A 111,870-nucleotide genomic window follows, 5' to 3' on the forward strand; every position below is an offset into this window, starting at 1 on the left:
ACCAGTGAGCTGTTACGCTTTCTTTAAAGGATGGCTGCTTCTAAGCCAACCTCCTGGTTGTTTTGGGATTTCCACATCCTTTCCCACTTAGCCACGAATTAGGGGCCTTAGCTGTAGGTCCGGGTTGTTTCCCTCTCCACAACGGACGTTAGCACCCGCTGTGTGACTCCCGGATAGTACTCTCAGGTATTCGGAGTTTGGTTGGGTTTGGTAAGACGGTAAGTCCCCCTAGCCCATCCAGTGCTCTACCCCCTGAGGTATTCATCCGAGGCGATACCTAAATATCTTTCGCGGAGAACCAGCTATTTCCCAGTTTGATTGGCCTTTCACCCCTAACCACAAGTCATCGGAGTCTTTTTCAACAGACACCCGTTCGGTCCTCCAGTGAGTGTTACCTCACCTTCAACCTGCTCATGGCTAGATCACTAGGTTTCGGGTCTAATACAACGAACTTGACGCCCTATTCAGACTCGCTTTCGCTACGCCTTCGCCTATCGGCTTAAGCTTGCTCGTTAAATTAAGTCGCTGGCCCATAATACAAAAGGTACGATGTCACCCAGAACGTATCTTGGGCTCCATCTGTTTGTAGGTGTCCGGTTTCAGGTCTATTTCACTCCCCTCGTCGGGGTGCTTTTCACCTTTCCCTCACGGTACTGGTTCACTATCGGTCGCTGAGGAGTACTTAGGCTTGGAGGGTGGTCCCCCCGCGTTCAGACAGGATTTCACGTGTCCCGCCTTACTCGTGGATACATCATCGCATTACTCGTACGGGGCTATCACCCTCTAAGGCCCAGCTTTCCTGACTGGTTCCGATTGTCTTTGATGTATCACTGGCCTGGTCCGCGTTCGCTCGCCACTACTAACGGAGTCTCTGTTGATGTCCTTTCCTCCAGGTACTTAGATGTTTCAGTTCCCTGGGTTTGCTTGAAACCTCCTATGTATTCAGAAGTCTCATTCCTTCTTTTGATAACCGGAAATCCAAAACCTCTTCGATCGAAATCTAAAGGTCTGGCTTCTCACATTATCCGATCGAACCCCACACCGATGTCTTTCGACAAAGGTCTTGGAGTTCCGGCTATCGAAGGTGGGTTTCCCCATTCGGAAATCCGCGGATCAAAGCTTCTTCGCAGCTCCCCACGGCTTATCGCAGCGTAGCACGTCCTTCATCGCCTCTCAGCGCCAAGGCATCCACCGAACACCCTTAAGGCACTTGATTGCTCTCATTATCAATGTCCACACACTCGGCAGAATGTTGTCTGCAGAACTACCTTGCGGCACGCGCCCTCGATGAACGCTATCTGCAGCCGGACAATGATTAGAAAGACCAGCTTGCTTCGTAAGATCGTTCCGATAGCGAGGCGGTCAAGCTTCGCTAAAAGGATCATTTACAACTCGCTCGTCTTTCAGACGCAGCCTTGTGAGCTACACTGAAAGGCGCGCAAGCGCCGAAATGATCCGGAGATAATGAAGTATCGCGTAGCAATTGCTTGCTGCACGATCCAACTCGGATCGATCTCCTCTTTACGATGTCAGAAATCACGCAGCTTACTGTCCATCCGGACTAGTAAGTGCGAAGTGATGTTTCGCGGACGATTTAGGTACACAACGTTTCGGCAATCAAACCATCTGGTGGAGCCAGACGGGATCGAACCGACGACCTCATGCTTGCAAAGCACGCGCTCTCCCAGCTGAGCTATGGCCCCGTAACCAGAAGACGAATGCTTGCTCGATGAGTGTGGTGGGCCTGGGAAGACTTGAACTTCCGACCTCACGCTTATCAAGCGCGCGCTCTAACCAACTGAGCTACAAGCCCCTAACGCATATCCCGTCAAGGACTAGGGATCCTGCGATACGCAGGCCCAGCGCGTGTTCGTCCGCGAAGAAAGAGAAACGTAGACGGCGAAATCCCGCCAATGCAGCTCAACGATCCTGACGACCGTTGGCCACTGATGTTTCTAAAACGGTTCGATAGAAGCAAGCTTCTGAAGAACCATCCTTAGAAAGGAGGTGATCCAGCCGCAGGTTCCCCTACGGCTACCTTGTTACGACTTCACCCCAGTCGCTGACCCTACCGTGGTTAGCTGCCTCCCTTGCGGGTTAGCGCACTACCTTCAGGTAAAACCAACTCCCATGGTGTGACGGGCGGTGTGTACAAGGCCCGGGAACGTATTCACCGTGGCGTGCTGATCCACGATTACTAGCGATTCCAACTTCATGGGCTCGAGTTGCAGAGCCCAATCCGAACTGAGACGGCTTTTTGAGATTTGCGAAGGGTTGCCCCTTAGCGTCCCATTGTCACCGCCATTGTAGCACGTGTGTAGCCCAGCCCGTAAGGGCCATGAGGACTTGACGTCATCCCCACCTTCCTCGCGGCTTATCACCGGCAGTCTCCTTAGAGTGCTCAACTAAATGGTAGCAACTAAGGACGGGGGTTGCGCTCGTTGCGGGACTTAACCCAACATCTCACGACACGAGCTGACGACAGCCATGCAGCACCTGTGCTCCAGGCTCCGAAGAGAAGGTCACATCTCTGCGACCGGTCCTGGACATGTCAAGGGCTGGTAAGGTTCTGCGCGTTGCGTCGAATTAAACCACATGCTCCACCGCTTGTGCGGGCCCCCGTCAATTCCTTTGAGTTTTAATCTTGCGACCGTACTCCCCAGGCGGAATGCTTAAAGCGTTAGCTGCGCCACTAGTGAGTAAACCCACTAACGGCTGGCATTCATCGTTTACGGCGTGGACTACCAGGGTATCTAATCCTGTTTGCTCCCCACGCTTTCGTGCCTCAGCGTCAGTACCGGGCCAGTGAGCCGCCTTCGCCACTGGTGTTCTTGCGAATATCTACGAATTTCACCTCTACACTCGCAGTTCCACTCACCTCTCCCGGACTCAAGATCTTCAGTATCAAAGGCAGTTCTGGAGTTGAGCTCCAGGATTTCACCCCTGACTTAAAAACCCGCCTACGCACCCTTTACGCCCAGTGATTCCGAGCAACGCTAGCCCCCTTCGTATTACCGCGGCTGCTGGCACGAAGTTAGCCGGGGCTTATTCTTGCGGTACCGTCATTATCTTCCCGCACAAAAGAGCTTTACAACCCTAGGGCCTTCATCACTCACGCGGCATGGCTGGATCAGGGTTGCCCCCATTGTCCAATATTCCCCACTGCTGCCTCCCGTAGGAGTTTGGGCCGTGTCTCAGTCCCAATGTGGCTGATCATCCTCTCAGACCAGCTACTGATCGTCGCCTTGGTAGGCCGTTACCCTACCAACTAGCTAATCAGACGCGGGCCAATCTTTCGGCGATAAATCTTTCCCCGTAAGGGCTTATCCGGTATTAGCACAAGTTTCCCTGTGTTGTTCCGAACCAAAAGGTATGTTCCCACGCGTTACTCACCCGTCTGCCGCTGACGCATTGCTGCGCCCGCTCGACTTGCATGTGTTAAGCCTGCCGCCAGCGTTCGCTCTGAGCCAGGATCAAACTCTCAAGTTGGACTTGAACTTTGAACCGGCTGATCACAACGTTTTGACGAGGTCCCACCATTTTCCGCCGACCGAAGTCGACGAGCTGCCCGCGATTCACATCGCTGGCAACGATGGTGTAACCTTAAAACGTGTACCGCCGAAGTCTTTCGTCCGGCCCCGATCCGAAAAGCCGAGGCTCTTCAAATGCGAGACCCGCAAGGACTCCGCCGTCCACGTTTCTCTTTCTTCATCTTCACTTGTCAAACAGCCCGGGACCAGATGGTCCCAACCTTCCTCAGAGGAAGGGTTCCGACACCCTTACCGGCGATGAATGGACCCCAATCGACTTACGTCGACTGTTGTGTCACTCAACAAGGTGAGGAGCATCAGTGGCGCGTTCGCTCGCCTTGGTCAGTGACCCGGCGGCGCCGCGCTCAGTGGTCGGGTTATAGGCCCCCCCGCTCGGGATTGTCAACGGCCATTGTCAACAAATCGTCGCACGGTGGATTGTTCGAAAAAATAACGCGTTTACAGACGGTTAGAGAGGTCGTGAGCGCGCGGACCGAACGCGACCGATGAAAAAATCCAAAAAAGTTTGGGTCCCTGGGGGCTCCGGAAGCGGCTTCTGGCGCCCCCCTCCGGGGAAGCCCCAGGCGCCAGCCCGTTCAGGAAACTTTTTCCATATGAGGCGCCGTACTAGAGCCACAATCCCGCGGCGTTCTGATAAGAGACAAGCTTGAATCGCGGGATGCCAGTGGGGGCTGCCTGCGATTTTTACGGGGTCAGAGGAAGGCGATCTTACGATGACGCGGCCTTCCTTGGACATTCGAGAGACATCGAGAGACCTTTACCCGCTTAGCTGTTCGTAATTTCGGCCGGGCCCTCAATCAGGGCCTTCTGAGCGCGAACGCCTATGCGGCACGGCTTTTCCCGCGATCCCCCTTGAAGAGGGCGACCAGGGAGGAGCGCGAGACGAGGCATTTCGGGTCGTTATTGGGGGACTTGGGTTGAACCACAGGACGTCACGCGGCGCTTACGGGCGTGAGACCGGGATCATCGATCTCGGCCACGAGCCGCCGCTGTCCGTCGATGGTTCGGAAGCCGCCGTCATCGATCGCCGTCGCGTTTCGGTACAATGGTTCAGCGGGACAATTTTGACCGGACTCTGCGGCGCAGCCCTGATCGGCGGCGCCGTTTTCGCATCGCTCGATGGTGAGATGACCTTCGCCAAGGTGCCGGAGCGGGTCGAGGGCGCGCTGCGCGGTGCGTTTGGTGCGGCTGATCGCGCCGCCACGCTGCACAAGAGCGACCGCCTGCCGCCGCCGAATGAATCCACGGCCTCGCGCAACATCGTGCGCGTCTCCACCGTCGCCCGCGTCGGCAACCGCGATGTGATGCGCGTGCGGCCCTTCGTCCGGATCGCCGGCAATCTGTCGATGACGACGAGCGACCTGTCGGCGAAGATTCCGCCGTTCAACGCCCAGCGTCTGCTCACCGATGTCGGCTCCGACCCGAAGGCCGCCGCTGACGATCCGAACAATCCCGAGGCTGTCGAGCCCGACGCAGAAGTCTCCTTCGTCACCAAGGACCTGTCGCCGGTGCTGCCGAAGGCCAAGATTTCCGCGGTGGTGGCGCTCGACGACATCCTGATGCGGGTGCGCGACGCCGCCAATTGGCGCGGCAATGGCGGGGTGCGCTACGCCTCGCTCGCGAACGCCGCAGCCGACGTCTCCGGCGCGACCGGCTCGTCCGACATGAAGATGGCCTACGCCACCGAAGTGTCGCCGTCCGATCCCTATGCCGGCTTCGAGACGCGCGTGGTGCCGGAAAACGTCACGCTGCTGCCGAAGACCAAGGAACAGATCACCGGCGGCAATCCCAACGGCGAGCGCGTTCATGTCGTCAAGAAGGGCGACTCGGTCTCCTCCGTGCTGCGCGATCTCGGCGCCACGCCGGACGAAATCAAATCGATTTCAGCGACGCTCGGGCCCCGCGGTCGCGACGGCGGCCTGAAGGAAGGCGAAAAACTCCGCATCCTGATGGCGCCCTCAAGCCCCGGCGCCCGGCTCCAGCCCTATCGCGTCGTCGTCGCCAACGACACCATGGTCGAGGCGATCGCTGCGCTGTCCGACCTCGGCAAATACGTCGCGGTCGACGTTTCCAGCATGAACACCGTCGCCGACGCTGCGACCAACGCCAACAGCGACGATGATGAGGATGACGACGGCACCGGCGTGCGGCTCTACCAGAGCATTTACGAGACCGCGATGCGCAACAAGGTGCCGATGCCGGTCATCGACGACATGATCAAAATCTACTCTTACGACGTCGATTTCCAGCGCAAGGTGGCGCCCGGCGACTCGTTCGACGTCTTCTACGCCGGCGAAGACGAGGGCGTGACGGCGACCGACAAGAGCGAGGTGCTGTTCGCTTCGCTCACGGTCGGCGGCGAGACCAAGAAATACTACCGTTTCCAGAGCCCCGATGACGGCGTCGTCGACTACTATGACGAGACCGGCAAGAGCGCGAAGAAGTTCCTGGTCAGGAAGCCCGTCAACAGCGCCATCATGCGCTCCGGCTTCGGCGGCCGCCGCCATCCGATCCTCGGCTATGTGAAGATGCACACCGGCGTCGACTGGGCCACCGCCTACGGCACGCCGATCTTCGCCGCCGGCAACGGCGTGATCGAGAAGGCCCAGCTCGAAGGCGGCTACGGCAAGTATGTCCGCATCAAGCACAACAACGGCTACGAGACTGCCTACGGCCATATGTCGGCCTTCGCCAAGGGCATGGAGCCAGGCAAGAAGGTGCGCCAGGGCCAGGTGATCGGCTTCGTCGGCTCGACCGGCCAGTCGACCGGCCCGCACGTCCACTACGAAATCCTGGTCAACGGCCGCTTCGTCGACCCGATGCGCGTGAAACTGCCGCGCGGCCGCTCGCTGGAAGGCCCGATGCTCACCGGTTTCGAGAAAGAGCGTGACCGGCTCGACGGCATGATGAGCGGCCGGGGCGGCGCGATCGCCCGCATGTCGGACGCCACCGGCGGGCCGCTCCAAGTGACTAATCGGTAATTTTTTTCAGATCATACGACGTCGAAAAACGCCCCGGAGAGGCATGGCCTTCCGGGGCGTTTCTCGTTTTGCGGTGTGTGCCTACGCTCAGTTCAACTTCCGCTTCGACACCGGTGCGTCGAACTGGGTGATCTCCGCGGTCTGCGGCGCCTTGCCGTTGAAGGTCAGCACGTTGCCTTCGGACGAGATCGCAACGCTGTCACCGTCCCTGACATCGCCGGCCAGGATCATCTCGGCGAGCGGATCCTGGACGTAACGCTGGATCACCCGCTTCAGCGGCCTTGCGCCGTAGGCGGGATCCCAGCCCTTTTCCGCGAGCCAGTCGCGCGCCTTGCCATCCAGCGTCAGCACGATCTTGCGATCGGTCAGGAGCCTTTCGAGGCGGCCGAACTGAATCTGAACGATCCGGCCCATCTCGCTCTTCTGGAGACGATGGAACAGGATGATCTCGTCGACACGGTTCAAAAACTCCGGCCTGAAATGTCCGCGCACCGTTGCCATCACGTGCTCGCGCACGACTGACGTGTCTTCGCCTTCCGGTTGATTCACCAAATACTCCGAACCGAGGTTCGAGGTCATGATGATCAGCGTGTTGCGGAAATCGACGGTACGTCCCTGGCCATCGGTCAGGCGGCCATCGTCGAGCACCTGCAACAGGACGTTGAACACGTCCGGATGCGCCTTCTCGATCTCGTCGAACAGCACCACCTGGTAAGGCCGACGCCGCACCGCCTCGGTGAGCGCACCACCCTCATCATAACCGACATAGCCCGGAGGCGCGCCGATCAGCCGCGAGACCGAGTGCTTCTCCATGTATTCGGACATGTCGAGGCGAACCATCGCGGTCTCGTCGTTGAAGAGATACTCCGCGAGCGCCTTGGTCAGCTCGGTCTTGCCGACGCCGGTGGGGCCCAAGAACATGAACGAGCCCATCGGCCGGTTGGGGTCCTGGAGGCCCGCGCGCGAACGGCGCACCGCGGTCGCAACCGCATGTACGGCCTCGCTCTGGCCGACGACGCGCTGTCCGAGCTGCTCCTCCATCCTGAGGAGCTTCTCTTTCTCGCCTTCCAGCATCTTGTCGACGGGCACGCCGGTCCAGCGCGAGACCACCTGCGCGATGTGATTGGCGGTGACCGCCTCCTCCATCATCTCGCCGGAGTTCTCTTTGGCCTCGATATCGGCAAGCTGCTTCTCGAGCTCGGGGATCCGGCCATAGGCCAGCTCGCCGGCCTTCTGGAATTCGCCGCGCCGCTGGGCATTCGCAAGATCGACGCGCAAACCATCAAGCTCCGCCTTCAGCTTCTGGGCGTCAGAGAGCTTGTTCTTCTCCGCGCTCCAGCGCGACGTCAGCGCCGCCGACTTCTCCTCGAGCTCGGCAAGCTCCTTCTCCAGCGTCTGGAGACGGGACTTGGAGCCGGCATCGCTTTCCTTCTTCAGCGCTTCCTGTTCGATCTTCAGCCGGATGATTTCCCGATCCATCGAATCGAGTTCCTCCGGCTTGGAATCGACCTGCATTTTCAGCCGCGCGGCGGCCTCATCCATGAGGTCGATCGCCTTGTCCGGCAGGAAGCGATCGGTGATGTAGCGGTTGGACAGCGTGGTGGCGGCCACGAGCGCGGAATCAGTGATCCGCACGCCGTGGTGCTGTTCGTACTTGTCCTTCAGCCCGCGCAGAATGGAGATCGTGTCCTCGACCGTGGGCTCACTGACGAAGATCGGCTGGAAGCGCCGCGCCAGCGCCGCGTCCTTCTCGACATGCTTCCGGTACTCGTCGAGCGTGGTCGCGCCGATGCAATGCAGCTCGCCGCGCGCAAGCGCCGGCTTGAGCAGGTTGGACGCGTCCATCGCGCCGTCGCCCTTGCCGGCGCCGATCAGCGTGTGCATTTCGTCGATGAACAGGATGATACCGCCTTCAGCAGAAGTTACCTCCTGCAATACGGCCTTCAGCCGCTCCTCGAATTCGCCGCGGTACTTCGCGCCGGCAATCAGCGCCCCGAGATCGAGCGAGAGCAGCTTCTTGTCCTTGAGGCTTTCCGGCACGTCGCCATTGACGATGCGCAGCGCCAGGCCCTCGGCGATGGCGGTCTTGCCGACGCCGGGCTCGCCGATCAGGACGGGATTGTTCTTGGTCCGGCGCGACAACACCTGGATGGTGCGGCGGATCTCCTCGTCGCGACCGATGACCGGATCGAGCTTGCCGTCGCGCGCCGCCTGGGTCAGGTCGCGAGCGTATTTCTTCAGCGCGTCATAGGCGTTCTCGGCGGTCGCCGAGTCAGCCGTGCGGCCCTTGCGCAGCGCCTCGATTGCCGCATTGAGGTTTTGCGGGGTCACCCCGCCCTTGCTGAGGATCGCGCCGGCCTCGCTGTTCTTTTCCAGTGCGAGCCCGAGCAGCAGCCGCTCGACGGTGACAAAGCTGTCGCCAGCCTTCTCGCCGGCCTTTTCAGCGGCATCGAAGGTGCGGGCGAGTTCCGGCGCCAGATAGATCTGCCCGGCGCCACCGCCAGAGACCTTCGGCACCTTGCTCAGGGCGTCCTCGGTCGTTTTCAGAATTGCGCGCGAATTACCTCCGGCGCGGTCGATCAGACCGCCGGCCAGCCCCTCGCTGTCGTCCAGCAGGACTTTCAGGAGGTGCAGGGTCGAAAACTGCTGGTGCCCCTCGCGCACTGCAAGCGACTGCGCGGACTGGATGAAGCCCCTGGAGCGTTCGGTATACTTCTCGATGTTCATATGTCTTTTCTTTCCCTCGGCCTGCCCCTGGAGCCCCTAAGGCACTCCAAACGGCATCTTCATTGGGTTTCCGTTTGCCGCGTTGACATTCCTCAACCGGCAGCGGTCGTTATCAGTCGGCGCTGGCGCCGGCCTGACCCAGATGTGGGAAGCGTGCCTTCGGACTGGAAGAGGCGAGTTCACAATTTCGTGCGCGGGTTAGCCTGCTTGGCGCGGACCGGTCGAATCCCTTAATTTGCGCTATGACATCCAGCCATACCGCCGAGATTACCGGCCTCTACCGCTACCCGATCAAGGGCCTGACGCCGGAACCCCTGCCCCGTGTTCCCTTGAGACGAGGGGAGACCCTGCCCGCCGATCGCCGCTACGCCATCGAGAACGGCCCAAGCGGGTTCGACCCGGAGGCGCCGGCATGGAAGCCGAAAATCCAGTTTCTGATGCTGGCGCGCAATGAGCGGCTGGCTTCGCTCGATAGCCGGTTCGAGGAGGCGACCAACCGCCTGACCATTCGCAAGGACGGCCAAATCGTCGCCAGCGGCGATCTCGAGACCGTCGCCGGCCGCTCGGCCATCGAGAACTATTTCACGGAGAATTTTCAGCCGGAGCTGAAGGGTCCACCCAAGGTCCTGTCCGGCCGCGACCACAGCTTTTCCGACGTCGCCCGCAAGGTCGTGTCGATCATCAATCTCGCCAGCGTCCGCGCCATCGAGACCATGCTTGGCGGGGCCGCCGTGCATCCCCTGCGCTTCCGCGCCAACCTTTACGTCAAGGGCTGGCCGGCCTGGTCCGAGCTCGACCTGGTCGGAGAGACGCTCGCGATCGGGCAGGCCCGGCTGAAGGTGGTCAAGCGCATCGTCCGCTGCCCGGCCGTCAACGTCGACCCAGAGACCGCCAAGCGCGATCTCGAAATCCCGCCCACGCTGTCGCGCAACCTCGGCCATATGGATTGCGGCATCTATGCCGAGGTGATCGCTGATGGTGAGATTGGTGTGGGGGATGCGATTGCGGTGGAAGAGCCGACGCTGGTGTGAGCTTCGTAGGGTGGGCAAAGCGAAGCGTGCCCACCATTCTGGTCCTCGGACGTTGATAGGCCGTTGGTGGGCACGGCGCTTGCGCGCCTTTGCCCACCCTACGGCAGCGTCACTCCGTCAATTCGGCATCACATACGCATAGATCCGGCCGCGCGAGATCGGCGCTTCGCGGACGCGATTGCCGTTGTTGCCGGAGATCATGATCGGATTGCCCTGCGCATCGACGCCGGTGATGATGCCGACATGGCCGCCCCGCGACATGACCGCGATGGCTCCGACCTGCGGACCCGAGACACGCGTGCCGTAATGCGCAAACGAATTCGCCATGTCCGATCCGGTGCCATGGTGGCCGGTCTTCTCAAGCACCATGTTCATGAAGCGTGCGCACCACAGGCTGCCGCGCCCGGTCGGATTGCCGCCGACATAGCGGCGCGCCTCGGACACGAGGCCCGATCCACCGCCGAAGCCGCTGCTCATGGCCATGTTGCCCGCGCTCCCAACGTCGCCAGCGCTGCTCTTGTTAACAGCGTAGCTCATGTTACGAGCGCGGCTCATATTGCCAGCGCGACTGGTGTTTCCGCCGATGACCATGTCACCACCGCCCGCGTAGTGCATGCTACCCATGCTGCCGCTATTGGCATTCGGATCGTAGCTGGCCTGCGTATTCATGAACCCGCTCGCCTGCAATTGCGCGGCGCTGCGCTCGAAGCGCGAGCCGCGCGCATGGTGCCGGTAGTGATGATATCGCTGGGCTGAGTACGCGGCGTGATGCACGTAGGCGTGCCGCTGAGCGCTATGACGATGAGATCGTGCTGACGCTGGAGAGGTGACCACGGCCACCGCCGCAAAGAAGAGCGCCAGCGCGATAACACAACGCGACAGGCGAGACGCAAACAACTCGAACATTCTTCATCCTTCGTTGACACCCCCAGTTCCCGTCGGCCCGTGCGGTGACCGACATCCGTGAGGCCGTAAAGCGTCCGGATGTGGCGAGAACAAGACGCCGCGCGGCGGCGCTAATTAACGCTTCGGGGAATTGTTGCGATGATTTTGTGTCGATGCTGGTCTGACGCTGCCGCATTGCGGACAACAGCATTAACTGCGATCCTCTATGTACGGCTTCAAGAGAGGGAAACAGTTAATGCCCCACGCCACGACCAGGGACGATGTCCGCATCTATTTCGAAGAGGCGGGTCAGGGAACGCCGATAATTTTTCTGCACGAATTCGCGGCCGACTACACCAATTGGGAGCCGCAGATGCGTTATTTTTCCCGCGGCCACCGCTGCATCACCTATTCGGCGCGCGGCTACACGCCGTCAGATGTGCCTGATGGCGAGGTCTACAGCTACACGCATTTCTACACCGATGCGCTTGCCGTGCTCGATCATCTCAAGATCGATCGCGCGCATCTCGTCGGTCTCTCAATGGGCGCCTATTCATCGCTTCAGATCGGATTGAACGCGCCGCAGCGCGCGCTGTCGATGACGCTCGCTGGTGTCGGCTCCGGCTCGGAGCTCGAAACTCTCGACGCCTGGCGCAAGCAGTGCCGCGCCAATGCCGAACAGTTCGAGACGCTCGGCTCCGCTGAAGTGGCAAAAGTCACGCGCGAGGCGCCGAGCCGGATTCCCTTCCTGGTGAAAGACCCGCGCGGCCACGCCGATTTCTACGCCGCGCTGGCGCGGCACGATGCCAAGGGATCGGCCAACACGATGTGCGGCTTCCAGGGCGGCCGCCCCTCGATCTACAATTTGACCGATGCGATCAGACGCGCCTCCACGCCCGCGCTGATCATCTGCGGCGACGAAGATGATCCGTGTGTCGGGGCGAGCCTGTTCCTGAAGAAGCATCTGCCGGCGGCGGGGCTCGCGATGTTCCCGAAGTCGGGCCATGTGCTCAATCTGGAAGAGCCCGCGCTGTTCAACGAGACGGTGGCGCGGTTCGTCACGCTGGTGGAAGCTGGGCGATGGCCAGTGCGCGATCCGAGGTCGCTGGCGGCGCATTAGCGCGACGGCGTTGCCTCACACTCCATCGCGTAGCCCGGATGGAGCGAAAGCGTAATCTGGGTTTCTTGAACGCGGCCTGACCTGCCCCGGATTGCGCTGCGCTCCATCCGGGCTACGGCCGCTTACACTCGCAATAACGAGAAGCTACTTTCCCTGCCCGCGTGTGAGCAAAAACACGCCCTGCTCGCCGAACAGATTCCACACCCACCACGGCATCCGCAGCCGCAGCGGGCGGCCGTAGAGGTCGAGCGCTTCGGCGCGCTCCATCTTGACGCCGATGGCGTCGCAGAGCTCGACGAAATCCTTGATGGTGCAGAAGTGGATGTTGGCGGTGTCGTACCAGCTGGCCGGCAGATTCTCCGTGCGCGGCATGTGACCGCCGATCAGGAGTTGAAGGCGCATCTTCCAGAAACCGAAATTCGGGAACGACACGATGGCGCGGCGGCCGATGCGCAGCAGATTCTCCAGCACGACCTTGGGCTGGCGCGTCGCCTGAAGCGTCTGCGACAGGATTACATAGTCGAAGGCATCGTCGGGATAGTTGATCAGGTCGGTGTCGGCATCGCCCTGCACCACCGCAAGGCCCTTGGCGACGCAGCGGTTGACGCCCTCGCGCGACAGCTCGATGCCGCGCCCGTCGATGCCGCGGGTCTCCAGGATCTGAAGCAGATCGCCGTCGCCGCAGCCGACGTCGAGCACTTTCGAGCCGGCCTTGACCATCCCGGCGACCAGCAAATGGTCGGCGCGAAACTGCCCCGACTGTTCAGTCGAGAGGCCGCCCAGCGGCAGCACTTCCTGTACAGACATCGCTAGCCGTCCTTGTTAGCCATTCTTGCCAGTGAGCCCGCGCGCCTTGCCTGCCGATTGCAGGAAGGCGCGGGAGATATCGAGGAATTCGGGCACGTCGAGCAGGAAGGCATCGTGGCCGCGATCGGTCTCGATCTCGGCAAACGACACCCGCGCGCTCGACGCATTCAGCGCATGCACCAGCGCGCGCGATTCCGAGGTCGGGAACAGCCAGTCGCTGGTGAAGGAGACCACGCAGAAGCGGGTCTGGATGCCCGCGAACGCCTTTGCCAGCACGCCGCCATGATCGCCGGCGATGTCAAAATAATCCATCGCGCGGGTCAGATAGAGATAGGAATTGGCATCGAAGCGCTCGACGAAAGACGAGCCCTGGTAGCGCAGATAGCTCTCGACCTGGAAGTCGGCGTCGAACGAGAAGGTCGGCAGCTCGCGATCCTGCATGCGCCGTCCGAACTTGCGATGCAGCGCCGCGTCCGAAAGATAGGTGATGTGCGCGGCCATGCGCGCCACGGCGAGGCCGCGATGCGGATGGAGGCCATGGTCGGCGTAACCGCCATTGTGCCAGTCGGGATCGGCCATCACGGCCTGGCGACCCAACTCGTGGAATGCGATGTTCTGCGCCGAGTGCCGCGTCGAGCAGGCAATCGCGAGCGCGGAGAACACGCGCTGCGGATAGGCCGCGGTCCATTGCAGCACCTGCATGCCGCCCATCGAGCCGCCGACGACTGCAAACAGCGTGTCGATGCCGAGCCGGTCGATCAGCATCGCCTGCGCGCGGACCATGTCGGGGATGGTGATGACTGGGAAATCGAGGCCCCACACCTTGCCGGTCGCCGGATTGATCGAGGCAGGTCCGGTCGAGCCCATGCAGCCGCCAATGACGTTGGCGCAGATCACGAAGTACTGGCTCGGATCGAGCGGTCGGCCCGCGCCGACCAAAGTTTCCCACCAGCCGGGCTTGCCGGTGACGGGGTGCACATTGGCGACGTGCTGGTCGCCGGTCAGCGCATGACAGATCAGGATCGCGTTCGAGCGATCGGCATTGAGTTCGCCGTAGGTCTGGTAGGCGATCTGGAACGGCGAGAGATCGATGCCGCAATCGAGCCGCAGCGGCTGATCGGCGCCGAAATGCGCGACGAGCGAGCTCGGATGATCTACCTCATGCGACCGTTCATCGGCACTGATCGCGGGACTGGGAATCGACTTGACGCCAACCATCTCTGACCATCGTCCTCGTTTGCGATCGGACTTCAGATCGCCACTGACATCAGGCCATAAAAAACCCGGCCTGAACGATAGGTTCGGCCGGGATCGAAAGCGTCCCCGGCCTGTTTAGCGATTTTTTTAACGTGGCTGCAAGCCGGCCGGCTCAAATGACCACGGAACGGGCAAAATCTACTGGCTCGGACGGTTTTCGTCAAGTCACGGTCCGGATGAGCCAAATTCACCCCTCCGCCGTCGGCGAAAAAGGCCCTCATTTCTCTTTGCTTTCGCGGCCCATCCTGCCTAATCAGAGCCTCAACCGCAGCGGATCCGGCGCTTGCTGATCCGCATTGGACCACCTCTCAACAGCGCCTCACAGATATGTCCCAACGTCCGCCCGCGCCACCATCGTTGCAGGAACTGCGCAAGGAGATCGACGCGATCGACGAGGGCATGCATCGCCTGCTGATGCAACGCGGCGACATCATCGACCGCCTGATCCAGGTGAAGCAGACCCAGGAGATCGGCTCCGCGTTCCGTCCGGCGCGCGAGGCCGACATGATGCGCCATATCGTCCAGCGCCATCGCGGCATCCTGCCGCTCGACACGGTCGAGAGCATCTGGCGCGTCATCATCGCGACCTTCACCTACGTCCAGGCGCCATTCTCGGTGCATGCCGACATCGCGGTGAGCGAGCCTGCAATGCGCGATTCCGTCCGCTTCCATTTCGGCTTCACCGTGCCCTACGTCGCGCATTTCAGCGCGCAGGCCGCGGTCGAGGCGGTGGCGAAATCCAAGGGCGATCTGGCGCTGGTCTCGGCGACCTCCAGCCACACGCCGTGGTGGCTGGAGCTGGAGGAGGAAGGCGCGCCAAAAATCATCGCGCGGCTGCCTTTCGTCGAGCGCGCCGACCATCCGGCCGCACTGCCTGTGTTCGCGATCTCGCGCGTCGCCGACAGCGCCCTGGTGACGGAGGTCGAGACCTTCAGCGTGCGCGTCTCGGGGTGGAACGCCGAGGTCGCGCGGGCGCTGTCGCCGCTCGCCGAGATCGTGGCGGTGCCCGATACCGCCTTCGATGGCGCGGCGCTGCTGGTCTCGGTCACAGCCGCGAGCAGCATCGACAAGATCAAGGCTGCCCTGATCGAAGCGGGGGCCTCGGTGCGCTCCACGGCCCTCGTCGGCAGCCACGCAACGCGCTATACGGTGCCCCCGACCGGGTCGAAATCGTAAATCGCGAACCGCTTAAGCCCATCCGGAGTTGAAGATGTCCCGCCCCGTGCCGAATCCCGGCATTCTCGATATTGCGCCCTACACGCCCGGCAAGAGCCCGGTCGCTGAGCCGGGCCGCAAGGTGTTCAAGCTCTCGGCCAACGAGACCCCGTTCGGCCCCTCGCCGAAGGCGATCGAGGCGTTCAAGAACGTGGCGACGCATCTGGAAGACTATCCGGAAGGCACCTCGCGCGTGCTGCGCGAAGCGATCGGCCGCAGCTTCGGGCTCGATCCCAACCGCATCATCTGCGGCGCCGGCTCGGACGAGATCCTCAATCTGCTCGCCCACACCTATCTCAGCTACGGCGACGAGGCGATCTCCACCACCCACGGCTTCCTGGTCTATCCGATCGCAACCATGGCGGTCGGTGCCAAGAACGTGGTCGCGCAGGAGACGAACCTCACCTGCGACGTCGACGCCATCCTGAAAGCGGTGACGCCGAAGACAAAACTGGTCTGGCTCGCCAACCCCAACAATCCGACCGGCACCTATATCCCGTTCGACGAGGTCAAGCGCCTGCGCGCCGGCCTGCCGTCGCACGTGCTGCTGGTGCTCGATGCCGCCTATTGCGACTACGTTTCTCGCAACGACTATGAGATGGGGATCGAGCTGGTCGCCACCACCGAGAACACGGTGGTGACGCACACCTTCTCCAAGATCCACGGCCTCGCGGCACTGCGCATCGGCTGGATGTTCGGTCCCGAACACGTCATCGACGCGGTCAACCGCATCCGTGGCCCCTTCAACGTGTCGACGCCGGCGATGTATGCCGCGGTTGCCGCGATCGAGGACACCGCGCACCAGGCGATGTCGAAGCAGTTCACCGAGACCTGGCGCAATTGGCTCTCCGAGGAAATCACCAAGCTCGGGCTCAAGGTGACGCCGGGCGTCGCCAATTTTGTCCTGATCCACTTCCCGACCGACAAGGGCAAGACCTCGGATGACGCCGACGCTTACCTCACCAAGCGCGGCCTGGTGCTGCGCGGGCTGAAGAATTACGGCCTGCATCATGCGCTGCGCATGACCATCGGCACCGAGGAGGCCAACCGCCTCGTGGTCGAGGCCTTGCGTGACTTCGTGGCCGGCAAATGAGCGTCACACCGCATTTCCAGCGCGTCGCGTTGATCGGCTTCGGCCTGATCGGCGGCTCGATTGCGCGCGCAGCGAAGCTCCAGGGCCTGGCCGGCGAGATCGTCACCACCGCGCGTTCAGAAAAGACGCGTGCGCGGGTGCTCGAGCTCGGCATCGTCGACCATGTCGTCGCGACCAACGCGGAAGCGGTGAAGGATGCCGATCTCGTCATCCTCTGCATTCCCGTCGGCGCCTGCGGGCCGGTGGCGCAGGAGATTGCGGCACATCTCAAGCCCGGCGCGATCATCTCCGACGTCGGCTCGGTCAAGGGCGCTGTTGTCAGGGACATGGCGCCGCATCTGCCGCAGGGCATTCATTTTGTTCCCGCACACCCCGTTGCGGGCACCGAGCATTCGGGCCCGGATTCCGGTTTCGCTGAGCTCTTCATCAACCGCTGGTGCATCCTCACCCCGCCCGAAGGCGTTGAGGCGGCTGCCACCGATCGCCTGCGCGCGTTCTGGGCCGCGATGGGCGCCAAGGTCGAGGTGATGACGCCGGATCATCATGATCTCGTGCTCGCGATCACCAGCCATTTGCCGCATCTGATCGCCTACACCATCGTCGGCACCGCCGACGAGTTGCAGCAGGTGACGGAGTCCGAAGTCATCAAGTTCTCCGCCGGCGGCTTCCGCGACTTCACCCGCATCGCAGCCTCCGATCCGACGATGTGGCGCGACGTCTTCCTCGCCAACAAGGAGGCCGTGCTGGAGATGCTCGGCACCTTCACTGAGGATCTCGCAAAACTCACCCGCGCCATCCGCCGCGGCGACGGCGAGGCGCTGTTCGACCATTTCACCCGCACCCGCGCGATCCGTCGCGGCATCGTCGAGATCGGCCAGGATTCGGCTGCGCCCGATTTCGGCCGGCCGCATGCGCAGCTCGGCAAGAAGCCGGACTAGCGGCGATCTTCCATCTTGGCGATGCGGAGGCGGCCAACGAGGCCGGCGCCGATCTGTAGGCACACGCCGAGTGCCCAGGTGATGCCGAACAAGAGATTTCCGCTGGGATCAGAGGTTTCGTCGAACACGAACGCATAGAGTGCGAGCAGGCCGGCTCCGGCCGCGAGGAACGTGCCGGTCGCGCTGGCAAGACCGATCGCGGCGGATTGGTGCGCGGGCTTCGCCCGAAGCTGGGGCCAACGCGGGATATCGATCCCGAGATAGGCGCCGGTCATTCCGAGCACGATCAGCAGGGCGGTGAATTCGACCGTGTCGAACCAGGGGAGTTCGACCCGCATCAACAATGCGGCGACGAAGGTGGCGCCGACCGCGCCCGTCATCGCCAGGCCAAGCCGGGCGACGACGTGCGCGAGCCGAAGGATCAGAAGGCCGTCAGACAACTGTCCCTCTCGGAAGACTAGAACGGGTAGTAGCGGATCTGCGTCATGACGATGTTGTCGTCGGTCCTGGGCGCGCCGCCGACACCGTCGAAGGCGATACGCTGCGTGTAGGAGTACTGCACGCCGGCTTTGAGCGTGCCGTAATTGCCCTGGTAGATGGTGTCGTAGACGCCGGCGGTGATCTGCCGGACTTCTTTCGTGTTGCCGTTGCAGCTCGCGGCCGGCGTGTTCTCGGTGAAGCAGCCGGTGTTGTTGTAGAGCGGGTTGCCGTAGCCGAACGGAACGGTCCCGGCATTGGCGAAGTTGGCTTTGGCTTTTTCCAGCCCCGCATAGCTGTAAACATCGAGGCTCGGCGTGGCGTGCCAGATCAGGCCGACCGCGGCCGCCGTGATGGTCAGCGGAAGCATCGTGCCGTCCTGCGCCACCGCCGCATCGGGGAACGGCGTCGCCGTGAAGCGTCCGAGCACACCGTGCGCGCCGTAGAGCTGAAGATCGAGCGTCTTCGGGATCAGCTCGGCAAAGACGTGGCCGCCGAAACTGCCGGTGTCGTAGCTGTGGTTGGCGCCGTTGAAGCGATCGAACAGCTGGCGATAGAGCGCCCAGGCTTCGACATGCAGCTTGTAGGGTCCGAGCCGCGGATCCCATGCCGCCTTGACGGTGACGTCAGGCACCTGGTTCAAGCTGACATTGTTGAGGTTGTTGAAGAAGCTGCCGCCCGGCCCGGTCAGATTGACCTGAAGGTTCGGGTTGAGCACGCCCTGCGGACCCACCGCAGGCGTGCCGACCGTCGGCACGTTGCCGCCGAAGAAGGCGGTCTGCGGATTTTCGACCGACGCGGCCAGCTTGAACTCGGGTCCGATGTCCTGCCAGACGCGAATGCCGGGTTGCCGTGCTGCGAGGAATCCCGGAACGGATTCGAAGTCGATCACGCCGGGCGCATCGACGCCGCGGGGATCGATGCCCGATTTGGTCGGCGCGTTCAGCGACCAGGATTGTCCGGCGAGAAAGTGCAGACCAAGATCGGTGCGGTCGAGCTCGAGACTGAGCTGCCGCATCCGCGGGTTGAAGGAGTTGGTCGCAACCGAGCTCGCCGTCTGCGCCGCGCCTTCGAAGTCGATTTCGCCGTAGCCGGCCAGATGCGTATCAGGATCGACATTGCCTTCGGCAAGCACCGAGAACCTGCTCTGGCGCGCGGAGAAGCGCGTCTCCGGGACATAGAAATTGTGGGCCTGCTGATAGGGGATGGCATTGAACACCGAGCCGGTGTCGGAGGCGATGTTGCGCGAACGGTAGATGCCAGTGAGATCGACCCAGCCGCCGAATGTCAGCGTGATACCCTTGTAGCAGACCTTGCCGCCCGCACATGCCTCGACGGGCAGCGCCTTGTAGGTCCCCGGCATCGGCATGACTTTGGCCTGCACCGCTTCGACCTGGCGCGTCTTACGCGCCTCCGAATCCACCTTTTGCTGAAGCTCCTTCAGCTTGGCCTTCAGCGCCTGGATTTCGGTTGAGACATTGTCGTCGGCACGCGCCTGTCCCGAACAGGCAGCGAGTAGTCCCAGCATCAGTCCGTAATTGATGATCCGCACGTAAGCCTCCCTCCACTGGGAAAGCAGGTGCTGATAGTTGCGCCCCCGGCGCGTGCACGCTTCCCTGGTGTGGAATGACTTGAATGAGGCTGCTGTTATTCTCGGCCGCGCGCATCTTCTGCATCACGTTTTCCTGACGATCCTGTTCGGAATATTTTCGCTGGCTGGCCGATCCGCACGCGCGCGATTGTCCCGCATGCCTTCGGCAGCGCGCATTGGGCCCGGCCGGGACATGACCGGGCCCAACTCCGCGATGCGCAACGTCTCAAGGGGGCGGCTTCTATTTGCCCTTGGTCGTGCGGATCACCGTGGGACGCGGTGATTTCGCGGAGGGCACGAACGCCATCGTATCGCGCGTTGCGGGGCTCGCGAGGTTGCGGTCGCCGTTCGGATACTGGGCTTCGAACGCAGCCGGCTCCTGCGACTGCCACTGCGCGAGCGCGGGGGTCGCGAGTGCGGTCGAGATGGCGATGGCGGCAACGAACAGCTTGGACTTCGTCATGGGGCTCTCTCCTGCCTGGGCGGGCCGCCTCATCGTGCGGCCGTACATGGAGAGAGAGCGGACTTTGCGGCTCCGCATTCCCGATGCGCAATCACGATCCGGCGAAGAGTCCGCGAGTCAGCTCGTAGCCCGGATGGAGCGCAGCGCAATCCGGGCTACGGGAGCTGCTAATACAGCGGCGGAATCTGACCGACATTGACGGGGCCGAGCATCACGGCGCCGTCGACGAACTTGAGCGGAAAGCTGCGCGCCTTCTTGCCCTCGAGCGTGCTCTCGGTGCCGATCGAATTGATGCCGGCGGCGACGCCGGCATTGGCGTTCTGCTTGATCACCTTGCCGAGACCGGGAACGGCGCGGTCGAGCGCGCCGAAGAGATTGTTGAGGTCCTTTGACTTCACGCCCGGCGCGACTCGATCGAGCGTTGCCTGCGGCACGCCTTCTTCCAGCATCTTCTCGATGCCGAGCGCCGGGATCACGCGCTCGAGGCCGGTCACCGTCATCTGCAATTCGCCATCGAGTCGGCCATTGGCCGAAAGGCCGAGCGTGCCGGCCGCGACCGCGATCATCTCGCCCTGCTGGATCCGCGACTGCACGATCTCGATATGGCCACCGGCCGCCTGGATCTCGCGGAAGCGCTGCGGCCACGGCTTCGGCGTGAGATCGGAGAGCCCGGTGATCTTGGCGCGCGTGTCGGCCTCGAACGGCTCGGCGAGCAGCGGATGCACGCCCTGGATACTGCCCTGCGCGATCTGGAGCACGGTCTCGATGATGGGATGATCGGACGGCGATCCATCCGCGAGGCGCCCATGCAGCTCGACCTGTTTTGCGCGCGCGAGCGGCACCTGCACGCCACCATCGAGTCGGTTGATGGTGGGATCTTCGAACACGATGGAGGCGCGGTCCGGGATCGCCGGCAGGCCGACCACACTGCTGCGGCCCTTGCTCCAGTTCACCACGAAGGTGTTTTGCGTGACACCGTCGGTGAGCGTTGCCGGTGCCGAGAATTCGGCGATGACATGCTTGGGATCATAGACCTGGGCGACGACCAGGATGTTGTCGAGCTTGGCCGTGAACGGCGTCTTGCTCGCATTCTGCGAGACCAGGGCGACGCTGGCGCCGGAACACTGGACCTCGAAGCGGAACGGGAAGCCCGCGATCGAGCGCTTGGCGCAGTCATAGATGCGACCGGATTTGGCCTCCTGCGCGCGCCAGGCGTCAGCCGCCACTTCGGCCTGCGAGGCGGCATAGAACCAGAAGCCGCTCCAGGCGACGGCGAGGATCAGGAGGAGGACGGGAGCGATGAACAGCCCCCAACGGGAGCGCCGGCCTGCGGCAACGGTCATATCGGACATGCGGCGACCCTTTGACCCCAGATGATGGCAAATGTAAGCGAGGCTGGCCTCGGACGATAGGCGGAGAATTCGCTTCGCTTGGGGGCGCTGTTCTGGTAGCCGTGCCCGAAATGTCGGAAATCACCCTCCCCTCCGTCACGTCAGCCAAGGGCGACCTCTGGGTGTTCGGCTACGGCTCGCTTATCTGGCGGCCGGGCTTCGCATTCGAGGAACGCGTGCAGGCGCGGCTGGTCGGCGAGCACCGCGCGCTCTGCGTCTATTCCTTCGTGCACCGCGGCACACCGGAGCAGCCGGGCCTGGTGCTCGGGCTCGACCGCGGCGGCGCCTGCCGCGGCATTGCCTTCCGCGTCGCCGAGAAGAACCGCGCCGACGTCGTCGCCTATTTGCGGGCGCGCGAGCAGGTCACCTCGGTCTATCGCGAGGTGATGCGCTCGGTGTGGCTGGAGAACGATGCGCGTGAGCGCGTCTCCGCGCTCGCCTATGTCGTCGACCGCGGCCATGTGCAATATGCCGGGCGGCTGTCGCTCACCGAGCAGCACCGCCACGTGCTCCAGGGCCACGGCCAATCCGGTGCCAACCGCGACTATGTGACGGCGACCGTGAAGGCGATCGAGGCCGAAGGTTTTCGCGACGCGCAATTGCATCAGCTCGCGACGATGCTGCATGGCGATGCGCATTCCCTGCGCGCGCCGGCGCCGACTGACGAGAATCGCTAGCCGCCAGAGCGTGCGTAGCTCGGCGCGGAGCCGATCAAACGCTCCTGCTCCTTCCGCCCTGCTTCGACGATGCGGCCGGTCGCGCCCTCGATCTCAGCGCGCACGCGCGTGATGTAGGCGTCCTTCGGAAGGCCCGGCGGCAGCGGATCGAGGAATTCCACCACCAGCGTTCCCGGATAGCGCATGAAGGTGCGGCGCGGCCAGAACAGACCGGAGTTGAGCGCGACCGGCAGGCATTGTACGCCGCAAGCCGAATAGATCTGGGCAAAGCCTGTCTTGTAGTCCGGCGCCGCACCGGCCGGGCGGCGCGTGCCTTCCGGGAAGATCACGAGCTGGCGGCCGCTGCGCACTGCCGCGCGCGCCCGCCGTGTCATGTCCAGCAACGCCTTCACGCCGGCGCCGCGGTCGATCGAGATCATGCCGATCTTGACCAGGAACTGGCCGAAGACGGGAATGTGCATGAGCTGGCGCTTGAGGATGAAGATCGGGTGATCGAAAAACGGCATCAGCGCGAAGGTTTCCCAGAACGACTGGTGCTTCGCGACCACCACCAGAGGACCCGACGGAATCTTCTCGACGCCGCGGAATTCCACCTTGATGTTGCAGATCACGCGCATCAGGAACACGCTGGCCTTCGCCCACCATCCCGCGACCGCCAGCAAGGCGCGCGGCGGCATGGCGAAAGTCGGCAGCGCCACGATCGCGAGGCACACCAGCACGGCGTAGAACAGCACGTTGAAGACCAGCGAGCGCAGGAAAATCAGAAACATCGACGATCCGATCAATTTGCCGATCAATTGGCCTGTGCGGTGGTGGGCCGCTTCGATTGCAGGCCCGCAGGCTGCTCCGATACTTCGGGCGAAAGGTCAATCCCGAAATCCTCCAGCCGCACCCTGAGCTCGGCGGCGATGTACTTGACATATTCCGACAGCAACAGCCGCAGCGTGGAGGCCGAGGTCCACCACGGCTCATCGCGCCATTTGTCGCCGACCACCGCGAACGGGACCAGCACCGTCTCCGGCATCGCGTGCGAGAACTCCACCAGCGCGCGCGGCATGTGATAGTTCGAGGTCACCACGATCAGCGATTTGAAGCCGCGCCCCTCGGCCCAGCGCCGCGCCTCAGCCGCGTTGCCGCGGGTCGAGAGCGCGGTGCGGTCGAGATCGACGCAGCAGGTCATGAAGGACTGGTTCTCCGGCAAGGTCCGGGAGATGTCGCTTGCCGTCGAGGTCGGATGCACGCCCGAGATCAGCAGCCGCTTGCCGTAGCCGGCCGCCAACAGCTCCATCGCGTCCGACACCCGCGAGGAGCCGCCGGTCAGGACCACGATGCCGTCCGCCTTGCGCTCCGGCGCGATCTCGGCGCCGCGCAATTGCGCCAGGAACGCGACGAAGCCCGCCGCCGCGCCGACGAAAACGAACGCGACCGTCGACACGACAGTCGCGCGCAGCCAGCCGCGCGGCAGGTTCGGCGATTGATCGTCGGTCGGCGAGGTCATGCGATGTCGGTGATCCCTTCCCCGGGTGATTTTAAGACGTTTTGAGGCGAAGTGGAGTCCGGTTTATCGGGCTTCTTCCCCTCTCCCCTTGTGGGAGAGGGTGGCTCGCTGCGACAGCAGCGAGACGGGCGAGGGGTATGTCTCCGCGAATTCGCCTCGACGTTCGTATGCGCGGAGAAAACCCCTCATCCGGCGCTTCGCGCCACCTTCTCCCACAAGGGGAGAAGGAAGAAACCATCTCAATCAACATCATTCAGCGTCGCGAACAACGTCTGGCGCGAGGCGACTGCGGTGATCGCGCCGATCAGCACGGCCTGCACCGCGAGCACGACGTATCCCGACGGCCGCAGCGAGAAGGTGCCGAGCAGGGCCGCGAACTGGTCGCCGACCGGGGTGCCCGAAAACCAGCCGGCGATCGACTCGGAGAAGCCGAACAGCAGCATGGCGACGCCGCCGCCAATCACGCCGCCTTCGAGGCCGAGCCTGAGGAAATGCCGCAGGAAGCGGTTGGCGATGTAGCGGTCGCCGGCGCCGACGAAATGCAGGACCTCGACGATCGGCCGGTTCGCCGCCATGGCGCCGCGGGTTGCGAACGAGACCGAGATGATGGTCGCGACAATGACGAGCGCGAGGATGCCGATGCCGGCGAGCACGGTGGCATTGGTCATCGAGCGCATGCGTTCGATCCAGGCACGGTGATCGTCGACGCTGGCGCTTGGCGCAACCTGCGTCACACGGGCGCGCAAGGCGCCGAGATCGAGCGCCGTGCCAGGCTGCACGCGGGCGATGATCATGCGCGGCACCGGCAAATCGTCCATCGAGAGCCCGGTGCCGAGCCAGGGCTCGAGCAGCTTGCCGCTCTCGTCCTTGGTGAAGGGCTTGACCTCGACGATGCCCGCTTGCGCGCGCATCGCTTCGGTGACGGCGACGGTGTCGCGCTCGATGTCGCGCCCGGATTGCGGGCGGACCTGGATGGTGATTTCGCTCGCGACGTCCGACTGCCATTCCGCGGCGGAGGCGCTGACCAGCAGCACCGTGCCCGTCGTCATCGAGGCGAGGAAGGTCATGATGGCGACGACGGCGACCAGCGCGCGGCCGTGGATCGAGGCGCGCGGCACGATCGGCGACATGTTGCGCGCCCTGGCCGGAAGCTGCGGACGCTCCTGTCCGAGATCGACCAGCACGCCGCGCTCGTCGGGCCTACTCATAGACGTGCAATCGTCCCTGGTGCAGCACGAAGCGGCGCGCCTCGTACTGGTCCATCAGCGCGATGTCGTGGGTCGCGATGATGACGGCAGTGCCGGACTTGTTGAGCTCGATGAAGAGCCGCAGCAATCTTCGCCCGAGCGTGGGATCGACGCTGCCGGTCGGCTCGTCCGCGAGCAGCAGTTGCGGCCGCGAGATCACCGCGCGCGCGATCGCCGCGCGCTGCTTCTCGCCGCCGGACAGGATCGGCGGCAGCGCATCCATGCGCTCGCCGAGGCCGACCCAGCGCAGGAGGTCGATGACCTCCTTGCGATAGCTCGACTCGCTGCGGCCCATGACCCGGAACGGCAGCGCCACGTTCTCATAGGTCGTCATGTGGTCGAGCAGGCGGAAATCCTGGAGCACGATGCCGATGCGCTTGCGCAAGTCCGCGATCTCATCCTTGCCGAGCTGCGAGATGTCGTGACCGAACAGATTGACGAGGCCGCGCGTCGGCCGGTGCGACAGGAACAACAGGCGCAGCAATGACGTCTTGCCGGCGCCGGAGGGGCCGGTGAGGAACTGGAAGGAATGCGGCGGGATCTGGAAACTGAGGTCGCGCAGGATCTCCGGCCCCAGGCCGTAACGCAATCCAACATTTTCGAACCGAACCAAGCTCAGCTCCGTTCGAGGGGGGACGCGGCGCGCGGCCAGCGAGGGTTTCGCCGCATGCGATCAAGGGGTTGTGCGACCGTTATGGTTTCCGGTTCGTTAACGGTCGCCTTGTAGCATCCAGGCCGCCCGGTTCTGCGCGATTGGGTCATCGCCAAGATTCTCCATGCATCAAGGCTCGTCCATGCATATCGTCTGCCCCCATTGTACGACATCCTACGCCATCAAGCTTGCGAGCCTTGGGGCTAACGGGCGGACCGTCCGCTGCTCCCGCTGCAAGGAGACCTGGATGGCGCATCCCGAGGATGCCATCGAGGAGGCGGCCGTGCCGGCCATGGCCTCGGCCAGCCAGGCCGACGACCAGGCCGATCTCGCCGAGCAGTGGAACTCCTACGCCAAGGACGACAGCACGGCGGAGACCCCCGAGGTCGAGAGCCCCTCGATCGCCAGCGACTGGCCCACCGAGGATGCCCAGCAGACCGAAGACGCGACCGAGGATGATTGGTCGGCGGCGGCCCGTTCTGCCGAGGACGACAGCATAGGCGTGCCGCACCAATCCTGGTTCCGTGGCCTATTCCCCCGTCGCGGCGCACGGGTCAGCCGTCCGGCGGCCACCACGGCGCGGCGAAAATCCCATGTCGGCCTGCCGACCGCCTGCGCCGCCATGGGTGCGCTGGTGCTGGCTCTGGTGATCTGGCGCAGCGACATGGTGCGACTGCTGCCGCAGACGGCAGCCTTCTACAAGATGGTCGGGTTTGATGTGAACCTGCGCGGCCTGGCCTTCAAGGACGTCAAACTCTCGAGCGAGACCGTGGACGGTAAGCAGGTGCTGGTGATCGAGGGTGTGATCGTCGGCCAGGGCAAGAAGCCGCTCGATATCCCGCGGCTGCGTTTTGCGGTGCGCGACGCGCAAGGCGCGGAGATCTACGCCTGGAATTCGGTGCTGGAGCAGACCGTGCTGCAACCCGGTGAGCGCGCCTTCTTCAGGTCGCGCCTGGCGTCGCCGCCGCCGGAAGGCCGCAATATCGACGTTCGCTTCTTCAACCGACGCGACATTGCCGGCGGCAGCGTATAATCGACCCCGCCGGGTCCCGCGCGGGAGATTGGTCCCAAGGTTCGTCTCATGCCAAAAATCTTGATCGCCGATGACGAGGATTCGATGCGCCAATTGGTGGCGCGCGCCATCGCCATGGACGGCCACGAGACCGTCACCGCGCAGGACGGCACCGAGGCGCTGGAGATCCTGACCCGCGAGGACGGCGCGTTCGATCTGTTGCTCACCGACATCCAGATGCCGGTGATGGACGGCATCGCGCTGGCGCTCTCCGTCGCGCGCGATTTTCCCGACCTGACCATTTTGCTGATGACCGGTTATGCCGACCAGCGCGAGCGCGCGTCGAATTTAAACGCGCTGGTGCATGACGTCGTGACAAAGCCGTTCTCGGTGGCGGATATCCGCACGGCGGTTGCGGATGCGCTGGCGGCGAAGAAGGGGTAGCGGCGGAGAGAGCTCTCTCAGCAGTCTGCTGGAGCAGTACGAGCCGGCCCCACAAAAACGGTGTCGTCCCGGCGAAGGCCGGGACCCATACCGCGTGATCTATCTATTAGCGATCGGTAGCAGTACCGGATGACGAGTCTTCGCCAAACATCTCCCTGGGGTTATGGGTCCCGGCCTGCGCCGGGACGACGTTGGGGAGACAGCCTGGCCTCTCAAAAATCCTTCAGCAGCCGCTCGATATAGTCGAGCTCGATCTGCGGGCGCGAGGGGTCGCCGAGGCGGCGGCGGAGCTCTTCGAGGATGCGGCGAACGCGCTGGACGTCGATCTCGCCGGGGATCTTGACCGTGTAATCGTCGCCGAATTCGCGACCGTGCAGCGGACGGCCGAGCGGGTCGGTCTGGTTGCCGCCGCTCTGCTGGCGGCCAGCGCGGTTGCCGGGACCATCGCCCTGGCCGTCGCCGTCGCCCTGCTGCATCGCCTCGGCCATCTTCTGCGCGCCCTTGCGCATCGCATCCAGCGCCTTGCCCTGGGAGTCCACGGCGCCATCGGCATTGCCTTCGCCGAGCTTGCCGCCGGCATCGCCCATGGCGCCGTCGGCGGCGTCGAGCCCGCCATCATCGTCGCCCTGGTCGGCGTCCTGATCGCCGTTCTGGCCGGGCTGTCCCTGGTCGCCTTGCTGACCCTGCTGGCCCTTCTGTCCTTGCTGACCTTTCTGGCCCTTCTGCGCGAGACCGCGCTTGGCCATCTCATCCTGGAGCTTCTTCAAGCGGTCGCGCAACGACTGCTGATCCTGCTGGAGATCGGACATCGACTGGTCGCCCTGCTGCTTGCCGCGTTGGCGGTCGCGCCGGGAGTCCTGGCCCTGCTTGTAGGTCTTGTCGCGCAATTGCTGCTGCTTGCGGATCATGTCGCCGAGCTCGTTGAGCGCCTGCTCCATGTCGCTCTCGCCGGACTGGCCCGGCTGCGCCATCTGAAGGCCCTCCAGCATCTGCTGGAGCTGGTCGAGCAGCTGCTTGGCCGCATCCTTGTCGCCGGAGCGTGACAGGCGCTCCATGCGATCGATCATGTTCTGGAGGTCCTGCTGGCGCAGGATCTTGGTGTTGGGATCAAGCGGACGGGCGAGCTGCTGGCCATCCTTGTTGTTGCGGAACTGCTCGGCGAGCTGGCGCATGAAATTGTCCAGCGCCGCCCGCAGATCCTGCGTGAGCTTCTTGATCTCCTCGTCGCTGGCGCCGCGCTCCAGCGCCTGCTTCAGCGCGTCCTGGGCCGCCCGCAGCGCCTTCTCGACGTCGGAGATGTTGCCGTCCTCGATCGTCACCGCAAGCGCCCACAGGCTCGCCACGACCTCGCGCATGGCGTCGTCGGTGCGCGCCGCCTCGAGCTGCCGCGCGACGTTGTAGAGGCCGAGATACTGGCCGGTCTCCTGTGTGAACAGCTCAGGCGCGATCATCAGTGCGTCGAGCGCGGTGTAGACGTCGGAATTCTTGTTGGCGTCGAGCGCGAGGATGCGGCGCTGCTCGATCAGGGCGCGCGCCAACGGCTTGGTGAAGAGCCGCTCGGGCAGCCGCATGTTGAACGGCTCGCTCTTGGCCTCGTTACCGGCCTCGTCCTTGGCGGTGAGCGTCAGTGTAATATCGGCGCCGGCATAGGGATCCTCGCTGAGATCCTTCACCGTCTGGCCGACGCCGTTGCGGGTGCGCGCGTTCGGCAGCACCAGTGGAAACTGCGGCGGCTGGAACAGCGGTCGCGCGGCGGTCTTCACGTCGGAGGTCTTGGTGTCGGAGGTCTTGGTGTCGGAGGTCTTGGTGTCGCCGTCCTTGCTGGCGTCTTTTGCGTCGCCGGAACGCGGAGCAATTTGCGCCTCGGCGCCGGTGACGCCGTAATCGTCCTCGATCTTGTAGACGAGCTGGAGCGCGCCGCGCGCCTGGCGCTCCGGATCCTTGGCGAGCGCAATCGTCGGCGGACGGTCCGGCGTCGCCGCGAACGCCCATTGCGGCTGGCCTGAGGGCGCGCGGACATGGGCGGTGCCGTCGCCGGTGATGGTGAAATGCTTCTCGTTGGTACCCTTGGGCGTGGCTTCCGCGGGCGCGACTTCCTTGAGGCCGCCGGAGACGGCGACATCGAGGCTGCCACCGGAGGATCGCACGATCAGGGTCGAGCCGGCGGGAACGGCGAGCGGGCCGGCGGCCGGCAACGCTGTGGCTTCCTTGTTGGCGGCAGACAGGATGACCGGCGGCTTTCCGGTGTAGAGCGGCGGCGTGACCCAGGCATCGACGCGAACGTTCGTGGGCGCCAGCACGCCGTTCCAGTCGAAGGCGGCGCCCAGCCGCATCGCGCGCTCGTCGCCGGCGGCGAAGAAGGTCGCGACCAGCATCACCATGACCAGCGCGCGCAACGCCCAGGGGTCATGCAAGGCGAGCCGCGGCTGCGGCAGTCCGGCGCGGATGCGCTTGAGCGAGGCCAGCGTGCGTTCGCGCTGGGCCTGCCACAGCGCTTTCGCCACCGGGTCCTGTGAGGTCAGCGTATCCGTGAGCGTGGTGGCCGGACGATGACGGATGCCCGAGCCGCGGTCGAGCCGGGCGAGCGCCTCCTCGCGGGCAGGCCAGCGAAAGCGAATCAGCGGGAAAAGGGCGGCCGCAGCGATGCCAGCGAAAACGACGAGACCGATGGCGCGGACGATTGAGGGGAGTGCCAGCCAGAGACCGGCCCAGGACACCACCAGAAACAGGCCGACGACGGTCAGAACACGCGCCAGATTCGGCCAGGCACGCTCCCATGCGATGGCATAGATGGCCCGGTCTAGGGCCTGCGCCAGCTTCAGCCGCGACAGAGCGTCGCCATCGCGGATCGGGTCTGACGGGTCGGGGGTGCCGCCGTTCAATCAACTCTCCAGGTTACCCGGGCGAGCAAACCGTATCACAACGGCAGCACTGAGGCATCCGTTCCTGTACGGGACATCCCCCTTTTCCCGCATAACACGAGGACGTGACTGCTCCGGCTCAACCCCGTAGTTTCCGCGGCGTCATTCCCAAGGGAAATGCAAGGGAAGTAGAGGAAACGCCATGGACAAGAAGATGCACGACAAGGGCCTGGAAGTCCGCAAAGCGGTGCTGGGCGAAGCCTATGTCAACAACGCGCTGAAGAACGTCGACGATTTCAACCGTCCGTTCCAGGAGATGCTCAACGAATATTGCTGGGGCACGGTGTGGGGCCGCGAGGAACTGCCGCGCAAGACCCGCAGCATGCTCAACATCGCGATGATCGCGATTCTCAACCGGCAGCACGAGTTTCGCGCGCATCTGAAGGGCGCGCTGACCAATGGCGTCACCCGCGACGAAATCCGCGAGATCCTGATGCAGGTCGCGATCTATGGCGGCATGCCGGCGGCAGTCGACAGTTTTCGGATAGCGCGCGAGGTTTTTGCGGAGCTCGATGGGAAGGCGTGAGAGCGCAAGCCCTCTCCACGTCGTCCCGGCGAAGGCCGGGACCCATAACCACCGTCGGATGTGGCTATGGGGACTCGGAGTTACCGCCCTCACACAACGACTCCCCCCCTGGGGTTATGGGTCCCGGCCTTCGCCGGGACGACAGTGGGGGTGGTGCGTAGCTCAACTCCAAACAACGAATAAACAAAACAAGGAAACACCATGGACATCGGATTCATCGGCCTCGGAAACATGGGTTTCCCGATGGCGCGGCGGCTGGTCGAGGCGGGGCATAAGCTTGTCGTGTTCGATACGCGCAAGGAGGTCGTCGACAAGCTTGTCGCGCGCGGCGCTAGTGCGGCGACGTCACCGAAGCACGTTGCCGATCAGGTCGAGACCGTGATGGCGAGCCTGCCGTCGCTTCAGGCCTCGCTCGCGGTCGCGACGGGGCCGAACGGCGTGATCGAAGGGAGCCGGGCAAAACGCTTCATCGATCTCTCCACCGTCGGCTCGGCGATGGCGGCGAAGATTCACGGCCTGCTGGCCAGGCGCAACATCGTGCAGATCGACTGCCCCGTCTCCGGCGGCGTCGGCGGCGCCGAGAAGGGCACGCTGGCGGTGATGGTGTCGGGGCCGAAGGCGGAGTTCGAGCTGCTGAAGCCTGCGCTCGACGTGATCGGAAAAGTGTTCTTCATCGGCGAAAAGCCGGGCGCGGCGCAGACCATGAAGCTCGCCAACAATTTCCTGTCGGCCACCGCGATGGTGGCAACGTCGGAAGCCGTGGTGATGGGCGTCAAGGCCGGGCTCGATCCCGCCGTGATGATCGATGTCATCAATTCCGGCTCCGGCATGAACACCGCGAGCCGCGACAAGTTTCCGCGCTCGGTGCTGCCGCGGACGTTCGACTTCGGCTTCGCGACGGGACTGATGGTGAAGGATGTGCGGCTGGCGCTGGAGGAGATGAAGCAGCTCGGCCTGTCGATGGAGGTCGCCGATGCAGTCGGGCGGCTGTGGGAGACCGTGATCAGTGCGGAAGGCGCCGAGTCCGATTTCACTGCTGCGATCAAGCCGATCGAGAAGAAGGCGGGAGTCATTGTCGGCGGCACGCCAGGTGGACTTGCCGGGAAGTAGCATCAGCGCTCAGCCTCCCCTCACAACCGCGGCGTGAATTTCGTCGATCGCTCGCAAAAGCGCCGGATCGCAACGCAACATCCTTGAGTTGTGATCGCACTCGGCTATCCTGTCCGCTCTACAAGCCTGCAAAAAAATCAGGGAGGACAGAATGAAGCGTCATCGACACTTACTTGTCGGTGCGACCATGGCCCTGTTTGCCTGTGTCGCGATCAGCAGCTCGCCCGCCATGGCGACGGCGTGCACCAATCTTCGATCCTTGCAACTCCAGCACACGGTGATCAATTCGGCGGACGACAACACCACCGGCACCTTTGTCCCACCTGGCGCGAGCCCGATCATCGGCCTTCCCGCCTTCTGCCGCGTCACCGCAACCCTGATCCCCAGCTCGGATTCCAGCATCAAGATCGAAGTCTGGCTGCCGGAGAGCACGTGGAACGGCAGGTTCCTTGGCACCGGCGGCGGCGGCTTCCAGGGCACGATCACCTACAATGAGCTCGCCAGCGGCATCCAGGCCGGCTTCGCCGCGACCAACAGCGATCTCGGCACGGGGTCATCGGGATGCAACCCGTTGTTCTGCGGCTCGGCCGGCAACATGGGCAATCCGCTCGCCATCGAGTTCGGCGATCCAACGGCGCCGTCGACGGGCCTGTTCGGGCATCCCGAGCGGATCAAGGATTTCGGCTATCGGGCGATCCATCTGATGACCGAGCGGGGCAAGGAGATCGTCAACGCGTATTACGGGCATCGATCGCAACGGGCCTATTTCGCCGGCTGCTCCACCGGCGGCCAGAACGCCCTGATGGAGGCGCAGCGCTTCCCCAACGACTATGACGGCATCCTTGCGGGCGCAGCCGCCTTCAACCGGACTCACCTGCACATGGCAGGGCTCTACGGCTGGCAGAACACGCATGCGAGTCCGGGCCGGTTCATCCAGGCCGGCCAGATGACGCTGATCAACCAGGCCGTGCTCAAGCAATGCGTCGGCCAGGACGGCGGCGCCAGCACCGATCAGTTCCTGACCGATCCGCGCGATTGTCATTTCGATCCGAAGGTCCTGCTCTGCAAAGGCAGTAACGCGCCGCCCGCCTGCCTGACAGCCGATCAGGTCACGACCATGCAGAGGTACTACGCCGGCACGATCGACCCGGTGAACGGACAGCTCATCAATCCGGGCTCCGAACGCGGCAATGAGACCGACGATATCCTCGCGCTCGGCCTCGCCCTCCAGGAGCGATTTCCCGAACCGGCCTTCGACGGCCTGTTCTACTGGGTGTTCGGCCCGAGTTTCGGCTACCCCGCAAGCGCAACCAATTTTGCCAATTTCGATTTCCACCGCGACGTTGACAAGGTGGATGATCAGCTTGCGGCGGTGCTCAACGCGACCAGCACCGATCTCAGCGAGTTCAGGGGACACGGCGGCAAGCTGCTGATGTACCACGGCTGGGCCGACCCGCTGATCCCGTCACAGAGCAGCATCAACTACTTCCTTGCGCTGGCAGGGAATGAAGGCCCAGGATTCCAGCAAGGGTTCCAACCGGTCGGCTTCTTCGATCATGGCAACGGCAGCCCGGCGCTGCGACGGACCCAGAGCTATGCTCGGCTGTTCATGGTGCCCGGAATGTATCACTGCTCGGGCGGGCCCGGTCCCAACACGTTCGATGCGCTCACACCGCTCGTCAAATGGGTCGAGGCCGGGGTCGCGCCGGACACGATCCTCGCCACGAAGTTCGTGGCCGATACGCCGCCTGCGGTTCAGATGACCCGGCCGCTCTGCGTCTTCCCCAAGGTCGCAAAGTACAACGGCGGCGGCAGCACCAGCATTGCGACGAACTTCACCTGCGTCACCGACGAGAACGATTTTAATCAGAAGCCCGCTCCGAAATACGGGCCGTGACAGGCACGCACGTCGGCGAGCTTAGGCTCGCCGACGCCGTCAAAGCCACGGTGCCGGCGTATCCATCGCAATGAGCTGCTCGACCTCGATGCGCGGGCGCACGACCGCGTACTGGTCGCCCTTCACCAGCACCTCGGGCACCAGCGGCCGCGTGTTGTAGGTGCCGGCCTGCACGGCGCCGTACGCACCTGCGGTCATGATGGCGATGAGATCGCCCACCTTTGGGGTCGGCAAAGTGCGGTCGAGCGCGATGTAGTCGCCGGTCTCGCAGACCGGGCCAACGACGTCAGCCGTGATCGTGGCCGCGCCCTTGGCCGGCTGCGTCACCGGCAGGATGTCGTGATGGGCCTCGTACAGCGTCGGGCGGATCAAATCGTTCATCGCGGCGTCGATGATCACGAAATTCTTGCCATCGCCGTGCTTCACATAGATCACCTTGGCGACCAGGATGCCGGCATTGCCGACGATCATGCGGCCCGGCTCGAACATCAGCGTGCAGCCGAGATTGTGGCTGACGCGCTTGACCATCGCGGCATAGGCATCGGGCGCCGGCGGCGCCTCGCGATCCATGTAGTAGGGAATGCCCAAGCCGCCGCCGAAATCGACATGCGAGATGTTGTGGCCGTCGGCGCGCAGCGTCTGCACGAATTCGGAGAGGATGCGGAACGCGGTCTCCATCTTGGAGAGATCAGTGATCTGGCTGCCGATATGCACGTCGGTACCGGTCACCTCGATGCCGGGCAGCTTCGCGGCGCGCGCATAGACCTCGCGGGCATGCACGATCGGAATGCCGAACTTGTTCTCCGACTTGCCGGTGGAGATCTTTGCGTGCGTGCCGGCATCGACGTCCGGATTGACGCGGATCGAGATGCGCGCGGTCTTGCCCATCTCGGTCGCAAGCCGCGACAGCAGCTCAAGCTCAGGCTCGGATTCGACGTTGAGGCAGAGGATGTCGGCCGCAAGTGCGGCGCGCAGCTCGTCCTCCGTCTTGCCGACACCGGAGAACAGGATTTTGCTTGCCAGAAAGCCGGCGGCCAGCGCGCGCTTCAATTCGCCGCCGGAGACCACATCGGCGCCGGCGCCCAGCTTGGCCAGCGTGCGCAGCACCGACTGGTTGGAGTTCGCCTTCATGGCGTAGCAGACCAGCACCTTCTCACTGGCAAAGGCATCGGTGAAGACGCGATAGTGCCGCTCCAGCGTCGCGGTCGAATAGCAATAGAACGGCGTGCCGACGGTTGCGGCCAGCTCGGACAGGTTCACCGCCTCGGCGTGCAGCACGCCGTTGCGGTAGTCAAAATGGTTCATGGCGTTGGCTCAGTTGCCCCAGCTCACTTGCTGGGTTTGTCGTCCAGGAGCGGGTCGAGGATAAACGGTTTCTTCTTGCCCTTGGTCGCCGCCGGCGGGGCATCCGCGCCATAGGTGGGATTGAACACGCTCGGCGTCTTCTGGGCTTCGGACTCGGTGTCGGTCGGCGCCGCGATATTGGCCGTGGACGCGTTGGAGGCGGTTGGCGGCAGATCGAGCGGGCCCTTGCGGCCACAGCCGGCGAGCGCAAGCGCGCTCAGGCTCAAGACAATGATGGCCCACCCCGAGCCGGCCGGGCGAAACTTTGACGTCACGACGAAATCCCCACTACGCGGCCGCACCATACAGAGATTGGCGCACTCTGGCGAGAGCCGGATGACCATGAAACATAAGTGAAATTTTGCCCTCAGCCCAATTTTCGCTCTTTTTCCAGCCGCTTCGCCCAGGCCTTGGCCTGGCTCGCCACGTTCTTCGGCGCGGTGCCGCCAAAGCTGGTGCGGCTCTTCACCGACGATTCGACCGAGAGCACGCCGAGCACGTCCTTGGTGATCTTCGGCTCGATTGCCTGCATCTCCTTGAGCGGCAACTCGTGCAGCGCCACGCCGCCCTCGGCGGCCTTGGCGACGATGCGGCCGGTGACGTGATGGGCGTCGCGGAACGGCATCTTCAGCGTCCGCACCAGCCAGTCGGCAAGATCGGTCGCGGTGGCGTAGCCCTCACCCGCGGCGGCCTTCATCTTGGCCTCATCCGGTTCGAGGTCGCGGACCATGCCGGTCATGGCGCGGATCGCCAGCGACAGCGCGGCAAAGCCCTCCATCGCGCCCTGCTTGTCCTCCTGCATGTCCTTTTGATAGGCGAGCGGCAGGCCCTTCATCACGATCAGGAGACCGTTGAGCGCGCCGATGACGCGGCCGGTCTTGGCGCGCACCAGCTCGGCGGCATCCGGGTTGCGCTTCTGCGGCATGATCGAGGAGCCCGTGGTGAACTTGTCGCTCAGCCGGATCATGCCGACCAGCGGCGAGGTCCAGATCACGATCTCCTCGGCAAAGCGCGACATGTGCACGGCGCAGATCGAGGCCGCCGACAACGTCTCCAGCACGAAATCGCGGTCGGAGACGGCATCGAGCGAATTCGCCATCGGACGATCAAAGCCCAACGCTTTTGCTGTGGCGTGACGATCGATCGGGAACGAGGTGCCGGCGAGCGCGGCGGCGCCGAGCGGAGATTCGTTCAGCCGCTTGCGCGCGTCCTGGAAACGGCCACGGTCGCGCGCGGCCATCTCGACATAGGCGAGCAGATGATGGCCGAAGGTCACGGGCTGCGCGGTCTGGAGATGCGTGAAGCCGGGCATCACGGTCGCTGCATGTTCGAGCGCGCGATTGACCAGCGCCGCCTGGAACGCGGCGAGCGCGGCGTCGGTCTCATCGAGAACGTCGCGGACATAGAGACGGAAATCGGTCGCGACCTGGTCGTTGCGCGAGCGCGCGGTGTGCAGGCGGCCGGCGGCGGGGCCGATCAGCTCCGACAGGCGGCTCTCGACGTTCATATGGATATCTTCGAGCGCGCGCTTGAACGTGAAGCTGCCGTTGCCGATCTCTGACAAAATCGTGTCTAGACCCTTGCCGATATTTTTCGCATCAGAGGCCGTGATGATGCCCTGCGTGGCCAGCATCGCGGCGTGGGCCTTGGATGCGGCAATGTCCTGGGCAAAGAGGTGACGATCGACGTCGATGGAGACGTTAATCTCTTCCATGATCTCATCGGGACGTTCCGAGAACCGGCCGCCCCACATCTTGTTGCTCATGATCCCCTGCTCGCGCCTTGCCTTGCCGCACGTTTGCTGGCCGCAGCCAGCCGTATTAAGAGGCCCCTGATAGCCATATCTGCGACCGGATGACAAACGATATGCTCGACCCCAAGCCCTCCGCTACGCGCCGGATCCCCCTCGTCATCGCCACCGTGGCGATCGGAGGGCTGGCCGGCTTCGCCGCGCTGTACGGGCTGGGCCTGAGCCGGGCCCCTGCCGGCGATCCGGCCTGCCGGGCGGCGGTCGCGACCGCCTCGAGGATCGCCCCGCTCGCCCGTGGCGAGGTGGCGGCGCTGACCATGGCGAGCGCCCCCTTGAAGCTGCCCGACCTCGCCTTCGAGGACGCCGACGGCAAGCCGAAGAAGCTGTCCGATTTCCGCGGCAAGACGCTGCTGGTGAACCTCTGGGCCACCTGGTGCGTGCCCTGTCGAAAAGAGATGCCGGCGCTGGACGAGCTTCAGGGTAAGCTTTCGGGCCCGAATTTCGAGGTGGTGGCGATCAATATCGACACCCGCGACCCCGAGAAGCCGAAAAACTTCCTGAAAGAGGCGAGCCTGACCCGGCTCGGCTATTTCAACGACCAGAAAGCCAAGGTTTTTCAGGATCTTAAGGCGATAGGCCGGGCGCTGGGCATGCCGACCTCGGTGCTGGTCGATCCGCAAGGCTGCGAGATCGCAACGATCGCGGGACCCGCCGAATGGGCGAGTGACGATGCGCTCAAGCTGATCCGGGCAACACTGGGCCCGGCCGCCGCGTCATTTTAAGCGCTGATACTCATTAAGCGCTGATATTCAGATTGCCGCCGACACCCGCACCGACATTGGCGAGCGAGGGCTGACCAGCGCCCAGCAGCGTCAGGACGGCGGATTTCTCCGCGTCCGCGTTCTGCTTCATCAGCGTCGCCGCGACATTCGACTGTAGCGCGCCTTGCTGAGAGGCCAGCATGCTGCTGACCATCGCCATCGTGTCCATTACGCAAACCCTCGTACCGGAGGCAGCCTAGGCGGGGTGGGTTAACGCGACATGAATTGTCACAGTGCCGTAGGGTGGGCAAAGCGAAGCGTGCCCACCAATTCCCTCGCATGAATGGAGAGGTGGTGGGCACGGCGCTTTGCGCCTTTGCCCACCCTACGGCACCGAGACCGTCTTACCTGGTCGGAACCGGCTTGGCGCCGCGGTAGTCGTAGAAGCCGCGCTGGGTCTTGCGGCCGAGCCAGCCGGCTTCGACATATTTCACCAACAGCGGGCACGGGCGATATTTGGAGTCGGCCAAACCCTCATGCAGCACCTGCATGATCGACAGGCAGGTATCGAGGCCGATGAAATCGGCGAGCTCGAGCGGACCCATCGGGTGGTGCGCGCCGAGCTTCATCGCCGCGTCGATCGCCTCGACGTTGCCGACGCCTTCATACAGCGTGTAGATCGCCTCGTTGATCATCGGCAGCAGGATGCGGTTGACGATGAAGGCCGGGAAATCCTCGGAGACCGCGACCTGCTTGCCGAGCTTGGCGACGAATTCCTTGGACGCCTCGAAGGTCGAATCGTCGGTGGCGATGCCGCGGATCAGCTCGACCAGCTCCATCAGCGGCACCGGATTCATGAAATGAATGCCGATGAAGCGCTCGGGCCGGTCGGTCGCCGCGGCAAGCCGCGTGATCGAGATCGAGGACGTATCGGAGGCGACGATCGCCTCCGGCTTCAACACCGCGCAGAGCTCGTGAAAGATCTTGCGCTTGACTTCTTCCTTCTCGACCGCGGTCTCGATCACGAGATCGCAGTCCGCGAGGTCGTCGAGCTTTTCGGCGAGCTTGATGCGCCCGATCGCCTTGGCCTTTTCATCCTCGCCGACGGCCTTCTTCGAGACCTGGCGCGCCAGATTGCCGTTGATGGTGGCCATGCCCGACTTGAGGCGATCGCCCGAGATGTCGTTGAGCACCACGTCGAAGCCGGCCAGCGCCGCGACATGCGCGATGCCACTGCCCATCTGCCCCGCGCCGATCACGCCGACCTTCTTGATCACTGCCGCCATAATGTCATCCACCGGAACGGCGCGCATCTCGCGCCTGCCTAATCCCCTGAGCCGGGAGGTCTGATTTAATCAGAAGCCTGATTTAATCAGAATCCTGGCTCGAAACCTAGATTGGATCGCTTCCCCGGCGTGCCCCACGCCAAAGAAAACGCCTCGAAAAAGAAACACCGGCCGGAGTGTAGCACTCCGGCCGGTGTTTTTACGCGTTTTTACTTGCCAAGCTTGGCGAGTGCGTCGGTCAGCTCAGGAACCGCCTGATAGAGGTCGGCGACCAGGCCGTAATCGGCGACCTGGAAGATCGGCGCGTCCTCGTCCTTGTTGATCGCGACGATCACCTTGGAGTCCTTCATGCCGGCCAGATGCTGGATCGCGCCGGAAATGCCGATCGCGACATAGAGCTCGGGGGCCACCACCTTGCCGGTCTGGCCGACCTGCCAGTCGTTTGGCGCATAGCCGGCGTCGACCGCCGCACGCGAGGCACCGACACCGGCGCCGAGCTTGTCGGCGAGCGGCTCGATGTATTTGGCAAAGTTCTCGCGGCTCTGCATGGCGCGGCCACCGGAGACGATGATCTTCGCCGAGGTCAGCTCGGGACGGTCGCTCTTGGCGACTTCCTCGCCGACGAAGGACGACAGGCCCGGATCGGCCGCAGCCGCCACGCTCTCGACCGGCGCGCTGCCGCCGTCGGCGGCNCCGCCGCGAAGGTCGAGGTGCGGACCGTGATGACCTTCTTGGCGTCCTTCGACTTCACCGTCTGGATGGCGTTGCCGGCATAGATCGGACGCTCATAGGTGTCGGGGGCGACGACCTTGATGATCTCCGAGACCTGCATGACGTCGAGCAGAGCTGCGACGCGCGGCATCACGTTCTTGAAGCGGGAGGTCGCGGGCGCGACGATCGCATCGTAGGACGGGGCCAGCGAAACGATCAGCGCGGCCAGCGGCTCGGCGAGATCGTGCGCGTAAGCCTCGCCCTCGGCGACCAGCACCTTGGCGACGCCAGCAAGCTTTGAGGCCGCATCGGCCGCAGCCTTGGTGCCCTGCCCGCCACCGGCGACCAGCACGTGAACGTCGCCGCCGAGCTGGGACGCTGCGGTGAGCGCCTTGTTGGTGGAGTCCTTGAGGACTTCGTGCTCGTGTTCTGCAATCAAAAGCGTCGTCATCAGAGCACTCCGGCTTCGTTCTTGAGCTTCGACACCAGCTCGGCGACGTCCTTGACCTTGACGCCAGCCTTGCGGCCCGCGGGCTCCGTCGTCTTCAGAACTTCGAGGCGCGGGGTAACGTCGACGCCGTAGTCGGCGACGGTCTTGTCCGCGATCGGCTTCTTCTTGGCCTTCATGATGTTGGGCAGCGACGCATAGCGCGGCTCGTTGAGACGCAGATCGGTGGTGACGATCGCCGGTCCCTTCAGCTTCACGGTCTGCAAGCCGCCGTCGACTTCGCGGGTGACCTTGAAGTCGGAGCCATCGACTTCGAGCTTCGAGGCAAAGGTCGCCTGCGACCAGCCCAGCAGCGCGGCCAGCATCTGCCCGGTCTGGTTGCTGTCGTCGTCGATCGCCTGCTTGCCCAAAATGATCAGGCCGGGCTGCTCTTCTTCAGCGATCATCTTCAGGATCTTGGCGACAGCGAGCGGCTCGACGATGCCGTCGGCCTTCACCAGGATGCCGCGGTCGGCGCCCATGGCGAGACCGGTGCGGATCGTCTCCGACGCCTGCGCCGGTCCGATGGAAACCACCACCACCTCGGTGGCCTGGCCGGCTTCCTTCAGGCGCAGCGCTTCCTCGACCGCGATTTCGTCGAACGGGTTCATCGACATTTTGACGTTGGCGAGTTCAACGCCCGATCCATCGCTCTTGACGCGAACCTTGACGTTGTAATCGACCACCCGCTTTACCGGTACCAAGACCTTCATCGATCCTCTTTCACTCAATTTGGGAGGGGGGTTATCAACTGGCGCGGAACCTAAAGGCCTGATCCGGCCCGGTCAACGCGCGAAGGGGCCTAATTTTAGCCCCCTGAAATGCGCCGCTCAATGGGTCAGCGATTCTGGCCCGGAACCCAGAGCACGTCGCCCGCGCCATTATGGTTAGCGGCGCGGCTTGCGACGAACAGGAAATCCGACAGGCGGTTCATATACTGGATGCCAGCCGCACCGACGGGCTCGCCGGGCCGGGCTGCCAGTTCCACCATCACCCGTTCCGCCCTGCGGCAAATTGTACGCGCGACATGGAGGTGGGCCGCGGCCGGCGCGCCGCCCGGCAGCACAAAGGAGGTGAGCGGCGCGAGGTCGTCGTTGAGCGCGTCGATGTCGCGCTCGAGCCGCTCGACCTGGCTTGCGACCACCCGCAGCCGCTCCGCTTTGCCCTCCCGCTCGGGCACCGCGAGATCGGCGCCGAGATCGAACAAATCGTTCTGGATGCGGCTGAGCATCGCATCGAGCTCTGGCGCGTCCTTGGTGTGGAGGCGCACCACGCCGATCGCGGCATTGGTCTCGTCGACCGTGCCATAGGCCTCGATGCGCAGATCATATTTCGGACGGCGTTCGCCGGAGCCGAGCGCCGTCGTGCCATCGTCACCGGTTTTCGTATAGATGCGGTTGAGCACAACCATATTCGCCTCGTTAATCTTTGGGCATGATCTTATCAGAAAACCGCTTCGCACTTTTCCGGATCATGCCCTAACGTCCCATCGCCCACACGGCAAGCATCGCGATCACGATCGCCACGAACTGAAGCAGCACACGCCAGCGCATCAGCTTCTGCGATGTGTTGGGCGAACCGCCGCGCATCATGTTGACGAGACCGAGCACCAGCACGATCGCCACGGCGCCGGCTGCCACCGGCAGGATGAAGGTACTCAAAAGGGATGCCATGGGCGGTAGATAACACCGTGTGCGCCGGTCCGCCATCGCGTTCGCGATCTGGCTTTCAGGCCAATAATATCAGAAGCTAGCTTGATGATTTCTGATTTGCATCAGTTGCCGGCCTTCTTCGCCTCTCCCCGCAGGCGGGGAGAGGGAGCATGAGCAGCGGTCTAGGTCGCGCTGTGAAAGTAATCCGCACCATCTACATCGTCGTGATGGACGCCTTCTACACGTTCCTGGCCGACGACGGCTGGGCGATCGCGAGCCATATCGCATTGTCGACGCTGATGGCGCTGTTCCCGTTCCTGATCGTGCTGACCTCGCTCGCCGGCTTCTTCGGTTCCAAGGAGCTCGCCGATCAAGCGGCAAGCCTCATGCTCGAGGTTTGGCCGAGACAGGTCGCCGATTCGCTCTCCGGCGAAATCCACGACGTGCTCACCACCACCCGCACCGGCGTGCTGACCATCGGCGCGGTGCTGTCAGTCTACTTCGCCTCCAATGGCGTCGAGGCGCTGCGGGTGGCGCTCAACCGCGCCTATGCGGTGGTGGAGATGCGGCGCTGGTACTGGCTGCGGCTGGAATCGATCGGCTACACCCTGGTCGCCGCCTTCACCGCGCTCGCCATGGCGTTCCTGATCGTGCTGGGACCTCTGATCATCGCGGCGACACGCCGTCATATTCCGCTGGTCGTCGAGTCCAACGAAAGCATCCTCACCTGGCTGCGCTACGGCATCACCATCGGCGCGCTGGTGGTGGCGCTGATCATCCTGCACACTTGGCTGCCGGCGGGACGCCGCGGTTTCCTCCAGATCCTGCCCGGCATCGTCTTCACCATCGTAGCGTCGCTGATCTCTGGCATCGTATTTGGCCAGTACCTGGCGCGCTTCGCCAACAATTACGTGACGATGTATGCGGGACTGGCCTCGGTGATCATCGCGCTGGTGTTTTTGTATTTCATCGCCGCGATCTTCGTTTACGGGGGCGAGCTCAACGCCGCGATCATCAAGTCGCGGCTTCCTCACGGCGTCTCGCTTCAAGCAGCGCAGTCGCTAAAGCCCGCGGAGACACAGGCTTGACCAGGAAGGCGTCGGCACCGGCTTCGCGCGACGCCGCTTCGTCCTCTCCGCGGCCAGACACCCCGATGATGGGGATTTGAGCGAGGGGCGTCTGCATATTGCGGATTTGCCTGATCGCCTCGACGCCGTCGATGCCCGGCAAGACCATGTCCATCAGCACCGCGTCGAACGCGCCTTTCGCGAGCCGGTTCACCGCGTCCTCGCCGCGCCCGATGAATTCGGCATGATGGCCGAGCTCGGTCAAAATGGTGTTGAGCACGACGCGACCGAACGGATTGTCCTCGACGCTGAGCACGCGTAGCGCCGCCAGCGCATCCGTCTCGCTGCCGCCCGATTTGCGGGACTTCGCCGGTCCCGCGGCATCGAGAGAGACCGTCAGCGTGAACGTGGCGCCGCCGCCCCGCCGCGGCGCGACCGAGATGTCGCCACCCATCGCGCGCGCGAGTTGCTTCACCGAGGACAGCCCCAAGCCGGCGCCGCCGAAGCGCGAGGCAATGGTGACATTGGCCTGGGTGAAAGGACGGAACAGCCGCTTGATCTCGGCCATGGTCAGGCCGATGCCGCTGTCGGATATCGCGAAGGCAACGCCGACTTTGCGCTTGTCCTTCGCCTTGTCCTTTACTGTGGCCTTGCCGCTTCCCTTGCCTTTGGCGGGGTACCAGGGCGCGGCCGAGATCGCCACGCCGCCCTGGTCGGTGAATTTCACGGCATTGTCGATCAGGTTCTCGAGCGCAGCGCGCAGGCGGACGGGATCGCCGACCACGAGGCCGGCGAGCTTTTCGGAGATCTCGACCTCGGCCTGGAGGCCCTTGGCCGCGGCACGCCCGGCGAGGGAATCGCCGGTGCTGCGGGCGAGCGCCCGCAGGTCGAACAGGTCCTGCCGCAGCGAGCTTCCGCCCCTCCCGGCCCCCCTGCCGGTTTTGGCGGCGTCGACGAACAGGGTGGCAAGGTTCGCCAGATGTTCGGCGCCAGCTTTGATGGTGTCGGCCCAGCGCCGTTCCCGCTCACCGAGATCGGAGGTCGAGAGCAGGTCGCTGATCGCGAGAATTCCAGTCAGGGGGGTGCGAACCTCATGGGCAAAGGCGGCGAGCGCCGCCTGGACCACGTCCGGCGCGACCGCCTTGGTGCTGCGCTTGCGCACCTTGCCGGCCGCCCCGGACCGCTTCCGAGGCGGTCGCCTGGACGTCCGCGTAGTGCGCGCTTTCGCCGCCATAAATCCCCTTCGAAGTCTTCCCTTCGAACCCCGGGCCGTCAGGCAAGCATGGCACGGAGGAACACCTGGAGTCACGGCGGTGTTTGGCTAACCCCCAGAGAAACTTAACCTAATCCCACCAACCCACGGATACCGGCGGGCGAGGCGCCGGCAGCGCGCAACTCCCGCAGGCCTGTCGAGCCGGTTGATTTCGACAGCTTCCGCCCCTCTCCGTCGCGAATCAGGGCGTGGTGGCGATAGGCAGGCGCGGGCAGACCGAGCAGGACTTGCAGCAGGCGGTGGACCGAGGTGGCATGAAACAGGTCCTGACCCCGCACCACCTCGCTGACCTCCTGGAGCGCGTCGTCGACCCCCACAGACAGATGGTAGCTCGTCGGCGTCTCCTTCCGGGCCAGAATCACGTCGCCCCAGGCCTCGGGCCGCGCCTGAACGAGGCCACACTCGCTGTCAGGACCCTCGCCCAGCTCGTTCCAGGTCAGGCTGGAAACGCGCTGGGAAGCAGCCGCCATGTCGAGCCGGAGCGCGTAAGGTACGCCGGACTCGATCAGTCGCGCGCGCTCGTCAGCGGACAGCGATTTCGCAATCCCGGGATAGAGCGGCGCACCATCGGGATCGCGCGGCCAAAGGCCATCGGCCTCGCGCACAGCCACAAGCTTTGCAATCTCGGCGCGGCTCTCGAAAGCGGGATAGACGAGACCCAGCGCGGAGAGTTTTTCGAGCGCAGCGCGATAGTCGGCGAGATGCTCCGACTGCCGCCGCACCGGCGTCTCCCAGGCAATCCCGAGCCAGCCGAGATCCTCATAGATCGCGGCCTCGAACTCCGGCCGGCAGCGCGTGGCGTCGATGTCCTCAATGCGCAGCAATAGCCGGCCGCCGGTTTCGCGCGCGCGGTCAAAGTTGAGCAGCGCGGAATAGGCGTGGCCGAGATGCAAGTAGCCGTTCGGGCTCGGGGCAAATCGGAAAACGGGTGGCGGCATATGACAAGATCTCGTTATGGCCGGGCATAGCCGTCCGAAGGGACGGCGTCGCTTCCGCTCGCCTATGTCTCGGCCATCCACGTTCTTCAGTGTCACACGCCGACCGTGTCAAGGCCGTGGACAGATACGAACACTGTCACCCATGCTAAACATCCCGCGCAGTTGGATGGCCGGGACAAGCTCGGCCATAACGCCCGAACGAGTTTGCCGAATTGCAATGACCATCCACCTCGAGACCCAGTCCGACCTCGAAGAGGCCGTCCACACGCTGATCAAGCGCGATCCGCGGCTCAAACCCGTGCTCGAGACCGCGGGCATGCCGGCGTTGCGACGGCGCGAGCCGGGCTTTACGGGGCTCGCCCATATCGTCTGCGGGCAACAGCTTTCGACCGCGAGCGCCGCCGCGATCTGGGGACGGCTGTCCACCGCCTTCGATCCGTTCGACCATGAGGCGGTGCGGCGCGCCCGCACCGGCCGGCTGGGGCGGCTCGGGCTTTCCGCGGCCAAGATCAAGACGTTGAAACATCTCGCGCGCGAAATCATCGCGGAGCGCGTAAACCTCGACGTGCTGGCGGAGGAAGATGCCGATGCCGCCCACCACACGTTGATCGCGCTGCCCGGCATCGGGCCGTGGACGGCCGACGTCTATTTGCTGTTCTGCCTCGGTCATGGCGACGCCTGGCCGGCCGGCGACCTCGCCGTGCAGGAGGGCATCAAGATTGGCCTGGGCCTTCAGGCGCGACCGACGGAAAAGCAGATGGCGCCGCTCGCCGAGCCGTGGCGGCCGCTGCGCGGTGCTGCCGCACATCTGTGGTGGAGCTATTACCGCGCGGTGAAAAAGCGCGAGGGCGTGCTCACGACGTGAGAGCTGCCGAACAACGTTTAAAACTATGTTGCTGTTGCAAACGACGCGCGCGTGACGGATGAGATGCCGGCGCGGGCAGGAGCCGGGATCGAACCATGACAGCCACCGACTTCATCGTCGCGCGAGACGATTTCGAAACCTGCAAGACGATCGCGACCACGCTTCCTGATAGCGACGCGCTGCCGCAGGACGCGCTGCTGGTGAAAGTCGACCGCTTTGCGCTGACCGCCAACAACATCACCTATGCCGTGCTCGGCGACGAGCTGAAATACTGGCAGCTGTTTCCCGCACCACACGGTTTTGGCAACATTCCGGTGTGGGGCTTTGGCGAGGTGATCGCCTCAAAACATCCGAACGTGGCCGTAGGCGAACGGCTGTTCGGCTATTTCCCGATGGCGACGCATCTCGTGATCGAGGCCACCGACGTCAGCAAGCGCGGCTTGCGCGACGGTGCCGCGCACCGGCAAGGCGTGGCGCCGGTCTACAACGCCTATGCACGTGTCAGCAGCGATCCGGCCTATGCCGGACGGCAGGGCGACTACCAGGCGCTGCTGCGGCCGCTGTTCATGTTGTCGTTCCTGGTCGATGATTTCCTGGCCGAGAACGACGATTTTGGCGCAGGCGCTGTGCTGCTCTCGAGCGCGTCGAGCAAGACCGCGTTCGGGCTCGCCCATCTCCTGCATGCGCGCGGTCGCAAGGTGATCGGGCTGACATCGGCAGGGAACACCAGCTTCGTCGCCTCGCTTGGCTGCTATGACGAGGTCATAACTTATGACCGCGCGCGGTCGCTGCCGTCAGATGCGGCGGTTGCGTTTGTCGATATGGCCGGCAACAGCGCACTGCGCGCCGATCTGCACCGGCATTTTGGCGACCAGATGAAATGCTCGGTGCGCGTCGGATTGACACATCGCGCCACCGATGCCGACGAAGGCGAATTGCCCGGCGCCAAACCGCGCTGGTTCTTTGCCCCGGACCAGATCCGCAAGCGCGCCAAGGAATGGGGCCCGGGCGGCATCGAGCAGCGCTTTGGTGCGGCATGGTCGGGCTTTGCACCGCGGCTGGAGCGATGCCTCACCGTGGTCGAGAGCCGCGGACCGGAGGCGGTGCGGCAGGTCTATCTCGACACACTGAAGGGGCGCATTCCGCCTGAGCAGGGCCACATGCTCTCGCTGCTCGGGTAAAGCGCTTTTGGCGCGCGACGAACCGGTATAGCGTTTGACCTCAGAGGAAACGCCGCGAAGACGGCACGAGGTCGGCATGCTCGACAAGACTCAGGATATCTCTTTATCCGTGCAACACTGGCTCGACGCGTTCGAGCGGGCGCTGGGCAAGCCCGATCCTGATGCACTGGATGGGCTGTTCCTCACCGATAGCTTCTGGCGCGATGTGCTGGCACTGAGCTGGAACCTGCAAACGATCGCCGGCCGCGATGCGGTCGCGCAAGATCTGATCGCGCTCGCACCCCAGGCGGCGCCGACCAATTTCAAGATCGCACCGAGCCGCGCACCGCCGCGCTGGGTGACCCGCGCCGGTACCAACAATATCGAGACGATCTTCACTTTCGAAACCGCACTCGGCCGCGGCAGCGGCATCCTGCGGCTCGTGCCCGATACCGCCGATGGCGATCGGCTGAAGGCGTGGACGCTGCTCACCGCGCTCGACGAGTTGAAGGGCTTTGAGGAGCAGCTCGGCACCTCGCGCCCGCGCGGCCAGGCCTATTCGCGCGACTTTCGCGGGCCGAACTGGCTCGACCTGCGCAACGCATCGCGCGACTATTCCGATCACGACCCCACTGTGCTGGTGGTCGGCGGCGGTCAGGCGGGCCTCGCCATCGCGGCGCGGCTGAAGCAGTTGAAGGTCGATACGCTGATCGTCGATCGCGAGACGCGGATCGGCGACAATTGGCGCAAGCGCTATCATGCGCTGACCCTACATAACCAGGTGCAGGTCAATCATTTGCCCTACATGCCGTTCCCGCCGAACTGGCCGACCTATATTCCCAAGGACAAGCTCGCCAACTGGTTCGAGGCCTATGTCGATGCGATGGAGCTGAATTTCTGGACCGGCACCGAGTTCGAGGACGGCGTCTACGACGACGCGAAGAGCCGCTGGACTGTCACGCTGCGACGCGCCGACGGCAGCAAGCGCACCATGCATCCGCGCCATGTGGTGATGGCGACCGGCGTCAGCGGCATCGCCAACAGGCCGGACATCCCGACCCTCGACAATTTCAAGGGGACGCTACTGCATTCCAGCCACTATGAGGACGGCGAGAACTGGCAAGGCAAGCGCGCCATCGTCATCGGCACCGGCAATAGCGGCCACGACATCGCGCAGGATCTCTGTTCCAGCGGCGCCGAGGTGACGCTGGTGCAGCGCTCACCGACGCTGGTCACCAATATCGAGCCGTCGGCGCAACTGGCCTATGCGACCTATAATGAGGGCACGCTCGAGGACAACGATCTGATCGCGACCTCGATGCCGACGCCGCTCGCGAAGAAGACGCATGTGATGCTGACGGACCAGTCGAAGGAACTCGACAAGGAGCTGCTCGACGGCTTGCGGCGCGTCGGCTTCAAGCTCGACTTCGGCGAGGCCGGCACCGGCTGGCAGTTCAAATACCTCACCCGCGGCGGCGGCTATTACTTCAACGTCGGCTGCTCCAACCTCATCGTCGAGGGCGCGATCAAGCTGAAGCAGTTTTCTGAGATCGAAAGCTTCGTCACTGAGGGCGTGCGGATGAAGGGCGGCACGACCATCGCCGCCGACCTCATCGTGCTCTCGACCGGCTACAAGCCGCAGGAATATCTGGTGCGAAAGCTGTTTGGCGACGGCATCGCTGACCGCGTCGGTCCGGTCTGGGGCTTTGGCGACGGCCTTGAGCTGCGCAACATGTATGCGCGTACCGGGCAGCCGGGCCTCTGGTTCATCGCCGGCAGCCTCGCGCAGTGCCGGATCAATTCGAAATATCTTGCGCTCCAGATCAAGGCGATCGAGGAAGGGATTTTGGAGCGCGCCCCGAAATAACGAGAGGAAAGAACCAATGCCAGCCATTCTCGGCACCGGCGAGCACTGCTATCGCGTCGTCGAAAACTTCGCAAAGCTGCCAGACGACTGGCAGCTCACCGACGTTGCCTCCGTCGCCGTCGACAGCAAGGACCGGGTCTACGTCTTCAACCGCGGCGCCCATCCGATGGTGGTGCTGGACCGCGAGGGCAATTTTTTGCGCAGCTGGGGCGAGGGTCTCTTCAGCCGCGCGCACGGGCTGCACATCGATGCCGATGACAATCTCTATTGCACCGATGACGGCGACCACACCGTGCGCAAATGCACCACCGACGGCAAGGTGCTGCTGACGATCGGCATCCCCGAGAAGCCGTCCCCGTTCATGAGCGGCGATCCCTTTCATCGCTGCACCCATACCGCGCTGTCGCCGAAGGGCGAGATCTACGTCTCCGACGGTTATGGCAATGCGCGCGTGCACAAGTTCACGCCGGACGGCAAGCTGATGCAGAGCTGGGGCGAGCCCGGCACCGATCCAGGCCAGTTCAACATCGTGCACAACATCGCTACCGACGCCGATGGCTTCGTCTATGTCGCCGACCGCGAGAACCATCGCGTGCAGGTGTTTGACGGCAATGGCCGATACGAAACGCAGTGGAACAACCTGCACCGCCCCTGCGCGCTGTGCTGCTGTGGCGGCGGCAAGAGCCCGACCTTCGTCATCGGCGAGCTTGGTCCCGGCCTCGACATCAACCGCAAGGTGCCCAATCTCGGCCCGCGGCTGTCGATCGTTGATGCGCAAGGCAAGCGCATCGCGCGGCTCGGCGGCGAAGACGGACCGGGCGTTGCGAGCGGCAAATTCCTGGCGCCGCACGGCGTCGCACTGGATTCGAAGGGCGACATCTATGTCGGCGAGGTCGGCGTCACCAACTGGAAGGCCAGCTTCGGGGACGAGGAGATGCCGGCCGTGGTGCGCGCCACGCGGTGCTTGCAGAAGCTGGAGCGAGTGCGGGAGTAGTCGCCCCTGTCACTCGACCTTGATTCCCGATGCCTTGATGATCGGCCACCAGCGCTCCGTTTCTTCCTTCTGGTAAGCGCGCAGCGCTTCCGGCGATTGCTGATGAAGCGGCGAGACCTGGATGCCGAGCTCGGCAAAACGCTGCTTCACCTGCGGGCTGGCCAGGATCTGCACCATCGCGGCATTGAGCCGTGCGATGATATCCTTCGAGGTCCCCTTTGGCACCCAGAGGCCGTACCACAGCGATGCCGAGTAGCCCGGCAGCCCTGCCTCGTCGGCGGTCGGAATGTTCGGCCAGGATGGCGACCGCGCCTTGCTCGTCACCGCGAATGTCTTGATGCTCCCGGCCCCGACCAACGCTCTGAAGTTCGAGGCGGGCTCGATCATCGCATCGATCTGGCCGGCGACGAGGTCCTGCATCGCGGGACCGTTGCCGCGATAGGGCACGAACTGGAATTGCGTCCCCGTCTCCTTCTGAAGCGCGACGCCGGCGAGATGGCCGGTGGCGCCGACGCCGGCGATGCCGACTGACGCCTTGTCCGGATTGGCCTTCAACCACGCGATCAATTGTCTGAGATCATCGGCCGGCAGATCGTTGCGACCGACAATCAAAAGCGGCTCGCTGCCGATCAGGATCACCGGGTCGAGATCGCGCAACAGATCGAACGGCAGCGCATAGAGCCCACCGGTCAGCATGTGCGTGGTCGATGTTCCGATCGACAGCGTGTAGCCATCGGCTGCCGCGCGCACCGCGCGGCCAACGCCGAGCGAGCCAGCGGCACCGCCCACATTCTCGATCACGACGGGCTGCTTCAGCGCCGCGTTCAGGCGTTCGCCGAGGAACCGCGCCAGCGTGTCGGTCGCGCCACCCGCCGGGAACGGCACGATCATGGTGATCGGGCGGGTGGGATAATCGTCGGCGGCAGCAGGGCCAACAAACGCCGCGGCGAGCACGGCCACGAGCAGCACGGCGAGCCAACCTCGCATGGATCCCCCCAGATCGCGGCGTTTTTGAGCGCTCTGCCACCCCGCCGCCGCATTGCCTGCGCCTGAATAAGTCGCTCAACGGGCTTCACAATCCCGTCACGCTGCATGTAGTATGTCAATACATGCTGCTTCGCAGCGTACATGGAGGCCGGGAGCGTTACTTGAACGCACATGTCTCGCAAGGCAGTTGGCCGGTGTTGGTGCTGAATGCGGACTTCCGGCCGCTGAGTTACTACCCGCTGTCTCTCTGGTCGTGGCAGGACGCGATCAAGGCGGTGTTCCTCGATCGCGTCAACATCGTCGCGCATTACGATCAGGCTGTTCGAAGTCCCACGCTGGAAATGCAGCTGCCGAGCGTGGTCTCGCTCAAATCCTTCGTCAAACCGACCACCCATCCTGCCTTCACCCGATTCAACGTCTTCCTGCGCGATCGTTTCAATTGCCAATATTGCGGCTCGCCCGAAGACCTCACCTTCGATCACATCATCCCGCGCAGCAAAGGCGGCCAGACCACCTGGGAGAACGTGGTCGCGGCGTGCTCGCCCTGTAACTTGCGCAAGGGCAATCTCACGCCGGTGCAGGCCAAGATGTTTCCGCGCCAGCACGCCTTCGCGCCGACCGTGCACCAGCTCCACCGCAACGGCCGCCTGTTCCCGCCGAACTACCTGCACGATAGTTGGCTGGATTATCTCTATTGGGATACGGAGCTGGATCCGTAGGATCCGGACTTAGCGCTCACACCCCAATCGCGTTCCGCGCGATCACGTCACGATAGAACGCCGCGCTGAGTTTCGGCACCCTCGCCTGCGTCTCGAAGTCGACCCGGTAAAGCCCGAAGCGTTTCCCATAGCCAAAAATCCATTCGAAATTGTCCATCAGGCTCCACAGGAAATAGCCGCGGATCGGCACGCCATCGGCGATCGCGCGCTGCATCTGGGTCAGATAGTTGCGCAGGAACATGATGCGGTCGAGGTCGTAAACCTGACCGTCGGCGGCGAGCTTGTCTTCTGACGAGGTGCCGTTCTCGCTGATATAGATGTTCTCGATATTCCAGATTTTTGCGGCGATGCGCGGCGCCCAGTAGATCACCTCGGGACCGACCCGCAGCCATTCCGAATTCATGTGCGGAAACGAGGTCGGGAACGGCAGCACGTTGAAGCCCGGCGCTCGGTCGGAGGCGGTGACGTAGAATTGCGGCGCGTAGATGTTCAGCCCGACGAAGTCGTTTGGCGCGCCGATGATCTTCAGCTCCTCAGGCGTAAACTTCGGGGCGTCCGCGCCGGCATAAGCGAGGAAGCCGTCGGTGTATTTGCCCTCCAGCACGACGCCGAGGAAGCCGGCATTGAGCTCGCGCGTCGCGATCTCGGCGGCGCGGATGTTCTCCGGCGTGGCAATCGCCGGCACGCAGGCCGCGATGTTCTCGGCCGCGCCCACGCGCGTGCCGGCGCGGCCGGAGGCGCGGATCGCCTGCACGGCGAGGCCGTGCGCGAGCGCAACGTGATGGCGGGCCTGGTTCAGCTGCGCCGTCGGCAGCTTGAGGCCGGGCGCGTCGATGCCCCAGCCATAGCCGAAATTCAGGAACCGCCCGACCTCGTTCACGGTGAAAACATTTTTGACGCGATCGGTTAGGCGTTGGGCGACATAGCCGGCGTAATCGGCAAAGGCTTTTGAGGTGTCGCTCGATTGCCAGCCGCCGACGCGATCCTGGAGCGCCTGCGGCAGGTCCCAATGATAGAGCGTGGCATAAGGCTCGATTCCGTTCGCGAGCAGCTCGTCGACGAGACGGTTGTAGAAATCGAGCCCCTTCGGATTGGGCTGCCCTGTGCCTTCCGGAAACACCCGCGGCCATGCGATCGAGAAGCGGTAGGCCTTGACGCCGAGATCCTTGATGAGCCGGACGTCGTCCTTGTAGCGGTGATAATGCTCGTTGGCGCGGTCGCCATTGGTGCCGTCCTCGATCTTGCCTGGCGTGTGGCTGAAAGTGTCCCAGATCGACTTGCCGCGACCGTCCTCATCGACGGCACCCTCGATCTGGTAGGACGACGTCGCCGTGCCCCACAGAAAATCCTTCGGGAAGGGCGCGGCCGCAGGCGTCTCGCTCCCGGCGGCGCCGGCGCGCGTCGTCAGGCCGAGCGCCGCAAGGCCTGCGAGCTTCGCAAGGGAGCGGCGCGAGAAGGAAGCCGACATCGTCACCTCTGCGCTTGCTCCATGTCGATCTGATAGGCGGAGATCCGGTCGATCTCGAACGCGACGGTCGGCGGCGACTCCGCATCGACGGGGCCGACGCCAACAAAGAATTTCGAGCCGATCGCAAGATTGACGATCATGTACATGGGATCGTCGAAGCCGATGGGCACCTTGATGTCGGAGACCGGCCTGCGGTCGATGAAATAGACCAGGCGATTCTCCTCCCACAGCACACCGTAATTGTGGAATGTGCCCGACGCATCGTTGACCGCAAAATCGAAGCCGCACGACTGGATCTTCTGGGTCGATGGAATCCGCCAATGCGTCGTCATCACCATGTCACCCGGCCGCTCGCCGCGGCCTTCCAGCACGTCGACCTCCGGCGGCCAGCCACCGTCATCCGCCAGCATCCAGAACGCAGGCCACACCGCATGGCCGACCGGGATCTTGGCGCGGATCTCGAAATAACCGTGCTTTTGCGAAAAAGTGCCCTGCGTGGTCAGGATGCCCGAGATGTATTCGTTGTTGAACAGCACGGGCTTCAGGTCCGGCGGCGTGCGGCTCGCGACGATCGACAGCACGCCGTCCTTTACCCTGAACGGATCGAGCCCGAGCGGCGTCGTGGCGCGGCCGGCATAACGCGGATCGACATAGATCTGCTGCTCACCATTGGAACCGGTCTTGCGCTTGAAGTCCGAGCCATCACCGCCCCAATAGCGCGCTTCCGGCCATGCGGCACCGCCCGCGTAATGCGGCACCCAGCGTCCGCTCGCCAGCGGATGCTCGTCGAAATCCTCGTTAAAAGTCCGGCGCAGCGGCAGGAAGATCAGCGAGGCGGGATTGACCGTCTCGAGCCTGCGGCATTCGATCGTGGACGGATCGGTGGTCACTTGCAGGGAAATACTGGCAGGCGCGGCATCGAGATTGTCTTGGAGATCGTCCTGCGCGACGCCCGGCGCCGTCGCTACGAGCAACCCGATCGCGACCAAAGCGCTCCTCGTCCAACGGTCGATCATCGCCGCACATCGTACATGCCAGGAAACGAGGCGAGGATAACTCGCCCCTCTTCGACCGGGCAAGAGCGATGCGACGCGGTTACGGCACGATGATGTCCAGCCTGTCCCGCGGCGGAATAGTCGCCTTGAATGCCTCGAGCGCTGAAGTCACCTCCGCCGCGTCGGCCAATGGCGTGCGATAGAAGGCTACGTCTCGTTGCGACAGGGTCACGGTCGTCGTTCGCAGCACGGCGACCTTGGTCCAGCTTGACGGCACACCTTTCGGAAACCAGACGTCGTAGATCATCGCCAGGCCGACGCCGTGATCGCTGGCAAGAGCTGCCATTTCCGCCGGTCCATACCGCCCCGCGGTCCTTGCCTTCCGCACCTGCTCCGAACCAAGACCCCAGAGATCCAGTGCGTAATTGTTATTGCCATAGGCGACCAGCCCGAGATCGTTGACCGCGACCGCGCGCCTGTAGAACGATTGGGCGAAACGAGCCATCTGGTATTGCTGCTCGTAGATATCGCTCGCACCGATCGGCGTGACCAGCGCGGTCGTCGCGTAAGGCATTGCAGCAACGCCGAGCCCAAGGACCAGTGCGACTTTCGTGAGGGACCATTGCAACGCAGACAGGCGCGGTCTGACCTGCGCGACGCCCCAAAGCAACGCGGCCGCCGCGAGCGCCATGATGTAGACCTCGTACCGGTTGAACCAGCCATATTGACCGAACACCAGATGCGCGCCGATGGCTGCGAGAACGGTCAGACAGACGACCAGCGCCTTGCGGTCGGCGCGCAACCACGAGGCGCAGCCGGCAAGCGCAAGGCCGAGCAGAATGAGCCGCAGGCCATAGGAACTCGTTATGCTCCGCATCATGTTTTGGACAATTGCGGGCAAATTGCTCGCGGACTCATCGAGATTCGCGAGATAGCCTTTCAGCAGCACAGAACTCGGCAGCAGCGGAAGGCCGCGCGACGCCATCAGCGCAAAATAGCCAGACAGGCCAATGATGATGACGAGCGCGGCGCTGGCGGCAAACCGCCGCTGGCCGAGCAGCGCGAAGCCGGCAATCGCCGCACAGGCAAATGCGGCCCCTTCGAACCGGATCAGGGGAAGCAGCACCAGAGCGATAAAGTGCACCGGCGTTGGCGTGCGTCCGCGAGCTGCCGCGACGAGGCCGACAAAGGTTACGATGGACGCCCACACGTGAACGCTGTGTTCCATGCCGGTCATGGGCAGCGCCACGGCGCTGACGTTGAATATGAGGATCAGTGCGATCAGATAGCCGAACGGACGGTCGCTTGCGTCATCGAACAGCCCGGTCTCTTCCAGGGCCCGCAGGAGAGCAAATACCGTCGCACATGCAGCAGTGCCGTTGATCAGCAACGGGCCGAATGCGCCAAGATGCAGCGCTTCGGTCAGCGCGAGAAAATACGGCCAGATGATCGAGGAGCTTGGCGATGAATATTCGCCAGCGTTGACACCATATCCGCCGGCGAGAATTTGGTCGGCAACCGCGAGATGGATATACGCATCGTCCAGCGTGAAGATCAGCCTGAAGTCGCACTGCGCCAGGATCGCGACGAACGCCGCCGCAAACAGCACCAACCAGAGCAGCACGGCTACCGTCGAGGGACGGGTCCACACGCGAACGCCGGAGCCCGCGGACGACAACCCGCCTGTCTGGTTCAGGCGATCGCAATGATTCACGGCAACCGTCACGGAACTCTCCCGGGACTCAGAGCCGAACCCATGACTGCCGGCCCTCGTCCACCTCACCCGATACAATCAAGAGTTTAATCGCGGATTTCCGCCAAGGCATACCCGATCATTTGCGTCAGCATTTCGTTAACGACGATGAGCCCCAAGATGAACACTTAGGCTCACTGGTCCGGGGCACCACGTTTCCAGGATGCATGAAGGCCCCGTTACCGTCCGTTAAGCCTCAGGCGGGCAAGCTCGGCCCCAGGCGCGACGGCGCTTTCCGTTCTTCGATCCTCTGTCAAGTTAGGCCAGGTCGTTTCATTCTCATGCTCACCGCAACGCTGGAGCAGATTCAAACCTCGCCGCGGAAGCGAACGATCTATGTCTGCGTCATTCTAACCCTGCTGGTGGCCATGCTCGTCTTCAAGGCCTTCCGGTTCTTCGAAGGGGGACTTTGGTACGGCAGCCAGACCGCAGATTTTGCTGCCTTCCATATTGTCGCGCAACGGATCTGGCTTGGCGATCTCGACCTGACCTACCAGTTCTCGTTGTTCCTGAAGATGCAGATCGCGGCGGCCGGCGGCCCGACCGGTGTCATGCCCTGGACCTACCCACCGCAATTCGGCCTGCTTCTCGCGCCCTTCGCATTCCTGCCCGGCTGGGCCGCTTATTTTCTCTTCACGACGGTCACGCTCGCGGCCTATCTGGCGACGCTTCGCACTATTGCGGGAAACAATTTTGCGCAAGTGCTCGTCGTCTTCTTCCCGGCCATCGCGATCACGATAGCCGGCGGCCAGAACGGCTTGCTGACGGGCGCGCTGATCGGGCTGGTCTGCATCAACGCGGAACGGCGTCCAGCGCTTGCCGGCATCGCGCTCGGTATGATGGTCATCAAGCCTCATTTGGCCATTGCGGCGGGCATCTACATGCTGTTGATGCGTCGCTGGCCGGCGGTCCTGACGGCCGCGGCAGTGGTGGTCGGGAGCTCGCTTGTCTGCACGCTCGTCTTTGGCCCGGAGATCTGGATCGCGTGGCTCGGCAGCATCCGGGAAGCCGCAGGCTATCTGGAAGAGGGCCGGTATCAGCTGTTTCGGATGATCTCGGCATATGCAGCACTGTACAACGCCGGCGTCCCCGCGGCCGGGGCATTCTGGGGGCAGATGGCAATGGCAGGTCTCGCGCTGGTCGCTGTCGCACTCGCCGTCGCGCGCGGACCGTCGCCCCGCTTCGCGCTCGGCGTCGTCGCGGTCGCCTCCGTGATGATCAGCCCCTACGCCTATGACTATGACCTGCCGATCGTGGGGATCGGCCTCGCGCTGCTGCTTCCCGACCTTGCCACCCTGGCGAGCCCGCGCGAACGCGGCGCGATCTATGGGCTCATCCTGCTGGCCAACGCCTACGGGCTGCTGCAATCGGCGCGGCTGGCTGCGGAGAACGCCGACGCCAGCGGCCTGGAGCGCTATGCGATGCCGGCCGTCGGCGGATTTGCGCTCATGGCCGTGCTCGCGATGCTGTTATGGCTCCTACTGCGCGACGCCAAGCCTGCGGCGGTCCGCCTGCACGGCGAGCCCGCGTAACTTCGCGCGTCCGGCACCTGCCCTGGAGTGATTACACGGCGGGCGCAGGCGGGCCACGGCAGATGACGGAACCGGAAAGGCTGGCGCTCGTTCAGTTGGGAGGCCACGCGGCGGCGTGCGCCGCAGCGCAACCGATGGAGCCCACCATGCCCACAGCCGAGAAGGATCATGTCTACAAGATCCTGGAACTGGTCGGATCGTCCGAGAATTCGATCGAGGATGCGATCAAGAATGCGGTCAGCCGCGCCGCCAAGTCCGTTCGCGAGATGAAATGGTTCGAGGTGGTGCAGACGCGCGGCCACATCGACAACGGCACCGTGCGCCACTACCAGGTGACGCTCCGCGTCGGCTTCACGCTGGAAGGGTGAGGCCGATCACCCAGGCATGGCAGCCACCGGCCCTGCCCAGGTTTGTCGCCCGCGTTGCGGCAGGATATGAAACCGGGTTGTGGCCGGATGTCTCGGCCGGGCCAAGGGTGTTGCCGTGACCGACCAGATCAAGCTTGTGCTTTTCGACATGGACAACGTCCTCTGCGACTACGACAGGGAAAAGCGTGTCGCACGCCTGGCGGAGCTTGCAGGGACCACCAGCGATGCCGTCCACAAGGCGATCTGGGAGGCCGGGTTCGAGTTTCTCGGTGATTCCGGCGCGCTCGATGCCTCGGACTATTTGCGGGGCTTTGGCGAACGCATCAGCTATCCGCTGTCGCTCGATGAATGGGTGGAGGCGCGGCGCCGTTCAATGAAGGCCGATCGCGCCATGCTGGAGATTGCCGGGCATCTGCGCGAAACCGTCGATATTGCCGTCCTGACCAACAACACCACGCTGGTCGCCGATCATATCGACGCGCTGCTGCCGGAATTGCGTCCGTTGTTCGGCTCCCGAATTTATACGTCGGCGCAGTTCAAGGCGGCGAAACCGGACCCGCGCTGCTATCGCCTTTGCCTGTCGGAACTACGGACTGCGCCGCAGACGGTCCTGTTCGTCGACGACCTTCCGGAAAATGTCGCCGGCGCGCGGCAGGCGGGCCTGTTCGCGCATCACCACACGTCAGTGCAGGCTTTCAGACAGGCTCTTTCGGAGCACGGCCTGCTCTCCGACGGATAAAAGGGCGTTCGGCCTCAGGCCAGATGACACGCGACAAAGTGTCCGCCCGCCCCCTCCCTCAGCTCCGGTGCGACTTCCGCGCAGCGCGGCTGAGCGATCGGGCAGCGGGTGTGGAAGTGGCAGCCTGATGGCGGCTTCATCGGGCTCGGCACGTCGCCTTTGAGACGAACGCGGTTGCGCTTGAGTTTGGGATCTGGCACCGGCACAGCGGAGAGCAGCGCCTTGGTGTAGGGATGCTGCGGATTGCGATAGAGATCGTTCGCCTTCGCAAGCTCGACGATCCGGCCCAGATACATCACCGCGACGCGGTCGGAGATATGCTCGACCACCGAGAGGTCGTGCGCGACGAAGAGATAGGTGAGATTCAGCTCGGCCTGGAGATCTTCCAGCAGGTTGATGACCTGCGCCTGGATCGAGACGTCGAGCGCGGACACCGGCTCGTCGCAGACGATCAGTTTCGGCTCGACCGCGAGCGCGCGCGCGATCACGATGCGCTGGCGCTGGCCGCCGGAGAATTCATGCGGATAGCGGCGCATGTGCTCGGCCTTGAGGCCGACCTTGACCAGCAAGCTCGCGACCCGTTCCTCACGCTCTTTGGCCGACGCGCCAAGCTTGTGGATGACGAGCGCTTCCCCGAGGATCGCCCCGACCGTCATGCGCGGATTGAGCGAGGCGAAGGGGTCCTGGAACACGAGCTGCATGTTCCGCCGCATCGCGCGCAGATCGTTGCCGCTGAGCTGGCGCACATCCTGGCCGTCGAATTCGACTTCGCCGTCGGTCGGCTCGATCAGACGGAGCACACAACGTCCCGTCGTCGACTTGCCGCAGCCGGATTCGCCGACAAGGCCAAGCGTCTCGCCGCGATTGACCGAGAACGACACGCCATCGACCGCATAGACGGTGCCGACCTGGCGCGACAGCAATCCGCCGAGCACCGGGAAATGTTTCTTCAGATTGGAGACGCGCAGCAAGGGTTCGCTCATGACGCGGCTCCCACATGCACATCTCCGAGATGACAGGCCATGCGGTGACCGGGCGCGATCTCGCGCAACAGCGGCTCCTTCTCGATGCAGATGTTCATGGCGTGGCGGCAGCGCGCCGCAAAGCGGCAACCGACCGGCGGATTGATCAGGATCGGCACCGAACCGCCGATCGTCTCGAGCCGCGTCTTGTGCTCGCTGTCGAGATCGATGCGCGGGATCGAGCGGATCAGGCCCTGAGTATAGGGATGACCGGGCGAGGCGAAGAGATCGTCGACATCAGCCTCCTCCACCACCTTGCCGGCATACATGACGACGACGCGCTGCGCGGTTTCGGCCACGACACCCATGGCATGGGTGATCAGCATCACCGCCATGCCGAAACGCTCCTTCATGTCCTGGAGCAGGTCGAGGATCTGGGCCTGGATGGTGACGTCGAGCGCGGTGGTGGGCTCGTCGGCGATGATCAGCTTAGGTTTGCAGGCGAGCGCCATCGCGATCATCACGCGCTGGCGCATGCCGCCGGAGAATTGGTGCGGATAGTTGTGCACGCGACCTTCGGCATTGGGGATCTGCACCAGCTTCAGCATCTCGATGGTGCGATCGAGCGCCTGCTTTCTGGTGACGTTCTCATGGCGGCGCAGGCTCTCGGCGATCTGCTCGCCGATCGTGAGCACCGGATTGAGCGAGGTCATCGGCTCCTGGAAGATGAAGCCGATTTCCTTGGCCCTGATCTCGTCGAGCTGGTTGCTCGTCAGTGGCACCAGGTCGCGGCCCTCGAAGATGATCTCGCCGGCCGCGATGCGGCCCGGCGGCATCGCGATCAGCTTCAGGATCGACATCGCGGTGACGGTCTTGCCGCAGCCGGATTCGCCGACCACGCAGAGCGTCTCACCCCGGTTGATGGAGATGTCGACGCCGTCGACGGCCTGCAAAATGCCGTCGTCGGTGGAGAAGTGGGTTTTCAGGCCCTTGATCTGGAGCAACGGCACCATCAGATCACCTTTCGCGCATCGAGCGCGTCGCGCAGGCCGTCGCCGATGAAATTGATCGCGACCACCGCGATGAAGATGGCGGCGCCGGGGAACAGCGCCCAGTGCGGGCCGATGTCGAGGAAATCCTTGGCGTCATAGAGGATGCGCCCCCAGGTCGGGGTATCCGGCGGAAAGCCGAGGCCGAGAAACGACAGCGTCGACTCCGCAATGATGGCGGCGGCGACGTCGATGGTGCCCGCGATGATCACGGGACCGACCGCATTCGGCAGGATATGCCGCACCACCTGCCGCACTTGGCTTGCGCCGAGCGCACGCGCGGCTTCGACGAACTCCTTTTCGCGGATCGACAGGAACTGCGCGCGCACCAGCCGCGCCACCGGCATCCAGCGCAACCCGCCGATCACGAGCACGATCAGGATGAAGATGCCGCCTTCGGGACCGAACGCGGCCTTGAGACCGTCACGGAAGAGATAGATCAGCAGCAACAGCAGCGGCAGCTGCGGCAGCGACAGGAACAGGTCGGTCACCCACATCAGGACGTGGCCAAGTGCGCCACGCGACATGCCCGCGACCGCGCCGATCAGCGTGCCGACCAGCACCGAGACCAACATCGCCGCCAAGCCGACGGCGAGCGAGATGCGGCCGCCATAGATCATGCGGGCAAGGATATCCTGACCGAGATCGTCGGTGCCGAACGGGTGGGCGAGCGAGGGACCCTGCATGCCCGCCACGACGTCAATGTCGTTGATGGAAACACGCCAGACGAAGGGACCGAGCAACACGGCAGCAATAAGGATCAGCAGCAGGAACGCGCTGACCACGGCCGGCCGATGCCGGCGGTAGCGCCGCCAGGTCTCCCGCCAAGGCGAGTAGGTCCGCCGCTCAGCGGAAGGAGATGCGAGGGTCAAGCCAGCCATAAAGGACATCTGCGATCAGGTTGAACAACACCACGAGACACGCGAACACGAAGGTCACGGACATGATGACCGGCGTGTCGTTGGCGAGGATGGAGGAAATCAGCAGCGATCCGATGCCGGGAATGCGGAAGATCTGCTCGGTGACGATGGCGCCGCCGAACACCGCCGGCATCTGCAGCGCGACGAGCGTCACCACCGGGATCATGGCATTGCGCATCACGTGCTTGATGATGACGATACGCTGGCCAAGCCCCTTGGCGCGCGCCGTGGTGACATAGTCGAGGCGGATCACGTCGAGCATCGCCGAGCGCACGAAGCGGGTCATCGAGGCCGCCTGGAACAGGCCGAGCACCATCACCGGCATGATGGCCTGGCGCACCTGCTCGATCACCCAATGAATGCCGGTCGCCTTGATGTCGGTGGTGTAGACGAAGGGCAGCCAGTCCAGCTTCACCGAGAAGATCAGGATGAACAGAATGCCGGTGAAGAAGGTCGGCAGCGAGAAGCCGATGAAGGCGAAGGTGTTGGCGACCTGGTCGAAGATCGAATAGGGCCTCGTGGCTGCATAGACACCGACCGGGATGGCGATCAACAGGGCCAGCAACTGCGACGAGCCAACCACATAGAGCGTGGCCGGCAGGCGCTGGAGGATCAGCGTGTCGACGTTCATCCGGCTGACGAATGAAAAGCCCCAATCGCCACGCGCCATGGCGGAGAGCCAGCTCAGGTAGCGAAGGTAGATCGGATCGTCGAGACCGAACTTGGCCCGAAGCGCCTGTTGCACTTCGGGCGGCACGTTCGGATTGGTCGCGAGCTCGCTGAACGGGTCGCCAGGCGCGAGCGCCAGGACGACGAACAGGACGAGCGAAATCCCGAGCAGGCTCGGAATCGCGATCATCAGACGGCGCAGGATGTATTGACTCATGAGAACAATCCGCTTGAACGACCGTCCTCAGGCCTCCCGGTACCAGTCCTGGAGATTATCCAGGTCGTTGGCCCAGCCGCTGACCACCGGATGCAGCGTGTTGGACGCGGCGCCCACCTTGATGCGATGCATCACTGGAATCATCACGTTGTCCTGCCACATCCAATCGTTGCATTTGATGTAGAGGTCGGCGCGCTTGAGCGGATCGATCTCGTTCTCGGCGGCATCGATCGCGGCATCATAATCCTTGTTCATCCAGCGCGGAAAATTCTGGCCCTGCCACTTGTTCTCCTTGGTGGCGACATAGCGCGAGTGATAGCGGCGCATGGCCAAGGCCGGATCGGGCTGCGCCATCGGGATCTGGAACATCTCGATGTCGGCATAAAAGTGGGCGTAAGTGTCGGGGTTGGCGACATCGGAGGAGAAGAACACGGAGGCGACGACCGATTTCAGCTCCATGTCGATGCCGGCCTTCTGGCAGGCCTGCTTGACGATCGCCTGGGTCTTCTGCCGCGGCCCGTTGATCGAGGTCTGGAACAAGAGCTTCAGCTTCTTGCCATCCTTCTCGCGGATGCCGTCAGCGCCGACTTTCCAGCCCACCTCGTCCAGCAGCGCGCCCGCCTTCTCGACGCTGAACTCCCATTTGGTGTTCTTGGACACGAACTCCTCGGGGCCGTTGAGGTAGTTCGCGGTGGTGCGGCCCGCGCGACCGTAGATCGCCTTCTTGACGGAATCACGGTCGACCAGCATCGCGAGCGCCTGGCGCACCTTCGGCTCCGACAGGATCGGATGCTTGGTCTTCAGCGACGAGCGCTCGCCGTCGACCTCGGTGTTGGGATCGGTGAAGTTGACGGCAATGAACTCGATATCGCCACCGATCGCATAGATGGTCTTGCCCTTGCCGCCCTTCTCGAGACGCAGCAGCACTTCGTCCTCGACCTGCATATTCCAGGCATAGTCATATTCGCCGGTCTGGATGATGGCGCGGGCCGCCGAGACGGCATCACCGCCGCCCTTGAGCTCGATCGAATCGAAATAGGGCCGGTTGGCCATGTGATAATCGGGGTTGATCTCGCCGCGGATCAGGTCGCCCGGCTTGAACTCGACGAATTTGTAGGGACCGGTGCCGACCGGCTTGAGATTGTTCGGCGCCTCGCGCGACTTGCCGCCCTTGTACTCCGCAAACAGATGTTTCGGGATGATGCAGCCATAGGCGCCGACGAATGCATTGGCCCAGAACGGAGTCGGATTCTTGAACAGGATACGGATGGTGAGGTCATCGACCTTTTCCACCGTGATGTCGGCGTAAGAGCCGACGCTCACAGCCGCGGTCGCGGGATCGGTGGCATATTCCCAGTTGAAGACGAGGTCGTCGGCAGTCACCGGCTTGCCGTCATGCCATTTGACGCCGGGCTTGAGCTTCCATACGACCGATTTCGCGTCGGCGGCGAGGCCGCCGTTCTTGAGCGAGGGGATTTCGGCGGCGAGGATCGGGTTGAGATGGCCTTCCTCGTCCCAGCTCGCGAGGGGTTCGTAGAAGATGCGCGAGCCGTCCTGGTCCTTGGTGCCGGTGGCGAAATGCGGATTGAGCAACGTGGGGCCCTGCCACCACAACAGCTTCAGCGGGCCGCCGCCGCCACGCTTGGTCGGTTTGTAGACGTTGGGGCTTTGCGCCATCGCCACCCCGCCGATGGCGAGGATCTGGTTCGCAAGGGGAGCGGTGAGGCCGACGGCAGCCAGGCGCTGGATGAAGGCTCGGCGATCCATCCGCCCGTCCTTCACGTCGCCGATCATCGAACGCAGTTCTTTATCCAGCATGGTTGTCCCCGTCCTGGTTTCGTATGGATGCAGGCGGCCGCGCGGCGGCCGCCGGGTTTTGGCTGGCGGTAGATGGCACACTGAATAGGGCAGACGTCAACTGCGACCGTGTGTATGCAAACGGTCTTCTGGCTGTCCGTTGGGCAAAACTGCGTGCCGCAGCCCAAGCGTTCGGCATTCCGGCGTCAAAACGCGCCGGAAACCACGTTGCACTGCGCAAAATTTGTTCGCCAGATCAGACGAAGTAACGAGACGAAATTCTACACCACGGACATGTCGAGCGGCGGCGCGACATGGTCCGGCAGCGGGCAGACATAGGGCGTCTTGGTCGTCCGCTTCGTCAGGTCCGCTTTCGCGGCCTCGATCAGCTTCGGTTCCGTCAACGCCTTGATGCCGAGGCCGGCCATGGCCTTGGCCGCCTGCACCATGGCCTTGTGAGCGTGCGGGCTCTTGCCCTGCGCCACCACCTGCCAGGTGTGGAACGGCGTGCCGATTGCAACCGTCGGTGCATGGACCTGGACAGTCGGCACCACCCAGCTCACATCGCCCACATCCGTCGAGCCGACCAGCGGATTGCGCTTGGCATCGAGCGGCACCAGGAAGTCGGCCAGCGGCCGATCGGTCGGCTCCATCCCGATCGCATAATAGATGGAGGCAATGTCCTTGTCGGTCAGCGTCGCGCGGATCTCGCTGGCAAAGCTCTTGTCGGCGTCGTCGAAATGCGGCGGTCCGAGCTCTTCCATGACCCGGTGCAGCGCCTGCTCGAGCGGCGTATTCGGCAGGATGTTCGAGACCGCGGAGATGATCTTCATCTCCATCTTGGTCTCGGTCATCAGGGCTGCCCCCTGCGCAATCTTGTTCACGCGCCCGACCAGCTCGTTCATGCCGGGCAGATCACGGGCGCGGATGGAGTAGCGCACCCGCGCATGGGCCTGCACCACGTTGGGGGCGATGCCGCCGGTATCGAGTACCGCGTAATGCACGCGCGCATCGCTCGGCATGTGCTCGCGCATGTAGTTCACGCCGACATTCATCAGCTCCACCGCGTCGAGCGCGGAGCGGCCGAGATGGGGCGAGGCCGCAGCATGCGAGGTGCGACCGGTGAAGATGAAGTCGGCGCGGGTGTTGGCGAGCGACGGCGTCACCGCAACTTCCCAAAAACTGTGCGGATGCCAGGTGATGGCGATGTCGGCGTCCTCGAACGCACCGGAGCGCACCATGAATGCCTTGGCCGCGCCCCCCTCTTCCGCGGGACAGCCGTAATAGCGCACGCGGCCCGGCACCTTGTTCTCGGCGAGCCAGTCCTTCACCGCGGTCGCGGCAAGCAGGGCCGCGGAGCCGAGCAGATTGTGACCGCAGCCATGGCCGTGGCCGCCGGTCTCGACCGGACGGTGCTCGGCGACGCCGGCCTCCTGGCTGAGGCCCGGCAGCGCGTCATATTCGCCCATGAAGGCGATGACCGGTCCGCCCTCGCCCCACTCGCCCAACACCGCGGTCGGAATGCCGGCGACGTTCTCGGTGATGCGGAAACCCTGGTGGCGCAGCTCAGTGAGATGCTCGGCGGCGGACCGCGCCTCGGTGTAGCACACTTCGGGCATGCCCCAGACCTTGTCGCTGAGGTCGATGAAACGTCCCTTGATGGTGTCGATGCCACGCCAGATGTCGCTGCGATTGTCCATGCTTCGATCCGTGATCCCTTGGTCAAACGAAGCGGCAATGGTTAGCAGCTTCGGAATGGTCCGCCTAGCAGCGGCGGGGACACCAGCCATGCGGCCCCGGCAGGGGCTTACGGCGCAGCCGAAGGCGACTGGCCGCGCGAGAACCACGGCGAAACTACATTCTCGGCCTGGACAGCGCGTCTTTGCTTACGAACAGAAGGCGTCGCCGAAAGGCCGTCGGACTCTCGGCAACCAGCACTCCCTTCAGAGATTGTAGGCCGCCAGCGAAGAATGGTTCGCGAAGCCCGATGCCGTGAATCTCGGTCCATTCCGGTATCTGCAACCCATAAACGCGCGCAAGGTGCTCCGCGACTGCCGCCGCATAAGCGTCGTGTACGGCATCGATAGAAGCGGGTCGTTCTTCGATCGCCTGCTGACGCGAATGCGGGCTCATGTAAAACCAATCGAGAAATTCGCGAAGCGACGGGTCGAACTGCTGCTCGCCAGCTCTTACACGACGAACGACCTCACTCAGCGTTGCAGGCTTCTTGCTAAACAGGCTCATGGCTCACTCGACGAAGAAGGCGTTTGATCCTTGTCGGGGTCAATCTCGAGATTCGAAAATATCTCCTCGAGACCCAACCGGGTCTTGGGTTGAAGCACGTTTTGCGGGTAAAATTTCTCAACCAGCGTCAATGCGTCCTGGCTGTTCTTGATGCCTATCGCGCGGGCGAGCAGCTTGATGTCGTCGATGTCCGAGTTCGTCTCGACACCGCCGACACGCATCGCCCGGCATTTCATGGCAAACAAGTATTCTGGTCTTGCGGTATAGACGCGGAGGCCCGGCTGTTCCTCGGTGGGGTAGGTCTTAAACAGAGCCTTCACGTCGGGATCAGCGTCTCTATTGCTCAGCCACCCCTTCACACCGTCGTTTAACCAGTTTTCATCCCACCCGAACTCCTCAGCCATCTCGGTTGCCAGCTTCTTGATGAAATCCCTGTTTCCTTCAAATACCGCATCGACGTCCCCGGTGTTGATCTGCCGGTTCAAGGTCAGCAGAAGGGCCGAGCCGCCGTAAACCACGATTTCGACAGTGCGGCCCGCGGCGAACGCCCTGCGGCCGAGTTCGGCCAGTGCATTCTCCAAAGCTGATCGATCGAAATTCTTGTCATCGCTCATGGGTTGTTCCACAGATGGCGAACGATACGCTTGCCACATGGACCCGACAATGTCTTTTCGCGCGCACACCTAGACCTACAAGGTACGGTCGGTCCAATATTTCGGCATTTCCCGACCGGTCCACGCATGGCGGTCTTTAAAGGGAGGCGTTTGCGGCATAGATTGTCTTTGATTTCACGCGGCGCTTCTCGCGCGCGCGAGCTACGTCAAAGCGCCAAGAGAAAGATCAGGAGAACTCCATGCCCGCTCTGACCGAATGGAGAGTGCCGCCGGCCAATCAGCCGCGCGCGAGCGACTACGGCTTCGACCTCGACCGTGCGCTCGCTTCCGTCGTCGGCCTGCATGCCATCATCCCGCCGGACGCCTTCAGCGCCGAGACGCTCGGCACCGAGCGCGCCGGCAACGGCGTCGTGATCGACGACGGGCTGGTGCTGACCATCGGCTATCTCATCACCGAAGCAGAGTCGGTATGGCTGCATCTCGGCGACGGGCGCGTGGTGGAAGGACATGTGCTCGGCTTCGACGCCGTCACCGGCTTCGGCCTGGTGCAGGCGCTCGGCCGGCTCGACATCGAGCCCTTGCCGCTCGGCTCGTCGGCGGAGACCCGGCTCGGCGACCGCGTCGTGGTCGGCGGCGCGGGCGGGCGGACGCGATCGGTCGCGAGCCAGATCGTGGCCAAGCAGGAGTTCGCCGGCTACTGGGAGTATCTGCTCGACGAGGCCTTGTTCACCCATCCCGCCCATCCGAATTGGGGCGGCACCGGACTGATCAATGCGCGCGGCGAGCTGATCGGCATCGGCTCGCTCCAGCTCGAGCGTGAGCGCGATGGCAAGGCCGAGCACGTCAACATGATCGTGCCGATCGACCTGTTGAAGCCGATCCTCGACGATATGCGCAAGTTCGGTCGCGTCAACAAGCCGGCACGGCCCTGGCTCGGGCTCTATTCGACCGAAATCGACAACCGCGTCGTGGTGATCGGAATCTCCGCCAACGGCCCCGCCGCCCGCGCCGAGCTGAAGACCGGCGACGTCATTCTCGCTGTGGACGGCGAGAAGATCACGAGCCAGACGGCCTTCTACCAGAAAATGTGGGGGCTCGGCGCCGCCGGCGTCGATGTGCCGCTCACCGTGCATCACGAGGGCGTCACCTTCGATGTCACGGTGACGTCGACCGATCGCTTCAAGCTGTTGAAGGCGCCGAAGCTGCACTGACTCCAAGCAGAGGAAGCGGCGATGACCGAGGCTGTCGTCGACGACATCGTGGCCGTGCTGCCGCCGTTGCTCAACGCGCTGGAAGCACTCGGCTTCTTCGGACGGCATCTGCATCCACCGGCCTTCGCCTCCGTGATGAACGCGATCGGCGCACCGGACGAGGCGCTGCAAGCGGCACGTGGCGCGATCGGCGAGTGGCCGGAGCAATTTGCCGGCTTGCGCAACCGGCTCGATGGCGCCTGCAACGAAACACTCGCCGCCTTCGCCGGCCTGCGCGAGGTCGAACGCGGCAACGGCGATCTGGTCGCGGTCTTCCGTGCGCTACGCCATGTGCCCCGCGCGCAGGAAGCACTGTATCCGCTGTCGACCCAGTTTCCGCCGGTGAGCAACTTCTTTCTCAACACCGCGACGCGCGACGATGCGATCTTGCTGGCGCAGCTGGCGAAGGGCGCGAACGAGCACACCGGCATCTTCCACGATCACAACGAACCCGGCAGCCGTGGCGGCTTCTCGGTCTATGTGCCCGAATATTATACGCCCGATCGCGCCATGCCGCTGGTGATGGCACTACATGGTGGCAGCGGCAACGGCCGCGGCTTTCTGTGGAGCTGGCTGCGCGACGCCCGCAGTTCTGGCGCGATCCTGGTGGCACCGACCGCGACCGGCCAGACCTGGGCACTGATGGGCGACGACACCGACACGCCCAATCTCATGCGCATCCTCGAAGCCGTGCGCAGCCGCTGGACCATCGATGCTTCGCGCATGCTGCTGACCGGCATGAGCGACGGCGGAACCTTCAGCTACGTCAGCGGGCTCGACGGCGCTTCGCCCTTCACCCATCTTGCGCCGGTGTCGGCGACCTTCCATCCGCTGATGGCGGAAATGGCAGATGCTGCGCGGTTACAGGGCCTGCCGATCTTCATGACCCACGGCAAGCTCGACTGGATGTTTCCGGTGCAGACAGCGCGCCAGACGCAAGCAGCGCTTTCGGCCGCCGGCGCCGACGTTACCTATCGCGAGATCGACGACCTCAGCCAGACCTATCCGCGCGAGATCAACGCGGAGCTGCTGCAATGGCTGAATAGAGCGTGAACAACCCGTCCTTACCTGCGCCGCACTGTCGCGGAACCATCACTCCGGGCCGACGTTATCTGCCCGTCACCGGAGGTTCGCCATGCAGACTTTTTTCGGAATGATTTTGGGCGCGCTGCTGCTCGGCTGCGGCGTGTATGTCTATGACTCCATGCAGACGTCGTCGGTCGCCAATGGCGAGGTCGCGACCGCCAATCGCACCATCGTGAACTGGGATGTCGCCAAGGCCGACTGGAACGCGTTGCAAGATCGCGCGCACAAGGACTGGGTCCGGATTTCGTCGAAGTAATCTGCCCGGCAATGAACAAGGCGCCGTCGCGATCCGCGGCGGCGCCTTTGTGCTGGCTGCGATCAGCGCTTCGCCTGCGTCAGTTCATCTTGGCCTTACGGGCGTCGGCGATGACCTGCTCGAATTCGGCCATGGTGAGCACGCCGGGCACGCGATATTTGCCGACGATGAAGGATGGGGTGCCGCGGAAGCCGAAGGCCTCGGCCTGGTCGTTGTTGCGCTTGAGGACGGCATCGATGTCCTTGGCGCGGTCAGTGAGATCATGCTTCAGACGATCCATATCGACACCGGCGGCCGCGAGCAGCTCGTTGATGCGCGGCTCGGTCAGGCGCGAGCTGACGCCCATCATGGCGTCGTGGGCCTGATGGTACTTGTCTTGATATTTGGCCGCGAGCGCGATCCGCGCGGCCGTGACCGAGACCGGACCGAGGATCGGCCAGTCCTTCATCACCAACCGCACCTTGCCGTCATCCTGGATGACCTGGCGCAGCTCCGGCTCGAGCTTGCGGCAATAGGGGCAGTTGTAATCGGACCATTCGATAATGCTGATGTTGCCGTCGGGATTGCCGGCGACGGGCACGTCGGGATCGCGCAGCACCTTGGCTTCGGTCAGCACCTCGTCATCGTCGGCAGCAGCACGCGCGAAAGTGGCTCCACCGGCAGCCAGCGCGCCGGCCCCGATCAGCGTCAGTGCCGCACGCCGGGTCGGCCCCAAACCCTTGTTCCTGAATCCAGTCATATCTCGTCCCGTTTCGGTCCCATCGCCACAAATACGGCTCGGGACCGGGAATTGTTACCGATCATATAGAGGGTCGTGGCCGCGATGTCATCGCACCAGCAGCGTCACCGCAATCGGCACCAGGAACGAGGTGACCAAGGCGTTCAGGCTCATGGCGATGCCGGAGAATACGCCGGCGATTTCGTCGACCTGGAAAGCGCGGGCCGTACCGATGCCGTGGGCGGCAAGGCCGGCGGCAAAACCGCGAGCCCGGAAATCGGTAACGCCGGTGCGGTTCATCAGCGGCGTCACGATGATCGCGCCCATGATGCCGGTAAGAATGACCGCGACCGCGGCCAGCGAGGGATCCGCATGCAGGGATTCGGCGATGCCCATGGCGACGCCGGCCGTGACCGATTTCGGCGCCAGCGACAGCACCACGTCGCGCGGCAGACCGGCGAACTCGGCCAGCAGCACGACTGACACCACCGCAGTAACCGAACCCGCGACCAGCGCCACCAGCATCGGCACGATGGAGGCGACGACGCGCTTGCGGTTCTCATAGAGCGGCACGGCGAGCGCGACGGTGGCAGGCCCGAGCAGGAAATGAACGAACTGCGCGCCGGCGAAATAGGTGGTGTAGGACGTGCCGGTCGCGAGCAGGAACGCGCCGATGATCCACATCGCATGCAGCACCGGGTTGGCAAGCGGGTGGCGCCGCGTCGCCAGCGACACCGCGTCCGTGGTCGCATAGACCAACAGCGTCACCGTCAGCCACAGCAGCGGCGATTGCGAGAGATAGACCCAGAGCGAGAACGGATTGTCCGTCATCGCACGTCCTGCTGCCGCAGCAGGCGGCTGACGAGACGAAAAGTCAGCACAGTCGCAAGCAGCGTGACGACCACCGAGAGCGCGAGCACCAGGATGATCGCGACGCCGTGGGATGCGAGCAGATCGAGCTTCTGCACCACACCGACACCGGCCGGCACGAACAGCAGCGACAGATGGGCCAGCAGCCCCTTGCTCGTGCTCTCCACCCCGTCGTTTCGCAGCGGCCCGCGCGCGAGCAGCACAAAACGGTCGCGGGCGAGCAGCAGGATCAGGAGCAGGAGCAAGCCGAGCACGGGTCCCGGCAGCGGCAGGCCGAGGCCGCGAACCACGGCCTCGCCGATCAATTGACAGAGCAGGATGAGACCGAGACTCGCAAGCATGACGCATCAAGGGATGCACCGGCAGGCTTGTCAATTGCCGCACTATGCGTGGACTACCGTCCCGACCCTCGGAGCCGCAACGCGAGGCAACATCGCCATCAGCGTGCCGGTCATGGTGGCGATCAGCGTGGTCTTGCCGTCGTGCTCGGCAAACGCCTTGGCCTCGCAGAAGGTCAGCGTGCGGCCGGGCTTGATCACCTCGGCCTTGAACACAAAACGCTCGCCGCGGGCGGGCGCCAGCAGCGTGGTCTTGAACTCGACGGTGAGAATGTCGGCCTCGTGCGGCATCAGGGTGAAGGCAGCAACGCCGCAGGCATTGTCGAGCCCCGCGGTGATGATGCCGGCATGGACAAAACCGTTCTGCTGCGTGAAAGCCTGCGAATGCAGCATTGCCAGTTCGACCTCGCCCGGCCCAAGGCGGACGATCACGATGCCGAGCGTGTGCATCGCCGGCTGGCCGTCGAACATGGCGATGGCCGCCGCGCGATAGCCCGGGTTTTTCGGCTCGAACGTAGCCATCGCGATTCCCTGCCCTTTGATTTTTGATACGGTAGCGTATCAAGGCCATCCCGCGTTAGCAATACGGCACCGTATCAAGAACTGGTAAGGCTTCCTTCATGAGCGACGGCAAGGGCGATGTCTGGGTCGAGGCCGGGTTTACCGAGCTGGCTCGCGCAGGCGTCGAGGGGGTGCGGGTCGAGGTGCTCGCCAAGAACCTGGGTGTCACCAAGGGCGGTTTCTACCGCCGTTTCGCCGACCGCTCTGCGCTGCTTGACGTTATGCTGGCGCGCTGGAGCGAGGGCCGCACGGCGGCAATCGCGCAGCAGACCAGCCTCGACGGGCAGGAGCCTCGCGAGCGGTTGAAGGCCATGATCCAGCTCTATTCGGAGCGGCTCAACCCGGAGGGCATGGCGATCGAGCTCGCGATCCGGCAATGGGCGCGCTCCGATGAGAGGGCCGCGGCAGCGGTGACGAGCGTGGATGCGGCGCGGCTCAAGCACGTCGCCGAACTTTATCGGGCGACCGGGCTGGCAGCAGAGGAAGCCGAGGCGCAGGCCTTCCTGTTCTACTGCTTCATCTTCGGCCAGAGCCTCTTGTTCGTCGAGCGCGGCCCGCGCAAGCGGTCACAGCTCGTGGCGAAATCGGCCGAGAAGTTATTAGACTAAAGCGCTGTGCGATTAGGATGAATCGTCAGCGCGTTTTAGATCATTGTTTGAGCATGATCTTTTCGGAAAACCGCTGCGCACTTTTCCGGATCATGCTCTGGGCGAAATGGCCGGAGCCTTGCTCCGGCCACCGCAACACGTCGAAGCCTCAGGCGGCGCCCTTCAGCTTCTTGTTGCATTCGCTGTAGTAGCCGCCGCCCTTTTCGATCCACTTCAGGCCGGCATTGCCGTTGGTGGTCTTGTTGGCATTGTACTGGTCGACACAGGTGTGCAGGCGAGCCTTGCCAGCGCTCTCCTTGGCGTATTTCGCATCAACCGCGTTCGGGAAGACCGCGTTGCCCATCGGCATCGTTGGCATCGTCGGCGCCGGGGCGGCTGCGGGAGCCGCTTCCTTCTTCGCAGCCGTCTTCGGCTCGGCAGGAGGCGGGGGTGCAGCCGGGGCCGCCGCCGTCGGTGCCGCGGCCGGCGTTGCGTCGGCACCGCACTGAGCCTTGCGGAAGTCATTCCACTTCGTGGTGCCGAGCGAGCCGTCCTTCTTGGCCGCTTGATATTTCGCGCTGCACTCCTGCGAGGTCAGGGCTTGCGCCGGCGCGGCCACCACCAGCGCCGCAAAGCCCGACGCCGCAACCGCACACAATAATTTCGTTTGTATCGTCATCCTTGGTCTCCCTCAGGGAAGCAAAACGAGGACTGCTATCCTAGCGTGCCGGGGGCTTCCGACAAGGAAGTGATGGCGTTCGGGCCAAAAATATAGTGATCGTGCCGTTCAGCTTTATTCATGTCGCGTTCAGCAACGCGGGCCGAGGTTCTCGCCCCTCCGCAATTCTCGCAAGAAGAGCAACATCATGACCCTCGCCTCCCGCCTCGCCGTCGTCGCGATTGCCTCCCTGTTCGCCACCGGCACCGCCTTCGCGCAGACCGCCGCGCCGGCCGCCAAGACCGATGCTGCCGCGACCACCGACAAGAAGGCGCCGAAGGAGCACTCGGCCGAATCGCTCGAATGCTCCAAGCAGGCCGACGCCAAGGGCTTGCATGGCAAGGAGCGCAAGAAATTCCGCTCCGACTGCATCAAGACCGCCAAGGCCGGCACGGCTGCGCCCGCGGCTGCCGACAAGAAGTAAATCCGTCACAAATCTCCCCGGCCTTTCGGCGGGAGGCGTGCGCATTGCGGCATGACGTAGCCGCAATTGTGCGCCTCTCGCCGATTTGCAATAAGGTGGTGTGAAGCAAATCACCGCCTCCTTGTCGTTCGAATGGCCAAGCCGCGCCAAGCTCTTGAGCACGGCGGAGACCCTTGTCATCGGCGCGGCCGGCGGCCTGGCGTTCCTGGCCGCGGGCCTTCCGGGCGGCTTGATCTCGGGATCGATGATCGCGGTCGGCATAGCCGCCATCGCCGGGCGCCAACTCTCGGTGCCGCCGCTCCTGACCCAGACCGTGCTGGTGCTGCTCGGCATTTCGCTGGGCTCCGTCGTTTCGCGCCATCTGATCCAGCAGGTCAGCGCCTACCCGCTGACCATCGGCCTATTGGCCCTGGCGACATTCTGCTCGACCTTCGGCTCGAGCTACTACCTCCAGCGCGTCCATGGCTGGGACCGCACCTCCGCCTTCCTCGCCGGCAGCCCCGGCGCGCTGTCCCAGATCACGATCCTGGCGGTCGAGCGCGGCGCCGACCTGCCGGGCATCGCGGTGGTGCAGACCATGCGTGTCATCATCCTCACCGCGGCGCTGCCGATGGTGCTGGCGGTCGCGGGAGTGGCGCCGTCCGTCGCGCCGTCGCTGACGACGGCGATCGCCTCGCCGCTCGATCTTCTGGAGCTGGTCGCCGCCTCGCTGGCGGCATCGCTGCTCTTGCGGCTGATCAAATTTCCGGCGAGCTGGATGTTCGGGGCGATGATCGGCTCCAGCGTGCTGCACGGCGCGGGCTGGGTCGAGGGCGGCCTGCCGAACTGGGTCCGCGGCGTGGCGCTGGTCGGTATCGGCGCCTTGATCGGCAGCCGCTTCGCCCGGATGCGGATCAAGACGCTCGCCGGCCACATCAACGCGGCGCTGGGCTCATTCGTGGTGGCCATCGCCGTCTCCGCCGTCTTCGTCGGCATCGTGGCGCTCACCACACAGGTGAAATTCTCCGACGTCGTCGTTGCCTTTGCGCCGGGCGCGATGGACGCCATGCTGGCGCTGGCACTGACGCTGCACATCGACCCGATCTTCGTCGGTGCCCACCACCTCTCGCGCTTCGTGTTCGTGACGATCGCAACGCCCGGCATCGTGCACCTGTTCGGCCGCACGCAGGACGATGTCGACGACTAGCTCTCTTCTCCCGTCGCCTGCCCCTTCAGCGCCGCAACCTGCGCTTCCAGCTCCGCGATGCGCTGATCCCGTGCCGCCAGCGCGGCCGCGACATCCGCGGCGTCGAACTTTTGCGGAATGTGCTGTGGGCAGTTGGTGTCCCAGGCGGCGATCTTGAACACGATCACCTGCTCGGGCCGCGCCCGGTAGCCCTTTGGCATCAGCGACTCCGTCAGCGCGTCGTCGTCCTCGATCACGCGCGCCTCGCCCCAGATCTTCGCCCGGCGGCGATGGGCGTAGTCCATGATGAAAATATAGGCCTTGGGATTCTCCGTGAGATTCCCTTGGGAGAGAAACTGCTGGTTACCGGCGTAGTCGGCAAAGGCGAGCGTCTGCCTGTCCAGCACCTTGAGAAAGCCCTTCGGGCCGCCGCGATGCTGGATGTAGGGCTGCCCGTCCGCCGAGGCGGTAGCGAAATAGAAGCTATTCGCATCGGCCAGGAACCCAGCCAGTTTCTCATCGACCTCGGTGCGCCAGCCGTGCTGCTCGGCACGGGCATAGGCCTCGCGCGAGCCCTTGCGGGTCTGGATCGACTTTACGGCCGGTGTAAAGGCCACATCGCTGGCATAAATACGCGCTGCTGCTGTCATCGGAACATCTCCTGAAAATTCCGGCGCATTTCTGCGTCTCTCGCTCGCTAAAATGGACCTTTCGGCGGTTAAAACAATCAGCCCGCTTGACACTTCATCGTTGCAATATATGCAATAATACCATGGACCGCCTCGAAGCCATGCATGTCTTCGTCACCGTCGCCGACTTGCGCGGCTTTGCGCCGGCGGCGCGCAAGCTGCGGCTGTCGCCCTCGGCGGTGACCCGGCTGATCGCGGCGCTGGAAGAACATCTCGGCGCGCGGCTGTTGCAGCGGACCACGCGGCAAGTGACGCTGACCGACGTCGGTACGCGCTATCTCGAACGCGCCCGGCGGATCCTCGCCGATGTCCAAGAGGCCGACGGGTCCGCGCGGGAGGAGCGCAACCGGCCGAGCGGGCGCCTGGTGGTGTCGGCCCCGGTCGGCTTCGGCCGATTGCATGTCGGACCGTTGATGACGGCCTATCTCAAGCGTTATCCCGAGGTCGCCTGCGAATTGCGGCTCTCGGACAACCTCGTTAATCTCGTGGAAGATGCCATCGACGCCGCGGTGCGGATCGGCCATCTCGCCGATTCCTCGCTGGTCGCGCGCCAGGTCGGCGAGATGCGGCGGATCGTCGTCGCCGCGCCGGGCTACCTGAAGCGCCATGGCGAGCCGAAGGCTCCGGAGGCATTGCTGGAGCACCAGACCATCCTGTTCGGCCCTTCGATCGCGTGGCGCTTCCTGCGCGACGGCCACGATTTCGAGGTGACGCCGTCTCCCCGCTTCATCAGCAACAGCGCCGACGCCGCCCTGCAATATGCCGAAGCCGGCGGCGGCGTGACGCGCGTGCTGGCCTATCAGGCCGCCGAGGGCTTGAAGCGCGGGCAGCTAAAAATCGTGCTGGCAAAATACGAGCAGCCGGTGCTGCCGATCCACATCGTCTACCCGACCTCGCGCCTGCTCTCGGCCAAGGTGCGCGCGTTCATCGATCTCGTGGTGGAGACTGCGGAGTGGAAGTTTGGGTAGGCTTCGGCACCACCCGGAACGTGCCACTGGCCCGCGCGATCACGACGCCGTCGGCCTTGATCAGGCTCTGCGCGAAGCAGATCGTCTTGCCGGTCTTGATCACGTCGCTCTCGATCGAACACCATTGGCCGATCTCGGCGGAGCCGACAAAATCGATCGAGAGCGAGACCGTCACGAACGACGTGGTCCAGTTCGTCACCTGCGCGCAGCTGTAGCCCATGGCGTTGTCGGCGAGCGCGGCGATCAGGCCGCCATGGATCAGGCCGCGGCCATTGGTGTGCGGCCTTGCCAGACGCAGGCCGATGATGACGGCTCTCTCAGTTTTCTTTGCGTAGATCGGCTCCCAGGGTTCGGTGAGCGGGCTCTTGCGGGACAACGGCTCGAAGCCGTCGGGAATGAGGGTGTCGGTCATGCGTGTCTCGCGTCGCTGTTGGGTTACCGCCATTGAACGCGATGTGGATGACGGTTTCACCGCCTACAAAGTTTTAAACGTGATTTGCGCGGGTGTTTGAAATGGGCACAATGTGGAGGCGGCGCGCGATCTCGTAGGGTGGGCAAAGGCGCAACGCGCCGTGCCCACCATCTCGCGACGAATGTAATGTTGATGGGCACGCTGCGCTTTGCCCACCCTACGGCACCGTCTCCGCCGCCTAAAACGGCAACCCGACATAATTCTCCGACAGCGACGTCATCGCGGCCTGGGACTGCGTGACGTAGTCGAGCTCGGCGAGCTGGATGCGCGCGCCGATGGTGCCGGTGTCGGGGAATTTGTGCAGCATCGAGGTCATCCACCAGGAGAAGCGCACCGCCTTCCAGACCCGCGCCAGCGCCTTCGCCGAATAGGCTTCGATGCCGGCGTTCGATTTCTCGTCGTAGAATTCGCGAAAAGCGCTTGCGAGATAATGCGCATCGCTTGCGGCCAGGTTCAGCCCCTTGGCGCCGGTCGGCGGCACGATGTGGGCGGCATCGCCGCACAGGAACATCTTGCCGAAGCGCATCGGCTCGGCGACGAAACTGCGCAAGGGTGCGATGCTCTTCTCGATCGACGGCCCGGTGACGAGGCTGTCGGCCGCCTCCTGGTCGAGCCGGTGCTTCAATTCGTCCCAGAAGCGGTCATCCGGCCACTGGTCCACATGGTCGTCGAGCGAACATTGCACGTAATGGCGGCTGCGCTTCGCCGAGCGCATGGTGCAGAGTGCAAATCCGCGGGCGTGGTTGGAGTAGATCAGCTCGTGGCTGACCGGGGGCGTATCGGACAGAATGCCGAGCCAGCCGAACGGATAGACCCGCTCGAACTCCTCGATCGCCGACGCCGGGACGCTGGCGCGGCTGACGCCATGAAAACCGTCGCAGCCGGCGATGAAGTCGCAATCGAGCGTGTGGGTGACGCCATCTTTGAAGTAAGTTACGCGCGGGTGACTGCCGTCGAAATCATGCGGCTGTACATCCTTGGCCTCATAGACCGTGGGCAGGCCCGCCGCCTTGCGCGCGTTCATCAGGTCGAGCGTGACCTCGGTCTGGCCGTAGATCATGACCGCCTTGCCGGTCGAGGCCTTCATGTCGATGCGATGACGACGGCCGGAAAAGGCAAGCTCGATGCCCTCATGCAGCAGGCCTTCGGCATGCGCCCGTGCACCGGCGCCGACCTGGTCGAGCAGCGCGACGGTTCCTTCCTCGAGCAGGCCGGCGCGAATGCGGCCGAGCACATAATCCGGGCTTTGGCGCTCCAGAATGACATTGTCGATGCCGTATGTGTGCAGCAGTTGCCCAAGCAACAATCCTGCCGGCCCGGCCCCGATGATTGCGACTTTTGTCCGCAATACTTGCTCCTCCCGATCTTGTAGGGTGCGGCGCGGTCGCGCTTGTCGCTGCTGACCACGCAGGATAATTATAACATATAACGGTTGGGCAAAAGGGGAATGCTCGTCGCCGCAGCGCGACAAATCCATGCAACATGGCTGACATAGATGACGCGGCGGCACGCCGCGCCAGTTTCCGGCTTGAACACGCCGGCCAATTAGATAACATGTTAACTAAAGAGGCCGGGCCATCGAAGCCCGCCGTCGAAAAGAGGGAGAGACGCGTGATGAGAAAAGCCTGTCTGGCTTTGCTGCTGGCAGCAAGCGTGACGCCTGCGTTCGCACAGGACAAGACCTTCGATCTCAAGATCTCGCATTGGGTGCCAGCCTCGCATCCGCTGCAAAAATCGCTGGAAGACTGGGCGGCCGCCGTGGAGAGGGACTCCGGCGGCACCATCAAGGGCAAGGTGTTTCCGGCCCAGCAGCTCGGCAAGGCCTTCGACCATTACGACATGGCGCGCGACGGCATCGCCGACGTCACCTACGTCAATCCCGGCTACCAGCCCGGCCGCTTCCCGATTATCGGCGCCGGCGAGCTGCCGTTCCTGATCTCGGACGCCAAGGGCGGCTCGATGGGGCTCGACGCCTGGTATCGCAAATATGCCGAGAAGGAGATGAAGGACGTCAAATACTGTCTCGCCTTCGTCCACTCGCCCTCTTCCTTCCACTCCCGCACCAAGAAGATCGTGATGCCGGAGGACGTGAAGGGCCTGAAGATCCGTCCTGCCCACGCCACCATGGCGAACTTCGTCACCTCGCTCGGCGGCACCAATGTGCAGTCCTCTGCGCCTGAAGTGCGCGACATCATCGAGCGCGGCGTCGCCGACGGCGTCACCTTCCCCTGGGGCTCGCTGGTGCTGTTCGGCATCGACAAGGTCACGAAGTACCACATGGAGGCGCCGCTCTACACCACGACCTTCGTGTTCGTGATCAACAAGGACAAATACAATTCGATGTCCGACAAGCAGAAGGCCGCGATCGACAAGAACTGCACGACCGAGATGGCCGGCGTGGTCGGCGAGTACTGGGGCAAGTTCGAGGACGCCGGTGTCGACAAGGTCAAGGCGGAAGAGGGCCACGAGGTCTACAAGCTGACGCCGGACCAGACCGCCGCCTGGAAGAAGGCCGCCGATCCGCTGGTCAAGACCTGGGGTGACGGTGCCAAGAAGGCCGGCGCCGACCCGGACGCAGCACTGGCCGATTTGAAGGCGTCGCTGAAGAAGTACAACGCGCTGGCGGAGTAGTTTTCACCGAAACAGAAACGGCGGCGGGAATCGTCCCGCCGCCGTTTTCCTGCCAACTTGAGGACCTTCCACCCATGAAGCGCGCCTGGATGGATCGCTTTATCGATGCGATCGAATGGATCGCGGCCGGCTTCGTCGGCATTGTCGCACTCGACATCTTCCTGTCGGTGTTGCTGCGCAACACGCTGAATTATGCGATCCCCGACTCTTTCGACATCGGCCGCATGCTGCTCGGCATCCTCATCTTCTGGGGCATCGCGGCGACCTCCTATCGCGGCACCCACATCACGGTCGACCTGATCTGGGCCAATTCAAGCCCGCGCTATCAGCGCTGGATCGACGTGTTCGCAACGCTGGTGCTGCTGTTCGTCGTGACCGTGCAGACATGGACCTTGTTTGACAAAGTCCGCGGCACCTACAACGACAACGTCCAGACCTTCGACATGCACATGCCGACCTGGCCGTTCTTCGCGATCGCCTGGATCGGTGACGTCTCGGCCGTGCTGCTGATCGCAATCCGCACCTACCGGCTGATCTTCCATCCCGAAGAAATGCACGACCCCAAGCTGAAGGCGACGGAGTAATCATGAGCACTGACGCCGTCGCCGTTCTCGGCTTCGTTTCCCTGTTCGCGTTGATGCTGCTGCGCGTGCCCGTCGGCATGGCCATGGGCCTCGTCGGCGTCTCCGGCTTCACCTATCTGGTCGGCGCAACGCCGGCGCTGAAGCTGGTCGGCCAGACCTCGATGCGCACGGTCACCGACTACACCTTCGGCGTCATCCCGATGTTTTTGCTGATGGGCTCCTTCGTCAGCAATTCCGGCATGAGCCGCGAGCTGTTCCGCGCCGCCAACGGCTTTGTCGGGCATTTGCGCGGCGGCCTCGGCATCGCCACCGTCGGCGCCTGCGGCGGCTTCGCCGCAATCTGCGGCTCGTCGGTGGCGACTGCCGCAACCTTCTCCGCGGTCGCTTACCCTGAGATGCGCCGCTTCGGCTATCCGCAATCGTTCGCCACGGGCGTGATCGCAGCGGGCGGCACGCTGGGTGCGATGCTTCCGCCCTCCACCGTGCTTGCGGTCTACGGCATCATCACCGAGCAGGACATCGGAAAACTCTTCATCGCCGGCATCATCCCTGGCCTGCTCGCGATGACGATGTACATGATCACGATCTTCCTGATCGGCTATTTCCGGCCCGACTTTTTGCCCAAGGGCAAGGTGTTGCCCTGGCGCGAGCGCTTTGCCGGATTGAAGGACATCTGGGCGCCGGTACTGCTGTTCGTCTTCGTCATCGGCGGCCTCTACGGCCTGCCTTTCCTGCCGCGCTTTACGCCGACGGAAGCGGGCGGTGTCGGTGCTACCGGCGCCTTCATCATCGGCGTGGTCACGGGGCGGCTCGACCGCGAGAAGATTTTTGCGTCGCTGTTGCAAGCAACGCGCACCGCGGCGGCCGTCTTCACCGTGCTGATCGGCGCCTTGATCTTCGGCTATTTCCTGACGGTGACGCAGACCCCGCAAAAGGTGACGGAAATTTTGACCGGCCTCGGCCTCGGCCCCTACGGCGTGCTGGCGCTGATCATGGTGATGTACCTCGTGCTCGGCTGCCTGATGGACGCCATGGCGATGATCATACTCACCGTACCGATCATCTTCCCCGTCATCATGCATCTCGGCTTCGATCCGATCTGGTTCGGCGTCATTATCGTGATGACCGTCGAGCTCGGCCTGATCCATCCGCCGGTCGGCATGAACGTCTTCGTCATCAAGAGCGTGGTGAAGGACGTATCCTTCTCCACCATCTTCAAGGGCGTGATCCCGTTCGTGGCGACCGACCTGGTGCGGCTGGTGATTTTGATCGCGTTCCCGCTGCTGGCGACGTGGCTGCCGACGCGCATGATGGCGCATTGAGAGGCGAAGCGATGACCCGACCAACGCTTGAGACAAAGTACGTCTTCACCATCACCGCAGAGATCGGCGACGTCGTCACCGCCGGCGAGACCGGCATCGGCGTCCGCCGCATCATTCCGATCATCGGCGGCGAGGTGAAGGGTGCGATCACTGGAAGGGTGCTGCCGTTCGGCGCCGACTTCCAGACCATCCGTCCCAACGAGCTGATCGATCTCGAAGCAAAGTACGCCTTCGAGACCGACGACGGCGCCACCGTCTATGTCGAGAACAAGGGCATGCGCTTCGGCCCGGTCGAGCTGTTGCAGAAGCTCAAGCGCGGCGAGCCAGTCGATCCAAAGCTGATTTATTTCCGCACCGTGCCGAGATTCGAGACCGGGCACGAAAAATATCGCTGGTTGATGGAGCACATTTTTGTGGGCTCAGCCGCGCGGCATGCCGACCGCGTCGTGATCGACGTGCATCAGGTGGTGTGACGCTCTCATTGACAAATGTCGCAAATGTGTATAAATACACACCATGAATAGCCGGGAGATTATCTCGGCCCTTCAAAGGGATGGCTGGGTCCAAGTGGCTCAAAAAGGCAGCCACGTGCAATTCAAGCACCCGACGAAGCAGGACCGCGTCACGGTCCCTCATCCGAAGCGGGACATCCCGCTCGGGACCCTGAAGAGTATTGAACGGCAATCCGGCCTGAAGCTGAGGTGAGCGCCATGCGTCACTACATTGGTCTTATCCATAAGGATGCCGACAGCGATTTCGGTGTGTCGTTTCCCGATTTGCCGGGCCTCGTGACCGCAGGGATCACGCTCGACGAAGCGCGCGACATGGCCGAGGAAGCGCTGGCGTTTCACCTGGAGGGCATGGCGGAAGACGGAGAAGCGATCCCGGAGCCTTCGTCGCTCGAAGACATCATGTCAGATCCCGAGAACCGCTCGGGCGTCGCCATTCTGGTGTCGGTGAAGAACAACCAGCCAAAGATCGTGCGCGTCAATGTCACTTTGCCCGGCGATGTCCTGGAGCAAATCGACAAATATGCTGAGGCCCACGGATACACACGATCGGGCCTGCTTGCTCAGGCTGCGAAGAAGCTGATGACCGAAGCCGCCTGAGGCGCTCTCCCACATTACGGCCGATTGCCTGACATCCTCCACCTTTGACGGAACCCGCTTCGGCGGAGCTGTGCGGCTCCCCCTTATTGACTCCCCCAGAATTCATTATACAACATAACTATTCTGACAAGGACGCAAATGACACAGGGAAACGCCGAGACCGCTGACGCGGGTGCCGCAGGGCTGCTCAGGATTGAGCGGGTGGACCGGGTTTTGACCGTGGGTCTGAACCGCCCCGCCAAGCGCAATGCGCTCAACGACGGCATCATTCTGAACATCGGCGAGTGCTTTGCGTCCCTGCCCGAGGATATCGGCGCGGTCGTCATTCATGGCATCGGTGATCATTTCTCCTCCGGCCTCGACCTCTCCGAACTCCAGGACCACGACGCCACCGGCGGCCTTTTGCATTCTCAAATGTGGCACCGGGTGTTCGACCGCATCCAGTACAGCCGCGTGCCCGTGATCGCCGCGCTGAAGGGCGCCGTGATCGGCGGCGGGCTGGAGCTCGCCTGCTCCGCCCATATCCGCGTCGCCGAGCCTTCGACCTATTTTGCGCTGCCCGAGGGACAACGCGGCATCTTCGTCGGTGGCGGCGGCTCGGTCCGGCTGCCGCGGCTGATCGGCGTCGCGCGAATGATGGACATGATGCTGACGGGCCGGGTCTATTCCGCGACCGAGGGCGCCTCCTATGGCTTTGCGCAATATGTGACGGAGGCCGGTAATGGCCTCCGCAAGGCGCTGGAGCTTGCGACCAAGATCGCCACCAACGCGCCGCTGACGAATTTCGCCGTGCTCCAGGCGCTGCCGATGATTGCGGAGGCCAATCCGCAGACCGGCCTGTTGATGGAATCGCTGATGGCGACGGTGGCGCAGAGCGACAAGGAAGCAAAGCGCAGGATCCGCGAATTCCTCGAGCACAAGACCGCCAAGGTAAAGCCGAAATCATGAGCGCGCAGCCGTCCTCTTCCAGCACAGAGCGCGGCGCGAGCACTTCTCCGCTGCGGCCGATCTCGTTCGGCGATCCCGTGATCAAGATCGAGCGGCGCGACGACGGCACGATTTACCTGCGGCCAAAACAACCGCTCGGCGACTATCCCGTTCGCATCACCGATCGCCTGCACCACTGGGCAACAACCACGCCAGACCGCGTCTTCATGGCTGAGCGCGAAGGCGGCCGCTTCTGGCGCAAGATCACCTATGCCGAGCTGCTCACCGCGAGCCGGCACATTGCATCGAGCCTGATCCAGCGCGGCCTGTCGGCGGAGCGGCCGGTCGTGATCCTCTCCGGCAATTCGATCGACCACGCGCTCCTGGCCTTCGGCGCGTTCTATGCCGGCATTCCGTTCTGCCCGGTGTCACCGGCCTATTCGCTGGTGTCGAAGGATTACGGCAAGCTCTCTTACTTGATGAAGCTGCTGACGCCCGGCCTCGTGTTCGCCGAGGATGCCGACAAGTTTGCCGGCGCACTTGCGGCCAACGTCTCGCTCGGCACCGAGATCGCGGCGTCCTACGGCAGCGTGCCGGGCCGCGATGTCACTCTGCTCGCCGACCTCATGGCAACGCCGGTTCGCGATGATCTCGACGCGGTACACGGCAAGATCGGCCCCGACACGATCGCGAAATTTTTGCTGACGTCCGGCTCGACCGGCAATCCCAAGGCCGTCATCAACACCCAGCGCATGATCTGCGCCAACCAGGTGATGCTGCGCGAGACGCTTGCCTTCCTCAAGGACGAGCCGCCGGTCATCATCGACTGGCTGCCCTGGAATCATACCTTTGGCGGCAACCACAATATCGGACTGACGCTGTACAATGGCGGCTCGATGTATCTGGACGCCGGCAAGCCGATGCCCGGCGGCATCGAGGAGACGGTGCGCAATCTCCAGGAGATTTCGCCAACGGTCTATTTCAACGTGCCCAAGGGCTACGAATCGCTGCTGCCTTATCTGCGCGACGACCAGGGCCTGCGCGCAAAATTCTTCGAGCGGCTGCACGCGATGTTCTTCTCCGGCGCGGCGCTCTCGCCCTTTGTCTGGAACAGCCTCGACGAGCTCGCGGTGAAGGAGAAGGGCTATCGCGTACCGATGTTGACCGGCTTGGGGGCCACCGAGACCGCGCCGTTCTTCATGTCGGTCAATCCGCGCACCAGCCGCTCCGGCCATGTTGGGCTGCCTGTGTCAGGCAATGACGCAAAGCTGGTGCCGAACAACGGCAAGCTGGAAGTACGCTGCAAGGGGCCGAACGTGATGCCCGGCTACTGGCGCCAGCCCGACATCACCGCAAAATCCTTCGACGAAGAGGGCTTTTACAAGCTCGGCGATGCACTCAAGCCGTCCGACCCCAGTGATTTCAACGCCGGCTTCGACTTCGACGGCCGCATCGGTGAGGATTTCAAGCTCGGCAGCGGCACCTGGGTCAGCGTTGGCCCGCTGCGCGCACGTTTTGTCGCGGCCTGTGCACCGCTGGTGCGCGACGTCGTCATCGCCGGCATCAACCGCGACGAGATCTCCGCGCTGGTGCTGCTCGATCTCGACGGCTGCCGGCTGATCAACCCGACGCTGCCGGCGGACAACCTCACCGTCACCGCCCGCGACCGACTGGTGCGCGAAGCCTTCCGCGAGCGTCTGACGCAGTTCCTGGCCTCGGCCACCGGCTCCTCGACGCGGATCACGCGCGCGATCCTCGTGGACACGCCGCTGTCGATCGACAAGGGCGAGGTTACCGACAAGGGCTCGATCAACCAGCGCAAGGTGCTGGAGCATCGCGCAGCGTTGATCGACGAGCTCTACGCTGCCAATCCATCGGACCGTGTGATATCGGTCGGCTAAGAAACCATCGCTACAGGAGAACGCCATGTTGTTGAAGGATCAGGCAGTCATCGTCACCGGCGGCGCATCGGGACTGGGCGCGGCCACCGCACGAAAATTGGCGGCGCAGGGCGCCAAGGTCGCAGTCTTCGATCTCAATGCCAAGCTCGCGGAAACCGTCGCCGCCGAGATCAAGGGCGTGGCCGTGACCTGCGACGTCTCCGACGCCGCCTCCGCTGAAGCTGCGATCGCGCAGGCCACGAAAGCTCATGGGCCTGCCCGCGTGCTGGTCAACTGCGCCGGCATTGGCGTTGCAAAGCGAGTCGTCGGTCGCGACGGGCCGATGGCGCTCGCCGATTTCGACAAGGTGATCAAGGTCAATCTGATCGGCACCTTCAACATGCTGCGCCTCGCCGCGACCGAGATGTCCAAGCTCGAGCCGCAGGCAACCGGCGAGCGCGGCGTCATCATCAACACCGCCTCCGTCGCCGCCTATGACGGCCAGATCGGGCAATCGGCCTATTCGGCCTCGAAGGGCGGCATCGTCGGCATGACGCTGCCGATCGCGCGTGAGCTCGCGCAGTTCGGCGTCCGCGTGCTGACGATTGCGCCCGGCCTGTTCCTCACCCCACTGCTCGCCAACCTGCCGCAGGAAGCCCAGGATTCGCTCGCCGCAGCGATCCCCTTCCCGCGCCGGCTCGGCCACGCGGACGAGTTCGCCGCGCTCGCACTGCACATGGTCGAGAATTCGTACCTGAACGGCGAAGTGGTGCGCCTCGACGGCTCGCTGCGCATGGCACCGAAGTAGGGCGCAACGAAAAGCAAGGCCACCGCATGTTCGTGAACCGGCGCGACGTCCAGATCCAGTGGGGTGATTGCGACCCCGCAAACATCGTCTACTACCCGCGCTATTTCGCGATGTTTGACGATTCGACGTCGACCCTGTTCGAGGTCGCCGGATTCTCCAAGCAAGACCTGGTCCGCAAATACGGCCTGGTCGGCATCCCCATGGTCGACACGCGGGCCAAGTTCTACATCCCCTCGACCTACGGCGACTGGATCACCGTTGAGACGAAGATCGAGAGTATCAAGCGCTCGAGCTTCGAAGTGAAGCACAACGTCTACAAGGGCGAGGCACTGGCGATCGAGGGTTTTGAGACCCGCGTCCTGGTCGGCCGCGATCCCGTTAACCCCGACAAGCTGAAGTCGGCACCATTTCCGGCAGAAATGGTAGCGAAATTCAAAGGGAGTTAGGAACTGAGGCTAAATCGCCGCATCGCCAAAAGACGGGGCTGAATTACCCCGCGATTTCTGCTTTCAAAGAAACACGTCAAGGGAGGAATAGAATAAATGAAACGCTTTTACCTGACCGCCGCCGTCGCGGCGGCTGCGCTCGCGCTGCCGGCCCTGCCCGCGCTGGCCCAGACCGCTGAAATCACCATCGGCATCACCACCACCACGACCGGCCCGGGCGCAGCCCTCGGCATACCCGAGCGCAATGCGCTGGAATTCGTGCCGAAGGAGATCGGCGGCGTGCCGCTGAAGATCATCGTGCTCGACGACGGCGGTGATCCCACCACCGCGACCACCAACGCCCGCCGCTTCGTCACCGAATCCAAGGCCGACATCATCATGGGCTCGGCGATCACGCCCCCGACGATCGCGGTCTCCAACGTCGCCAACGAAGCCGGCATTCCGCATTTCGGCCTCTCCCCCTTCCCGATCACACCAGAACGGGCCAAGTGGTCGGTGGCAATGCCGCAGCCGATTCCGATCATGGGCAAGGTGCTCTACGAGCACATGAAGGCGCACAACGTGAAAACGGTCGGCTATATCGGCTATTCCGACTCCTATGGCGACCTCTGGTTCAACGACTTCAAGGCCCAGGGTGTACCGATGGGCATGACATTGGCCGACGAGGAGCGCTTCGCGCGTCCGGACACCTCCGTGACGGGCCAGGTGCTGAAGCTCGTCGCCGCCAATCCCGACGCGATCCTGGTCGGCGCTTCCGGCACCGCGGCCGCCCTGCCACAGACCGAGCTGCGCGAGCGCGGCTATCAGGGCCTGATCTACCAGACCCATGGCGCCGCCAGCATGGATTTCATCCGCATCGCCGGCAAGGCGGCGGAAGGCGTGCTGATGGCGTCGGGCCCGGTGATGGACCCCGAGGACCAGCCGGACGAAGCCGCGACCAAGAAGCCGGGCCTCGCACTCAACACGGCCTATGAAGGCAAGTACGGCCCGAACAGCCGCAGCCAGTTCGCCGGCCACTCCTACGACGCCTTCGAGATCCTCAAGCGCGTGATCCCGACCGCGCTGAAGACGGCCAAGCCCGGCACGCCGGAATTCCGCGAGGCGATCCGCCAGGCGTTGTTGTCGGAGCGGGAGATTGCGGCGAGCCAGGGCGTCTACAATTTCACCGAAAAAGACCGCTACGGTCTCGACGACCGCTCGCGCATCCTGCTCACGGTGAAGGACGGCAAGTACACGCTCGCGAAGTAAGCGCGCGGGCAGTTTTGAGACGACGAGAGCCGGCCCAATGGGCCGGCTCTTTCCTTTTGAGATGCTTGAGCCGTCTCAGGCCGCCTGCCGCAGCGGCGTCCAGGCGAACTCGGGATAGTATGTGTCCATCATGCGATCGACATAGGCGGTGAGGTTCGGAAATCCCTCGGCGCGATCGCGCAGGCGGGACTCGAAGAACGGCGTCAGAATTCCGGCGAGCGCACCGAACGCGGTCGCATCGACGCCGCTGGGCTTGTTGCCCATCAGATAAGACTTGTCGCCGAGTTGCACCGAGAGCGCGAACAGCGAGCGCACGGCGAGATCGACATCGTCATCGGGCCCGTGGCGGCCAAGGCCGGAGAGCAGATAGTTCTCGGCGACACGGAATTGCGCATCCTCGCGCAGCTTTTCGCGATTGTGCTCCGGCGCGCCGTCGAAGAAATGCGCGGGCCCCTTGGCAAAATTGGCGGCGTCGACCCAGCGGGCACCGACCAGCGACCAATAGACGTGATGCTCGATCATGCGCTCGAACGCCCAGGCCTGCGCGCGCTCGGCAAGCGACAGGCCGGCGTCGAAATCGAAGCCGTAGCGGCGTTCGATATGGGCGCGGATGAAGGTGGAATCGGCTACAGCCTCGCCGCCGTCGTCGATAAAGGGCAACTGTCCCTTGGGCGAGGCCGGTGGCATCGCCCGCTCCTTCCGGTAGGGCAGTCCCGCCATCTTGAGCTGCACCTCCGTCTTGGTGACGAAGGGGCTGATTTCCGGCAGGCCGAAGCCCGTGCCAAAGCCGTAAAGCGTGATCATGTGAGCTCTCCTGAACCACCGAACGAGTTGACGGGAACCTACCTGCCGGCTGCTGCCACCATGGTGGCAGCAGCCGTGATATCTTCTGCAAAACGGGCCCCTCGCCAGGCGCGGCCCATGACGTGGCGGACCAGTGCGTCCGCGGCCTGGACCAGCGAGCGAGCCACAACGGTCGCAAGCGCAAGGCGGAGGTCGACGGCCATGAGATCGAGGGACACGACGCGGTTGAACGCCCAGGCTTGCCAAGCCTTCCCCTGGAAAGCCTTGGCTTGGAAAGCCTGTGGCCGCCACAACGGACCGGCCGGACCGAAATGGGTTGGAATGATCATGGACAAATCCTCTTCAGTCGATGTGTTGTCCCGGTATAGAACTCCCCTGCTGCCAACATCCTGTCAGCATCAGCCCGCCGTCTTTTGAATCGATCACCGATAAGAGAACTGACATGAGACGCGCGGACCGGTTGTTTCAGATCATCCAGGTGCTGAGGCGCACCCGTAAACCGCTGACCGCGGATGCGATCGCGGCCGAGCTCGAGACCTCGAAGCGCACCATCTATCGCGACATCGCGACATTGATGGGCCAGCGCGTGCCGATCCGCGGCGAAGCCGGCATGGGCTACATCCTGGAAAAGGGTTTTGACCTGCCGCCCCTCATGCTGACACCCGATGAGATCGAGGCGGCGGTGCTGGGCGCACAATGGGTCGCGGGGCATGCCGATTCCGCGCTGGCACGCGCGGCTGAAGATTTGATGGCCAAGATCGCCGACACTGTGCCGGAGCGCCTGCGTCCCTTCGTGCTGGAGCCGGCGAGCCGCGCGCGGCCGAGCTGGAACAGGGAGCCGGACCGCCTGGATATGGCGCGCACGCGCACCCACATCCACGAAGGCAAGAAGATCATGCTGCGCTATCGTGACGAGCAGGGCCGCGCCAGCGAGCGCATGATCTGGCCGATTTCGGTTGGCTATCTCGAAGCCGTGCGCCTGCTCGCAGCCTGGTGCGAGCTGCGCAGCGATTTCCGCAGCTTCCGCACTGACCGCGTGGTGGAGGCGACATATCTCGACGAAAGATATCCGGAGCGGCGCGACGTGCTGCGCGCGAAATGGCGGCAGAGCCTGGTCTGGGGCCCGCCCAAGGATACCTGACAAGGACACATGACGACGATGGATGAGACGTCCGCGATCGACCTGTCGAGCCTCTGCCAGAGTTGCGGCGCCTGCTGCGGCTATTCGCAGAACTGGCCGCGTTTCTCTATCGAGAGCGATGAGGAGCTTGCGCTGATCCCGGAGGCGCTCGTCAACGAACGCCAATCGGGCATGCGCTGCGAGGGCGATCGCTGTTCGGCGTTGCGTGGAGAGATCGGGAAAGAGACCGCCTGCGGCATCTATGAAGTGCGGCCGGAGGTGTGTCGCACCTGTATGCCGGGCGATGCCGAATGCACGATGGCGCGGCGGAAGTTCGGGCTGCCAGTGATCGAGATAGCTAGCGCATGATCCGGAAAAGTGCGCAGCGGTTTTCCGACAAGATCATGCGTCAACTAGAAAGTTAAAGCGCGATCGATCGCGCTTTAAGCCAGAACGGCTTCGCCGATCTCGTCGTCGAGCTCGTCATCGATCGGTGCAAGCACCGAGAGCGGTTTTGTCGACAGCGTGATTGGCTTGCGGCCACCCGTCAATGACGGTGACGCTTTGGCCGACCCCTCACGCGACAGCGCGTAGAGCGTCGAGCCGACACGGCCGCCGCTCTCGACCAGGTCGCGCTCGTTGCAGCTCGCTGCGATCGCGACCGCCAGCGAATGTAGATGGCTGCGGCGATAGCAGAACAGCGCCAGCATCGCGCGGACGTCTGGGGAAACAGTCTCAACCAACCTCGGCAGGCCGCTTTCGTTGGCGCGATACATCTCGCCAAGGAGCTCGTCGCGGACCGGGCAGAAATCGCTTTCATAGGCGTCGCGGCTTGAAAACATTTAAGTTCTCCCTCGACGCCGAAGATGCAGCGCAATTCTCTAATGAAAGGTTAACCACCCGGGGCGGTAGTCACCCGGGGTCCTTGCGCCTAGGCCGCGAATCAGCCGGCCCCCGGCGGGGGCATCGGCCTCAGTTCGCCGCCATGAAGATGGAGAGGCCGAAGCCGGTGAGATGATGCAGCGCCTGGTCGACGCCGATCAGGGTCCAGAACCAGGGGTGCTCCTGGTTGACGCCGAAATTGGCCGAGACCAGCCCCTTGGCCCGGTCGATCGTGATGTGGATCGCGAAATCGATCAGCGCGACGAACCAGAATCTGGGCGCGACGATCAGGATCAGAGGCAGCGCAACCGCAAGGTGAATCAGGCAGTGCACCAGAAGCGGCAGAGCCCAGCCGTGCTTCTGGTCCTTGCCTTGCGCCATCCAGGCGGTTTGCAGAACGAAATCGGCGATGATGTGCTTGAAGGTGAGCAGCAACATCCAGCCAATGAGCGCTTCAACCGGAATCGCCGATGACATGGGTGGAAACGACAAAGCTGACGCCCTCGTTGACTTCAAAAGGAAAAATGGAGCGTTCAGCGCAACTTCTTCTTGGACCCCGTCAGATTATCGAGGACCGGTGATTTATGACATCTCCCGCGGCGGAATGCAGCCGGGGGGAACTGGAAAATCACCAACTGTGGCTAAACGGTGATAGGACGACCAATCGCCGCGGACGAGTTGAGTAAGGTTACCTTCGGCGCGGAATTTGCTTTCTGTTGCCACAGCGCTATCATCCCCAGGTAGAGAAATAGCTTTCTTTTTTCAGACGCTTACGAATTTTCAAGCGCGTGCGTCCGGCGATCCCGCGCCGCCCGCCATCCCAGGAATAAGGCCAGGGTGCTGCCATGAGTGCTGAAGGCCCCACCTCGTCGACCGAGCTCCCGCCGCCCCGGCGTCCCAAGGTCATCAAGACCAATCAGCAGCAGGTCCTACTGTACGTCGTGCTGACCCTGCTGCTGTCGCTTGCCACCGTCTGGGCCGGCCGCGCGCTGGTGCACAATTCGGAGACGCTGACCTTTGCCGTCGGCGCCCCCAACAGCGACGAGGCGCTGTTCGCGACCAAGCTCGCCACCGTGCTGAAGAACAACGCCTCGCGCTTCCGGATCAAGGTCGTCAACAACCCCGACAACACCAAAGCGATCGCGCAATTCGACCGCAAGCAGGCCGATCTCGCTGTCCTGCGCACTGATGCCAAGGTGCCGCCGCGGGCACGGGCCCTCGCAATCCTCGAGCACGATCTCGTGCTCCTGCTCGGTCCCGGCAACAAGAAGATCAAATCGCTCGCCGAGCTGAAAAAGAAGAAGGTCGCAGTCGTCGCCGAGAGCGAGTCCTCGCTCGCCTTCGTCCGCAGCATTCTCGACATTCCCGACGGTCCAGACGCAGCGAAGATCCAGATGGCGCCGCAGGGCGCCACCCTCGACAAGCTATTTGCGCCGTCGAGCGGTTTTGGCGCGGTGATCGCCATCGTCCATACCTCCAAGGCGGTACGGGACAAGGCCTATGAGCAGGTCGCCAAGCGCGGCGGCTTCACGCTCAACGCGATCGACGAGGCAAAGGCGCTGGCGCGCAAATTCCCCGGGATTTCCGACGAGACTCTGACGGCAGGCACGCTATCCGCCTCGCCCGAGATCCCTGACGATGATCTTGATACGATCGGGCTCGAATGGCTGCTGGTCGCGCAATCGAAGATGTCGGCGACCACCGCCGGCGACCTCGCGCGTACTGTCTACGAGAACAAGTCCGCGCTCGGGCTCGACAGCGGCTTCGCGACCCACATCGAACCAGCCTCCGTCGAGAAGGATGCCTTCGTGATGGCGCATCAGGGAGCGGCCGACTACATCAACGACGACACCAAGTCGTTCATGGATAAGTACAGCGATCTGATGTATCTGGGCGCCGGCGCGCTCAGCGTGATCGGCTCGATCTTCGCCGGGATCTACGCCAAGATCACCCGGATCGCGCCGGAGAAGGCCAGCGAGCTCTCCACTGCCATCCTCGATATCGGCGAACGCATCGAGCATGCCCATTCGCTGGACCAGATCGAATGTCTCCAGGACGAGCTCGAGGGCATTTTGCGCGGTGCGGTCATAGGCTTGCGCGACGGCACGATCAGTACCGACGGGCTCGACACCTTCAAGCTCGGCTATGAATTCGTCCGCGACGAGATCGGCATGCGCCGCGACTACCTCAAGCGCCACGCCAACGAGATCGAGAAAGCCGCCCGCGAGGCCACCCCTCTCCCGGATGACGACACCAATGTCGTGGTGGTGAAGACAGCTCAGAGTGCCTGACCTATCGATTCGTGCCTCAGGGTCCGGCTCGCTCGCGCTTTAGGCTGGTCGCAGCCCGCCCCCTGGAACCGTTTCCCCTACGCAACCGTTGGCTCCCGGCTCAACCGGAGAACGCACCATGCGTATGCTCCTTCTCATCATCCTGCTGGGAATGCTGGTTGCGGTAGGTTACTTCGCCTATTCGGCCATGTCGGTCGAGGGCGACCCGATCCCGACGGAAGGTTACGTGGCACTGGCGCTGGGAGCGGGCTTCTCCGTGATCGTTGGCATCGGCTTGATGTTGCTGCTGTTTTTGAGCAGCCGCCGCGGCTATGATGAGCCGCCACACTTCAAGTAACGATCCGGCCCGCCGCCGCGTCAGCTGCAGCGCCGGGCAGCCGCCCCGTCGTTGACGGCCTCGGTACGGGCGGGCACTTTGGTGCCGACGTCCCAGCCGGGACCGCAAAATCAAGACCGAGCCGCCCTCCCGCATGTCCAAGCCGATGATTCCCGCTCTGGCCCAGTTCGTGGCCGCCACGGCCGGCCGCAACATGACCAAGGCGGCCTATGTGGCGGTGACCGTCGGCGTGCTCAGCATGGTGCTGCTGACGGTCGATCCGGCCTATGAGACAGCGCATCGCTGGGTCGATCTGCTGCTCTGGGCTTCCCTCGTCTATTTTGTGTTCGAATGGCTGGTCCGGTTGCGCCACATGGCGCGGCAGCAGCGGCTGGCTCTCTATATGTCCTCATCCGCCGGGTTGGTCGACGCAATGGGGGCGCTGGCCGTGCCGGTCGCGCTGATACTCGGCGCCGAGCCCAAGACGGCCTGGCTGCTCAGTGTGCTCTGGGTCTTGAAGGTGGTGCCGGGCATTCCCGGCTTGCGCCAGCTCCGCCGGGTGCTGGTGCTGGAATCGGGGCCGCTGTTCAGCGTGCTCGTGATCTTCCTGATGGTGGTCTTCCTCGCCTCCGTCGCCGAATATTTTCTGGAGCGGGACGTGCAGCCGCAGACGTTTGGCAGCGTCCCCGCCGCGCTGTGGTGGGCCGTCGTGACACTGACCACGACTGGCTATGGCGATGCCGTGCCGGTGACGCCAGCGGGTCGCATGGTGGCAGCGCTGGTGATGATCTCCGGCCTCGGCGTGTTCGGCCTGTGGACCGGTATTCTGGCAACCGGGTTTGCGGCGGAGACTCGGCGCGACAATTTCCTCAAGACCTGGGAATCCGTCAGCAAGGTACCGTTCTTCGCGGCGCTTGGGCCGGCTGCGATCGCCGACGTCACCCACATGCTGCGCACCATGGAGCTGCCGGCGCGCACCACGATCATCCGCAAGGGTACCCAGGGCGACTGCATGTATTTCATCGCCGCGGGCGAGGTCGAGGTCGACCTCCCCGGCAAGAAGGTGCAGCTCGGCGACGGCGCCTTCTTCGGCGAGATGGCGCTGCTCGGCAACAACATGCGCGGCGCCAACGTCTCGACCACGAAAGTGTCGCGGCTGCTGGTGCTCGACCTCGTCGATTTCCGCGTGCTGATGGCACGGCACCCCGATCTCGCCGAGACCATCGACACTGAAGCGAAACGGCGCACGCTCGAAAACAAGTAATCGGAGACAAGAATGTCTGATACCGCCGACGCGGCCTCTGGCCCCGTGCTCGAAATTGACGGCGCGCGCGCCACCATCCGCCTCAACCGTCCCAAGCATCTCAACCGGCTGCAAGCCGAAGACCTTGGCGAGCTTGTCAAGCTGTTCGACACGATCGAGGCCGATCCGGCGATCCGCGTGCTGGTGCTGACCGGCACAGGACGCGCCTTTTCCGCGGGCTATGATCTCAACTCTGTCGCCGAGCGCGCCGCGAGCGCCAACGAGCAGCAGAGCGCGGGCTCGGCGTTCGAGGTGGTTGTCAACCGGCTCGAGGATCTCGGCGTGCCGACGATCTGCCGGCTTAACGGCGGCGTCTATGGCGGCTCGACCGACCTCGCGCTCGCCTGCGATTTCCGCATCGGTGTCGATACCGCCGAGATGTTCATGCCGGCGGCGCGGCTCGGGCTGCACTACTACAGGAGCGGCATCAAACGCTACGCGACGCGGCTCGGCGTCGACAACGCAAAAAAGCTGTTCCTCACCGCGCAGAAGATCAGCGCACCGGAGATGCTGCGCATCGGCTATCTCACCGCCATGGTCGCCGTGGAATTTCTGGACGAGGAAGTCGACAAGCTCGCCAACATCCTCGCCGGCAACGCACCGAACGCGATGCGCGGCATGAAGCGCGCGATCAACGAATTCGCCCGCGGCGAGCTGGATGAGCAAGCCGCCGACCAGCGCCACCGCGACAGCATGCGCGGCGACGAGATCAAGGAAGGCATCAAGGCGTTCGCGGAGAAGCGAGCGCCGAGGTTTTGAGTTAGAAAAGCAAGTGTCTCACATCATCGGTGTCGTCCCGGCGAAGGCCGGGACCCATACTCCCAGGGAGTGGTTTTAAGGCGGACTGGTAACTCCGCGTTTTCGCAAAGCTTAATTCGGTGGTTATGGGTCCCGGCCTTCGCCGGGACGACACTGAATGTGGGGCACGCGCCGTCTATCCCTCAGCGGCCGCGGCATGCTGCGCTGCCATCTCATCGTCGGCGGCATTGATCCGCCGAAACGCAGGACGCGACGTAATCCGCTCGGAATAACGAACGAATGCGTCCTTCTTCGGCACGATGCCGAACATCATCGTCCAGCTGAAGGCGACACCCCACAAGATATCCGCGGCCGTCATGCGATCTCCGAGCAAATATGGCCCCTCCGACAATTGCGCCTCGAGTGCGCCCAGCATGGTGTCGTAATCGGCATAGGGCGATTGCGTGATCGGCGCGGGCTCACGCTGCATGAACTTGTCGATTAGGGCCGGCTCGAACGAGGAGCCGTAATAGGCGATCCAGCGCAAATAAGGACCGCGCAGCGGATCGCTCAGCGTGGGCGTGAGCCCCGCCTGCGGAAACAGATCGGCAAGGTAGATGGTGATTGCGACCTGCTCGGTCACGAGCGCCTCGCCATGGCGGATCGCCGGCACCTTGCCGAGCGGGTTGATGGCGAGATAGGCGGGCTGGCGTTGCTCCTCGGCCTTCATATTGAGGACATGCAGATCGTAGGGCGCGCCCAACTCCTCCAGCAGCACCCGCGTGCCGGTGGCGCGGCTCTGCGGCGAATAATACAGCGTGATGCGATTCGGATCGGTCATGGCGGGTCTCCCATCTGGCCGGCTGGCGATGGCGCGCTTGTAGCCGACCATACCTGACATCCTGTGTCAGGTATGGTTTAAGGGATCATGCGCGCGACCCGAATGATGTCGATCCTCACCACCCTTCAGGCGCGGGGACAAGTCACCGCGCCTGAACTGGCGGTGGCCTGCGAGGTGTCGGTGCGCACGATCTATCGCGACATCGACGCGCTCGCGGCGTCCGGCGTTCCCGTCTACGCCGACCGCGGCGCCGAGGGCGGTTATCGCCTGCTCGACGGCTACCGGGTGCGGTTGAACGGATTGTCGCAGAGCGAGGCGGAGGCGCTGTTCCTCACGGGATTGCCGGGCCCTGCCGCCGCACTCGGTCTGGATGCGGCGATGATCGCCGCGCAGAACAAGCTGATGGCGGCGCTGCCCGCTCACCTGCGCCAGGATGCCGGCCGGATGCAGGAACGTTTTTACCTCGATGCGCCTGGCTGGTTCGGCGAGGCGGACGAGCCAAAACATCTGCGCGCCATTGCCGGCGCGGCTTTACGTGGGACACTGATCAAGATCCGCTACCAGAGCTGGCGCGCCGAGAAGCAGCGCCGTGTCGCGCCGCTCGGCCTCGTGCTGAAGGGCGGCAGTTGGTATCTCGCAGGGCAGGTCGACGGCAGCGTGCGCACCTATCGCGTCGCGCGCGTGCTCGACTGCACCGCGCTTGACGACCGTTTCGATCGCCCCGCCGATTTCGATCTCGCCGCCTATTGGCAGGCCGCAACGCTCCGTCTCGAGGCTGAGATGCATCCGAATGTCGCGATCGTTCGGCTGTCGCCATTCGGCGTAAAGCTGCTCGACGCGCTGAGCCAGCCTTATGTCAAGGCGCGCACGCAGATTGACGAGACCGCCGATGCGGACGGCTGGCGCATTGCGAGAGTGCCAACCGGCAAGACCTCGTGGCATGCCGCCGCCGAATTGTTGCGGCTTGGGCCCGAGGCCGACGTGCTGGAGCCCGCCGATCTCCGAGAGAAGATGACAGAGCTGACGCAAGCGATGGCCGCGCGCTATCGCGCGGCGCGGAAAGCCGGACGACGGCGCATTCTGCCGCAGCCCACGAAACAATCCTGAAACACGATTCTCGGCCCGCCGCATGAACGCGTTCCCGCCTCGGCCCGACCGAGATGCAGGGACACAACAACGGCCTCGCGCCACACTGGAGAATGAAAGATGTTTCGTAAGCTTGCTCTTGGTCTGATCGCTGCCGGTTCGCTCGGCGTTGCCGCTCTCGCGCCCACCGCCGCGTCGGCCCACGGCTTCCACCACTGGGGTCCCGGTTGGGGCTTTGGCGGCCTCTACGTCAACACCGCCGTCAACAACTGCTACCAGGAGCGCGTCGTTCCGACCCGCCATGGGCCGCGCGTGCGCGTCGTGAACGTCTGCGCGTATGGGGTCTATTGATATCAGGAGACCACGACAAAGCCCCGATCGCATCGCAATCGGGGCTTTGCGCGTTTGAATTCTCGTCTGGCTAGCCGGCCTGCCTTTGCCGGCGAAACCAAGCCCAGGTCTCGCGCGTCGTTCTGATATAGCCACGGCCACGATAGACGATCTCGCCGTCGACGATCTCGTTCAGCTTCGGCAGCGCGTGAAACGGGATCGAGGGATAGGCATGGTGCTCGACGTGATAGGGCATGTTCCACGCAAACCATTTGACGATCGCGCTGGTATAGGTCGTGCGGGTATTCTCGAAGGCGCTGCGGGTTCGGTCGCAGCCGATGTGCTCGGCATAGAGATAGGGCCGCAGGAAGAATTGCCCGATGACCAGCGGCACGAGCCAGACCCAGAGCAGCAACGCTGACGACGACCACAGCGAGAGCGCGAGCAGCAGCGCATAGAGCGCGGCATAGGCGCGCGCCTCACGCACGATGATTGCGCGCTTGTTTTCGGGAATCCAGGGCACGGTAACCTTGCCGGTGACGGCATGGCGGAGCATCAGCCAGAGGCGGCCGGCGACCTGGAGCAGGCCGCTATAGGCGATCGCGAGCTGCGTGTCGGATTTCGGCTTCACGCCGACGATCAGCTCCGGGTCCTTGTCCGGATCCTGAGTGTAGCGGTGATGGTCCCAGTGAAACAGGCAGTAATATTCGTAAGGTTGTCCGATGATGAAGCCCGAGGGATAGCCGACCGCAAGGTTGAGGCCACGGCTCCTGAACGCGGTCTTGTGCGCGGTCTCGTGCAGCGCCATGAACAGGAAGGCGACGAAATAGCCCTGCACCGCCATCAGCGGCAGCGCCCATAACACACCCCAGGCCGAAGAGACCTTCCAGACCAGCGCGCCGACCAGCACGACCAGGCCGTAATGGCTGAGGCTTTTCGCGGCCCCCCTGAGATCGGAGCGCACCGACAATTCGCGCAGCATTGCTGGCGTCAGCGGCTTCAGGCGATGGCCGGACTCTGAAACGGTCGCGTCGCTCATGATCGGTTGCCTGCCCTACTTGCTGAGAAGCTCTGCGATCTCGGCCTTGAGGAAGGCATGATCGCGCGGATTGTTGACGGGATTGCCGGCGCGATGGCCGTGCACCGACGGGATTGGGCGCAGCGCCGCGGATTTTGCGTTGACCAACCGGCCGAGTTCGTCCTCGTTGTCGCGAACGTCGAAATAGCGATCGGTCGCGCCCGGCATCAGCAGCATATCCGCCGTGACCGCCGCAAGCGCGCGATCAAAATCACCGCTGAACGCAGCGCAGCAGCTGATGTCACCGTTCTGCCAGATGCCGATCTGCGCCAGCAGATCGTTGGCATCGCGCCGAGCGAACGTCGCATCCCATGCACGGACAAGATAATCCTCGAGCGAGGTGAAGCCCGCCTCGCGCCAGACCTCGTCGCGATAGAAAGCGTGCGACATCGCCCAGCCGGCATAGGCGCGCCCCATCGCGCGGAAGCCGACGACAGGCTTTTCGACGAAGCGACCGTTGCGGAAGTTGGAATCGGCCGTCAACGCGGCCTTCACACCTTCGAGAAAGACATGATTGTTCGGCGCGCAGCGGGCACTGCCGCACACGACGGCAGCACGCTCGACCATATCCGGATGACACGCTGCCCAGTGATAGGCCTGCATGCCGCCCATCGACCAGCCATAGACCAGCGCAAGCTTTGAGATACCGAAGCGCTCGGTGAGCAGGCGGTGCTGGATCGCGACGGCATCGTGATAGCTGAGCTGCGGGAACGGCACGGCCGAATTCGACGGCGAAGACGATAGACCATTGCCGAACAGATTCGGGATGACGATGAAGTAACGCTCGGGATCGAGCACGCCACCGGGCTGGATCAGCCACTCGGTGTCGTAGTGCTGCGCGCTGAACGAGGTCGGATAGAGGATGACGTTGTCCTTGGCCGGGTTAAGTCGGCCAAAGGTTTTGTAGGCGAGCTTCAGCCCGGGGAAGACAGCACCGGATTGAAGCGTAACGTCGCCCGCTTCGAAGATCTCGTAATCGCGCTCCGCCATCCACCCGGCTCCCGGTGACGCGGCCACAGAACGCGCCGCCGGTTCGAGGATGCATCGATCATGCCGAACCAGCAAACGCATCGTTGCGTCCGCGATCAATAACTGTACTAATAGTACATGTATTTTTTGAGGGCAAGGACAATCGGCTCGGCTCAGGCAATCGCCGCGATATACCGCTCCACGGATGCCGCGAACGCCGCCTTGGCTCCGGCGGCGATGTTACGGCCCCACCAGGCGCCGTAGATCCGGTCGAAGGCGAGCGGCTCCATGGCAGCTGCGATCCTTCTCACCGCGGCTGCATTGAGCGGCATGTAGTTCGGATAGGAATACATGAAGCTGACGAAGCGGCGGTCCATCGTCACCTGCGCGATGTCGCCGGTGAGCAGCGCGCCCTTGCCGTCCGCTCCGTGCGCAGAGTGAAGCATGGTGGCACCGGCGAAATGACCGCCGGTGCGCAGCAGCAGCACATCATCGGAGAGGCGATGGCTATTTCCGGTCCAGTGCACGATCGAGGCGTGCGGACGCGTCACCCATTCACGGTCATCGGCGTGCAGATAGACGGGCACCCCGCCAAATGCCTCGCTCCAGTCGGCGAGCGCGCCATAATAGTGCGGATGCGAGATCGCGATCGCCTTCAATCCGCCGAGCGAGCGCACATGTGCGATCGCCTCCGGCGTTGCCAACGGAATGCAGTCCCACATCATCCAGCCATCGCCGAGCGGCACCAGCAACGCACGCTGGCCGATGGCAAAGCTCGGATCGAGGGCGATCCCGGTCAGGCCGAGATCATCACGCCAGGCCAGGCGATGGCTTTCCGCGAGCGCTTCGCGGGTCAGGAAGGTCTGTCCTTTCCAGTTCACGAACTGCCGCTCGTCCTCGCAGATCGAACACGACGCTGGCGGATGTCCGCTGTCCGGGAATTGCGCGCCGCAGGTTTCGCAGGTCCAGAAAGGCATGGTCGCGATCCCTCAGGTCGCAAAATTCTTCTGGATCGCCTTGTCCAGCGTCTCGCCGCCGACGAAACGCTGGCGCAGCTCGCGCTTGAGCAGCTTGCCGCTCGGGTTCTTCGGCAGGCTGTCGACGAAGATGACGCGCTTGGGCACCTTGAAATGCGCCATCTGGCCGGCGCAATGCCTGATGACGGACTCTTCGTCCAGCTTCTCGCCGGTCTTGACCACGACGATGGCGGTGACCGCCTCGATCCAGCGCGGATCGGGCAGGCCGACGACGGCAACCTCGGAGACCGCGGGGATGCGATAGACCATCTCCTCGACCTCACGGCTCGCGACATTCTCGCCGCCGGTCTTGATCATGTCCTTGACGCGGTCGACCACGGTGATGTGGCCCTCGGCATCGACGGTGGCGAGATCGCCGGAGTGAAACCAGCCGCCGGAAAACGCCGCCGCGGTCTTGACGGGATCGTTGTAATAGCCGGACAACAGATGCGGCGAGCGGTGCACGATCTCGCCGACTTCGCCGACCTTGACGTCCTCCATCGCGACATTGACCACACGCGTCTCGACGTTGAGCACGGGCTTGCCGGCCGAGCCGGCCTTGCGGAGCTGGTCCTCGGGCCGCAGCACGGTTGCGAGCGGCGCGATTTCGGTCTGGCCGTAGAAGTTCCAGAATTTGACATTGGGCAGGCGGCGCTGGAGCTCGAGCAGCACCTCCACTGGCATGATCGAGGCGCCGTAATAACCCTTCTGCAATGTCGACAAATCGGTCTTGTCAAAATTCGGCGAGCGCAAAATCGCGATCCAGATCGTCGGCGGCGCGAAGAACGAGGTGATCTTGTGCGACTGGATCAGCGCCAGGATGTTGTCGGCGGTCGGCTTGCCCGTGATCACCCCGGAGGCGCCGAGATAGATCTGCGGTCCCAGGAAGACGTCGAGCTGGGCGCAGTGATAGAGCGGCAGCGCGTGGAGGAATTTGTCGTCCACGCTCATGCCGCCATCGATGATGCAGCTGACATACTGCCACATTACCGCCTCATGCGTCAGCATCGCGCCCTTCGGCACGGATTCCGTGCCGCTGGTGTAGACGATCTGCGCGAGATCGCGGCTATCGACGGACGCCTTCAGAAATGAGCCGTCGGCATGGAGGAGATCGTCGAAGGTGGTGAGGCCAGTCGGCGCACTGGCGGGATCCTCGCCCGGCAGCCAGATCAGTTTTTCGACCGCACTATCCTTGGCGCTTGCCGCGCGCGCGGGCTCGACGAAATCAGGACCGGCCGCCAGCAGCTTCGCGCCGGAGCTCTTCAGGATGAAATTGATCTCGTCCGGATTGAGCATGAAGTTGATCGGCACCAGCACCGCGCCGATCCGTGCCACCGCAAAGCGCAGTGCGGCAAAGGCGTGCGAGTTGCGCGAGAGCACGGCGAGGCGATCGCCCTTCTTGACGCCGAGGCCGAGCAGGCCGCGGCCGAGCCGGTTACAGATCGCGTCCATCTCGGCAAAGCTCCAGCTCACGCTGCCGCAGCTCACCGCAAGCTTGTTCGGCTCGCGGCCGGCCGAACGGCGCAGCAGATCGCCGATGGAATGCTCGCGCGCTTTCGAGATGGTCGCTGCGACGTCGCTCGACATGTTCGTTCCCCCGGCAGTCCGTCATCCGTGTACGCCAGCCTTGATCGCCGTCAGGCTCTTGCGTTTACGCGCTTTTCGAGTTTGCAAGAAGGGTATTCGGGGCAACTGGCCGCGTCAAATCAGGCAAGGTGCATTGCATGGCGCGGAAAAAGCGAGCGAGCGCTCTCTCAGAAAATCTGCTCCAACCCCTTTCCTGACAGGCACGCTCTGCGCTAGGAATAACGGCAAGGGCGCAAAGCCCACGCCTGGATCAATAACAACGCCAAAAGGTCCAGGAGGAAATTTGGGGAGGCAGCGTGAATCTCGCGCGCCGACGACCTTGGACCAACGCGTTCTCGACAGAAGCGCTGTGCACGCGCATTCTGGAACGTCATCGCGCCTCCATCCGCGTCCAGAAGCCGCGGCTCGCGGTCGCAAATCTCGCACGCATCATCGGCGCTACCCTTACGCTCTCCAACAAGCAGGGCTTTCACGCCACCACGCTGCGCCAGCTCGCGGAGGCCTCGGGCCTCAGCATGGGCGGCCTTTATACGTATATCGACAGCAAGCCCAGGCTGCTGTCCATGATCCTCGGCGAGGTCGCGGCAACGGCGACCGAGGTGCTGACGGCGCCCCCTGACGACGTCAAGCATGATGCCCACAAGCACCTCGACTGGATCATCGCCACCCACATCCGCATGAGCGAGGCGATGCAGCCCTGGTTCGTCTTCGCCTTCATGGAGGCGAAGTCCTTTCCGCCGGCGGAACGCCAGCGCGCGATCGACATGGAAGCGACGACCGAGAAGATCATCGCCGACGTGCTCAAGCAGGGCGTCGCCAGCGGCGCCTTCACGATCGACCATGTCAGGCTCACGGCGTCACTCATCAAGCCCCTGCTCCAGGACTGGTACGTGAAGCGCGCCAAATATCGCAAACGCGGCACGTCGATCGACGGATACATCGACGGCGTCGGCAACTTCGTGGGCGCCGCATTGTCGAGCGGCAGCCGCATCAACGCGCGCACGGCCGTCAGGAGCCGCTCGAAGCCAAAGCAGATGGCGCACTCATAGAACGCAGGAAAGACCAGTCGATGAAACGATTCCGGTTCAATCAACAAGAGATCGTCTTCGCTGTTTTCGCGCTGCTGTTCCTCGTGTTTTCGATCTTTCTGCGCGGCTTTCTGACGGCGGACAATATGCTGACGCTGCTCCAGAACGTGGCGGTGCTCGGCATCCTCGGCCTTGCCATGGCGATCGTCGTGATCGGCCGCGGCATCGACATCTCCTTGATCGCGGCGCTCGCAGTGCCTCCCGGGCTCGTGCTGCAAATGGTGCAGAACGGTCACTCGCTGCCGGCTTCGCTTCTGACCGCCATGCTGCTCACGATCGCCTTCGGCCTCGTCAATGGCTGGCTGATCGCCTATGCCGAGGTCCCCTCGCTGTTTGCGACGCTCGCAACCGGCCTGCTGCTGGCCGGACTTGGGCAAGCCGCCCTGTTCCAGCTCGACGTGGTGCAGTGGAGCCCGGGCATGAACGGCTTCGAGCGGCTCGGACAGGGCACTATTCTCGGCATTCCGACGCCGATCGTGATGTTCGCGATCGCCTGCGTGGTGGTCGCCGTCCTGCTGCGCCAGACGCGCTGGGGCGCCTATATCTACGCCATCGGCGACAACCCTTACGCCGCGCGTGTCACCGGCATCCCTTCGCGCCCGATCATCGTCCTGCAATATGTCGTCGCCGCCCTAATCGGCTGCTTCGCCGGCCTCGTGATGGCCGCATCCGTCAATTCGATGCCGACCCGCGTCTTCAACTCGACGCTGATCTACGACGTGATTCTCGTGGTCGTGTTGGGCGGCATCGGCCTGTCCGGCGGGCGCGGCGGCGTCCTAAATGTCGTCATCGGCACGCTTCTGATCGGCACCATGCTCAACGGCATGACCATCATGGACATCTCCTACGCCGGGCAAAATCTCATCAAGGGCGTGGTGCTGCTGCTCGCCGTCATCACGGACTCATTCCTGAATCCGCGCAACGAAGAAACGGCACAGCAGGGCGACATCTGAACCACCGACAAGAACGACAACCACAACCAAGGAGGAAGCAATGAAGACTTTTGGCAGCCCGACAAAGGCGACCCTGGCCGCACTGGCTCTCGCGGCGATGACCGCACCGGCTCTCGCCCAGCAGGGCCTCGACGAACCGTTCCAGAAGCCGTTCAAGGACGCGCTGGCCGGCAAGACCGTGGCCTATGTTCCGGTCGCGATGAATTTCGACCTCACCGAGGGCTGGTATGCCGGACTGAAGAAGGAGCTTGAGCCGTTTGGCGTCAAGTTCGTGATCCGCGATGCCAACTGGAACACCAACGCCGGCGCGCAGGCCGTCACCTCGCTGATCTCAGAGAAACCGGCGGTGATAGTGGTTCATAATCCAGACGTGCAGACCTACGCCAAGCTGCTCCAGCGCGCCGAGAACGAAGGCATCTACGTCATCCAGATCAACATGGGCTCTGCCTATCGAAGCTCCGCCTTCGTCGGCGCCAACTGGGTCGAGATTGGCGAACGCCAGACCGAAGCCGTGGTCAAGGCCTGCGAGGGCAAGTCGAACAAGATCGCGATCATCCAGGGTGCGCTATCGGCGGCGGCAAGCGCTTATACGCTCAAAGGCGTCGAAAACGTTCTCGCCAAGCATCCCGAGATCAAGGTGGTGTCGAGCCAGGCCGCCGATTGGGACGCTGCCAAGGCCAAGGCGATCACGCAGACGGTGCTGAAGCAAAATCCCGATCTCTGCGGCATCGTCGGCTTCTGGGACGGCATGGATATCGGCACCGCTGCCGCGGTCAAGGAAGCTGGTCTCACCGGCAAGGTGTTCCTCACCACCTCCGGCGGCGGCGAACGCAAGGGCGCCTGCGAGCTGGTGAAGTCCGGCGCGTTCGATCTCAACATGAGCTACGACGTGCCGACCCAGGCGGCGCAGATGGCGGGCACGATCAAATTTCTGCTGTCCTCGGGCGCCAAGCCCGGCTCGATCAAGGGCTCGGAATACACCACGCTGATTCCGATCACCAAAGAGAACGCCGACAGCCAGACGGCCTGCTGGAATCTCAGCGACCTGAAGAAATAGGTCTTCCAACGCACGACCCAAACGTCCCGGGCAGCTTCATGTCCGGGACGTTGTCCCGAACTTTGCAAGGTCCTGGAATGCCGATGCGCGACACCCTGACAAGCCTGCGTTACCGCTACTGGCCCGATCATCTGCTCGGCGAGATCCTGTCCAAGCGATGGACCGAGACGGCCATTCCAGTGATACTTCTCCTGATCATTGGCCTCGCGCTCAGCCGATCCATCGATAACTTCCTGTCGCCGGCGAGCCTCGCCGACACCGCGCGCCAAGCCGGAGAGATCGGCTTCATCGCGCTCGGGCTGGCGCTGGTGGTCATCGTCGGCGGCATCGATCTGTCCGTCGGTTCGATCTTCGCACTGACCGATTTCTGCGCGCTTTATCTTCTCGACGTGTTGGGCTGGCCGGTCCCGGCGGTGGTCGTCGCCACGCTGCTCTGCGGCGCATTGCTCGGCGCCGTCAACGGCATCCTGGTCGGTTATCTGCGACTACGTGCCTTCATCACAACGCTGATTACCCTGATCGTCTATCGCTCGGCCTACGATCTCCTGATCCAGCGCTACTCCAACGCGATCGCGTCGGCCTTCCCCGACATCCCGTCCTGGGATTTCATCGGCGGCGGCAGCGTCTTCGGCATTCCGACCGTGGCACTGGTCTATGTCGTCATCGCCATCTTCGGTCATATCTTCCTGACCCGGTTACGGCCAGGCTGGCACATCACCGCGATCGGCGGCTCGCGCCGTTCGGCGTACAATTCAGGCATTCCCGTCCGTCGTACGATTGCGCTCTGCTATGTCGCGAGCGGCGTGCTCACCAGCATCGGCGCGCTGTTCTTCGCATCGCGGCTGGGAACCGTCGGCGGCGACATCGGCGTTGGCCTCGAGGTCATCGTGCTGACCGCGACCGTGCTCGGCGGCATCACGCTTGGCGGCGGCAAGGGCTCGGTCGCGAAATCGGCGGTCGGGGTATTGATCGTGCTCCTGATCACCAATGGTCTCACGACCATGAACGCGCGCGGCGGCGTCAACCGGATGGCGCTGGCCGGCATCCTGCTGGTCGCCGCGATGGTCGACATCCGCTGGCAGAAGAACCGCACCCGCATCATCAGCAAGGTCTATGTCGCGCCGACCTATCACGCCTTGCCGCCTCCACCGCCCACCGAGATCGGGCAAGGCGGCCCGTTCGAGCAGAACGACAAGCTGCGTAACGTCGAATCGATCGGCCTCGGCCGGATCGAGGCGCCCGAAGACGTCATCCTCGACCGCCATGACAATCTCTATGCCGGCTCCCGCCATGGCGACATCATGCGCTTTCTCGCGCCCGACTATCAGACGATGGAGGTGTTCGCCCATATCGGCGGCCAGCCGCTCGGCATGGCCTTCGACCGGCAGGACAATCTCTACGTCTGCATCGGCGGTATGGGGCTCTATCGCATCAAGCCTGATGGCACGGTGGAAAAGGCAACGGACGAGACCAACCGCAGCATGCGCTCGGTCAACGACGACAGCCGCCTGAGGCTCGCCGACGATCTCGACATCACCGATGACGGCCTCATCTTCTTCTCCGAAGCGACCGTGCGCTACGAGATGGACGAATGGCCGATCGACGGCCTCGAGGCGCGTGGCAACGGCCGCATCATCTCCTACGACACCAAGACCGGCGCGACCCGTACCGAGTTGCGCGGCCTCAAATTCCCCAACGGCATCTGCGTGGCCAGTGACGGCCAGTCGATCCTGTTCGCCGAGACCTTCGGCTGCTCGATCAAGCGCTATTGGTTCGCGGGACCGAAGAAAGGTGCGGTCGAAGTGGTGATGGATAATCTGCCGGGCTACCCTGACAACATCAACCTCGCCTCCGACGGCAATTACTGGCTGGCGCTGGTCGGCATGCGCAGCCCCTCGCTCGACCTCGCCTGGAAGATGCCCGGCTTCCGCCGCCGCATGGCCAAGCGCGTGCCGGTTGACGAATGGCTATTCCCGAACATCAACACGGGCTGCGTGGTCAAGTTCAACGAGCAGGGCAAGATCGTCGAATCGTTCTGGGATCTGCACGGTGAAAACCATCCGATGATCACCTCGATGCGCGAGCATCGCGGCTATCTCTATCTCGGCGGCATCCTCAACAACCGGATCGGCCGCTACAAGCTCGACAACGCCGATCCGAACTTCGTCCAATACGACAAGAGATGGGGAAAGCTATCGTGATCGCTGCCGTCAGAGAGTTCGCCAACCGCTTTCTCGGGCGCGGCGACGCCACCATCACCGTGCCGTCCTTTGACGGCGCACTGAAGCCCAACCAGAAGCTGGAATCGGCCGAGACCTTGCTGACATGCGAGTCGCCCGAGGACCTCGCCACCGATGGAAGCAACCTCTTCATCGCGGATGGCCCGCGGCTGATGTCCCTGAGTGGCGGCACGGCAACACAGGTGCGCAGCTTCGAACGACCGATATCGGCGCTTTGCGCCCTTCCCGACGGCAGCCTCGCCGTCGCGCTCGGGGGACGCGAGGTGCGTCTCTACGCAAGCCCCTCGACCGAACAGCCGAGTGTGACGTTCGTCGATCTGGCCTTTAACGCCATCAACGCGCTCGCACTGGCGGACGACAGCACGCTTATTGCAACGGACGGTTCGGCGACCTGCGGCGTCGATGACTGGGCGCACGATCTGCTGGAGCTCAACCGGAGCGGTCGCGTGTATCGGCTCGATCCCGCCAACAAGACCGTCGCACGATTGACCCAGGGGCTAGGCTACGCCTTCGGCGCCTGCGCCCATGGCAACGCCATGCTGGTCAGCGAGAGCTGGCGCCACCGCCTCGTTCTCGTGACGCCCGGCGCATCGCCCCGGGTCGTGCTTGCCCACCTTCCCGTCTATCCGTCGCGACTGACAAAAGCCTCGGGCGGCGGATACTGGCTCACCGCTTTCACCGCACGAACTCAGCTCGTCGAGTTCGTGTTGCGTGAGCCTGGCTACCGGCGCCGCATGATGGCCGAGATCGAACCGGCCTACTGGGTCGCGCCTCGCCTACGCTCGGGCATGTCGTTCAAGGAGCCGATGCAGGGCGCGCACATCAAGACCATGGGCGTCATCAAGCCATGGGCGCCGCCGCGCTCCTACGGCCTCGTCATCCGCCTCGATGCGGACGGCCAGCCGCTCTATTCGCTGCACAGCCGGGTCGACGGCGTCAATCACGGCATCGTTGCGGCCATCGAGATGGGCGACGACCTCGTCCTGATCGCCAAGGGACCGGGCCGCGTCCTGCGATTACCGCTTGCCGGCCTTGCCGAGGAGTTTCGCCCATGAGCGACGTCATGCTCTCCCTGCGTAAGGCCACAAAACTCTACGCCGGCGTGCCCGCCATCGACGGGGTCGACTTCGAGCTCCGTCGCGGCGAGATTCACGCGCTGGTCGGCGAGAACGGCGCGGGCAAGTCGACCCTGACCAAGGTGATGGCCGGCGTGGTGACGCTGACCTCGGGCGCCATGACGGTCGACGGTGCGGACGTCGCACCGAAGACGCCGCTGGAGGCGCGCCATCTCGGCATCGCCATGGTGTTCCAGGAGAACAGCCTGGTGCCGACCATGACCGTGGCGCAGAATCTGTTTCTCGGACAGGAGAAGTTCTACAATCGCCTGCGCGGCATCTACATCGCCGCGCAGCAATTTTTGCAGTCGCTGAATTTCGACGTCACGCCGACCGCGACTGTGGGCGGCCTTGGTGCCGCAAAGAAGCAGATGGTAGAGATCGCGCGTGCGGTCCTGCACCGCGCCAAGGTCATCATCTTCGACGAACCGACGGCATCGCTCACACCAGAGGAGAAGAAATACTTCTTCGACCTCGTCCGCGATCTCAAGAAGCGTGGCGTCTCGATCGTCTTCATCTCGCATGCCCTGGAAGAGGCCTTGCTGCTCGCCGACCGCATCACGGTGCTACGCGACGGCAAACATGTCGTGACCGATAACGCCGTCAAATTCGACCGCGCCGCGATCATCCAGGCGATGGTCGGACGCGACCTCTCCAACACCCTCTACGGTTCGAGGAAGAGCAGCGTGCGACCGGCCGGCGCGCGCGTGCTGACGGTACAGAACCTGAAGATGGCACCGATGGTGAAGAACAATTCGCTGTCGGTGTTCGCAGGACAGATCACCGGCGTATTTGGTCTCGTCGGTGCCGGCCGCACCGAAACCTTCAAGATCGTCGCCGGCGTCCTGAAGCGCGACTTCTTCCACGGCGGTGAGATCCTGCTGCACGACAAGCCGGTGCGTTACCGGGTGCCGGCGCCGGCGGTCAAGGCCGGCATCGCCTATGTCACCGAGGACCGCAAGGTCGAGGGCTTCTTCGAGACCTCCTCGATCGCGCGCAACATCTATCTCGGCCTGCTGTCGAAGTTTCCCAAGGGCCGTATGATGCTGTCGCGGCGGGAAAACGATGCGGTCGGCAAGACCTGGATCGAGCGGCTCAAGGTTCGCACCATTGGCGAGAACGGCAAGGTGGTCGAGCTCTCCGGCGGCAATCAGCAGAAGGTCGTGATCGCCAAATCGCTGGTGCAGGAGCCGGACCTGATCATCTTCGACGAGCCGACCCGCGGCGTCGACGTCGGCGCCATCGTCGAGATCCACGAGCTGATCAACCGGCTCGCCGACGAGGGCAAGGCAGTCGTGGTCATTTCGTCCTACCTGCCCGAGATCATGGCGCTGTCCGACCGCATCCTGGTCTCGCGGCAGGGCAAGGTCGTGGAGGAGTTCTCCGCGCTGGAGGCGACGGAGGAGCGGATCATGTACGCGGCCATTCATTAAAGGAGGCGCCTACGGCCTTTGCCCCTTCTGGCGCAGCGCCTCGATCAGGCGCAGCTTCAGCTCGTCGGCGGCTTTCTGGCTGACGTCCTGGCCAATCTGCGCGCTCGCTTGCGCCAGCGCATCTGATTTCTCCAGATACTTCTTTCCGGCGGGTCCGCTGTAGAACGCCTCGATCTGGCGGAGCTCGTCGACGGTGAAACTCGCGGCGTAGAGCGCAGCGATCTGATCGGTCATCGACGCGAAGAACGGGGCGTAGATCTCGGCGCCCGGCGCCGTCATCGCATCATAATCGTGCTCGATCTCCGGCCTGTCCTGCGCGACCACGGGCCTGAGCTTGAGCATGAGCTGCGGGAGAGACGCGCGATACTGATCCGCAATCTTCAGCGTGGTGACGAGTTTTCGCGCAGCATCCATCGCCTCGGGCGACGGCGCCTGCGCCTGCGCCTGCGCGTTGCAGAGGAGAAGCAGAAGGGCGCCGGCAATCGTCAACAAGAGTCTCGACATGGATCTCTCCCGAAAAATCGTCCGCGCGGCGCGATGGGCCCTCAGCGGCCAGACGGAGTTGCGGCGATGACCTTGACCGGTGCGCCTTCGGCGGCGGGCTCTGACTCGTCGTCGACGTCGGTCACCTTGACGAAGAGGCTGGGCACTCGCTCGGCGCGGTCGAGCAGCCACGCCGCCCCGATCATGATGACGAAGCCGGCGAAGGAGACGGCGAGCTGCTCCCAGACGCCCCTGGTGTATTGCATCAGGATCCAATGCGCCGAGAAAGACAGGAACACGCTGAGGCAAAAAATCGGCAGCGAGTGCTGGCCGCACAGGATGACCGGGTGCAACCATTTCGAATGCAGCGCCTTCCAATGGCGCGGGACGAAATAGACCACCCAGATTCCCAGCGCCAGAAAGTGCGTGAAGCGCAGCATGTCGAGGTCGGTCTTATCGATCGGGTAGATTGCCTTGATCATCCATTTCGGGATCAGCGCCTCGAGCGCGTGAACGTGCCATGTCATCACGATCAGGAGGGCGAACGCAATCCATGCCGCCGCCAGGCCCATCACCGGCTTCGACCAGACCCATTTGGCGATCTTCTCGATCTGGCCGACGCCACACCAGGCGGCGAATACGAACATCAGCTGCCAGCAGAACGGGTTGAAGTACCAGGTCGTGCCGGGCGGATAGGACGCGATATTCCAGTCGAACCAGCGCGACAGGACATAGAGCACCACGGAGGACAGCAACGTCAGGTTCGGCCGGCGCACCAGACACCACACGATGAAGGGTGCTGCGAGCACCAGCGTGATGTAGAGCGGCAGCACGTCGAGATTGACCGGCTTGTAGCGCAGCGAGAGCGCCTGCCCGATCAGAATGTCCGGATGGTCGAGAAAACTGTGAACGTTGAACTCGTCCGCATACAACGGGTTGTCGAATCTCCTGATCGTGCGCGCGATTTGCGCCGTGAACAGCAGGAACAGCATGATGTGGGCGACGTACATCTCGGCCGCGCGGCGCCACAGCCGCTTGAGCGCAGCGAGGAACCAGCCGCCCGCGACGATCGGCCCGTAGATCCAGCCGACCAGATAGCCGGAGATGAAGACGAAGAACTCGGCGGCGTCGCTGAAGCCGTAATTGCGCAGCGTCAGCCAGGCCACGACGTCGTGCGGGATGTGATCGAGAAAGATCATCCACAGGCCGATGCCGCGGAACAGATCGAGCCGCAAATCGCGCTCGACCGGCGCCAGGAGAGCTTGCTGGTCCCGTGTAGTCATGGCCCCCGCCTCTTCCGGCAGGCGTCGCGCCGTCGCGGCGCCGGCAAAATCGGATGCTAAAAAATGTGAATCAAAAGGTCACCTAACCCCGCGGCTAGCCT

Annotated in this window: 109 protein-coding genes, 2 tRNA genes, 2 rRNA genes, 1 pseudogene and 1 riboswitch (1 of these 115 cut by a window edge); of the genes and pseudogenes, 54 read left to right on the forward strand and 60 right to left on the reverse strand. The window is 63.6% G+C overall.

The features are described from left to right. From UP06_RS20800 to UP06_RS20815, 4 genes are all read right to left on the reverse strand, one after another. Positions 1-1,216: ribosomal RNA gene (locus UP06_RS20800) — 23S ribosomal RNA — on the reverse strand; it reaches 1,657 nt to the left of the window's first position. 411 nt (positions 1,217-1,627) lie between these two features. Beyond that, positions 1,628-1,703 (reverse strand) — tRNA-Ala (locus tag UP06_RS20805). Between the two features lie 33 nt (positions 1,704-1,736). After that, positions 1,737-1,813: transfer RNA gene (locus UP06_RS20810), tRNA-Ile, on the reverse strand. Between the two features lie 187 nt (positions 1,814-2,000). Beyond that, positions 2,001-3,489 (reverse strand): 16S ribosomal RNA (locus UP06_RS20815). Together the 16S and 23S rRNA genes with 2 tRNA genes alongside form the textbook arrangement of a ribosomal RNA operon. Before the next feature lie 979 nt (positions 3,490-4,468). On the opposite strand from UP06_RS20815, the gene UP06_RS20820 reads away from it, so the two are divergent. Further along, on the forward strand, positions 4,469-6,532 hold the full coding sequence (locus UP06_RS20820) for a M23 family metallopeptidase (protein ID WP_045005338.1): 2,064 nt from the start codon (positions 4,469-4,471) through the stop codon (positions 6,530-6,532). Between the two features lie 87 nt (positions 6,533-6,619). Here UP06_RS20820 and clpB read toward each other — a convergent pair whose 3' ends face one another. After that, positions 6,620-9,259, reverse strand: a complete 2,640-nt coding sequence (gene clpB, locus UP06_RS20825; RefSeq protein WP_045005339.1) for an ATP-dependent chaperone ClpB — start codon at positions 9,257-9,259, stop codon at positions 6,620-6,622. A gap of 242 nt (positions 9,260-9,501) precedes the next feature. On the opposite strand from clpB, the gene UP06_RS20830 reads away from it, so the two are divergent. Continuing rightward, a complete protein-coding gene (locus tag UP06_RS20830) occupies positions 9,502-10,290 on the forward strand; it encodes an MOSC domain-containing protein (RefSeq protein ID WP_045005341.1) in 789 nt (262 codons plus the stop codon). A gap of 117 nt (positions 10,291-10,407) precedes the next feature. On the opposite strand, the gene UP06_RS20835 is transcribed toward UP06_RS20830, so the two are convergent. After that, complete coding sequence (locus tag UP06_RS20835; RefSeq protein ID WP_045005345.1) at positions 10,408-11,196, reverse strand: TIGR02594 family protein; 789 nt, start codon at positions 11,194-11,196, stop codon at positions 10,408-10,410. Between the two features lie 235 nt (positions 11,197-11,431). Here UP06_RS20835 and UP06_RS20840 point away from each other — a divergent pair, with 235 nt between their 5' ends. Next, on the forward strand, positions 11,432-12,295 hold the full coding sequence (locus tag UP06_RS20840; RefSeq protein WP_045005346.1) for an alpha/beta fold hydrolase: 864 nt from the start codon (positions 11,432-11,434) through the stop codon (positions 12,293-12,295). A gap of 144 nt (positions 12,296-12,439) precedes the next feature. On the opposite strand, the gene metW is transcribed toward UP06_RS20840, so the two are convergent. Both metW and metX read right to left on the reverse strand, forming a co-directional pair. Continuing rightward, positions 12,440-13,102, reverse strand: coding sequence for a methionine biosynthesis protein MetW (gene metW, locus UP06_RS20845; RefSeq protein ID WP_045005347.1), 663 nt, complete (start codon positions 13,100-13,102; stop codon positions 12,440-12,442). Positions 13,103-13,117: 15 nt separating this feature from the next. After that, entirely contained in the window at positions 13,118-14,320 is a 1,203-nt protein-coding gene (metX, locus tag UP06_RS20850; protein WP_045005348.1) for a homoserine O-acetyltransferase MetX, read from the reverse strand. A gap of 93 nt (positions 14,321-14,413) precedes the next feature. After that, positions 14,414-14,493, reverse strand: a riboswitch (SAM riboswitch). A gap of 193 nt (positions 14,494-14,686) precedes the next feature. Between metX and UP06_RS20855 the strand changes: the two genes are divergently transcribed. From UP06_RS20855 to UP06_RS20865, 3 genes are read left to right on the forward strand one after another with little or no spacing between them, the layout of a single operon-like run. Continuing rightward, on the forward strand, positions 14,687-15,535 hold the full coding sequence (locus UP06_RS20855) for a chorismate mutase (protein ID WP_045005349.1): 849 nt from the start codon (positions 14,687-14,689) through the stop codon (positions 15,533-15,535). 34 nt (positions 15,536-15,569) lie between these two features. Beyond that, positions 15,570-16,667, forward strand: a complete 1,098-nt coding sequence (hisC, locus tag UP06_RS20860) for a histidinol-phosphate transaminase (protein WP_045005762.1) — start codon at positions 15,570-15,572, stop codon at positions 16,665-16,667. Further along, positions 16,664-17,605, forward strand: a complete 942-nt coding sequence (locus UP06_RS20865; RefSeq protein WP_045005351.1) for a prephenate/arogenate dehydrogenase family protein — start codon at positions 16,664-16,666, stop codon at positions 17,603-17,605. The genes hisC and UP06_RS20865 overlap by 4 nt, the downstream gene beginning before the upstream one ends. Here the strand turns inward: UP06_RS20865 and UP06_RS20870 are convergent. From UP06_RS20870 to UP06_RS20885, 4 genes are all read right to left on the reverse strand, one after another. Further along, a complete protein-coding gene (locus tag UP06_RS20870; protein WP_045005353.1) occupies positions 17,602-18,045 on the reverse strand; it encodes a hypothetical protein in 444 nt (147 codons plus the stop codon). The two genes, UP06_RS20865 and UP06_RS20870, sit on opposite strands and share 4 nt — an antisense overlap. A gap of 17 nt (positions 18,046-18,062) precedes the next feature. After that, positions 18,063-19,634 (reverse strand): hypothetical protein, encoded by a 1,572-nt coding sequence (locus tag UP06_RS20875; protein WP_197087335.1) that lies wholly within the window; start codon positions 19,632-19,634, stop codon positions 18,063-18,065. A gap of 280 nt (positions 19,635-19,914) precedes the next feature. Further along, positions 19,915-20,136, reverse strand: coding sequence for a hypothetical protein (locus tag UP06_RS20880; RefSeq protein ID WP_045005355.1), 222 nt, complete (start codon positions 20,134-20,136; stop codon positions 19,915-19,917). A 167-nt stretch (positions 20,137-20,303) separates the two neighbouring features. After that, complete coding sequence (locus UP06_RS20885) at positions 20,304-21,488, reverse strand: DUF2125 domain-containing protein (RefSeq protein WP_045005357.1); 1,185 nt, start codon at positions 21,486-21,488, stop codon at positions 20,304-20,306. Positions 21,489-21,598: 110 nt separating this feature from the next. Between UP06_RS20885 and UP06_RS20890 the strand changes: the two genes are divergently transcribed. Continuing rightward, entirely contained in the window at positions 21,599-22,204 is a 606-nt protein-coding gene (locus UP06_RS20890) for a gamma-glutamylcyclotransferase (protein WP_045005766.1), read from the forward strand. Here UP06_RS20890 and UP06_RS20895 read toward each other — a convergent pair. From UP06_RS20895 to ftsE, 4 genes are all read right to left on the reverse strand, one after another. Next, a complete protein-coding gene (locus tag UP06_RS20895) occupies positions 22,201-22,974 on the reverse strand; it encodes a lysophospholipid acyltransferase family protein (RefSeq protein ID WP_045005767.1) in 774 nt (257 codons plus the stop codon). The genes UP06_RS20890 and UP06_RS20895 overlap by 4 nt on opposite strands. Before the next feature lie 23 nt (positions 22,975-22,997). Next, positions 22,998-23,702, reverse strand: a complete 705-nt coding sequence (locus UP06_RS20900; RefSeq protein ID WP_045005359.1) for a YdcF family protein — start codon at positions 23,700-23,702, stop codon at positions 22,998-23,000. Positions 23,703-23,941: 239 nt separating this feature from the next. Continuing rightward, positions 23,942-24,910, reverse strand: coding sequence for a cell division protein FtsX (locus tag UP06_RS20905; protein ID WP_045005360.1), 969 nt, complete (start codon positions 24,908-24,910; stop codon positions 23,942-23,944). After that, positions 24,903-25,562, reverse strand: a complete 660-nt coding sequence (ftsE, locus tag UP06_RS20910; protein WP_045005362.1) for a cell division ATP-binding protein FtsE — start codon at positions 25,560-25,562, stop codon at positions 24,903-24,905. The genes UP06_RS20905 and ftsE overlap by 8 nt, the downstream gene beginning before the upstream one ends. Positions 25,563-25,743: 181 nt before the next feature. Here ftsE and UP06_RS20915 point away from each other — a divergent pair, with 181 nt between their 5' ends. Beyond that, a complete protein-coding gene (locus UP06_RS20915; protein WP_045005768.1) occupies positions 25,744-26,634 on the forward strand; it encodes an MJ0042-type zinc finger domain-containing protein in 891 nt (296 codons plus the stop codon). A 48-nt stretch (positions 26,635-26,682) separates the two neighbouring features. Then, on the forward strand, positions 26,683-27,057 hold the full coding sequence (locus UP06_RS20920; protein ID WP_045005364.1) for a response regulator: 375 nt from the start codon (positions 26,683-26,685) through the stop codon (positions 27,055-27,057). Positions 27,058-27,269: 212 nt separating this feature from the next. Here the strand turns inward: UP06_RS20920 and UP06_RS20925 are convergent, their stop codons facing one another. Then, a complete protein-coding gene (locus UP06_RS20925; protein WP_045005366.1) occupies positions 27,270-29,939 on the reverse strand; it encodes a TIGR02302 family protein in 2,670 nt (889 codons plus the stop codon). 181 nt (positions 29,940-30,120) lie between these two features. On the opposite strand from UP06_RS20925, the gene UP06_RS20930 reads away from it, so the two are divergent. The 3 genes from UP06_RS20930 (at position 30,121) to UP06_RS20940 (ending at position 33,511) form a co-directional block, all read left to right on the forward strand. Further along, on the forward strand, positions 30,121-30,504 hold the full coding sequence (locus UP06_RS20930; RefSeq protein ID WP_045005367.1) for a carboxymuconolactone decarboxylase family protein: 384 nt from the start codon (positions 30,121-30,123) through the stop codon (positions 30,502-30,504). A 201-nt stretch (positions 30,505-30,705) separates the two neighbouring features. Next, a complete protein-coding gene (locus tag UP06_RS20935) occupies positions 30,706-31,614 on the forward strand; it encodes an NAD(P)-dependent oxidoreductase (protein WP_045005369.1) in 909 nt (302 codons plus the stop codon). 151 nt (positions 31,615-31,765) lie between these two features. Beyond that, complete coding sequence (locus tag UP06_RS20940; protein WP_045005370.1) at positions 31,766-33,511, forward strand: tannase/feruloyl esterase family alpha/beta hydrolase; 1,746 nt, start codon at positions 31,766-31,768, stop codon at positions 33,509-33,511. 39 nt (positions 33,512-33,550) lie between these two features. Here UP06_RS20940 and lysA read toward each other — a convergent pair whose 3' ends face one another. The 3 genes from lysA to argH all read right to left on the reverse strand — a co-directional run bounded on the left by lysA (position 33,551) and on the right by argH (position 36,620). Further along, positions 33,551-34,816: a diaminopimelate decarboxylase gene (gene lysA, locus UP06_RS20945; RefSeq protein ID WP_045005371.1), complete on the reverse strand. Its 1,266-nt coding sequence runs from the start codon at positions 34,814-34,816 to the stop codon at positions 33,551-33,553. A 23-nt stretch (positions 34,817-34,839) separates the two neighbouring features. Further along, positions 34,840-35,130 (reverse strand): LPS translocon maturation chaperone LptM, encoded by a 291-nt coding sequence (gene lptM, locus UP06_RS20950; RefSeq protein ID WP_045005770.1) that lies wholly within the window; start codon positions 35,128-35,130, stop codon positions 34,840-34,842. A gap of 92 nt (positions 35,131-35,222) precedes the next feature. Then, positions 35,223-36,620 carry an argininosuccinate lyase gene (argH, locus tag UP06_RS20955; protein WP_045005373.1) on the reverse strand — a complete coding sequence of 466 codons (1,398 nt, stop codon included), beginning with the start codon at positions 36,618-36,620 and terminating at the stop codon, positions 35,223-35,225. 101 nt (positions 36,621-36,721) lie between these two features. Here argH and tlpA point away from each other — a divergent pair, with 101 nt between their 5' ends. Next, positions 36,722-37,387 (forward strand): thiol:disulfide interchange protein TlpA, encoded by a 666-nt coding sequence (gene tlpA / locus UP06_RS20960; protein ID WP_045005375.1) that lies wholly within the window; start codon positions 36,722-36,724, stop codon positions 37,385-37,387. A gap of 13 nt (positions 37,388-37,400) precedes the next feature. On the opposite strand, the gene UP06_RS20965 is transcribed toward tlpA, so the two are convergent. The 7 genes and pseudogenes from UP06_RS20965 to UP06_RS20990 all read right to left on the reverse strand — a co-directional run bounded on the left by UP06_RS20965 (position 37,401) and on the right by UP06_RS20990 (position 41,523). After that, positions 37,401-37,595: a hypothetical protein gene (locus UP06_RS20965; RefSeq protein WP_045005377.1), complete on the reverse strand. Its 195-nt coding sequence runs from the start codon at positions 37,593-37,595 to the stop codon at positions 37,401-37,403. A gap of 175 nt (positions 37,596-37,770) precedes the next feature. Continuing rightward, the gene (locus tag UP06_RS20970) at positions 37,771-38,652 is read right to left on the reverse strand and encodes a 3-hydroxybutyryl-CoA dehydrogenase (RefSeq protein WP_045005771.1); all 882 of its coding nucleotides are present in this window, start codon (positions 38,650-38,652) and stop codon (positions 37,771-37,773) included. 209 nt (positions 38,653-38,861) lie between these two features. Further along, the coding region (locus UP06_RS42140; RefSeq protein ID WP_245305511.1) for an electron transfer flavoprotein subunit alpha/FixB family protein at positions 38,862-39,344 on the reverse strand (483 nt) is incomplete at its 5' end. A gap of 1 nt (position 39,345) precedes the next feature. Further along, positions 39,346-39,814: pseudogene (locus UP06_RS42145) on the reverse strand (electron transfer flavoprotein subunit alpha/FixB family protein); the annotation flags it as partial. Further along, positions 39,814-40,563 (reverse strand): electron transfer flavoprotein subunit beta/FixA family protein, encoded by a 750-nt coding sequence (locus UP06_RS20980; protein ID WP_045005379.1) that lies wholly within the window; start codon positions 40,561-40,563, stop codon positions 39,814-39,816. The pseudogene UP06_RS42145 and the gene UP06_RS20980, both read right to left, overlap by 1 nt. A 125-nt stretch (positions 40,564-40,688) precedes the next feature. Continuing rightward, complete coding sequence (locus UP06_RS20985; RefSeq protein WP_045005381.1) at positions 40,689-41,261, reverse strand: cob(I)yrinic acid a,c-diamide adenosyltransferase; 573 nt, start codon at positions 41,259-41,261, stop codon at positions 40,689-40,691. 67 nt (positions 41,262-41,328) lie between these two features. Then, entirely contained in the window at positions 41,329-41,523 is a 195-nt protein-coding gene (locus UP06_RS20990; protein ID WP_045005383.1) for a twin transmembrane helix small protein, read from the reverse strand. Between the two features lie 149 nt (positions 41,524-41,672). Here UP06_RS20990 and UP06_RS20995 point away from each other — a divergent pair, with 149 nt between their 5' ends. Beyond that, a complete protein-coding gene (locus UP06_RS20995) occupies positions 41,673-42,590 on the forward strand; it encodes a YihY/virulence factor BrkB family protein (protein ID WP_502691255.1) in 918 nt (305 codons plus the stop codon). Here the strand turns inward: UP06_RS20995 and UP06_RS21000 are convergent. Together UP06_RS21000 and gluQRS are read right to left on the reverse strand one after the other, a co-directional pair. Next, positions 42,517-43,803, reverse strand: a complete 1,287-nt coding sequence (locus UP06_RS21000) for an ATP-binding protein (RefSeq protein WP_045005387.1) — start codon at positions 43,801-43,803, stop codon at positions 42,517-42,519. The two genes, UP06_RS20995 and UP06_RS21000, sit on opposite strands and share 74 nt — an antisense overlap. A gap of 104 nt (positions 43,804-43,907) precedes the next feature. Next, positions 43,908-44,780, reverse strand: coding sequence for a tRNA glutamyl-Q(34) synthetase GluQRS (gene gluQRS / locus UP06_RS21005; protein WP_045005390.1), 873 nt, complete (start codon positions 44,778-44,780; stop codon positions 43,908-43,910). A gap of 217 nt (positions 44,781-44,997) precedes the next feature. Between gluQRS and UP06_RS21010 the strand changes: the two genes are divergently transcribed. The 4 genes from UP06_RS21010 to UP06_RS21025 all read left to right on the forward strand — a co-directional run bounded on the left by UP06_RS21010 (position 44,998) and on the right by UP06_RS21025 (position 49,666). After that, positions 44,998-45,645 carry a DNA-3-methyladenine glycosylase family protein gene (locus UP06_RS21010; RefSeq protein WP_045005392.1) on the forward strand — a complete coding sequence of 216 codons (648 nt, stop codon included), beginning with the start codon at positions 44,998-45,000 and terminating at the stop codon, positions 45,643-45,645. 95 nt (positions 45,646-45,740) lie between these two features. Then, positions 45,741-46,826, forward strand: coding sequence for a DUF2855 family protein (locus UP06_RS21015; RefSeq protein WP_045005394.1), 1,086 nt, complete (start codon positions 45,741-45,743; stop codon positions 46,824-46,826). 76 nt (positions 46,827-46,902) lie between these two features. Further along, positions 46,903-48,672 carry a flavin-containing monooxygenase gene (locus UP06_RS21020; RefSeq protein WP_045005396.1) on the forward strand — a complete coding sequence of 590 codons (1,770 nt, stop codon included), beginning with the start codon at positions 46,903-46,905 and terminating at the stop codon, positions 48,670-48,672. A gap of 16 nt (positions 48,673-48,688) precedes the next feature. After that, complete coding sequence (locus UP06_RS21025; protein WP_045005397.1) at positions 48,689-49,666, forward strand: peptidyl-alpha-hydroxyglycine alpha-amidating lyase family protein; 978 nt, start codon at positions 48,689-48,691, stop codon at positions 49,664-49,666. A gap of 9 nt (positions 49,667-49,675) precedes the next feature. On the opposite strand, the gene UP06_RS21030 is transcribed toward UP06_RS21025, so the two are convergent. Further along, positions 49,676-50,653 (reverse strand): Bug family tripartite tricarboxylate transporter substrate binding protein, encoded by a 978-nt coding sequence (locus UP06_RS21030; protein WP_082081538.1) that lies wholly within the window; start codon positions 50,651-50,653, stop codon positions 49,676-49,678. Between the two features lie 161 nt (positions 50,654-50,814). Between UP06_RS21030 and UP06_RS21035 the strand changes: the two genes are divergently transcribed. Next, on the forward strand, positions 50,815-51,372 hold the full coding sequence (locus UP06_RS21035) for an HNH endonuclease (RefSeq protein WP_045005774.1): 558 nt from the start codon (positions 50,815-50,817) through the stop codon (positions 51,370-51,372). 16 nt (positions 51,373-51,388) lie between these two features. Here the strand turns inward: UP06_RS21035 and UP06_RS21040 are convergent, their stop codons facing one another. The 3 genes from UP06_RS21040 to UP06_RS21050 form a co-directional block, all read right to left on the reverse strand. Continuing rightward, complete coding sequence (locus UP06_RS21040) at positions 51,389-52,840, reverse strand: GH1 family beta-glucosidase (protein WP_045005399.1); 1,452 nt, start codon at positions 52,838-52,840, stop codon at positions 51,389-51,391. A gap of 2 nt (positions 52,841-52,842) precedes the next feature. Continuing rightward, positions 52,843-53,856 (reverse strand): glycoside hydrolase family 16 protein, encoded by a 1,014-nt coding sequence (locus tag UP06_RS21045; protein WP_045005401.1) that lies wholly within the window; start codon positions 53,854-53,856, stop codon positions 52,843-52,845. A 79-nt stretch (positions 53,857-53,935) separates the two neighbouring features. Then, positions 53,936-55,561, reverse strand: a complete 1,626-nt coding sequence (locus tag UP06_RS21050) for a DUF8728 domain-containing protein (RefSeq protein WP_245305512.1) — start codon at positions 55,559-55,561, stop codon at positions 53,936-53,938. A 110-nt stretch (positions 55,562-55,671) separates the two neighbouring features. Here UP06_RS21050 and UP06_RS21055 point away from each other — a divergent pair, with 110 nt between their 5' ends. From UP06_RS21055 to UP06_RS21065, 3 genes are all read left to right on the forward strand, one after another. Next, a complete protein-coding gene (locus UP06_RS21055; RefSeq protein ID WP_245305513.1) occupies positions 55,672-57,120 on the forward strand; it encodes a glycosyltransferase family 87 protein in 1,449 nt (482 codons plus the stop codon). Between the two features lie 146 nt (positions 57,121-57,266). Continuing rightward, positions 57,267-57,488, forward strand: a complete 222-nt coding sequence (locus tag UP06_RS21060) for a dodecin (RefSeq protein WP_045005777.1) — start codon at positions 57,267-57,269, stop codon at positions 57,486-57,488. Between the two features lie 148 nt (positions 57,489-57,636). Beyond that, positions 57,637-58,227 (forward strand): HAD family hydrolase, encoded by a 591-nt coding sequence (locus UP06_RS21065; protein WP_050031922.1) that lies wholly within the window; start codon positions 57,637-57,639, stop codon positions 58,225-58,227. Positions 58,228-58,241: 14 nt separating this feature from the next. Here the strand turns inward: UP06_RS21065 and UP06_RS21070 are convergent, their stop codons facing one another. The 8 genes from UP06_RS21070 to UP06_RS39265 all read right to left on the reverse strand — a co-directional run bounded on the left by UP06_RS21070 (position 58,242) and on the right by UP06_RS39265 (position 66,699). Further along, positions 58,242-59,210 (reverse strand): ABC transporter ATP-binding protein, encoded by a 969-nt coding sequence (locus UP06_RS21070; protein WP_045005404.1) that lies wholly within the window; start codon positions 59,208-59,210, stop codon positions 58,242-58,244. Continuing rightward, positions 59,207-60,202, reverse strand: coding sequence for an ABC transporter ATP-binding protein (locus UP06_RS21075; RefSeq protein ID WP_045005406.1), 996 nt, complete (start codon positions 60,200-60,202; stop codon positions 59,207-59,209). Before UP06_RS21075 ends, UP06_RS21070 begins: the two co-directional genes overlap by 4 nt. Next, positions 60,202-61,119 (reverse strand): ABC transporter permease, encoded by a 918-nt coding sequence (locus tag UP06_RS21080; protein WP_045005408.1) that lies wholly within the window; start codon positions 61,117-61,119, stop codon positions 60,202-60,204. Before UP06_RS21080 ends, UP06_RS21075 begins: the two co-directional genes overlap by 1 nt. Then, complete coding sequence (locus UP06_RS21085; RefSeq protein WP_045005410.1) at positions 61,085-62,044, reverse strand: ABC transporter permease; 960 nt, start codon at positions 62,042-62,044, stop codon at positions 61,085-61,087. The genes UP06_RS21080 and UP06_RS21085 overlap by 35 nt, the downstream gene beginning before the upstream one ends. A gap of 27 nt (positions 62,045-62,071) precedes the next feature. Beyond that, on the reverse strand, positions 62,072-63,862 hold the full coding sequence (locus UP06_RS21090; RefSeq protein ID WP_045005412.1) for a peptide ABC transporter substrate-binding protein: 1,791 nt from the start codon (positions 63,860-63,862) through the stop codon (positions 62,072-62,074). A 260-nt stretch (positions 63,863-64,122) separates the two neighbouring features. Then, positions 64,123-65,541, reverse strand: a complete 1,419-nt coding sequence (locus UP06_RS21095) for a M20 family metallopeptidase (protein WP_045005414.1) — start codon at positions 65,539-65,541, stop codon at positions 64,123-64,125. 154 nt (positions 65,542-65,695) lie between these two features. Continuing rightward, positions 65,696-66,085 (reverse strand): hypothetical protein, encoded by a 390-nt coding sequence (locus UP06_RS21100; protein ID WP_045005415.1) that lies wholly within the window; start codon positions 66,083-66,085, stop codon positions 65,696-65,698. Then, on the reverse strand, positions 66,082-66,699 hold the full coding sequence (locus UP06_RS39265; RefSeq protein ID WP_050031887.1) for a hypothetical protein: 618 nt from the start codon (positions 66,697-66,699) through the stop codon (positions 66,082-66,084). Before UP06_RS39265 ends, UP06_RS21100 begins: the two co-directional genes overlap by 4 nt. Positions 66,700-66,938: 239 nt before the next feature. On the opposite strand from UP06_RS39265, the gene UP06_RS21110 reads away from it, so the two are divergent. The 3 genes from UP06_RS21110 to UP06_RS21120 all read left to right on the forward strand — a co-directional run bounded on the left by UP06_RS21110 (position 66,939) and on the right by UP06_RS21120 (position 69,291). Continuing rightward, the gene (locus UP06_RS21110) at positions 66,939-67,910 is read left to right on the forward strand and encodes a S1C family serine protease (RefSeq protein WP_045005418.1); all 972 of its coding nucleotides are present in this window, start codon (positions 66,939-66,941) and stop codon (positions 67,908-67,910) included. Between the two features lie 21 nt (positions 67,911-67,931). Beyond that, complete coding sequence (locus UP06_RS21115) at positions 67,932-69,002, forward strand: carboxylesterase family protein (protein WP_045005420.1); 1,071 nt, start codon at positions 67,932-67,934, stop codon at positions 69,000-69,002. Positions 69,003-69,084: 82 nt separating this feature from the next. Next, entirely contained in the window at positions 69,085-69,291 is a 207-nt protein-coding gene (locus tag UP06_RS21120; RefSeq protein ID WP_045005422.1) for a hypothetical protein, read from the forward strand. A gap of 79 nt (positions 69,292-69,370) precedes the next feature. Here the strand turns inward: UP06_RS21120 and UP06_RS21125 are convergent, their stop codons facing one another. The 4 genes from UP06_RS21125 to UP06_RS21140 form a co-directional block, all read right to left on the reverse strand. Beyond that, entirely contained in the window at positions 69,371-70,030 is a 660-nt protein-coding gene (locus tag UP06_RS21125) for a DsbA family protein (protein ID WP_045005424.1), read from the reverse strand. Positions 70,031-70,117: 87 nt separating this feature from the next. Beyond that, complete coding sequence (locus UP06_RS21130; RefSeq protein ID WP_045005426.1) at positions 70,118-70,840, reverse strand: LrgB family protein; 723 nt, start codon at positions 70,838-70,840, stop codon at positions 70,118-70,120. Continuing rightward, positions 70,837-71,220, reverse strand: a complete 384-nt coding sequence (locus tag UP06_RS21135; RefSeq protein WP_045005428.1) for a CidA/LrgA family protein — start codon at positions 71,218-71,220, stop codon at positions 70,837-70,839. Before UP06_RS21135 ends, UP06_RS21130 begins: the two co-directional genes overlap by 4 nt. A gap of 42 nt (positions 71,221-71,262) precedes the next feature. Then, complete coding sequence (locus tag UP06_RS21140; RefSeq protein ID WP_045005430.1) at positions 71,263-71,739, reverse strand: PaaI family thioesterase; 477 nt, start codon at positions 71,737-71,739, stop codon at positions 71,263-71,265. A 98-nt stretch (positions 71,740-71,837) separates the two neighbouring features. Here UP06_RS21140 and UP06_RS21145 point away from each other — a divergent pair, with 98 nt between their 5' ends. Then, entirely contained in the window at positions 71,838-72,386 is a 549-nt protein-coding gene (locus tag UP06_RS21145) for a TetR/AcrR family transcriptional regulator (RefSeq protein WP_045005432.1), read from the forward strand. A gap of 148 nt (positions 72,387-72,534) precedes the next feature. Here UP06_RS21145 and UP06_RS21150 read toward each other — a convergent pair whose 3' ends face one another. Further along, complete coding sequence (locus UP06_RS21150; protein WP_045005434.1) at positions 72,535-73,044, reverse strand: hypothetical protein; 510 nt, start codon at positions 73,042-73,044, stop codon at positions 72,535-72,537. Between the two features lie 187 nt (positions 73,045-73,231). Here UP06_RS21150 and UP06_RS21155 point away from each other — a divergent pair, with 187 nt between their 5' ends. Both UP06_RS21155 and UP06_RS21160 read left to right on the forward strand, forming a co-directional pair. Next, positions 73,232-73,507: a PsiF family protein gene (locus UP06_RS21155; protein WP_045005435.1), complete on the forward strand. Its 276-nt coding sequence runs from the start codon at positions 73,232-73,234 to the stop codon at positions 73,505-73,507. A gap of 100 nt (positions 73,508-73,607) precedes the next feature. After that, positions 73,608-74,693: an AbrB family transcriptional regulator gene (locus tag UP06_RS21160; protein WP_045005437.1), complete on the forward strand. Its 1,086-nt coding sequence runs from the start codon at positions 73,608-73,610 to the stop codon at positions 74,691-74,693. Here UP06_RS21160 and UP06_RS21165 read toward each other — a convergent pair. Continuing rightward, a complete protein-coding gene (locus tag UP06_RS21165; RefSeq protein ID WP_045005439.1) occupies positions 74,690-75,322 on the reverse strand; it encodes a pyridoxamine 5'-phosphate oxidase family protein in 633 nt (210 codons plus the stop codon). The genes UP06_RS21160 and UP06_RS21165 overlap by 4 nt on opposite strands. Positions 75,323-75,444: 122 nt before the next feature. Here UP06_RS21165 and UP06_RS21170 point away from each other — a divergent pair, with 122 nt between their 5' ends. After that, positions 75,445-76,329 carry a LysR family transcriptional regulator gene (locus tag UP06_RS21170; protein ID WP_045005441.1) on the forward strand — a complete coding sequence of 295 codons (885 nt, stop codon included), beginning with the start codon at positions 75,445-75,447 and terminating at the stop codon, positions 76,327-76,329. On the opposite strand, the gene UP06_RS21175 is transcribed toward UP06_RS21170, so the two are convergent. Together UP06_RS21175 and pobA are read right to left on the reverse strand one after the other, a co-directional pair. Then, positions 76,286-76,741: a PaaI family thioesterase gene (locus tag UP06_RS21175; RefSeq protein ID WP_045005443.1), complete on the reverse strand. Its 456-nt coding sequence runs from the start codon at positions 76,739-76,741 to the stop codon at positions 76,286-76,288. The two genes, UP06_RS21170 and UP06_RS21175, sit on opposite strands and share 44 nt — an antisense overlap. A gap of 238 nt (positions 76,742-76,979) precedes the next feature. Then, complete coding sequence (pobA, locus tag UP06_RS21180) at positions 76,980-78,149, reverse strand: 4-hydroxybenzoate 3-monooxygenase (RefSeq protein WP_045005445.1); 1,170 nt, start codon at positions 78,147-78,149, stop codon at positions 76,980-76,982. 266 nt (positions 78,150-78,415) lie between these two features. On the opposite strand from pobA, the gene UP06_RS21185 reads away from it, so the two are divergent. The 11 genes from UP06_RS21185 to UP06_RS21235 all read left to right on the forward strand — a co-directional run bounded on the left by UP06_RS21185 (position 78,416) and on the right by UP06_RS21235 (position 87,756). After that, entirely contained in the window at positions 78,416-79,432 is a 1,017-nt protein-coding gene (locus UP06_RS21185) for a TRAP transporter substrate-binding protein (protein WP_045005448.1), read from the forward strand. A 74-nt stretch (positions 79,433-79,506) separates the two neighbouring features. Continuing rightward, positions 79,507-80,016 (forward strand): TRAP transporter small permease, encoded by a 510-nt coding sequence (locus UP06_RS21190; RefSeq protein WP_045005450.1) that lies wholly within the window; start codon positions 79,507-79,509, stop codon positions 80,014-80,016. A 2-nt stretch (positions 80,017-80,018) separates the two neighbouring features. Continuing rightward, complete coding sequence (locus UP06_RS21195) at positions 80,019-81,338, forward strand: TRAP transporter large permease (protein WP_045005452.1); 1,320 nt, start codon at positions 80,019-80,021, stop codon at positions 81,336-81,338. A gap of 11 nt (positions 81,339-81,349) precedes the next feature. Beyond that, complete coding sequence (locus UP06_RS21200; RefSeq protein ID WP_045005454.1) at positions 81,350-81,811, forward strand: DUF3237 domain-containing protein; 462 nt, start codon at positions 81,350-81,352, stop codon at positions 81,809-81,811. A gap of 43 nt (positions 81,812-81,854) precedes the next feature. After that, positions 81,855-82,043, forward strand: coding sequence for a type II toxin-antitoxin system HicA family toxin (locus UP06_RS21205; protein WP_045005456.1), 189 nt, complete (start codon positions 81,855-81,857; stop codon positions 82,041-82,043). 5 nt (positions 82,044-82,048) lie between these two features. Continuing rightward, positions 82,049-82,447: a type II toxin-antitoxin system HicB family antitoxin gene (locus UP06_RS21210; RefSeq protein WP_045005458.1), complete on the forward strand. Its 399-nt coding sequence runs from the start codon at positions 82,049-82,051 to the stop codon at positions 82,445-82,447. 138 nt (positions 82,448-82,585) lie between these two features. Then, a complete protein-coding gene (locus tag UP06_RS21215; protein WP_045005460.1) occupies positions 82,586-83,395 on the forward strand; it encodes a crotonase/enoyl-CoA hydratase family protein in 810 nt (269 codons plus the stop codon). After that, entirely contained in the window at positions 83,392-85,275 is a 1,884-nt protein-coding gene (locus tag UP06_RS21220; RefSeq protein WP_045005462.1) for a feruloyl-CoA synthase, read from the forward strand. The genes UP06_RS21215 and UP06_RS21220 overlap by 4 nt, the downstream gene beginning before the upstream one ends. A 25-nt stretch (positions 85,276-85,300) precedes the next feature. Next, positions 85,301-86,062, forward strand: a complete 762-nt coding sequence (locus tag UP06_RS21225) for an SDR family NAD(P)-dependent oxidoreductase (protein ID WP_045005464.1) — start codon at positions 85,301-85,303, stop codon at positions 86,060-86,062. A gap of 26 nt (positions 86,063-86,088) precedes the next feature. Next, on the forward strand, positions 86,089-86,508 hold the full coding sequence (locus UP06_RS21230) for an acyl-CoA thioesterase (protein ID WP_045005466.1): 420 nt from the start codon (positions 86,089-86,091) through the stop codon (positions 86,506-86,508). 96 nt (positions 86,509-86,604) lie between these two features. After that, entirely contained in the window at positions 86,605-87,756 is a 1,152-nt protein-coding gene (locus UP06_RS21235) for an ABC transporter substrate-binding protein (RefSeq protein ID WP_045005468.1), read from the forward strand. A 75-nt stretch (positions 87,757-87,831) separates the two neighbouring features. Here the strand turns inward: UP06_RS21235 and UP06_RS21240 are convergent, their stop codons facing one another. Both UP06_RS21240 and UP06_RS21245 read right to left on the reverse strand, forming a co-directional pair. Next, positions 87,832-88,560 (reverse strand): glutathione S-transferase family protein, encoded by a 729-nt coding sequence (locus UP06_RS21240; protein WP_045005469.1) that lies wholly within the window; start codon positions 88,558-88,560, stop codon positions 87,832-87,834. Between the two features lie 38 nt (positions 88,561-88,598). Then, positions 88,599-88,889, reverse strand: coding sequence for a hypothetical protein (locus UP06_RS21245; RefSeq protein WP_045005470.1), 291 nt, complete (start codon positions 88,887-88,889; stop codon positions 88,599-88,601). A gap of 113 nt (positions 88,890-89,002) precedes the next feature. Here UP06_RS21245 and UP06_RS21250 point away from each other — a divergent pair, with 113 nt between their 5' ends. After that, the gene (locus UP06_RS21250; RefSeq protein WP_045005472.1) at positions 89,003-89,701 is read left to right on the forward strand and encodes a helix-turn-helix transcriptional regulator; all 699 of its coding nucleotides are present in this window, start codon (positions 89,003-89,005) and stop codon (positions 89,699-89,701) included. 18 nt (positions 89,702-89,719) lie between these two features. After that, entirely contained in the window at positions 89,720-90,049 is a 330-nt protein-coding gene (locus UP06_RS21255) for a YkgJ family cysteine cluster protein (protein ID WP_045005781.1), read from the forward strand. Between the two features lie 74 nt (positions 90,050-90,123). Here the strand turns inward: UP06_RS21255 and UP06_RS21260 are convergent, their stop codons facing one another. Continuing rightward, on the reverse strand, positions 90,124-90,522 hold the full coding sequence (locus tag UP06_RS21260; RefSeq protein WP_045005474.1) for a hypothetical protein: 399 nt from the start codon (positions 90,520-90,522) through the stop codon (positions 90,124-90,126). A gap of 130 nt (positions 90,523-90,652) precedes the next feature. Then, the gene (locus UP06_RS21265; RefSeq protein WP_045005783.1) at positions 90,653-91,000 is read right to left on the reverse strand and encodes a DUF3307 domain-containing protein; all 348 of its coding nucleotides are present in this window, start codon (positions 90,998-91,000) and stop codon (positions 90,653-90,655) included. A gap of 407 nt (positions 91,001-91,407) precedes the next feature. Between UP06_RS21265 and UP06_RS21270 the strand changes: the two genes are divergently transcribed. From UP06_RS21270 to UP06_RS21285, 4 genes are all read left to right on the forward strand, one after another. Continuing rightward, positions 91,408-92,853, forward strand: a complete 1,446-nt coding sequence (locus UP06_RS21270; RefSeq protein WP_045005475.1) for a TAXI family TRAP transporter solute-binding subunit — start codon at positions 91,408-91,410, stop codon at positions 92,851-92,853. A 118-nt stretch (positions 92,854-92,971) separates the two neighbouring features. After that, entirely contained in the window at positions 92,972-93,190 is a 219-nt protein-coding gene (locus UP06_RS21275) for a hypothetical protein (protein WP_045005477.1), read from the forward strand. A gap of 133 nt (positions 93,191-93,323) precedes the next feature. Beyond that, the gene (locus tag UP06_RS21280) at positions 93,324-94,433 is read left to right on the forward strand and encodes a cyclic nucleotide-gated ion channel (RefSeq protein ID WP_045005478.1); all 1,110 of its coding nucleotides are present in this window, start codon (positions 93,324-93,326) and stop codon (positions 94,431-94,433) included. A gap of 12 nt (positions 94,434-94,445) precedes the next feature. Then, positions 94,446-95,231 (forward strand): enoyl-CoA hydratase/isomerase family protein, encoded by a 786-nt coding sequence (locus UP06_RS21285; protein ID WP_045005480.1) that lies wholly within the window; start codon positions 94,446-94,448, stop codon positions 95,229-95,231. Positions 95,232-95,406: 175 nt separating this feature from the next. On the opposite strand, the gene UP06_RS21290 is transcribed toward UP06_RS21285, so the two are convergent. Then, positions 95,407-96,051 carry a glutathione S-transferase family protein gene (locus UP06_RS21290; RefSeq protein WP_045005785.1) on the reverse strand — a complete coding sequence of 215 codons (645 nt, stop codon included), beginning with the start codon at positions 96,049-96,051 and terminating at the stop codon, positions 95,407-95,409. Positions 96,052-96,138: 87 nt separating this feature from the next. Between UP06_RS21290 and UP06_RS21295 the strand changes: the two genes are divergently transcribed. Then, entirely contained in the window at positions 96,139-97,158 is a 1,020-nt protein-coding gene (locus UP06_RS21295; protein WP_045005482.1) for a helix-turn-helix transcriptional regulator, read from the forward strand. Between the two features lie 99 nt (positions 97,159-97,257). Then, entirely contained in the window at positions 97,258-97,488 is a 231-nt protein-coding gene (locus tag UP06_RS21300) for a hypothetical protein (protein WP_045005485.1), read from the forward strand. Positions 97,489-97,558: 70 nt separating this feature from the next. Here the strand turns inward: UP06_RS21300 and UP06_RS21305 are convergent, their stop codons facing one another. The 4 genes from UP06_RS21305 to UP06_RS21320 form a co-directional block, all read right to left on the reverse strand. Beyond that, positions 97,559-98,506 carry a fatty acid desaturase gene (locus UP06_RS21305; RefSeq protein WP_045005486.1) on the reverse strand — a complete coding sequence of 316 codons (948 nt, stop codon included), beginning with the start codon at positions 98,504-98,506 and terminating at the stop codon, positions 97,559-97,561. 15 nt (positions 98,507-98,521) lie between these two features. Further along, positions 98,522-99,535 (reverse strand): alpha/beta fold hydrolase, encoded by a 1,014-nt coding sequence (locus tag UP06_RS21310; RefSeq protein ID WP_045005488.1) that lies wholly within the window; start codon positions 99,533-99,535, stop codon positions 98,522-98,524. Positions 99,536-99,687: 152 nt separating this feature from the next. Continuing rightward, a complete protein-coding gene (locus tag UP06_RS21315) occupies positions 99,688-100,491 on the reverse strand; it encodes an MBL fold metallo-hydrolase (protein ID WP_045005490.1) in 804 nt (267 codons plus the stop codon). Positions 100,492-100,503: 12 nt separating this feature from the next. After that, a complete protein-coding gene (locus tag UP06_RS21320) occupies positions 100,504-102,117 on the reverse strand; it encodes an acyl-CoA synthetase (protein ID WP_045005492.1) in 1,614 nt (537 codons plus the stop codon). A 296-nt stretch (positions 102,118-102,413) separates the two neighbouring features. Here UP06_RS21320 and UP06_RS21325 point away from each other — a divergent pair, with 296 nt between their 5' ends. From UP06_RS21325 to UP06_RS21350, 6 genes are all read left to right on the forward strand, one after another. Beyond that, entirely contained in the window at positions 102,414-103,166 is a 753-nt protein-coding gene (locus UP06_RS21325) for a TetR/AcrR family transcriptional regulator (protein WP_045005494.1), read from the forward strand. Positions 103,167-103,186: 20 nt separating this feature from the next. Next, complete coding sequence (locus UP06_RS21330) at positions 103,187-104,158, forward strand: ABC transporter permease (protein ID WP_045005496.1); 972 nt, start codon at positions 103,187-103,189, stop codon at positions 104,156-104,158. 40 nt (positions 104,159-104,198) lie between these two features. After that, positions 104,199-105,215, forward strand: coding sequence for a sugar ABC transporter substrate-binding protein (locus tag UP06_RS21335; protein ID WP_045005499.1), 1,017 nt, complete (start codon positions 104,199-104,201; stop codon positions 105,213-105,215). A 77-nt stretch (positions 105,216-105,292) separates the two neighbouring features. Next, positions 105,293-107,416, forward strand: a complete 2,124-nt coding sequence (locus UP06_RS21340) for an ABC transporter permease (RefSeq protein WP_045005501.1) — start codon at positions 105,293-105,295, stop codon at positions 107,414-107,416. Continuing rightward, a complete protein-coding gene (locus UP06_RS21345) occupies positions 107,413-108,510 on the forward strand; it encodes an SMP-30/gluconolactonase/LRE family protein (protein WP_045005503.1) in 1,098 nt (365 codons plus the stop codon). The genes UP06_RS21340 and UP06_RS21345 overlap by 4 nt, the downstream gene beginning before the upstream one ends. Continuing rightward, positions 108,507-110,003: a sugar ABC transporter ATP-binding protein gene (locus UP06_RS21350; RefSeq protein WP_045005505.1), complete on the forward strand. Its 1,497-nt coding sequence runs from the start codon at positions 108,507-108,509 to the stop codon at positions 110,001-110,003. Before UP06_RS21345 ends, UP06_RS21350 begins: the two co-directional genes overlap by 4 nt. Before the next feature lie 9 nt (positions 110,004-110,012). On the opposite strand, the gene UP06_RS21355 is transcribed toward UP06_RS21350, so the two are convergent. Both UP06_RS21355 and UP06_RS21360 read right to left on the reverse strand, forming a co-directional pair. Beyond that, on the reverse strand, positions 110,013-110,507 hold the full coding sequence (locus UP06_RS21355; protein ID WP_045005507.1) for a DUF2059 domain-containing protein: 495 nt from the start codon (positions 110,505-110,507) through the stop codon (positions 110,013-110,015). Positions 110,508-110,548: 41 nt separating this feature from the next. Next, positions 110,549-111,769: an OpgC domain-containing protein gene (locus UP06_RS21360; protein WP_045005508.1), complete on the reverse strand. Its 1,221-nt coding sequence runs from the start codon at positions 111,767-111,769 to the stop codon at positions 110,549-110,551. Positions 111,770-111,870 lie beyond the last annotated feature (101 nt).

Origin of the sequence: Bradyrhizobium sp. LTSP857, from assembly GCF_000938285.1 — a bacterium.
Lineage (GTDB): Bacteria > Pseudomonadota > Alphaproteobacteria > Rhizobiales > Xanthobacteraceae > Bradyrhizobium.

What these genes read in the sequence shown, in the direction of transcription:
- UP06_RS21040 (WP_045005399.1), bottom strand. Translation starts at nt 52,840, where the DNA reads ATGTCGGCTTCCTTCTCGCGCCGCTCCCTTGCGAAGCTCGCAGGCCTT.
- UP06_RS21290 (WP_045005785.1), bottom strand. Translation starts at nt 96,051, where the DNA reads ATGACCGATCCGAATCGCATCACGCTGTATTATTCGCCGCAGAGCCGC.
- UP06_RS21195 (WP_045005452.1), top strand. Translation starts at nt 80,019, where the DNA reads ATGAGCACTGACGCCGTCGCCGTTCTCGGCTTCGTTTCCCTGTTCGCG.
- UP06_RS21295 (WP_045005482.1), top strand. Translation starts at nt 96,139, where the DNA reads ATGCGCGCGACCCGAATGATGTCGATCCTCACCACCCTTCAGGCGCGG.
- UP06_RS20920 (WP_045005364.1), top strand. Translation starts at nt 26,683, where the DNA reads ATGCCAAAAATCTTGATCGCCGATGACGAGGATTCGATGCGCCAATTG.
- UP06_RS20990 (WP_045005383.1), bottom strand. Translation starts at nt 41,523, where the DNA reads ATGGCATCCCTTTTGAGTACCTTCATCCTGCCGGTGGCAGCCGGCGCC.
- UP06_RS21280 (WP_045005478.1), top strand. Translation starts at nt 93,324, where the DNA reads ATGTCCAAGCCGATGATTCCCGCTCTGGCCCAGTTCGTGGCCGCCACG.
- argH (WP_045005373.1), bottom strand. Translation starts at nt 36,620, where the DNA reads ATGAGCAACAAGATGTGGGGCGGCCGGTTCTCGGAACGTCCCGATGAG.
- UP06_RS20895 (WP_045005767.1), bottom strand. Translation starts at nt 22,974, where the DNA reads ATGTTTCTGATTTTCCTGCGCTCGCTGGTCTTCAACGTGCTGTTCTAC.
- UP06_RS21300 (WP_045005485.1), top strand. Translation starts at nt 97,258, where the DNA reads ATGTTTCGTAAGCTTGCTCTTGGTCTGATCGCTGCCGGTTCGCTCGGC.
- UP06_RS21335 (WP_045005499.1), top strand. Translation starts at nt 104,199, where the DNA reads ATGAAGACTTTTGGCAGCCCGACAAAGGCGACCCTGGCCGCACTGGCT.
- metX (WP_045005348.1), bottom strand. Translation starts at nt 14,320, where the DNA reads ATGGTTGGCGTCAAGTCGATTCCCAGTCCCGCGATCAGTGCCGATGAA.
- lysA (WP_045005371.1), bottom strand. Translation starts at nt 34,816, where the DNA reads ATGAACCATTTTGACTACCGCAACGGCGTGCTGCACGCCGAGGCGGTG.
- UP06_RS21355 (WP_045005507.1), bottom strand. Translation starts at nt 110,507, where the DNA reads ATGTCGAGACTCTTGTTGACGATTGCCGGCGCCCTTCTGCTTCTCCTC.
- UP06_RS21230 (WP_045005466.1), top strand. Translation starts at nt 86,089, where the DNA reads ATGTTCGTGAACCGGCGCGACGTCCAGATCCAGTGGGGTGATTGCGAC.
- UP06_RS20930 (WP_045005367.1), top strand. Translation starts at nt 30,121, where the DNA reads ATGGACAAGAAGATGCACGACAAGGGCCTGGAAGTCCGCAAAGCGGTG.
- UP06_RS21015 (WP_045005394.1), top strand. Translation starts at nt 45,741, where the DNA reads ATGACAGCCACCGACTTCATCGTCGCGCGAGACGATTTCGAAACCTGC.
- UP06_RS21000 (WP_045005387.1), bottom strand. Translation starts at nt 43,803, where the DNA reads ATGGCGGCGAAAGCGCGCACTACGCGGACGTCCAGGCGACCGCCTCGG.
- UP06_RS21090 (WP_045005412.1), bottom strand. Translation starts at nt 63,862, where the DNA reads ATGCTGGATAAAGAACTGCGTTCGATGATCGGCGACGTGAAGGACGGG.
- hisC (WP_045005762.1), top strand. Translation starts at nt 15,570, where the DNA reads ATGTCCCGCCCCGTGCCGAATCCCGGCATTCTCGATATTGCGCCCTAC.
- UP06_RS21250 (WP_045005472.1), top strand. Translation starts at nt 89,003, where the DNA reads ATGAGACGCGCGGACCGGTTGTTTCAGATCATCCAGGTGCTGAGGCGC.
- UP06_RS21255 (WP_045005781.1), top strand. Translation starts at nt 89,720, where the DNA reads ATGGATGAGACGTCCGCGATCGACCTGTCGAGCCTCTGCCAGAGTTGC.
- UP06_RS21075 (WP_045005406.1), bottom strand. Translation starts at nt 60,202, where the DNA reads ATGGTGCCGTTGCTCCAGATCAAGGGCCTGAAAACCCACTTCTCCACC.
- UP06_RS20900 (WP_045005359.1), bottom strand. Translation starts at nt 23,702, where the DNA reads ATGACCTCGCCGACCGACGATCAATCGCCGAACCTGCCGCGCGGCTGG.
- UP06_RS21315 (WP_045005490.1), bottom strand. Translation starts at nt 100,491, where the DNA reads ATGCCTTTCTGGACCTGCGAAACCTGCGGCGCGCAATTCCCGGACAGC.
- UP06_RS20970 (WP_045005771.1), bottom strand. Translation starts at nt 38,652, where the DNA reads ATGGCGGCAGTGATCAAGAAGGTCGGCGTGATCGGCGCGGGGCAGATG.
- UP06_RS21260 (WP_045005474.1), bottom strand. Translation starts at nt 90,522, where the DNA reads ATGTTTTCAAGCCGCGACGCCTATGAAAGCGATTTCTGCCCGGTCCGC.
- UP06_RS21080 (WP_045005408.1), bottom strand. Translation starts at nt 61,119, where the DNA reads ATGGCTGGCTTGACCCTCGCATCTCCTTCCGCTGAGCGGCGGACCTAC.
- UP06_RS20880 (WP_045005355.1), bottom strand. Translation starts at nt 20,136, where the DNA reads ATGACGAAGTCCAAGCTGTTCGTTGCCGCCATCGCCATCTCGACCGCA.
- UP06_RS20890 (WP_045005766.1), top strand. Translation starts at nt 21,599, where the DNA reads ATGTCGGAAATCACCCTCCCCTCCGTCACGTCAGCCAAGGGCGACCTC.
- UP06_RS21140 (WP_045005430.1), bottom strand. Translation starts at nt 71,739, where the DNA reads ATGGCTACGTTCGAGCCGAAAAACCCGGGCTATCGCGCGGCGGCCATC.
- UP06_RS21205 (WP_045005456.1), top strand. Translation starts at nt 81,855, where the DNA reads ATGAATAGCCGGGAGATTATCTCGGCCCTTCAAAGGGATGGCTGGGTC.
- UP06_RS21190 (WP_045005450.1), top strand. Translation starts at nt 79,507, where the DNA reads ATGAAGCGCGCCTGGATGGATCGCTTTATCGATGCGATCGAATGGATC.
- UP06_RS20940 (WP_045005370.1), top strand. Translation starts at nt 31,766, where the DNA reads ATGAAGCGTCATCGACACTTACTTGTCGGTGCGACCATGGCCCTGTTT.
- UP06_RS21060 (WP_045005777.1), top strand. Translation starts at nt 57,267, where the DNA reads ATGCCCACAGCCGAGAAGGATCATGTCTACAAGATCCTGGAACTGGTC.
- UP06_RS21170 (WP_045005441.1), top strand. Translation starts at nt 75,445, where the DNA reads ATGGACCGCCTCGAAGCCATGCATGTCTTCGTCACCGTCGCCGACTTG.
- UP06_RS21145 (WP_045005432.1), top strand. Translation starts at nt 71,838, where the DNA reads ATGAGCGACGGCAAGGGCGATGTCTGGGTCGAGGCCGGGTTTACCGAG.
- UP06_RS21210 (WP_045005458.1), top strand. Translation starts at nt 82,049, where the DNA reads ATGCGTCACTACATTGGTCTTATCCATAAGGATGCCGACAGCGATTTC.
- UP06_RS21010 (WP_045005392.1), top strand. Translation starts at nt 44,998, where the DNA reads ATGACCATCCACCTCGAGACCCAGTCCGACCTCGAAGAGGCCGTCCAC.
- UP06_RS21115 (WP_045005420.1), top strand. Translation starts at nt 67,932, where the DNA reads ATGACCGAGGCTGTCGTCGACGACATCGTGGCCGTGCTGCCGCCGTTG.
- UP06_RS20935 (WP_045005369.1), top strand. Translation starts at nt 30,706, where the DNA reads ATGGACATCGGATTCATCGGCCTCGGAAACATGGGTTTCCCGATGGCG.
- UP06_RS20915 (WP_045005768.1), top strand. Translation starts at nt 25,744, where the DNA reads ATGCATATCGTCTGCCCCCATTGTACGACATCCTACGCCATCAAGCTT.
- UP06_RS21275 (WP_045005477.1), top strand. Translation starts at nt 92,972, where the DNA reads ATGCGTATGCTCCTTCTCATCATCCTGCTGGGAATGCTGGTTGCGGTA.
- UP06_RS20995 (WP_502691255.1), top strand. Translation starts at nt 41,673, where the DNA reads ATGAGCAGCGGTCTAGGTCGCGCTGTGAAAGTAATCCGCACCATCTAC.
- UP06_RS20830 (WP_045005341.1), top strand. Translation starts at nt 9,502, where the DNA reads ATGACATCCAGCCATACCGCCGAGATTACCGGCCTCTACCGCTACCCG.
- UP06_RS21155 (WP_045005435.1), top strand. Translation starts at nt 73,232, where the DNA reads ATGACCCTCGCCTCCCGCCTCGCCGTCGTCGCGATTGCCTCCCTGTTC.
- UP06_RS21285 (WP_045005480.1), top strand. Translation starts at nt 94,446, where the DNA reads ATGTCTGATACCGCCGACGCGGCCTCTGGCCCCGTGCTCGAAATTGAC.
- clpB (WP_045005339.1), bottom strand. Translation starts at nt 9,259, where the DNA reads ATGAACATCGAGAAGTATACCGAACGCTCCAGGGGCTTCATCCAGTCC.
- metW (WP_045005347.1), bottom strand. Translation starts at nt 13,102, where the DNA reads ATGTCTGTACAGGAAGTGCTGCCGCTGGGCGGCCTCTCGACTGAACAG.
- UP06_RS20985 (WP_045005381.1), bottom strand. Translation starts at nt 41,261, where the DNA reads ATGGTTGTGCTCAACCGCATCTATACGAAAACCGGTGACGATGGCACG.
- UP06_RS21020 (WP_045005396.1), top strand. Translation starts at nt 46,903, where the DNA reads ATGCTCGACAAGACTCAGGATATCTCTTTATCCGTGCAACACTGGCTC.
- UP06_RS21110 (WP_045005418.1), top strand. Translation starts at nt 66,939, where the DNA reads ATGCCCGCTCTGACCGAATGGAGAGTGCCGCCGGCCAATCAGCCGCGC.
- UP06_RS20855 (WP_045005349.1), top strand. Translation starts at nt 14,687, where the DNA reads ATGTCCCAACGTCCGCCCGCGCCACCATCGTTGCAGGAACTGCGCAAG.
- UP06_RS21200 (WP_045005454.1), top strand. Translation starts at nt 81,350, where the DNA reads ATGACCCGACCAACGCTTGAGACAAAGTACGTCTTCACCATCACCGCA.
- UP06_RS21350 (WP_045005505.1), top strand. Translation starts at nt 108,507, where the DNA reads ATGAGCGACGTCATGCTCTCCCTGCGTAAGGCCACAAAACTCTACGCC.
- UP06_RS21150 (WP_045005434.1), bottom strand. Translation starts at nt 73,044, where the DNA reads ATGACGATACAAACGAAATTATTGTGTGCGGTTGCGGCGTCGGGCTTT.
- UP06_RS21100 (WP_045005415.1), bottom strand. Translation starts at nt 66,085, where the DNA reads ATGAGCCTGTTTAGCAAGAAGCCTGCAACGCTGAGTGAGGTCGTTCGT.
- UP06_RS20980 (WP_045005379.1), bottom strand. Translation starts at nt 40,563, where the DNA reads ATGAAGGTCTTGGTACCGGTAAAGCGGGTGGTCGATTACAACGTCAAG.
- tlpA (WP_045005375.1), top strand. Translation starts at nt 36,722, where the DNA reads ATGCTCGACCCCAAGCCCTCCGCTACGCGCCGGATCCCCCTCGTCATC.
- UP06_RS21330 (WP_045005496.1), top strand. Translation starts at nt 103,187, where the DNA reads ATGAAACGATTCCGGTTCAATCAACAAGAGATCGTCTTCGCTGTTTTC.
- UP06_RS21270 (WP_045005475.1), top strand. Translation starts at nt 91,408, where the DNA reads ATGAGTGCTGAAGGCCCCACCTCGTCGACCGAGCTCCCGCCGCCCCGG.
- UP06_RS21175 (WP_045005443.1), bottom strand. Translation starts at nt 76,741, where the DNA reads ATGACCGACACCCTCATTCCCGACGGCTTCGAGCCGTTGTCCCGCAAG.
- UP06_RS20905 (WP_045005360.1), bottom strand. Translation starts at nt 24,910, where the DNA reads ATGAGTAGGCCCGACGAGCGCGGCGTGCTGGTCGATCTCGGACAGGAG.
- UP06_RS21185 (WP_045005448.1), top strand. Translation starts at nt 78,416, where the DNA reads ATGAGAAAAGCCTGTCTGGCTTTGCTGCTGGCAGCAAGCGTGACGCCT.
- UP06_RS21265 (WP_045005783.1), bottom strand. Translation starts at nt 91,000, where the DNA reads ATGTTGCTGCTCACCTTCAAGCACATCATCGCCGATTTCGTTCTGCAA.
- UP06_RS20840 (WP_045005346.1), top strand. Translation starts at nt 11,432, where the DNA reads ATGCCCCACGCCACGACCAGGGACGATGTCCGCATCTATTTCGAAGAG.
- UP06_RS21225 (WP_045005464.1), top strand. Translation starts at nt 85,301, where the DNA reads ATGTTGTTGAAGGATCAGGCAGTCATCGTCACCGGCGGCGCATCGGGA.
- UP06_RS21120 (WP_045005422.1), top strand. Translation starts at nt 69,085, where the DNA reads ATGCAGACTTTTTTCGGAATGATTTTGGGCGCGCTGCTGCTCGGCTGC.
- gluQRS (WP_045005390.1), bottom strand. Translation starts at nt 44,780, where the DNA reads ATGCCGCCACCCGTTTTCCGATTTGCCCCGAGCCCGAACGGCTACTTG.
- UP06_RS21125 (WP_045005424.1), bottom strand. Translation starts at nt 70,030, where the DNA reads ATGACTGGATTCAGGAACAAGGGTTTGGGGCCGACCCGGCGTGCGGCA.
- UP06_RS20885 (WP_045005357.1), bottom strand. Translation starts at nt 21,488, where the DNA reads ATGTCCGATATGACCGTTGCCGCAGGCCGGCGCTCCCGTTGGGGGCTG.
- UP06_RS21070 (WP_045005404.1), bottom strand. Translation starts at nt 59,210, where the DNA reads ATGAGCGAACCCTTGCTGCGCGTCTCCAATCTGAAGAAACATTTCCCG.
- UP06_RS21030 (WP_082081538.1), bottom strand. Translation starts at nt 50,653, where the DNA reads ATGCGAGGTTGGCTCGCCGTGCTGCTCGTGGCCGTGCTCGCCGCGGCG.
- UP06_RS21085 (WP_045005410.1), bottom strand. Translation starts at nt 62,044, where the DNA reads ATGAGTCAATACATCCTGCGCCGTCTGATGATCGCGATTCCGAGCCTG.
- UP06_RS21220 (WP_045005462.1), top strand. Translation starts at nt 83,392, where the DNA reads ATGAGCGCGCAGCCGTCCTCTTCCAGCACAGAGCGCGGCGCGAGCACT.
- UP06_RS21305 (WP_045005486.1), bottom strand. Translation starts at nt 98,506, where the DNA reads ATGAGCGACGCGACCGTTTCAGAGTCCGGCCATCGCCTGAAGCCGCTG.
- UP06_RS21135 (WP_045005428.1), bottom strand. Translation starts at nt 71,220, where the DNA reads ATGCTTGCGAGTCTCGGTCTCATCCTGCTCTGTCAATTGATCGGCGAG.
- UP06_RS39265 (WP_050031887.1), bottom strand. Translation starts at nt 66,699, where the DNA reads ATGAGCGATGACAAGAATTTCGATCGATCAGCTTTGGAGAATGCACTG.
- UP06_RS21165 (WP_045005439.1), bottom strand. Translation starts at nt 75,322, where the DNA reads ATGACAGCAGCAGCGCGTATTTATGCCAGCGATGTGGCCTTTACACCG.
- UP06_RS21360 (WP_045005508.1), bottom strand. Translation starts at nt 111,769, where the DNA reads ATGACTACACGGGACCAGCAAGCTCTCCTGGCGCCGGTCGAGCGCGAT.
- UP06_RS20965 (WP_045005377.1), bottom strand. Translation starts at nt 37,595, where the DNA reads ATGGACACGATGGCGATGGTCAGCAGCATGCTGGCCTCTCAGCAAGGC.
- UP06_RS20835 (WP_045005345.1), bottom strand. Translation starts at nt 11,196, where the DNA reads ATGTTCGAGTTGTTTGCGTCTCGCCTGTCGCGTTGTGTTATCGCGCTG.
- UP06_RS21065 (WP_050031922.1), top strand. Translation starts at nt 57,637, where the DNA reads ATGGACAACGTCCTCTGCGACTACGACAGGGAAAAGCGTGTCGCACGC.
- UP06_RS21245 (WP_045005470.1), bottom strand. Translation starts at nt 88,889, where the DNA reads ATGATCATTCCAACCCATTTCGGTCCGGCCGGTCCGTTGTGGCGGCCA.
- UP06_RS20865 (WP_045005351.1), top strand. Translation starts at nt 16,664, where the DNA reads ATGAGCGTCACACCGCATTTCCAGCGCGTCGCGTTGATCGGCTTCGGC.
- UP06_RS21045 (WP_045005401.1), bottom strand. Translation starts at nt 53,856, where the DNA reads ATGATCGACCGTTGGACGAGGAGCGCTTTGGTCGCGATCGGGTTGCTC.
- UP06_RS21310 (WP_045005488.1), bottom strand. Translation starts at nt 99,535, where the DNA reads ATGGCGGAGCGCGATTACGAGATCTTCGAAGCGGGCGACGTTACGCTT.
- UP06_RS21130 (WP_045005426.1), bottom strand. Translation starts at nt 70,840, where the DNA reads ATGACGGACAATCCGTTCTCGCTCTGGGTCTATCTCTCGCAATCGCCG.
- UP06_RS21215 (WP_045005460.1), top strand. Translation starts at nt 82,586, where the DNA reads ATGACACAGGGAAACGCCGAGACCGCTGACGCGGGTGCCGCAGGGCTG.
- UP06_RS21025 (WP_045005397.1), top strand. Translation starts at nt 48,689, where the DNA reads ATGCCAGCCATTCTCGGCACCGGCGAGCACTGCTATCGCGTCGTCGAA.
- UP06_RS21240 (WP_045005469.1), bottom strand. Translation starts at nt 88,560, where the DNA reads ATGATCACGCTTTACGGCTTTGGCACGGGCTTCGGCCTGCCGGAAATC.
- UP06_RS21320 (WP_045005492.1), bottom strand. Translation starts at nt 102,117, where the DNA reads ATGTCGAGCGACGTCGCAGCGACCATCTCGAAAGCGCGCGAGCATTCC.
- UP06_RS21340 (WP_045005501.1), top strand. Translation starts at nt 105,293, where the DNA reads ATGCCGATGCGCGACACCCTGACAAGCCTGCGTTACCGCTACTGGCCC.
- UP06_RS21235 (WP_045005468.1), top strand. Translation starts at nt 86,605, where the DNA reads ATGAAACGCTTTTACCTGACCGCCGCCGTCGCGGCGGCTGCGCTCGCG.
- UP06_RS21095 (WP_045005414.1), bottom strand. Translation starts at nt 65,541, where the DNA reads ATGGACAATCGCAGCGACATCTGGCGTGGCATCGACACCATCAAGGGA.